99 protein-coding genes and 4 tRNA genes are annotated in these 115,343 nt (G+C 39.2%); 53 read left to right on the top strand and 50 right to left on the bottom strand.

All coding sequences use genetic code 11. The features are described from left to right. The first annotated feature begins 19 nt into the window (after nt 1-19). Nucleotides 20-424: a DUF5606 domain-containing protein gene (locus B2O97_RS15275; RefSeq protein WP_070565981.1), complete on the top strand. Its 405-nt coding sequence runs from the start codon at nt 20-22 to the stop codon at nt 422-424. A 100-nt stretch (nt 425-524) separates the two neighbouring features. Here the strand turns inward: B2O97_RS15275 and B2O97_RS15270 are convergent, their stop codons facing one another. The 5 genes from B2O97_RS15270 to guaB all read right to left on the bottom strand — a co-directional run bounded on the left by B2O97_RS15270 (nt 525) and on the right by guaB (nt 7,903). After that, nucleotides 525-1,457, bottom strand: coding sequence for a hypothetical protein (locus tag B2O97_RS15270; protein ID WP_115046853.1), 933 nt, complete (start codon nt 1,455-1,457; stop codon nt 525-527). 128 nt (nt 1,458-1,585) lie between these two features. After that, nucleotides 1,586-2,911 (bottom strand): UDP-N-acetylglucosamine 1-carboxyvinyltransferase, encoded by a 1,326-nt coding sequence (gene murA / locus B2O97_RS15265; RefSeq protein WP_115046851.1) that lies wholly within the window; start codon nt 2,909-2,911, stop codon nt 1,586-1,588. 210 nt (nt 2,912-3,121) lie between these two features. After that, nucleotides 3,122-3,952, bottom strand: coding sequence for a DUF4290 domain-containing protein (locus tag B2O97_RS15260; protein ID WP_115046849.1), 831 nt, complete (start codon nt 3,950-3,952; stop codon nt 3,122-3,124). Between the two features lie 53 nt (nt 3,953-4,005). Continuing rightward, a complete protein-coding gene (locus B2O97_RS15255; RefSeq protein WP_115046847.1) occupies nt 4,006-6,285 on the bottom strand; it encodes an ATP-dependent helicase in 2,280 nt (759 codons plus the stop codon). A 142-nt stretch (nt 6,286-6,427) separates the two neighbouring features. After that, nucleotides 6,428-7,903 carry an IMP dehydrogenase gene (gene guaB / locus B2O97_RS15250; protein ID WP_075993975.1) on the bottom strand — a complete coding sequence of 492 codons (1,476 nt, stop codon included), beginning with the start codon at nt 7,901-7,903 and terminating at the stop codon, nt 6,428-6,430. A gap of 224 nt (nt 7,904-8,127) precedes the next feature. Here guaB and B2O97_RS15245 point away from each other — a divergent pair, with 224 nt between their 5' ends. The 11 genes from B2O97_RS15245 (at nt 8,128) to rodA (ending at nt 21,526) form a co-directional block, all read left to right on the top strand. Next, complete coding sequence (locus B2O97_RS15245) at nt 8,128-8,604, top strand: hypothetical protein (protein ID WP_286767646.1); 477 nt, start codon at nt 8,128-8,130, stop codon at nt 8,602-8,604. A gap of 258 nt (nt 8,605-8,862) precedes the next feature. After that, nucleotides 8,863-11,844 (top strand): protein translocase subunit SecDF, encoded by a 2,982-nt coding sequence (gene secDF / locus B2O97_RS15240; protein WP_286767645.1) that lies wholly within the window; start codon nt 8,863-8,865, stop codon nt 11,842-11,844. 114 nt (nt 11,845-11,958) lie between these two features. Further along, nucleotides 11,959-12,396, top strand: a complete 438-nt coding sequence (locus tag B2O97_RS15235; RefSeq protein WP_070565996.1) for a MarR family winged helix-turn-helix transcriptional regulator — start codon at nt 11,959-11,961, stop codon at nt 12,394-12,396. Between the two features lie 2 nt (nt 12,397-12,398). Then, complete coding sequence (locus B2O97_RS15230; RefSeq protein ID WP_115046841.1) at nt 12,399-13,403, top strand: NAD(P)/FAD-dependent oxidoreductase; 1,005 nt, start codon at nt 12,399-12,401, stop codon at nt 13,401-13,403. Nucleotides 13,404-13,405: 2 nt separating this feature from the next. Continuing rightward, the gene (locus B2O97_RS15225; protein ID WP_115046839.1) at nt 13,406-13,738 is read left to right on the top strand and encodes a 2Fe-2S iron-sulfur cluster-binding protein; all 333 of its coding nucleotides are present in this window, start codon (nt 13,406-13,408) and stop codon (nt 13,736-13,738) included. Between the two features lie 253 nt (nt 13,739-13,991). Next, nucleotides 13,992-15,302: an NAD(P)/FAD-dependent oxidoreductase gene (locus tag B2O97_RS15220; RefSeq protein WP_070566001.1), complete on the top strand. Its 1,311-nt coding sequence runs from the start codon at nt 13,992-13,994 to the stop codon at nt 15,300-15,302. Between the two features lie 473 nt (nt 15,303-15,775). Further along, on the top strand, nt 15,776-16,801 hold the full coding sequence (locus B2O97_RS15215) for a rod shape-determining protein (RefSeq protein WP_046671815.1): 1,026 nt from the start codon (nt 15,776-15,778) through the stop codon (nt 16,799-16,801). A 91-nt stretch (nt 16,802-16,892) separates the two neighbouring features. Then, on the top strand, nt 16,893-17,735 hold the full coding sequence (gene mreC / locus B2O97_RS15210; protein ID WP_115046837.1) for a rod shape-determining protein MreC: 843 nt from the start codon (nt 16,893-16,895) through the stop codon (nt 17,733-17,735). A 43-nt stretch (nt 17,736-17,778) separates the two neighbouring features. Then, a complete protein-coding gene (locus tag B2O97_RS15205; protein ID WP_231585175.1) occupies nt 17,779-18,246 on the top strand; it encodes a rod shape-determining protein MreD in 468 nt (155 codons plus the stop codon). 27 nt (nt 18,247-18,273) lie between these two features. Continuing rightward, complete coding sequence (gene mrdA, locus B2O97_RS15200; protein ID WP_046671818.1) at nt 18,274-20,256, top strand: penicillin-binding protein 2; 1,983 nt, start codon at nt 18,274-18,276, stop codon at nt 20,254-20,256. Next, nucleotides 20,249-21,526, top strand: a complete 1,278-nt coding sequence (gene rodA, locus B2O97_RS15195; protein WP_286767644.1) for a rod shape-determining protein RodA — start codon at nt 20,249-20,251, stop codon at nt 21,524-21,526. Before mrdA ends, rodA begins: the two co-directional genes overlap by 8 nt. A gap of 81 nt (nt 21,527-21,607) precedes the next feature. Here the strand turns inward: rodA and B2O97_RS15190 are convergent, their stop codons facing one another. The 4 genes from B2O97_RS15190 to B2O97_RS15175 are packed head-to-tail and all read right to left on the bottom strand — an operon-like array spanning nt 21,608 to nt 24,430. Then, entirely contained in the window at nt 21,608-22,462 is an 855-nt protein-coding gene (locus B2O97_RS15190; protein ID WP_070566009.1) for a nucleoside phosphorylase, read from the bottom strand. Next, on the bottom strand, nt 22,459-23,076 hold the full coding sequence (locus tag B2O97_RS15185) for an IMPACT family protein (RefSeq protein ID WP_115046833.1): 618 nt from the start codon (nt 23,074-23,076) through the stop codon (nt 22,459-22,461). The genes B2O97_RS15190 and B2O97_RS15185 overlap by 4 nt, the downstream gene beginning before the upstream one ends. Continuing rightward, a complete protein-coding gene (locus B2O97_RS15180; RefSeq protein ID WP_115046831.1) occupies nt 23,073-23,939 on the bottom strand; it encodes an EamA/RhaT family transporter in 867 nt (288 codons plus the stop codon). The genes B2O97_RS15185 and B2O97_RS15180 overlap by 4 nt, the downstream gene beginning before the upstream one ends. 14 nt (nt 23,940-23,953) lie before the next feature. Next, nucleotides 23,954-24,430, bottom strand: coding sequence for a thermonuclease family protein (locus B2O97_RS15175; protein ID WP_115046828.1), 477 nt, complete (start codon nt 24,428-24,430; stop codon nt 23,954-23,956). A 559-nt stretch (nt 24,431-24,989) separates the two neighbouring features. Between B2O97_RS15175 and B2O97_RS15170 the strand changes: the two genes are divergently transcribed. The 5 genes from B2O97_RS15170 (at nt 24,990) to B2O97_RS15150 (ending at nt 30,374) form a co-directional block, all read left to right on the top strand. Beyond that, nucleotides 24,990-25,814, top strand: coding sequence for a prephenate dehydratase (locus tag B2O97_RS15170; RefSeq protein WP_046671823.1), 825 nt, complete (start codon nt 24,990-24,992; stop codon nt 25,812-25,814). A gap of 46 nt (nt 25,815-25,860) precedes the next feature. Continuing rightward, entirely contained in the window at nt 25,861-26,973 is a 1,113-nt protein-coding gene (locus tag B2O97_RS15165; RefSeq protein WP_046671824.1) for a chorismate mutase, read from the top strand. Next, nucleotides 26,973-28,223 carry a 3-phosphoshikimate 1-carboxyvinyltransferase gene (aroA, locus tag B2O97_RS15160; RefSeq protein ID WP_070566017.1) on the top strand — a complete coding sequence of 417 codons (1,251 nt, stop codon included), beginning with the start codon at nt 26,973-26,975 and terminating at the stop codon, nt 28,221-28,223. Before B2O97_RS15165 ends, aroA begins: the two co-directional genes overlap by 1 nt. Before the next feature lie 203 nt (nt 28,224-28,426). After that, on the top strand, nt 28,427-29,533 hold the full coding sequence (aroC, locus tag B2O97_RS15155; protein ID WP_046671826.1) for a chorismate synthase: 1,107 nt from the start codon (nt 28,427-28,429) through the stop codon (nt 29,531-29,533). Beyond that, nucleotides 29,520-30,374 (top strand): ROK family protein, encoded by an 855-nt coding sequence (locus B2O97_RS15150; protein WP_115046826.1) that lies wholly within the window; start codon nt 29,520-29,522, stop codon nt 30,372-30,374. Before aroC ends, B2O97_RS15150 begins: the two co-directional genes overlap by 14 nt. A gap of 57 nt (nt 30,375-30,431) precedes the next feature. Here B2O97_RS15150 and B2O97_RS15145 read toward each other — a convergent pair whose 3' ends face one another. Next, the gene (locus tag B2O97_RS15145; RefSeq protein WP_070566023.1) at nt 30,432-32,846 is read right to left on the bottom strand and encodes an alpha-ketoacid dehydrogenase subunit alpha/beta; all 2,415 of its coding nucleotides are present in this window, start codon (nt 32,844-32,846) and stop codon (nt 30,432-30,434) included. 227 nt (nt 32,847-33,073) lie between these two features. Between B2O97_RS15145 and B2O97_RS15140 the strand changes: the two genes are divergently transcribed. From B2O97_RS15140 to B2O97_RS15130, 3 genes are read left to right on the top strand one after another with little or no spacing between them, the layout of a single operon-like run. Then, nucleotides 33,074-34,264, top strand: coding sequence for a DEAD/DEAH box helicase (locus B2O97_RS15140; protein ID WP_070566185.1), 1,191 nt, complete (start codon nt 33,074-33,076; stop codon nt 34,262-34,264). 52 nt (nt 34,265-34,316) lie between these two features. Continuing rightward, complete coding sequence (locus B2O97_RS15135; RefSeq protein WP_070566025.1) at nt 34,317-35,063, top strand: hypothetical protein; 747 nt, start codon at nt 34,317-34,319, stop codon at nt 35,061-35,063. 38 nt (nt 35,064-35,101) lie between these two features. Then, nucleotides 35,102-35,557, top strand: a complete 456-nt coding sequence (locus tag B2O97_RS15130) for an NUDIX domain-containing protein (RefSeq protein WP_046671830.1) — start codon at nt 35,102-35,104, stop codon at nt 35,555-35,557. A 296-nt stretch (nt 35,558-35,853) separates the two neighbouring features. Here the strand turns inward: B2O97_RS15130 and B2O97_RS15125 are convergent, their stop codons facing one another. Then, nucleotides 35,854-36,567 (bottom strand): class I SAM-dependent methyltransferase, encoded by a 714-nt coding sequence (locus B2O97_RS15125; protein WP_046671831.1) that lies wholly within the window; start codon nt 36,565-36,567, stop codon nt 35,854-35,856. A 135-nt stretch (nt 36,568-36,702) separates the two neighbouring features. Between B2O97_RS15125 and B2O97_RS15120 the strand changes: the two genes are divergently transcribed. Beyond that, nucleotides 36,703-37,614 carry a LysR family transcriptional regulator gene (locus B2O97_RS15120; protein ID WP_236560271.1) on the top strand — a complete coding sequence of 304 codons (912 nt, stop codon included), beginning with the start codon at nt 36,703-36,705 and terminating at the stop codon, nt 37,612-37,614. 80 nt (nt 37,615-37,694) lie between these two features. Here B2O97_RS15120 and B2O97_RS15115 read toward each other — a convergent pair whose 3' ends face one another. Beyond that, complete coding sequence (locus tag B2O97_RS15115; protein ID WP_115046824.1) at nt 37,695-40,211, bottom strand: TonB-dependent receptor; 2,517 nt, start codon at nt 40,209-40,211, stop codon at nt 37,695-37,697. Nucleotides 40,212-40,435: 224 nt separating this feature from the next. Here B2O97_RS15115 and B2O97_RS15110 point away from each other — a divergent pair, with 224 nt between their 5' ends. Beyond that, the gene (locus tag B2O97_RS15110) at nt 40,436-41,572 is read left to right on the top strand and encodes a serine hydrolase domain-containing protein (protein WP_070566031.1); all 1,137 of its coding nucleotides are present in this window, start codon (nt 40,436-40,438) and stop codon (nt 41,570-41,572) included. 164 nt (nt 41,573-41,736) lie between these two features. On the opposite strand, the gene B2O97_RS15105 is transcribed toward B2O97_RS15110, so the two are convergent. Further along, nucleotides 41,737-42,261, bottom strand: coding sequence for a glutathione peroxidase (locus B2O97_RS15105; protein WP_070566033.1), 525 nt, complete (start codon nt 42,259-42,261; stop codon nt 41,737-41,739). A gap of 11 nt (nt 42,262-42,272) precedes the next feature. Beyond that, complete coding sequence (locus tag B2O97_RS15100) at nt 42,273-43,139, bottom strand: N-acetylglucosamine kinase (RefSeq protein ID WP_070566035.1); 867 nt, start codon at nt 43,137-43,139, stop codon at nt 42,273-42,275. Nucleotides 43,140-43,459: 320 nt separating this feature from the next. Between B2O97_RS15100 and B2O97_RS15095 the strand changes: the two genes are divergently transcribed. After that, nucleotides 43,460-45,205 carry a M61 family metallopeptidase gene (locus B2O97_RS15095; RefSeq protein ID WP_115046822.1) on the top strand — a complete coding sequence of 582 codons (1,746 nt, stop codon included), beginning with the start codon at nt 43,460-43,462 and terminating at the stop codon, nt 45,203-45,205. Nucleotides 45,206-45,263: 58 nt separating this feature from the next. Here B2O97_RS15095 and B2O97_RS15090 read toward each other — a convergent pair whose 3' ends face one another. Next, nucleotides 45,264-45,764, bottom strand: coding sequence for a hypothetical protein (locus B2O97_RS15090; RefSeq protein ID WP_070566042.1), 501 nt, complete (start codon nt 45,762-45,764; stop codon nt 45,264-45,266). Nucleotides 45,765-46,024: 260 nt separating this feature from the next. On the opposite strand from B2O97_RS15090, the gene B2O97_RS15085 reads away from it, so the two are divergent. Both B2O97_RS15085 and B2O97_RS15080 read left to right on the top strand, forming a co-directional pair. After that, nucleotides 46,025-47,791: an AMP-dependent synthetase/ligase gene (locus B2O97_RS15085; protein ID WP_070566044.1), complete on the top strand. Its 1,767-nt coding sequence runs from the start codon at nt 46,025-46,027 to the stop codon at nt 47,789-47,791. 35 nt (nt 47,792-47,826) lie between these two features. Next, a complete protein-coding gene (locus B2O97_RS15080; protein ID WP_070566046.1) occupies nt 47,827-48,831 on the top strand; it encodes a YihY/virulence factor BrkB family protein in 1,005 nt (334 codons plus the stop codon). 2 nt (nt 48,832-48,833) lie between these two features. Here B2O97_RS15080 and B2O97_RS15075 read toward each other — a convergent pair whose 3' ends face one another. Together B2O97_RS15075 and B2O97_RS15070 are read right to left on the bottom strand one after the other, a co-directional pair. After that, on the bottom strand, nt 48,834-49,520 hold the full coding sequence (locus tag B2O97_RS15075; protein ID WP_070566050.1) for a hypothetical protein: 687 nt from the start codon (nt 49,518-49,520) through the stop codon (nt 48,834-48,836). 63 nt (nt 49,521-49,583) lie between these two features. Then, nucleotides 49,584-50,195 carry a WbqC family protein gene (locus tag B2O97_RS15070; protein WP_070566052.1) on the bottom strand — a complete coding sequence of 204 codons (612 nt, stop codon included), beginning with the start codon at nt 50,193-50,195 and terminating at the stop codon, nt 49,584-49,586. Nucleotides 50,196-50,282: 87 nt separating this feature from the next. On the opposite strand from B2O97_RS15070, the gene B2O97_RS15065 reads away from it, so the two are divergent. The 7 genes from B2O97_RS15065 (at nt 50,283) to rplI (ending at nt 56,476) form a co-directional block, all read left to right on the top strand. Further along, entirely contained in the window at nt 50,283-51,149 is an 867-nt protein-coding gene (locus tag B2O97_RS15065; RefSeq protein WP_070566054.1) for a lysophospholipid acyltransferase family protein, read from the top strand. Continuing rightward, the gene (locus B2O97_RS15060; RefSeq protein ID WP_070566056.1) at nt 51,146-52,177 is read left to right on the top strand and encodes a glycosyltransferase family 2 protein; all 1,032 of its coding nucleotides are present in this window, start codon (nt 51,146-51,148) and stop codon (nt 52,175-52,177) included. The genes B2O97_RS15065 and B2O97_RS15060 overlap by 4 nt, the downstream gene beginning before the upstream one ends. Nucleotides 52,178-52,296: 119 nt before the next feature. Further along, nucleotides 52,297-54,321 (top strand): NAD-dependent DNA ligase LigA, encoded by a 2,025-nt coding sequence (ligA, locus tag B2O97_RS15055; protein ID WP_115046820.1) that lies wholly within the window; start codon nt 52,297-52,299, stop codon nt 54,319-54,321. Between the two features lie 37 nt (nt 54,322-54,358). Further along, complete coding sequence (gene dapA, locus B2O97_RS15050) at nt 54,359-55,237, top strand: 4-hydroxy-tetrahydrodipicolinate synthase (RefSeq protein WP_070566060.1); 879 nt, start codon at nt 54,359-54,361, stop codon at nt 55,235-55,237. A gap of 148 nt (nt 55,238-55,385) precedes the next feature. Continuing rightward, nucleotides 55,386-55,754: a 30S ribosomal protein S6 gene (gene rpsF, locus B2O97_RS15045; protein ID WP_046671750.1), complete on the top strand. Its 369-nt coding sequence runs from the start codon at nt 55,386-55,388 to the stop codon at nt 55,752-55,754. Next, nucleotides 55,754-56,017, top strand: coding sequence for a 30S ribosomal protein S18 (rpsR, locus tag B2O97_RS15040; RefSeq protein WP_028071347.1), 264 nt, complete (start codon nt 55,754-55,756; stop codon nt 56,015-56,017). The genes rpsF and rpsR overlap by 1 nt, the downstream gene beginning before the upstream one ends. 15 nt (nt 56,018-56,032) lie before the next feature. Then, nucleotides 56,033-56,476, top strand: coding sequence for a 50S ribosomal protein L9 (gene rplI, locus B2O97_RS15035; RefSeq protein ID WP_046671751.1), 444 nt, complete (start codon nt 56,033-56,035; stop codon nt 56,474-56,476). Nucleotides 56,477-57,015: 539 nt separating this feature from the next. Here the strand turns inward: rplI and trxA (B2O97_RS15030) are convergent. Continuing rightward, nucleotides 57,016-57,336: a thioredoxin gene (gene trxA / locus B2O97_RS15030; RefSeq protein ID WP_046671752.1), complete on the bottom strand. Its 321-nt coding sequence runs from the start codon at nt 57,334-57,336 to the stop codon at nt 57,016-57,018. Nucleotides 57,337-57,461: 125 nt separating this feature from the next. Then, the gene (dnaE, locus tag B2O97_RS15025) at nt 57,462-61,880 is read right to left on the bottom strand and encodes a DNA polymerase III subunit alpha (protein WP_070566062.1); all 4,419 of its coding nucleotides are present in this window, start codon (nt 61,878-61,880) and stop codon (nt 57,462-57,464) included. 560 nt (nt 61,881-62,440) lie between these two features. On the opposite strand from dnaE, the gene B2O97_RS15020 reads away from it, so the two are divergent. After that, the gene (locus tag B2O97_RS15020) at nt 62,441-63,223 is read left to right on the top strand and encodes a Cof-type HAD-IIB family hydrolase (protein WP_070566064.1); all 783 of its coding nucleotides are present in this window, start codon (nt 62,441-62,443) and stop codon (nt 63,221-63,223) included. On the opposite strand, the gene B2O97_RS15015 is transcribed toward B2O97_RS15020, so the two are convergent. Continuing rightward, entirely contained in the window at nt 63,220-63,819 is a 600-nt protein-coding gene (locus tag B2O97_RS15015) for a hypothetical protein (protein ID WP_201638684.1), read from the bottom strand. The two genes, B2O97_RS15020 and B2O97_RS15015, sit on opposite strands and share 4 nt — an antisense overlap. A gap of 45 nt (nt 63,820-63,864) precedes the next feature. Here B2O97_RS15015 and B2O97_RS15010 point away from each other — a divergent pair, with 45 nt between their 5' ends. Continuing rightward, a complete protein-coding gene (locus B2O97_RS15010) occupies nt 63,865-64,764 on the top strand; it encodes a pirin family protein (protein ID WP_201638683.1) in 900 nt (299 codons plus the stop codon). Nucleotides 64,765-64,926: 162 nt separating this feature from the next. On the opposite strand, the gene B2O97_RS15005 is transcribed toward B2O97_RS15010, so the two are convergent. Together B2O97_RS15005 and B2O97_RS15000 are read right to left on the bottom strand one after the other, a co-directional pair. Then, nucleotides 64,927-65,526 carry a DUF502 domain-containing protein gene (locus tag B2O97_RS15005; RefSeq protein WP_046671757.1) on the bottom strand — a complete coding sequence of 200 codons (600 nt, stop codon included), beginning with the start codon at nt 65,524-65,526 and terminating at the stop codon, nt 64,927-64,929. A gap of 44 nt (nt 65,527-65,570) precedes the next feature. Continuing rightward, entirely contained in the window at nt 65,571-68,012 is a 2,442-nt protein-coding gene (locus B2O97_RS15000; RefSeq protein ID WP_286767643.1) for a bifunctional UDP-N-acetylmuramoyl-tripeptide:D-alanyl-D-alanine ligase/alanine racemase, read from the bottom strand. Nucleotides 68,013-68,088: 76 nt separating this feature from the next. On the opposite strand from B2O97_RS15000, the gene B2O97_RS14995 reads away from it, so the two are divergent. From B2O97_RS14995 to B2O97_RS14985, 3 genes are all read left to right on the top strand, one after another. After that, nucleotides 68,089-68,577 (top strand): regulatory protein RecX, encoded by a 489-nt coding sequence (locus tag B2O97_RS14995; protein WP_070566068.1) that lies wholly within the window; start codon nt 68,089-68,091, stop codon nt 68,575-68,577. 112 nt (nt 68,578-68,689) lie between these two features. Next, nucleotides 68,690-68,762, top strand: a tRNA-Gly gene (locus tag B2O97_RS14990). A gap of 5 nt (nt 68,763-68,767) precedes the next feature. Next, a tRNA-Leu gene (locus B2O97_RS14985) sits at nt 68,768-68,852 on the top strand. 138 nt (nt 68,853-68,990) lie between these two features. Here B2O97_RS14985 and B2O97_RS14980 read toward each other — a convergent pair. The 4 genes from B2O97_RS14980 to B2O97_RS14965 all read right to left on the bottom strand — a co-directional run bounded on the left by B2O97_RS14980 (nt 68,991) and on the right by B2O97_RS14965 (nt 73,319). Further along, nucleotides 68,991-70,055, bottom strand: coding sequence for a chromate transporter (locus B2O97_RS14980; protein WP_286767642.1), 1,065 nt, complete (start codon nt 70,053-70,055; stop codon nt 68,991-68,993). A gap of 11 nt (nt 70,056-70,066) precedes the next feature. After that, nucleotides 70,067-70,312: a chromate transporter gene (locus tag B2O97_RS14975; protein WP_201638680.1), complete on the bottom strand. Its 246-nt coding sequence runs from the start codon at nt 70,310-70,312 to the stop codon at nt 70,067-70,069. A gap of 201 nt (nt 70,313-70,513) precedes the next feature. Beyond that, the gene (locus B2O97_RS14970; RefSeq protein ID WP_046671760.1) at nt 70,514-71,035 is read right to left on the bottom strand and encodes an OmpA family protein; all 522 of its coding nucleotides are present in this window, start codon (nt 71,033-71,035) and stop codon (nt 70,514-70,516) included. 97 nt (nt 71,036-71,132) lie between these two features. Continuing rightward, nucleotides 71,133-73,319 (bottom strand): glucoamylase family protein, encoded by a 2,187-nt coding sequence (locus B2O97_RS14965; protein ID WP_070566074.1) that lies wholly within the window; start codon nt 73,317-73,319, stop codon nt 71,133-71,135. Nucleotides 73,320-73,479: 160 nt separating this feature from the next. Between B2O97_RS14965 and B2O97_RS14960 the strand changes: the two genes are divergently transcribed. Both B2O97_RS14960 and B2O97_RS14955 read left to right on the top strand, forming a co-directional pair. Beyond that, entirely contained in the window at nt 73,480-74,433 is a 954-nt protein-coding gene (locus B2O97_RS14960; protein ID WP_046671762.1) for an acetyl-CoA carboxylase carboxyltransferase subunit alpha, read from the top strand. A gap of 269 nt (nt 74,434-74,702) precedes the next feature. Continuing rightward, nucleotides 74,703-74,775 (top strand) — tRNA-Lys (locus B2O97_RS14955). 136 nt (nt 74,776-74,911) lie between these two features. On the opposite strand, the gene B2O97_RS14950 is transcribed toward B2O97_RS14955, so the two are convergent. Then, a complete protein-coding gene (locus B2O97_RS14950) occupies nt 74,912-76,810 on the bottom strand; it encodes an alpha-L-fucosidase (RefSeq protein WP_070566076.1) in 1,899 nt (632 codons plus the stop codon). Between the two features lie 381 nt (nt 76,811-77,191). Between B2O97_RS14950 and B2O97_RS14945 the strand changes: the two genes are divergently transcribed. The 5 genes from B2O97_RS14945 (at nt 77,192) to B2O97_RS14925 (ending at nt 79,919) form a co-directional block, all read left to right on the top strand. After that, entirely contained in the window at nt 77,192-77,416 is a 225-nt protein-coding gene (locus tag B2O97_RS14945) for a hypothetical protein (RefSeq protein WP_286767641.1), read from the top strand. Beyond that, a complete protein-coding gene (locus tag B2O97_RS14940; RefSeq protein ID WP_286767640.1) occupies nt 77,335-77,616 on the top strand; it encodes a hypothetical protein in 282 nt (93 codons plus the stop codon). The genes B2O97_RS14945 and B2O97_RS14940 overlap by 82 nt, the downstream gene beginning before the upstream one ends. A 92-nt stretch (nt 77,617-77,708) precedes the next feature. Further along, entirely contained in the window at nt 77,709-78,137 is a 429-nt protein-coding gene (locus B2O97_RS14935) for a DUF1801 domain-containing protein (RefSeq protein ID WP_070566081.1), read from the top strand. Between the two features lie 8 nt (nt 78,138-78,145). Beyond that, nucleotides 78,146-79,075, top strand: coding sequence for a DUF1801 domain-containing protein (locus tag B2O97_RS14930; RefSeq protein WP_201638678.1), 930 nt, complete (start codon nt 78,146-78,148; stop codon nt 79,073-79,075). A gap of 22 nt (nt 79,076-79,097) precedes the next feature. Continuing rightward, nucleotides 79,098-79,919, top strand: coding sequence for a VOC family protein (locus B2O97_RS14925; protein ID WP_286710428.1), 822 nt, complete (start codon nt 79,098-79,100; stop codon nt 79,917-79,919). Nucleotides 79,920-79,996: 77 nt separating this feature from the next. Here B2O97_RS14925 and B2O97_RS14920 read toward each other — a convergent pair whose 3' ends face one another. Both B2O97_RS14920 and B2O97_RS14915 read right to left on the bottom strand, forming a co-directional pair. Beyond that, nucleotides 79,997-80,416, bottom strand: a complete 420-nt coding sequence (locus B2O97_RS14920; RefSeq protein WP_070566085.1) for a SufE family protein — start codon at nt 80,414-80,416, stop codon at nt 79,997-79,999. Between the two features lie 12 nt (nt 80,417-80,428). Continuing rightward, nucleotides 80,429-81,652 carry a cysteine desulfurase gene (locus tag B2O97_RS14915; RefSeq protein WP_201638676.1) on the bottom strand — a complete coding sequence of 408 codons (1,224 nt, stop codon included), beginning with the start codon at nt 81,650-81,652 and terminating at the stop codon, nt 80,429-80,431. Between the two features lie 189 nt (nt 81,653-81,841). On the opposite strand from B2O97_RS14915, the gene B2O97_RS14910 reads away from it, so the two are divergent. After that, entirely contained in the window at nt 81,842-82,834 is a 993-nt protein-coding gene (locus tag B2O97_RS14910; RefSeq protein WP_070566089.1) for an acyl-ACP desaturase, read from the top strand. Nucleotides 82,835-82,907: 73 nt separating this feature from the next. Here the strand turns inward: B2O97_RS14910 and B2O97_RS14905 are convergent, their stop codons facing one another. From B2O97_RS14905 to B2O97_RS14870, 8 genes are all read right to left on the bottom strand, one after another. Then, nucleotides 82,908-84,437 carry a peptide MFS transporter gene (locus tag B2O97_RS14905; RefSeq protein WP_070566091.1) on the bottom strand — a complete coding sequence of 510 codons (1,530 nt, stop codon included), beginning with the start codon at nt 84,435-84,437 and terminating at the stop codon, nt 82,908-82,910. 54 nt (nt 84,438-84,491) lie between these two features. Then, nucleotides 84,492-86,264, bottom strand: a complete 1,773-nt coding sequence (locus tag B2O97_RS14900; protein WP_070566093.1) for a peptide MFS transporter — start codon at nt 86,262-86,264, stop codon at nt 84,492-84,494. 137 nt (nt 86,265-86,401) lie between these two features. Then, complete coding sequence (locus B2O97_RS14895; protein ID WP_070566095.1) at nt 86,402-86,731, bottom strand: helix-turn-helix domain-containing protein; 330 nt, start codon at nt 86,729-86,731, stop codon at nt 86,402-86,404. Nucleotides 86,732-86,797: 66 nt separating this feature from the next. Further along, complete coding sequence (locus tag B2O97_RS14890) at nt 86,798-88,168, bottom strand: Mur ligase domain-containing protein (protein WP_070566097.1); 1,371 nt, start codon at nt 88,166-88,168, stop codon at nt 86,798-86,800. A 7-nt stretch (nt 88,169-88,175) separates the two neighbouring features. Further along, nucleotides 88,176-89,015: a 50S ribosomal protein L11 methyltransferase gene (prmA, locus tag B2O97_RS14885; RefSeq protein WP_070566098.1), complete on the bottom strand. Its 840-nt coding sequence runs from the start codon at nt 89,013-89,015 to the stop codon at nt 88,176-88,178. A 9-nt stretch (nt 89,016-89,024) separates the two neighbouring features. After that, nucleotides 89,025-89,792: a triose-phosphate isomerase gene (gene tpiA / locus B2O97_RS14880; RefSeq protein WP_070566100.1), complete on the bottom strand. Its 768-nt coding sequence runs from the start codon at nt 89,790-89,792 to the stop codon at nt 89,025-89,027. Nucleotides 89,793-89,803: 11 nt separating this feature from the next. After that, nucleotides 89,804-90,970 (bottom strand): putative sugar nucleotidyl transferase, encoded by a 1,167-nt coding sequence (locus B2O97_RS14875; protein WP_083295944.1) that lies wholly within the window; start codon nt 90,968-90,970, stop codon nt 89,804-89,806. A gap of 78 nt (nt 90,971-91,048) precedes the next feature. Next, a complete protein-coding gene (locus tag B2O97_RS14870; RefSeq protein ID WP_046671774.1) occupies nt 91,049-91,297 on the bottom strand; it encodes a type B 50S ribosomal protein L31 in 249 nt (82 codons plus the stop codon). A gap of 225 nt (nt 91,298-91,522) precedes the next feature. Between B2O97_RS14870 and B2O97_RS14865 the strand changes: the two genes are divergently transcribed. Further along, nucleotides 91,523-91,861, top strand: a complete 339-nt coding sequence (locus tag B2O97_RS14865) for a DUF2853 family protein (protein WP_070566102.1) — start codon at nt 91,523-91,525, stop codon at nt 91,859-91,861. A 24-nt stretch (nt 91,862-91,885) separates the two neighbouring features. Here B2O97_RS14865 and B2O97_RS14860 read toward each other — a convergent pair whose 3' ends face one another. Both B2O97_RS14860 and B2O97_RS14855 read right to left on the bottom strand, forming a co-directional pair. Further along, complete coding sequence (locus tag B2O97_RS14860; protein WP_070566104.1) at nt 91,886-92,530, bottom strand: carbohydrate-binding family 9-like protein; 645 nt, start codon at nt 92,528-92,530, stop codon at nt 91,886-91,888. 78 nt (nt 92,531-92,608) lie between these two features. Further along, on the bottom strand, nt 92,609-93,715 hold the full coding sequence (locus B2O97_RS14855; RefSeq protein ID WP_046671777.1) for a phosphotransferase enzyme family protein: 1,107 nt from the start codon (nt 93,713-93,715) through the stop codon (nt 92,609-92,611). 230 nt (nt 93,716-93,945) lie between these two features. On the opposite strand from B2O97_RS14855, the gene B2O97_RS14850 reads away from it, so the two are divergent. Further along, nucleotides 93,946-95,292 carry a Gfo/Idh/MocA family protein gene (locus tag B2O97_RS14850; protein WP_201638675.1) on the top strand — a complete coding sequence of 449 codons (1,347 nt, stop codon included), beginning with the start codon at nt 93,946-93,948 and terminating at the stop codon, nt 95,290-95,292. Between the two features lie 145 nt (nt 95,293-95,437). After that, on the top strand, nt 95,438-96,730 hold the full coding sequence (locus B2O97_RS14845; RefSeq protein WP_201638674.1) for a hemolysin family protein: 1,293 nt from the start codon (nt 95,438-95,440) through the stop codon (nt 96,728-96,730). Between the two features lie 76 nt (nt 96,731-96,806). Here the strand turns inward: B2O97_RS14845 and B2O97_RS14840 are convergent, their stop codons facing one another. The 8 genes from B2O97_RS14840 to B2O97_RS14805 all read right to left on the bottom strand — a co-directional run bounded on the left by B2O97_RS14840 (nt 96,807) and on the right by B2O97_RS14805 (nt 109,798). Continuing rightward, complete coding sequence (locus B2O97_RS14840; RefSeq protein WP_070566108.1) at nt 96,807-98,396, bottom strand: peptide MFS transporter; 1,590 nt, start codon at nt 98,394-98,396, stop codon at nt 96,807-96,809. Nucleotides 98,397-98,479: 83 nt separating this feature from the next. Then, on the bottom strand, nt 98,480-100,054 hold the full coding sequence (locus tag B2O97_RS14835) for a peptide MFS transporter (RefSeq protein ID WP_083295945.1): 1,575 nt from the start codon (nt 100,052-100,054) through the stop codon (nt 98,480-98,482). Nucleotides 100,055-100,328: 274 nt separating this feature from the next. Continuing rightward, a complete protein-coding gene (locus B2O97_RS14830) occupies nt 100,329-101,219 on the bottom strand; it encodes a TIM barrel protein (protein ID WP_046672364.1) in 891 nt (296 codons plus the stop codon). A 22-nt stretch (nt 101,220-101,241) separates the two neighbouring features. Next, the gene (locus B2O97_RS14825; protein WP_070566110.1) at nt 101,242-101,970 is read right to left on the bottom strand and encodes a (Fe-S)-binding protein; all 729 of its coding nucleotides are present in this window, start codon (nt 101,968-101,970) and stop codon (nt 101,242-101,244) included. Between the two features lie 20 nt (nt 101,971-101,990). Continuing rightward, complete coding sequence (locus B2O97_RS14820; protein WP_070566112.1) at nt 101,991-103,289, bottom strand: MFS transporter; 1,299 nt, start codon at nt 103,287-103,289, stop codon at nt 101,991-101,993. Between the two features lie 10 nt (nt 103,290-103,299). Continuing rightward, nucleotides 103,300-104,619 (bottom strand): D-alanyl-D-alanine carboxypeptidase, encoded by a 1,320-nt coding sequence (locus B2O97_RS14815; RefSeq protein ID WP_286767639.1) that lies wholly within the window; start codon nt 104,617-104,619, stop codon nt 103,300-103,302. A gap of 125 nt (nt 104,620-104,744) precedes the next feature. Beyond that, nucleotides 104,745-106,460, bottom strand: coding sequence for a RagB/SusD family nutrient uptake outer membrane protein (locus B2O97_RS14810; RefSeq protein ID WP_070566116.1), 1,716 nt, complete (start codon nt 106,458-106,460; stop codon nt 104,745-104,747). 32 nt (nt 106,461-106,492) lie between these two features. Further along, nucleotides 106,493-109,798 (bottom strand): SusC/RagA family TonB-linked outer membrane protein, encoded by a 3,306-nt coding sequence (locus B2O97_RS14805; protein ID WP_236586000.1) that lies wholly within the window; start codon nt 109,796-109,798, stop codon nt 106,493-106,495. Nucleotides 109,799-110,227: 429 nt separating this feature from the next. On the opposite strand from B2O97_RS14805, the gene mqnC reads away from it, so the two are divergent. From mqnC to B2O97_RS14790, 3 genes are all read left to right on the top strand, one after another. Continuing rightward, nucleotides 110,228-111,352: a cyclic dehypoxanthinyl futalosine synthase gene (gene mqnC, locus B2O97_RS14800; protein ID WP_070566118.1), complete on the top strand. Its 1,125-nt coding sequence runs from the start codon at nt 110,228-110,230 to the stop codon at nt 111,350-111,352. A 9-nt stretch (nt 111,353-111,361) separates the two neighbouring features. Further along, nucleotides 111,362-111,922, top strand: a complete 561-nt coding sequence (gene scpB / locus B2O97_RS14795) for an SMC-Scp complex subunit ScpB (RefSeq protein WP_046672370.1) — start codon at nt 111,362-111,364, stop codon at nt 111,920-111,922. 153 nt (nt 111,923-112,075) lie between these two features. Next, nucleotides 112,076-112,237 (top strand): hypothetical protein, encoded by a 162-nt coding sequence (locus B2O97_RS14790; RefSeq protein ID WP_167450446.1) that lies wholly within the window; start codon nt 112,076-112,078, stop codon nt 112,235-112,237. Nucleotides 112,238-112,325: 88 nt separating this feature from the next. Here the strand turns inward: B2O97_RS14790 and trxA (B2O97_RS14785) are convergent, their stop codons facing one another. The 3 genes from trxA (B2O97_RS14785) to B2O97_RS14775 form a co-directional block, all read right to left on the bottom strand. Then, complete coding sequence (gene trxA / locus B2O97_RS14785; RefSeq protein WP_046672371.1) at nt 112,326-112,622, bottom strand: thioredoxin; 297 nt, start codon at nt 112,620-112,622, stop codon at nt 112,326-112,328. Continuing rightward, on the bottom strand, nt 112,622-113,221 hold the full coding sequence (locus B2O97_RS14780; RefSeq protein ID WP_286767638.1) for a rhodanese-like domain-containing protein: 600 nt from the start codon (nt 113,219-113,221) through the stop codon (nt 112,622-112,624). Before B2O97_RS14780 ends, trxA (B2O97_RS14785) begins: the two co-directional genes overlap by 1 nt. Nucleotides 113,222-113,361: 140 nt before the next feature. Next, a complete protein-coding gene (locus B2O97_RS14775; protein WP_286767637.1) occupies nt 113,362-114,210 on the bottom strand; it encodes a glycoside hydrolase family 25 protein in 849 nt (282 codons plus the stop codon). A 67-nt stretch (nt 114,211-114,277) separates the two neighbouring features. Between B2O97_RS14775 and B2O97_RS14770 the strand changes: the two genes are divergently transcribed. Then, on the top strand, nt 114,278-115,162 hold the full coding sequence (locus B2O97_RS14770; protein ID WP_070566124.1) for a bestrophin family protein: 885 nt from the start codon (nt 114,278-114,280) through the stop codon (nt 115,160-115,162). Between the two features lie 95 nt (nt 115,163-115,257). Continuing rightward, nucleotides 115,258-115,342: transfer RNA gene (locus B2O97_RS14765), tRNA-Ser, on the top strand. The last annotated feature ends 1 nt before the right edge of the window (nt 115,343 follow it).

Genomic DNA, 115,343 nt, shown 5'->3' with positions numbered 1-115,343 from the left:
AGATTTAAATAATATTAAAATGAATTTAAGAGCATTAGTATCCGTAACTGGTAAACCAGGATTGTTCAAATTGGTTGGACAAAATAAAGGTGGTTTTATTCTAGAAACCCTTGATCAAGCAAAAATTAAAACTGTAGTAAGTTTATCTTCTACAAAAATGGCGACTTTGGAAGATATCACAATCTATGGTGAAGAAGAAGAAATTCGTCTATTGAATATTTTTGAAACAATCAAAGAGAAAGGCATCGCTCTACCAGATACAAAATCTGATGGCGCTACTTTAAGAAATTTCTTCCGTGAAGTAGCTCCTGGCCATGATGAATCACGTGTTTATTCTTCGGATATTAAAAAGGTTATCACATGGTATAACATTATCAAGGAATTCCCTTTATTTGAAGAAGAAGCACCAGCTCCTTTAATGTAAACTTTTACATATAGCCCAAATAAAAAAGGAGTTGATCAAATGATCAACTCCTTTTTTATGGTGTTTTCTTTTCAATGATGTTTCCTTGATGTGTTGTTTCCTAATGAAACACTACATAAAGTACATTTTTTTCGATGTTCTTTTGATCCTTGGCCCCATCAAGCTTAACATGTGCTTTTGTTACCTCAAATTCTTTGGGTTCAAATTTCTTTTCGACAACGGCAGTGGTCGTAAAGCGCAAAAGGGAATTTTCATCCGCATTGAGATAGGCATCAATTTCAAGTATGCCTTCGTTTTCGTCAAACACATAAGGATGCAACACATTGATTCCTTTCGGAATACGTGGACTTTTCCAGACAACAAATTTAGGGAGCGTCTTATCGCTTGCATCAATTTTATTGTAAATAGCCTGCTGACAGGTAATTCCGGCAATTACTTTTGTTTTTCCGGTCTTATCGATCATATACTCTTTGGGATTTATGCGTATCTGCACTTTCGCCAATCCATTAAGTCTCCCTTCAGGATAGTTCAGCCCTACATGGATAGCCTCATTTTCGCTATTTGCTAGAAAAACCTCGCCTAAGCCTTTGTTATAATTCACATAATTTTCCAGGCGGTAAGTCAGGCCTTCAGCATTCGATTTTGCTTGCTGTTGATCAAATTTAATTTCCATCTTGCGTAAAGGAACAAGCATCAGCTCCATGCGCTGCAGGGGATTTTCAATTTCAAAGCTATCTTTCTTTATCTGTTCCGCCTGAGGTAGTGCGGATATCGCTTTCCACAATGCAGCAGGTGAACTATCATTGGTCAGATTCATCAACTTGATCAGTTCAGCAAAAGGCATATTAGGAAAAGTAACTTTTTGTACGATTACCGCAGCATTGATCCGTTTAGAAGAGCGGATATCCGTTGTTGTATTTGATTCTTCATGTAGCTTAACCTCTTTAGGTGTAGAGGATTGACAATTGTGAAAAAGAAGCACTATGCCTAATAATGGGAAAACTAAGGCGTACTTTTTTAGATATTTTTTCATATCTATAGCTGTTTAAATGTAGTATAGACAAATTTACCTTATTTGACGCAGATATCACAAAAAAAGCCCCAGAATTTATATCCGGAGCTTCTTTTATCTTACACTAGCACATAGGCTATTCGCTTTAATTAATGACCTTTTGGTTCGGCATCGATACGTTTAATATCTGCTCCTAATTTACGCAAGCGTTCTTCGATATCTTGATAGCCACGTTCAATCTGTTCGATATTGTGGATCACAGATTTTCCTTTAGCAGATAGGGCTGCAATCAATAAAGAAACCCCGGCACGAATATCTGGCGAAGTCATCTCAATACCTCTCAGATGATGTGATTTATTCAGTCCAATAACGGTTGCGCGGTGCGGATCGCACAAGATAATCTGAGCCCCCATATCGATCAATTTGTCCACGAAGAACAAACGGCTCTCGAACATTTTTTGGTGGATCAATACGTTTCCTTTTGCCTGAGTCGCCACAACAAGTACGATACTTAATAAATCGGGCGTAAAACCTGGCCAAGGTGCATCTGAAATCGTCAGGATAGATCCATCGATAAATGTATCGATTTCATACGATTCTTGCGCTGGAATAAAAATATCATCACCGCGTAATTCAAACTTGATGCCTAAGCGCGAAAATACAGATGGAATAACACCCAGTTCTTCAAAACAGACATCTTTAATGGTGATTTCTGAACCTGTCATTGCTGCAAGGCCGATGAAAGAACCTATTTCAATCATATCAGGCAACATGCGGTGTGAAGTTCCCCCCAGACGCTCTTCGCCTTCGATGGTCAACAAATTAGATCCAATACCGGATATTTTAGCCCCCATGCGATTCAACATCTTACATAGTTGTTGTAAATAAGGCTCACAAGCAGCGTTGTATATCGTTGTTGTCCCTTTTGCCAATACAGCAGCCATCACGATATTTGCCGTACCCGTTACAGAAGCTTCGTCCAAAAGGATATAACTTCCTTTTAACTCCGTTGCATCAACGTTAAAAAAATGGGTAGTCGCATCGTACACAAACTTAGCACCCAATTTTTCAAAACCCAAAAAGTGGGTATCTAATCGTCTACGTCCGATTTTATCACCCCCCGGTTTCGGAATAGCGGCTTTTCCGAATCGAGCCAACAAAGGACCGACAATCATGATAGAGCCACGCAACCCACCGCCTTTTTCTTTAAATTCGGGTGACTGGAAATAGTCTATATTTATATCTTTAGCTTCAAAAACGTATGTGTCCTTATCTATGCGATCAATTTTAACACCTAAAGCAGCCAATAGATCGATCAACTTATTGACATCCTTAATATCTGGGATATTACTGATGGTCATAGGTTCTTCTGTCAGTAAAACTGCAGAAAGGATCTGTAAGGCCTCATTTTTTGCTCCTTGAGGAATAATCTCTCCCTTTAACGGTTTTCCACCGATTATTTCAAATGCGTTCATTTATATATAAGTGATATCTTCTTAGTGTCATACCCCTGTTCTTGTATTTGTCTCGGGATATTTAGCCTTCCGCCCAACATACCGGGATCGGAGACCAAAGAACCTTGTTTTTTTATAAAACAGCGCGATTCTTAAAAAAAGAAGGCAATTGTAAAGAAATCTGTTAATCACTTCGCAATTGCCTGCTTCTTTAAACAAAATCTTTAAGAACTAGCCTCGTTTATTATTATAATTACCCTGCGGCTTTCTGTTTCTGTTATTGTTGTTATTGTTGTCCCTACCGTAGCTGTTGTTATTGTTATCCCTACTGTAGCTGTTGTTATTGCTTCCGTAGTTATTGCGCTTCGTATTATTGTTGTTGTTACTTGTCATACGAGGCTTGCCTCCACCTTTCGACTGGTGACCGGAATTATTATTATTGTTATTGTTATTATTTCCGCCTGAGTTACTGTTAGCCGGACCTTTAACGCGATTTCCCGGAGGCGGAGTTTTAAAGTCAAGTTTGGTCAATACGGTACCTTCCGGTAAGGTCAATTGATAACCTGACAATTCTTTGAGATCCTGGATGATCAACTCGTCCGAAACAGAATCCTTATTCCAGGTCAGGTAGGCCATTTTCATAAAATTGGCGATACCGATAACCATCTGCTCTCTTTTAGCCTCGTCATTAGCCAATAAAGCCTTTTCAATCATTTTCTCTACGGTAAAACCATAGTGCTTGAATCTAATGGAATGCTGCGGATAGCCCAAATGCTCAATTTCGTGTTTCACACTTTTCGCTGTAGCAATTGGATAAGGAGAGTCAATATCCAATTTAAAATCAGAGATAATCTGTAGGTGATCCCACAGTTTATGTTTAAAATCAGACACGTCTCTCAAATGTGGGTTCAATACCCCCATCATATCGATTACAATCTGCGCATGTTTATTTCTTTCTTCCTTTGTGGGTAAAGTACAGATGTAATCTACCATATTTTGCACATTGCGACCATATTCTGCAAGGATCAATTTTGGTCTAGTGCTGTTGTAGTCAAAGTTCATATAGCTAATATAAGTACCTAATTAAACGATCAAGATGCCGTTTTGGTATTTTATTATTGAATTATTCTAAGTTTTGCAAATTTAAGCAACAATTGTTTCTGTCCCAACTCTTTAAAGAAAATAGTTGCTTTTATATCTCCTTTGTTTCCTTCGAGATTAACAACTTTCCCAAATCCAAAACGTTCATGTTCAACTTCCATGCCGACTTGAAGATTTGATGTATCTGAAGGAGCAAAACCCGCAGTAGGTTTGTGGGCTTTCGGTAGTATTGATGTCGTTTTAACCATCGGCTTAGGCTTAGGTTTAGAAAACGTATCATCACTATCCTTTTTTTGCCATGCAATTCGTTCGCCTTGAAAACTTCCGGCTGAGGCAGAAGTTTGTCGTGGTTTAAAATCCAATGCAAGACATGCCGGATTCAATTCATCCAAGAAGCGACTGGGTTCGCAGTTATTCAGCGTTCCCCAACGATATCGCGAAGTAGCATACGAAAGTAGTAATTTTTTTTCAGCTCTCGTAACAGCGACATAAAAAAGTCTTCGTTCCTCTTCCAATTCCGACCTGGAATTCAACGACAACTGGGAAGGAAACAGGTTTTCTTCTAAGCCTACAATGAAAACAATCGGAAATTCCAATCCTTTGGAAGAGTGGATGGTCATCAATGATACAGTATCAGCATTTGGATCTTTATCATTATCGTCGTTTGTCAACAGGGCGATATCCTGCATATAGACATCAAGTCCACGCTCTTCGATATCTTCCCGTTCCGAAAATTCCTTGATACCATTGAGGAGTTCCTGGATATTTTCGTAACGCGCCAGCCCCTCTACCGATTTGTCTTCATACAATTCTTTCAGAATACCACAGTGCTGCGCAATATGCATTGCCGTATCAAATGCGTTATTGTTTTTGGCAAGAGCCTGAAAACTCTGTATCATCTGTGCAAAACCACCGACAGAAGTTGCACTACGTCCGTCTAGAAACTGGGCTGCATTTGCAACAACATCCCATATACGGTATTGATTCTGATCTGCAGCGATCATGATCTTCTCTATCGTCGTATCCCCGATCCCTCTACGTGGATAATTGATAACACGCTTTAGTGCTTCCTCATCATTTGGGTTGAAGGTAAGTCTGAAATACGCGATCAGATCTTTAATTTCTTTCCGTTGATAGAAAGAAGTACCACCGTATATTTTATAGGGAATATTAATTTTGCGTAAGGCCTCCTCCATTGCCCTGGATTGGGCGTTGGTACGATACAAAATAGCAAAATCTTTATAATTAAGTCCTTTTAACGATTTCTCTTCAATGATCTGGTCAGCAACGATCTTACCTTCCTCATTGTCAGAGAAAGCACGTGAAACCTTGATCTTTTCGCCCTCTTCATTATCCGAGAAAACATTTTTTTCCAATTGATTCTGATTATTCGCAATCACCGAATTGGCCGCATTCACGATCATCTTAGTCGATCGATAATTCTGCTCCAGTTTAAAGATCTTCACATCAGGATAATCCTTTTGGAAATTCAGGATATTCTGAATATTTGCACCACGAAATGCATAGATCGACTGTGCATCATCACCAACCACGCAGATATTTTCGTTGACTGCTGCCAGGCGTTTGACAATAAGGTATTGGGAGAAGTTGGTATCCTGGTACTCATCGACCATCAGATAGCGAAATTGATGCTGATATTTATGCAATACCTCTGGATGCTTGTTTAACAAGACATTTGTTTTAAACAAGAGGTCATCAAAATCCATTGCTCCAGCACGGTAACAGCGTTGTGCATAGGTCATATAAATCTGCCCCAATTGACCACGACCATTGGAAATATCTTCGGCCAGTATGGCTTCATTCTTATTATATTCCTGCGGTGAGATCAAGTTGTTTTTTGCCTGTGAGATACGTCCATACACATGATTGACATTATACAGCTTATCATCGAGATTCATTTCCTTTAAAATGGCACGCAACAAACTTTTGGTATCGTCCGTATCGTAGATGGTAAAGTTTCTGGGATAACCGATCAATTCTGCTTCGACACGGAGTATCTTTGCGAATACCGAGTGGAATGTTCCCATCCAAATATTTTTCGCTTCGCTTCCAACAACAGAAACGATACGTGCGCGCATCTCTTTGGCAGCCTTGTTGGTAAATGTTAATACCAAGATATTGAATGGATCAACACCTTTTCGAATCAAGTGTGCTACACGATAGGTAATTACCCGTGTTTTTCCTGAACCAGCTCCCGCAACAATCATCACAGGACCTTCTGTTTGCTCTACGGCTCCTCGTTGTGAAGGGTTTAAACCCGCTAAATAATCCAAATTAACTCCTTAAATTTTAAAACCTGAGAATAGGGTATAAAAGTACAAATTTCCTATTGATCACTGGGGCTATCTTGCTAATATTTTTACACAAAAAAACCGATAATCAAGATTATCGGTTTTTATATCATCCAAGCAACATCTAGCCTCTGCTGTTATAATTTGGTGCTTCCTTCGTAATGGAAATATTATGTGGATGGGACTCTCTCAACCCTGCTCCTGTAATACGGACAAATTGTGCTTCCTGTAATTTTTCAATTGTTGCAGCACCACAGTATCCCATAGAAGCGCGTAATCCGCCAATATATTGATAAACGACCTCAGCCAATGTACCTTTGTAAGGAACACGCCCAACGATACCTTCAGGAACCAATTTTTTGATATCATCTTCTACGTCTTGGAAATAACGATCTTTAGATCCTTTTTCCATGGCTTCGATTGAGCCCATACCGCGGTAAGATTTAAACTTACGTCCCTCATAGATAATTGTTTCACCCGGAGCTTCTTCCACACCAGCGAATAAAGAGCCAGCCATAATTGTGCTTGCTCCGGCTGCAATTGCTTTTGCAATATCACCGGTTTGTTTGATACCACCATCTGCGATCAATGGCACGCCAGTTCCTTTAAGTGCTTTGGCAACTTCATATACAGCATAAAGCTGAGGAACACCAACACCAGCAATAATACGGGTTGTACAAATTGAGCCCGGTCCGATACCTACTTTTACGGCATCTGCACCTGCTTCAGCCAAAGCTGTTGCTGCTGCACCGGTCGCAATATTTCCAACGATTACCTGTAGCTCAGGAAACTGCGATTTCACCAATTTCAACTTATCGATTACACCTTTAGAATGCCCGTGTGCCGTATCGATTGTAACCACATCCACACCTGCTTTCACCAAAGCCTCAACGCGGTCAAGGGTATCTGGTGTAACACCTACAGCCGCACCAACCAATAAACGGCCATGGCTATCTTTGGCAGCATTGGGATAATGTTTATATTTTTGGATATCTTTAAAGGTAATCAAGCCTTTCAAAATACCTTCTTCATTAACTACAGGAAGTTTTTCGATTTTTTCGTTCTGAAGAATTTCTTCCGCTTTCACCAAGTCCGTTCCTTCGGGAGCAACAACAAGATTTTCCTTGGTCATCAATTCGTTGATTGGACGGCTCATATCTTTTTGGAAACGAAGATCACGATTCGTTACAATACCAACCAATTGGCCTTTTTCGTTCACAACAGGAATTCCTCCGATTTTGTGCTCCTTCATAATATTGAAGGCATCACCCACAGTTGCTGTTGCCAATAACGTTACTGGATCCTGAATCATACCGCTCTCCGAACGTTTTACTTTGCGTACTTCAGCAGCTTGTTCTGCGATCGTCATGTTCTTGTGTAACATACCAATACCGCCAGCTTGTGCAATCGCAATCGCCAAATCAGCACCGGTTACCGTATCCATTGCTGCAGAAACCAATGGAATATTTAATTTGATTTTTTTTGTTAGCGAAGTGCTCGTATCAACGTCACGGGGTAAAATTTCAGAATAAGCTGGAATTAATAAGACGTCGTCGTAAGTGAGACCTTCTGCTACGAATTTTTGTGGATCTAATTGCATGGCAAATATGTATTGGGTTTTCTATTTGCCAGGCAAATTTAAGAAAAATAAGCAATAATAAAAAATAAAAGATACAAATTACAATCGGAAGACAAATTAGAAACGTTATGAATTAAGCACTCAGTTCGGGTACGTCCCAGAATTTATCATTTTTTGGCAGGCTATTTGCTTTTGGTAACACGAAAAGTTATTTTAATTAATGAAAATATAAAGATAAGATAATTATGAAAAAGACATTACTCTCATTAGCTGCCGTCGCAGCATTAGCATTTGGCGCACAAGAAGCGAAAGCTCAATCTCCACAACGCGCTGCAATTGGTGTTGTATTTGACGGTACTAAACACGCTGATCTTTGGGGTATTCAATATAAACAATCGATCGGTGGAGCGAACAATGGTCAAGCACAGGTGATGTTTGACGATCACGTGGTTGCTGTAGGTGCAGACTGGCAACACGCTAGACCTTTCCGCGGAGCTGCTGGATTAGGCTGGTATGCAGGTATCGGTGCACAGGCTACTTTCTTCGATAATGGTGACAACTATACAGCAATAAGCTTAAGACCACAATTAGGTCTTGAATTTAAAATTCCTTCAGCACCTATTGGATTTCATGCTGACTGGAAACCAGACTGGCAATTAAATCACGGAAGTGATTTCCATGCATCAACATTCTCATTCGGTATCAAATATACATTGAGATAATATAAGCAACTAAACAATGTAAAAAGGTCCTTCTCATCTTGAGTAGGACCTTTTTTTATAAATAAAATCAATTAATATTTCTTTTTTTCTTCAATTCTCCTATTTTTATGCCGTTGACCTAATTGGCATAAATAAAACTTTTCATTCTACAAAAATTTTATACCTTTGCCATTCTTGGTAAAATGTGATTAAACGAGAACTAATTATCAATTACATAAACAGTATTTAACATTAAAATTAATACAATTATAACAGACGATGCAAGGTAAAGGGCTGATTAAACTTTTAGTGATAGTGGTGTCATTAGCGTGTCTATACTCCCTATCATTTACTTGGGTGACCCGCAATGTGGAGCGAGATGCTGAGAATTTTGCCAAAGGAGACTTGGCAAAAGAGAAAAGCTACCTCGACTCAATGGCCGGTGAAGTAGTGTACAATTTAGGTTTTGCAAAATACACCTATCGGGAAGCCAAAGCAAATGAACTCGCTTTGGGATTGGATTTGAAAGGTGGTATGAACGTGACCATGGAAATCTCATTGGACGAATTGATCCGCAATTTGGCGAATAATCCAAAAGATGAGAAATTCAACAAAGCGTTGGAGCAAGCAGTAGCAAAAAGCAAAACGAGTGCAAAAACAGTCGTTGCTTTATTTATGGAAGAGTACAAATCCATCGGTGCTACAACTCCGCTTTCGACATTCTTTTCAACAAAAGATAACGCTGCTCTAATTAAACCTGGTGATTCAGACTCCAAAGTTGAATCATTCCTTCAAAAAGAAGCAGACAATGCCATCCAAAATTCATACAAAGTACTTCGTACACGTATCGATAAATTTGGCGTTGCATCGCCAAACATTCAAATTCAACAAGGTACAAACCGTATTTTGATCGAATTACCTGGTGTGAAAGATGAAAGCCGTGTTCGCAATCTATTACAAGGTTCGGCTAAATTGGAATTCTACGAAACATATACAAACCAGGAAGTTTATCCAATACTGGAAAATATTGATAAAACTTTAGCATCAACGTTAAAAGCTGCTCCAGCTGCTACGACAAATGCTGCAGCAGATACAAGCAAAAAATCAGATGATTTATTGTCTAATCTAACCGGTGGTAAAAAAGATGCTAAGAAAGACAGTGCTGCTGTAAATCTAGGTCAGAAAAACCCATTATTTGAAGTATTACGTCCAGCTGTTTATATTGGCGAGAACCAACAAATGGCACTTATGCCAGGTTCAATGGTCGGTATTGCTTCATTAAAAGATACGGCAAAAGTAAATGCTTACTTGCAACGTCCTGAGGTGAAATCAATCCTTCCTGGAAACTTAAAGCTTTTATGGTCTGTTAAACCTGAGCAAAAAACACCTGAGCAACTATCATTATACGCCATTAAAGGGTCTGGACAGGACAACGGTGCTGTATTGACGGGTGATGTGATCACTGACGCAACAGCAAACTTTGATGAGAAAAATCAACCTGTGGTTGGTATGCAAATGAACAGTGAAGGTGCTCATCAATGGAAGAAAATTACAGCAAAAGCAGCTCAAAACAGAGATGCGATTGCTATCGTTCTTGATAATGTAGTTTATTCTGCTCCTTCTGTAAACGGTGAAATTCCAAATGGTAGCTCATCAATCTCTGGATCCTTTACGGTAGAAGATACCAAAGATTTGGCGAACGTATTGAAGGCAGGTCGTCTTCCTACAACGGCTAAAATCGTTGAAGAAGCTGTTGTGGGTCCTACTTTGGGTCAGGCTGCCATCGATGCCGGTGTAAATTCTGCTGTTATCGGTATTATCGTGGTAATGATCTTTATGATCGCTTACTACAATACGGCGGGTATCGTAGCAAACATCGCGGTATTGTTAAACGTATTTATCATTATGGGGGTATTGGCATCCTTAAATGCTGTACTGACCCTACCTGGTATTGCCGGTATCGTATTGACAATGGGTACTGCTGTCGATGCAAACGTTTTGATTTATGAACGTATCCGTGAAGAACTGGGCTTAGGAAAATCGATCCGTCAGGCTGTTGCTGATGGTTACAAACATGCTTTACCGTCCATCCTGGATTCGCAGATCACAACCTTCTTAATTGGTATTATCCTATTTTTATTTGGTAGTGGTCCGATCTTAGGTTTCGCAACAACGTTAATGGTGGGTATTATTACTTCATTGTTTACTGCGATCTTAGTTACACGTGTTATCTTTGAATGGATGTTGGCGAAAGATTTCAAAATCAAAGTCTCTTTCCCTTGGTCTGCAAACACGTTGCATAACGCAAACTTCAAATTCGTGCAGAAACGTAAAATCTTTTACGCGATTTCAATCGTTGCTGTATTAATTTCTGCTGCATCAATTTTCACAAAAGGATTCAGTTTAGGTGTGGATTTCCAAGGTGGACGTACTTATACCGTTCGTTATGATAAACCTGTGGACTTAGAAGCTGTACGTACAAACTTGGACGAGATCTTCAAGAAAACAACAGAGGTAAAAGTATTCGGTGCAGCCAATCAATTGCGCATTACAACAACTTACCATATTGAAGAAACTTCGGACACTGCTGATAAAGAAGTATTGGACAAATTAAACCAAGGTCTATCGAAAGTAGATGCTTCCAATAAACATGAGATTCTTTCGTCTCAAAAAGTTGGACCAAGTATCGCTACCGATATCAAATCTAGAGCAACCAGCTCAGCAATTTTCTCCATCATCATTGTTGCAGCTTACATCTTGATCCGTTTCCATAAATGGGAATATTCAGTTGGAGCAGCTATTGCAACAATTCACGATGCGATCATTTTATTGGGATTATTCTCTATCTTGGATGGTATCGTTCCATTCTCACTTGATATTGACCAACACTTTGTAGCAGCGATATTAACTGTAATTGCTTACTCGGTGAATGATACAGTTGTTGTATTTGACCGTTTACGTGAATTCGTATCGAAACCAAATGCACATAATGAAGATCTTGGCGATGTCGTAAACCATGCGATCAACTCGACATTAAGTAGAACAATTATCACATCATTGACAATCGTGTTTGTTCTTGCTGTATTGTTTATCTTTGGTGGTGAAGTTATCCGTGGATTCTCATTCGCGATCTTAGTCGGTGTTATCGTAGGTACATATTCATCTATTATCTTAGCTGCACCTTCAGTATATGACTTACGTAAAGGAAAGCATTTGGCAGAAGGTAATACTGCTAAAAAAGCTGAAGTCGTAAGACCATAATAGCTGATATTGATAAAATAAAAAAGGGCGTTCGAATGAACGCCCTTTTTTATTGCATTCAAATTACTTGTCACACTAAATATTTTAAATATATTTGTTGTACTAAATATTTGTATGCTAAACGAAAAATTTGACCGCTACTCTTTCATCTTGGACCAAACAGCCAAGAAAGTAAAACAGTTCGCCCAATCTTCTTTTGCCGAGAAAGGATTTGATATTACTGTAGACCAATGGACCATTTTAAAGGCATTGTATGAAACAGATCAACTTTCACAAAAAGAACTGGCAAAGCGATGCGGAAAAGACCAGCCCACACTGACACGGATCGTAGATATCCTCCTTAAAAAAAATCTAGCTGAGCGGATCACTGACGAAACGGACCGTCGGAGTCTATACCTCCATTTGACAGAAGAGGGAAAATTAAAAGTAGCATCGCTTACGCCAATTGTTACGGAGATTCGCATGAAGGCCTGGGAAAATCTAGCGGACGAAGATTTCGAAGCTTTCACAAGGATTTTGAATACAATATATAACAATTTAAATATAGAATAGCTATGATAAATACGGATATCTGTATCATCGGAGCAGGACCTGTTGGCCTATTCGCAGTTTTTGAAGCTGGGCTTTTAAAAATGCGCTGCCATTTGATTGATGTGTTACCCCAAGTGGGCGGTCAACTTTCGGAGATTTACCCCCATAAGCCTATCTACGACATTCCTGGTTATCCAAGTATCACTGCGCAGGAGTTGATCGATAAACAGCTTGAACAGATTAAACCCTTTGACCCCACATTCACCTTAGGCGAGCGTGTGGAACATATAACAAAACAGGACGACGGTTCTTTTATTGTAGAAACCAATGATCATACGATGGTTCATACACAGGTCATTGTCATCGCTGGGGGCTTAGGTTGCTTTGAACCACGCAAGCCCGAAATTCCGAATCTTCATCTCTTTGAAGGAAAAGGCGTAGATTATATGGTAAAAGACCCAGCCAAGTACCGGGATAAAAAAATCGTCATTGCCGGTGGCGGTGATTCCGCGCTCGATTGGACCTTCCATCTCGCAGATATTGCGCAACAGGTCACTTTAATCCACCGAAGTGACTCCTTCAGAGGCGCTCCGGACTCGGCTGAAAAGGTTTTCAAATTGGCCCAACAAGGTAAGATCAACTTATTATTGTCCCACAATCTGACCAATATTCATGGCAATGACTACTTGTCCCATGTTGAAACAATCAATAAAGAAAAAGAAGTCATCGCAACAGATGCAGACTATTTCATTCCCTTATATGGTCTTACGCCGAAGCTTGGTCCAATCGCAGATTGGGGATTAAATATCGATAAAAATGCGATAGAGGTCAATACGCTTGATTACTCAACCAATATCGAGCGGATCTATGCTATTGGAGACATCAACACCTATCCAGGCAAACTGAAACTCATTCTCTGCGGGTACCATGAGGCTGCCCTGATGTGTCAGAGTGCTTTTAAATTTGTCTACCCAGATCAAAAATTGACATTCAAATACACCACTGTAAACGGTATAAATACATTCTAGCCATGGACGATAATTTAATTCAAGTCACTGTTATTGATCGTGATGGGACCGAAAATACGCTGGAAGTTCCTACCGATATCAACCTATCACTCATGGAGATTTTAAAGGCATCCGAATATGAAATTCTGGCCACTTGTGGAGGTATGGCGCTGTGCGCCACCTGTCATGTCGAAGTTGTCGAAGGCCTGGATACGCTTCCTTCAGCGAGTGATCAGGAGCTCGACATGCTGGACACGCTTCCGGATGCCGATGATCAAAGCCGTCTTGCCTGTCAGCTTTATCTGCACAATAACAACAACGGTATGAAAATCAAGATAAAAGGCGCGCTACAATAGTGTCATCATTGTGTATTTTATACACAATGATGACACTATACATCTTTTTTTTTCAAAGGGTACAATGTACACTATAAAGAGCTAAAAATCAAACAACTACAAAACATATTATTGAAAGAATTAGCCTCTTTACAATAAAATTCACAACATATCAGCATAATAAATAAATATTTTTTAGCTTTTTGAGCCAAAATTTAAGATATTTGCAGCTTAATTCGATTGTACCGAATTTTTACAACAAACTATTAAAAATATGCCAAGCAATAGTTCAAATAGAAAATTCCCAAGAGTAATCATTATTGGTGCTGGATTTGGAGGAATTGAAGTTGCTAAAAAGCTTAAAAATAAGGAAGTTGAAGTTCTGTTGCTGGACAGAAATAACTTTCATACTTTTCAACCATTGATGTACCAAGTTGCCACGGGTACTCTTTCAGCGGACTCCATCTCCTTCCCTGTTCGCAAAATGTTCAAAGGCCAAGACAACTTTCATTTTAGACTTGCTGACGTAAAAAGTGTAGACAATGAGGCTAAGATTGTAAGAACAGATGTTGGTGATTTTGACTACGATTATTTAATTGTTGCGACAGGTGCTACCACGAACTTCTTCGGAAATCAGCAAATCACGAAATATGCTTTGCCGATGAAAAATATACAAGAAGCATTAAATATTCGAAGCTATGTTTTACAGAACCTCGAAGAAGCAGTACGAATAGAAAACCCTGCTGATCGTAAAGCTAATTTGAACTTTGTTATTGTTGGGGGTGGTCCAACAGGTGTAGAACTTTCGGGAGCAATCGCAGAAATTAAAAACAATGTTCTTGAGAAAGATTATCCAGAATTGAAAAAATCTGAGATGTCGGTTTACCTGGTTGAAGGACTTCCAAAAGTATTGGCCAACTTATCTGAAAAATCTTCTAAAGATTCAGAAAAGTACCTCAAAGATTTGGGTGTAGAAGTATTATTGAATGTTCAGGTAACTGGATATGATGGCAATTCAATTACTTTCGCCGATGGCAGAAGCATTGAAACAAAAACTGTTATCTGGGGAGCAGGTGTAGCTGGGCAGTATCCGAATGGTTTCAAAAAGGAGATTATCCAACGTGGTAACCGTATACAGACAGATGATCAATGCCGTGTTATTGATATGCCAGGGGTCTATGCTATTGGTGATGTTTCGGCATTTATCACAGATGATCTTCCTCGTGGCTTACCTGGTGTTGCACCGGTAGCGCAACAGCAGGGAGCATATGTTGCCAAACACATTCTTCAAACAATGTCCAATCAACCAACTGAGAAATTCAACTATTTCGACAAAGGGTCCATGGCTACGGTAGGTCGTAATAAAGCTGTCGTTGACATGGGAAAAATCCATTTCAATGGATTCTTTGGCTGGATGACCTGGATGTTTGTCCACTTGATGTCCATCTATGGATTCAGAAATAAATTGATCACATTCGTAAACTGGTCGATCAAATTTTTCACCAAAAACAGTGGTGTGCGTTTGATCTTCCACAAATATGATGAGCCAACTCCAGAGGAAAAACAAGCAGAAACTGCCCACTAACTTCCTATTGGAGTCTAAATAAACATATTTCAGTAGCCCGACAGCGGCATTATCCCAAACGATAATGCCGCTGTTTCTTTTATCTTTATTAACCTTCTGAAGCTGTTCTCTTCGCCATATTAACCTACTGAATAGGCTTCTAAAACGTTGTGACGGCTTCGCTTATCAGCTCTTCATAGCATTTGAGTCTTTAGCTAGTTTTCAAAACCACCTTTTCACTTTTGGATTCTTGCTCCTTGTGCTCCATGATTTAAAAAACACCCACTTATTTCTTAATTTAACACGGCGTCTGATTAAAAATAACTTCAGCCGGGACGTAAGAATTACAGATTATATTCGTTAAATTTAAAGACAGTTTTTTCCAGATAGAATTTACTTTCAGAATGTAGTTTTTTTTGATGTATAACCTCAAAAAGATTAATTTTTTTTGTGTAGGTTTGCATATTATTTTAAAATAGCTTAAGGATTAGCAGATGGGCTTATTTAATTGGTTTACGCAAGAAGTTGCGATTGACTTGGGTACTGCAAATACCCTAATAATTCATAATGACAAAGTAGTAGTGGATGAACCTTCTATTGTTGCATTTGACCGCACCACAAACAAAGTGATCGCCATTGGTCGCCAGGCCATGCAAATGGAGGGTAAAACACACGACAATATAAAGACAGTACGTCCTTTACGTGATGGAGTAATCGCTGATTTTACGGCAGCTGAGCACCTGATCAGAGGTATGGTAAAATTGGTAAACAATGGTAAGAGCTGGTTTTTTCCTTCCCTACGTATGGTTGTTTGTATTCCTTCCGGTATTACGGAAGTAGAGAAAAGAGCTGTCCGCGATTCAGCAGAAATTGCGGGTGCCAAAGAAGTCTATTTAATTCACGAACCCATGGCTGCTGCTGTAGGAATCGGAATTGACGTGGAAGAACCAATGGGTAATATGATTATCGATATCGGTGGTGGTACCACTGAAATTGCTGTCATCGCTTTATCGGGTATTGTATGTGACCAATCTATTCGTGTTGCTGGTGATAACTTCGATTCTGACATCGTTCAATACATCAGAAGACAACATAACATCATGATCGGTGAACGTACGGCTGAAAAAATCAAAATTGAAGTCGGTGCTGCTCTACCAGAGTTGCAGGAACCACCGGCGGATTTCGCTGTTCAAGGCCGTGATTTGATGACAGGTGTTCCTAAGCAAATTACTGTTTCTTACACCGAAATAGCGCATTGTCTAGATAAGTCCATATCAAAAATTGAAGAGGCGATCTTAAAAGCACTTGAAATTACCCCACCAGAATTATCTGCGGATATTTATCAAACAGGTATCTATCTTACCGGTGGTGGTGCATTATTGCGCGGTTTGGACCGCCGTATACAAGCGAAAACTAAACTTCCAGTACATATTGCCGAAGATCCGTTACGTGCTGTCGTAAGAGGGACTGGTATTGCACTTAAAAATATTGGACGATTTAAATTCTTGATGCAATCATAACGTTCGATAATTAATAACAATATTTTATTAAAGAGCGATATAATATGCAAAACTATTATATCGCTTGCTTATTAAATACCCACATTAAAAAATGAGAAACCTTTGGTTATTCCTGAGACGATACAATGCATTCTTCTGGTTTATCCTATTTTTTGGATTCTCGTTATTTTTGGTGATCACCAACAATTCTTTCCAACGTAATTCTGTTTTAAATTCTTCAAATAGTATCATCGGAGGCCTGTATGCAAAGGTCAATTCCTGGAAAAGCTACCTGCACCTCGGGGAGACCAACGATGCACTTGCAAAGGAAAATGCACAACTGAGAAAGGACTTACAAGCCTATCGATCAACAGACAGCATCAAGATCGGTCCTGTCCCGGCAATCGATAGCAGTGAGTTTGGGCGTTACGAATTTATTATTGCAAATGTCATCAACAATAGCATTCACCAAAAGGCAAATACGATCACACTCGATAAAGGCAGTAAAGATGGTATAGAGCGAGGTATGGGTGTTATCGCTCCCAAAGGAGTAGTTGGTATCGTATTGAATGTTTCCCAAAACTTCTCGACAGTGCAATCCCTATTGCATCCCGATACGCGTATATCCGTAACATTAGGCCACACCGAGGTTTTCGGCTCGTTGGTATGGGGCAATAGCATGGATTACCGCGCGGCAATGGTCAAGGAAATTCCAAACCATATCAAAGTCAACAAAGGAGATAAAGTGTACACCTCAGGATATTCAGGACATTTTCCAAAAGGAATTTTTGTTGGAACGGTCATTCAGACGGGGATCTCTTCAGGAGACGCTTTTTTGGATCTTAGACTATTGTTGAGTACCAATTTCTCCAACTTGCAACATGTCTACGTTGTAAAAGACCTGTTAAATAAAGAATTAAAGACACTAGAAGAATCGACAAAGGACAATGGCTAGGATTTTAATATTTAATATTATTCGATTTATCGTTTTGATAGGGATGCAAGTTTTCCTATTTCAAAATATCGGTTATTACAATCTGGTCGCTGCATTTCCTTATATCTTATTTATTTTTTTACTTCCTACAGGAACACCTAATTTCCTGGTGTATTTGATCGCATTTCTCACGGGACTTACCGTAGATTCGTTTTATGATACCCTTGGGGTCAATACCGCAGCCTGTGTTGCACTGGCAGCCTTCCGTATTTTCTTCATGAAAATTACGCTTGAAGTTGAAGAACGCGAATCTTTCTTTACCCCGATGTTGGGCTTCATGAATATTCGCTGGTTCTTTTCCTACATCTTTTTCGGAACATTGATTCATCATACATTTTTGTATCTCTTGGAATCTTTTTCCTTCCAGCACATCCAATACACCTTATTGAGTATCGTTTTAAGTTGTATATTTACAGTAATTATCATGCTATTATTTAGCATATTATTCTACAAAAAGAAAGATCGGTTGTAGTAAATCGATGGATAGAAATTCATTTCTATGAACAGTTTTTTTGCGCGTAAGTACGTCGTTTCAGGAATCTTTATTGCCATCACATTGACCTTGGTGGCCCGCTTATTCTATTTACAGATCATAGACGATTCCTATATACATTCCGCAAACAGCAATGTCATGCGCAAGGTCATTGTGTACCCCGCCAGAGGGGTTATTTTGGACCGAAAGGGAAAGGTATTGGTTCAGAACGAACCGGTATATGATCTTATGGTTACTCCGCGTGAGGTGAAAGAAATCGACACCGCTTTGTTTTGCAAATTGATAGACATTGACAAGGAGGGCTTTATCAAACGGATGGAAAAGGCAAGAGTGCACTCGCCTTACCGTGCATCTATTTTTGAAAAACAGCTGTCTGTACGGACATGGGCTCAATATCAGGAATACCAATATCAATTTCGTGGTTTCTATGTTCAAAAAAGAACAATCCGAAGTTACCCCGACAGCATAGCAGCTCAATTTTTAGGATATGTAAGTGAGGTAAATGATAAAGATATTGAACGCTCCAATGGGTTTTATCGTAGTGGTGACTACATTGGTCGCAGTGGAGTAGAACGTTCTTATGAAGACCTTATTCGTGGAAAACGCGGTGTCAACAACTTAATGGTTGATGCGCTGAACCGTCCGAAAGGGGTATTTATGGAAGGGAAATACGACACACTTGCTGTTGCAGGGGAAGGACTGGTTTCCTCGTTGGATAAAGACCTTCAGATTCTTGGGGAGAACCTCATGAAAAATAAATTGGGGTCCATAGTTGCCATTGAGCCTGCAACGGGTGAAATCTTGGCCTATGTCAGTAGCCCGAGTTACAACCCCAACATGATGGTCGGCAGGCAGTCTGGCAATAATTATATGAAATTATTGAAAGACGAAACCAAACCACTTTTTAACCGCCCTATTCAAGCCTCCTACCCTCCAGGCTCTGTATTTAAAGTTGTTTCAGCATTGACTGCGCAGCAGGCTGGTGTTATTGATCGTAATACCGTATTTTTCTGCCCACATGGATACAGCTATGGTGGTGGACGCGGCTGGATGGGCTGTACGCACTATCATGGATCAACCACATTACAGCGCTCTGTAGCCGTATCATGTAATACCTATTATGGTTTTACCTATGCTAAGATGATCGACGGACGTGGGCTTTCGGGACCTAAGGCCTACGATCTATGGCGCAATGCCGTGACACAGTTTGGAATTGGCCATAAACTAGGCATTGATCTACCGGGTGAAAAGCCGGGTTTACTGCCGACATCAGATTTTTATACCAAAAGATACGGTAACGATAAATGGCGTTCAAGTTTCAATATCTCCTTATCAATCGGACAAGGGGAAATGGGAATAACACCGTTGCAAATGGCCAACATTATGGCTATCGTTGCCAACAAAGGCTTTTATTACAGGCCCCATTTGATTAAAGGTATTGGTGCACAGAAAATTGCCAAGAAGGAATTTACCGAAAAAGTCAGTGCCGGAGTGGATGAGCGGTACTATCCTGTTGTTATCCAAGGGATGAGTGATGCTGTTAATACACCCGAAGGTACCGCTTGGGCCAATCGTATCCCGGGCATCGAAATGTGCGGAAAAACAGGTACAGCGCAAAACCCACATGGTGAAAACCATGCCGTTTTCTTTGCTTTTGCCCCACGAGAAAACCCTAAAATTGCTATTGCTGTCTTTGTTGAAAACGCGGGTTACGGTGGAACCTGGGCAGGACCTATCGCAAGTATGATGGTTGAGAAATACCTCAAAGACACGATAACTGCGCCAAAATATATTCAGGACCGCATTTATAAAGCAAATTTTCTTCCTGCACCCAAAAAAGTTGTGGATCCAAAGACTAAAGATGTAAAAAAGACAGACTCAGTCAAATCGAAAACTGACACGTTAAAATCAAAACGCCAGCTGGCAGCTTTAACAAAACCAAAGGAAACAATTGTTCACCATAGCGAGATAAAGAGAAGATATGAATAATCAAAAAACAAGTTTTTTTGGAAAGATAGACTGGCTAACCATCACGCTTTGGCTTGCGCTATGCTTAATCGGCTTATTCAATATCCGTGCAGCGGTGTTTAATCCTGAAATGCCCAATTTCTTTACCTTAGGAACCAATTATGGAAAACAGTCTTTATATCTTGTTTCCGCAATTATTCTAGGGGTATCCATTCTCATCATAGACGCGAAATTTTTCAGTTCCGCCTCACCGATATTTTATGGTATAACAGCTGTATTGCTTGTCATCGTGCTCGTGGTAGGGCGAAATGTCGGCGGAAACCAAGCGTGGATTGACCTAGGTTTTTTCCGCTTACAACCTTCTGAGTTTGCCAAACTTTCGACCTGTCTGCTCTTAGCTAACTTTTTGAGCGCTCAGAGCAATAAAGCACCGACCATGCAGACACTGGCCATGGGAGCCGGTATTGTCTTATTTCCTGTATTTTTAGTTATGCTGCAGCCCGATACGGGATCTGCCCTTGCGTTCTTTTCGTTGATTTTTGTATTCTATCGTGAAGGCTATGTAAATAATGAACTGCTTATATTTGGCGGGCTCTGCATTTTACTTTTTGTTCTTTCTTTATTGGTCAATCCTTGGATACTTATCTTGATTTTAGCATTGCTTATTGGCCTTGTCATGTGGAACTACCGCAAGAGAAGAAAATACATTATCAATCTCAGTATACTTTTTGCTGCATGCGCTGTATTTATTCTCTGTGTGGACCTGGTGTATGAGCATGTGCTACAACCTCATCAACGTGACCGTATTGACATTATCCTGGGTAAAATGGAAGACCCTAAAGGAAAAGGATATAATTTGAATCAGTCGAAGATTGCAATTGGATCAGGGCAGCTCCTAGGCAAGGGTTACCTTCAGGGAACGCAAACAAAATACAACTTTGTACCTGAGCAGAGCACGGACTTTATTTTTTGCACCGTTGGAGAAGAATGGGGATTTGTTGGATCGGTTACCTTATTACTTATCTATCTCACCCTACTGCTTCGCATTATTCATATAGCCGAACGACAGCGTTCAGCCTTCGCCAGGATATATGCATACGGTGTAGCGTCCATTCTCTTTTTTCACTTATTCATCAATATCGGTATGACCATCGGTATTGTTCCGGTTATCGGTATTCCGCTGCCTTTTATTAGTTATGGTGGTTCATCCTTATGGAGTTTCACCATTTTACTGTTTATCATGCTTAAATTTGATTCAAATAGAAAAGGAGTNNACTCCTTTTCTATTTGAATCAATATTTAATTCTTTTCAACTCTTTTACCGCATCATTGAGAAAAACTATCATCGCCTCTGCATGACGCAGAAAAATTGTTAAATGCGTTCCAAAACGAGCTGTATGGCCTTATCAACAACTTCTTCAGGTGCGGAAGAAAACCGGCCATCTACCCGACTTGCCAAGATCGCATTGATGGATAAAGCTTGATGTCCAAACATATTAGCCAACGCATAAATACCAGCTGTTTCCATTTCCAGGTTGGTGAAGCGCTGACCTTTATATTGAAAGGAGTTGATCAAATCTATAAAATTAGGAATCGTATTCGTGGAGCGGACAGTCCTTCCCTGCGGAGCATAAAATCCGGGCGCAGTTAACGTAACTCCCTTCGGTAAATCAAAGGCAATTCGATCCAAAAGGCCTGCACCAGCTTTCGCAACGTAGGGGTTTAGGTTTAATGCAGAGAAATATTTGGCTAGTTCTACCTGAAGCGCCTGCTCCTCGCCGTCGTAAGATCCCCGATAATAGTTCATCAAGGCATCAAGACCTACTCCATAAGCAGAAGCTAAAATAGTTCCCATCTCGACATCTTGTTGTACTGCTCCAGATGTTCCAATGCGTACAATATGCAATGAGCTGAGCGTCGACTTTACTGTTCTATTGGCAAAATCAATATTTGCTAGTGCATCCAGTTCATTCAACACAATGTCAATATTATCAGTACCTATACCTGTTGAGATTACCGTCAACCGTTTATTTCCCAGATAGCCGGTATGCGTAATAAACTCACGCTTCCCTTTTTTGAGTTCAATCCGGTCAAAGTACTTCGATACTTTGGCTACACGGTCTGGATCGCCAACAGTAATTACTGTACTTGCCAGATCTTCCGGCAGCAAATTCAGATGATATATACTTCCATCTGCGTTTAAAATCAATTCCGATTCGTTGATCATATTGTATACAAATAGGTTAACTGACAGCCTTCTATTTTGGAAAACCGATCCACAATTCGATTGACCTGCATTTTTCGGACTTCAAACTCCAAATAACACCGATTATCAAATTCCTGCTTTTCAATTTCCACGCCCTCTTCCTTTATGATCCGCATAATATCATTCATATGCAGGTAATCAAAGGTAATACTATAATGGTCATTCACTGTACGCTCGATAATCTCGGCTTCGGTCAAAGCATCTTGGGTTGCTGATTTGTAGGCATTGATCAAGCCTGGAACCCCCAACAAGGTACCGCCGAAATAACGAACGACAATTACGATAACGTTGGTGACATCCATAGACAGCAGAACGTTTAAAATAGGCCGTCCTGCAGTTCCCGAAGGTTCTCCATCATCATTCACACGAAAGACCGCACGATCTGGTGTGAGGCGATAAGCCCAACAATGATGCCTCGCTTTCGGATGAATCGCTTTCACTTCCAAAATCAGATCTTTTAGTTGATCTTCGGATTTAAAAGGAAAAGCATATGCAATAAACTTACTGCCTTTATCCCTAAAAATTCCCTCATATTTTGCTTCAATAGTCCGGTAAGTATCTTCAAATAAACTCATAGATATGCTATGATTAAAACTGAAACAATAGAAAGCGCTATGCCTAAATAATTCAACAACGATAACCTTTCCTTAAAAAATAAGACGCCGATTAATGCACCCAATGAAATCACACCAATGTTCATCCCCGTAAATACAACTGATGGATTTTCTGGTAGCGCACGATGCGCTTTCATATAGAAAAGGATGTTAAAGAAGTTAAATACACCCAAAACCAATCCATAGCCCATAGCTTGCTTTGAAAAATGTTGCTTTTCCACAAAAAGGAAATACAGCAATAGCACCATTGCAATACACATCGCCATCACAAAGATAATAAATAGGGAACTGATATAAGGTATATTGACATGCAAGGCAACCTGTTTGAAGAGGATATCAATTATGCCCATACCGATAAATACCAATAACGGGTAAAGCGCTTTATAACGGCTGTCTGCCGAGCTAACATGCTGATTCTTTTGCCAACCAATAGAACACAGGATGGCCAATAAACCAAGGGCTATTCCCAGCATCTTGTGTCCTTCCATTTTTTCATGAAAAAAGAAAAATGATGCAAGCAAGGGAATGAACAACGATAGGCGCTGTGCGATCTCTGTCTTGACCAGACCGCTATAGCGAATGGACAAAGCAATAAAAACAAACATTCCCGGAAGTAATACCGCCAAACTCGTATACAACGTCATCGGCATTGCATCCCATACCAGCGATTTTAGATCTGGTTGTAAGACAAAATAGGTCAGTGCAACTGCCATGGGGTAATTCCAAACGATAACCTGTTTGGTTTCGACTCCATTTTGTTTTGCCAATTTTAATAAAACAGCGACGGTAACGCTGCAGATGACACTTAATAAAACAAAAATCATGATTCAAATTTCATTTATCGCCAAAGACCACGCTTCTCCTGACGAGCCTGACGTTCCAATTTTACAAATAATTCTGCATATTGTACATTTGGTGCCAGCGTATAGGATACTGCATACCCTTGTTCAACCAAATCCCGATTGATAAACTTCTTTCCAACGTACACATAGGCAAGAAGTCTTCCATACCGATCCCGTTTTCCGACGTCAAAGACCAACTTCACACTTTTCCCGTTCAACATCGCCGTTAAGTACTGTTTCGCTTCTTGACCATAGTACCCGATTTCCTTCCGCGCAGTACGTCTCGTTTCCGGAGCATCTACCCCTATTAACCTAACTTTCTCCCCTTTTGGGGTTCCATTTTCAATGACAAAGGTATCGCCATCAATAACACGCTTTACTTTCGCGTCCTTTTCCTCTCCTTTAAAAGTGAAACCTGTCAACAACAAACAGATCACACTGCCACACATATAAAAATTAATTCGTTTTAGCATAAAATCCAGCGTTTGCCCAAAGGTAGTAAAATACTTCTTTAACAAAACAGCTAAAAAAAGCGATTATATTAACATTAAAAACACATAAATTTAATATAAAAATATAGCTAAAAAACACACAAAAAACTAATCAATTTTGGTGCATAAAATAGCTAAAAACTAAAGCTTATTAGAGAATAAAATTGTTGTAAAAAAAATACAAATAACTTATTTACAACATTATAACAAAATAAATATTCAAAAAAAAATAACAATAAACCAATAAAATTATGCTAGAAAAACACATTAAAAATGCGTCAAAAAACCATTAAATAAATCAGATATTTTTAATAAAAAATTATTTTTTTCTTTGATATTTCAAAAACATTCGTACATTTGAAATGTCAAACAACAACAGGATGAACAGAACATATACATATTTCTATTTTAACTTCTTTTATTTTAAAAATAAGAGCCGGGATTAGATTGTGTATAAATCATAAAAAATACAAACAAGAAGAGTCCCGGTTCAAATGATCGGGACTCTTTTTTTTGGAGACAACATAGCGAACAAAAAACAATGAGTTTAAAAATTGCAATACAGGGAGCAAAGGCTTCATTTCATGAAGAGGCCGCATTTAAATTTTTCGGAAGAGAAGTTGAGATTGTAGAATGTGATTCATTTAAAAAAACTTGTGAATTGCTGAAGCAAAGAAAAGTCGACTATATCGTTATGGCCATCGAAAATTCAATTGCGGGAAGCTTATTGCCGAATTATAATTTATTGAGAGATTACAAGTTCCATATCACTGGGGAGGTTTACCTAAACATCCAACAGAATCTCATGGTATTGCCGGGCGTAAAATTAAAGGACATCAAACACATCGAATCGCATCCGATTGCCATTCGCCAATGTGAAGAATTTCTTTCTGAACTTGAAGGTGTACGTATAACCGAGGGATCTGATACGGCTGCAACTGCAAAAATGATTGCCGAGCGAAAATTGACGGATACTGCGGCAATTGCAGGGACATTGGCCGCTGAAATATATGGTCTTGAAATATTAGAAAAGAGAATCGAAACCAATAAAAAGAACGCAACGCGTTTCCTCGTACTATCGAATGAGGTTGTCGAACATAAAAATGCCAATAAAGCGTCATTATCATTCCAAACAGGAAATACAGTGGGATCTCTGGCGACTATTTTACAATGTTTTGCTGAACAGAATATCAACTTGAGCAAGATTCAGTCAATGCCGGTAATCGGAAAACGCAATGAATATGATTTTTTCGTCGACGTAGAATGGAAAAAACAAACAGACTACGAAGCAGCTATACGTAAAGTACTCAAACATAGTGTCAATTTCAATATTATGGGCGAGTATGTCAAAAACGAAAAACTATAATTAACAATTTACGCAGACAATATTAAAATAGATAATCAAACTTAACATGAAAAATACATTAGACATCACTCCTTTAAAATCTTGGTTGGATACAGGAGACAAACCTTTAATTATCGCAGGTCCTTGTAGCGCAGAAACAGAAGAGCAGCTGGTATCAACAGCGCATTTGTTGGCAAATACCGGAAAAGTAAATATTTTACGCGCTGGTATCTGGAAGCCACGTACACGTCCGGGAGAATTTGAAGGTATCGGTTCAATTGGTTTGGAGTGGTTGAAAAGAGCGAAAGAAGAAACAGGTTTATTAACAGCTACTGAAGTTGCTACAGCAAAACACGTGGAAGAAGCTTTGGCTGCTGGTGTGGATGTACTATGGGTAGGTGCACGTTCAACGGCAAATCCATTTACTGTACAAGAAATTGCTGATGCTTTGCAAGGCGTAGATATTCCAGTATTTGTTAAAAACCCTGTAAACCCCGATTTATCGCTGTGGATCGGTGCATTGGAACGTATCAACCGTGCTGGTATCAAAAAATTAGGTGCTATTCATAGAGGCTTCTCATCGTACGAGAAAACAGCATTCCGTAATGAACCAATGTGGGATTTAGCGATTCAGTTAAAAACGGCTTGTCCAAACCTACCGATCATCAACGATCCAAGTCACATCTGTGGAAACCGCGAATTGTTACCATACATCGCACAAAAAGCAATGGATATGGATATGCAAGGATTGATTATCGAATCACATATCGATCCATCTGTCGCTTGGACTGACGCAAAACAACAAGTAACGCCAGCTGCATTGGCCGAGTTGATCGACCACTTGACGTTACGTAAAGCTGCTTCGGACAACCCTTCATTTGAAGATAAATTAGCAGAATTGCGTAGCAACATCGACAAATTAGATGATTTGATCATCCAAAAAATTGGTGAACGCATGAAAATTGCTGAGAAAATCGGCGAATACAAACGCGATAACAACGTGACAATTTTGCAAGTTAACCGTTGGGATGAAATTGTTCAAAAACGCACAAAATTAGCGGAAGCGCTTTCTTTGGGTAGCGAATTTGCGACGAAATTCCTGGAATTAATTCACAACGAATCTATCCGCAAACAAAATGCGGTCATGAATACGCAAGAGCAACCAACAGCAGAAGCATAATGAATCAACAAGTCATCACGCTGACGCATCCTGCAAAAAAGATACAGGGCACGGTCCAACTCACAGGTTCAAAATCTGAGAGCAACCGTGCTCTTATTATCCAATCGCTGAGCAAAGGACAAGTTGAAATAGCCAACCTCTCTGAGGCTGCAGATACGGTTACTCTAAACCGCGTATTAAAAATCGCGTCAGAACCGCAACCTGGTTATAATACAATTGACATAGGCCCTGCAGGAACAGCTATGCGCTTCCTTACAGCTTACCTCAACCTTGTTAAAGGCAATTTTATCCTGACAGGGACAGAGCGCATGCAACAGCGTCCAATTGGGATATTGGTCGATGCCATGAAAGAAATTGGTGCCGAAATCCATTATGAAAAAAAGGTGGGTTACCCTCCTTTGAAGATTGAAGGCGGATTATTTCAAGGAAAAGACCGTGTTAAGATTAAAGGAAATATCAGCAGTCAATATATATCGGCCCTGCTATTAATTGCTCCGGCATTAAAAAAGGGACTTACCTTAGAGATTGAAGGCGAATTAACTTCCAGACCTTATGTATCCATGACTTTGGATATGCTTAAAAGTGTCGGGATCCAATATGAATGGACGGAGAATGCGATTAAAATTGCACCGCAAGCATTTGAAAAGCAAACCATATATGTCGAACCAGATTGGAGCGCAGCATCCTATTGGTATGCTATTGTAGCACTAGCTGATGCAGATGCCTCGATCGTATTGCCCGGGCTAAGACAACATAGTTTACAGGGCGATATTGCCATCATAAGCATTATGGAACATTTTGGGGTTTATTCGAGCTTTGAATCGGATGGATTGCATTTAACTAAAAAAGAAATCAATTCAGACAAAACCTTGTTCGACTTTAAAGAATGCCCTGATCTTGCGCAAACAGTAGTCGTTGTCGCAGCTGCTTTAAAACGTGATGTTTCCTTTACAGGTCTAGAAACCTTAAAGATTAAAGAGACCGACCGTATTGCTGCATTGCAGACCGAAATCGCGAAGTTCGGTGCTGAATTGATCGAAGATGGTGACACATACCATCTGAAAACTGCAGGTGTATATCAACCAGAAGATGTGACCTTCGAGACTTACGAGGATCACCGCATGGCGATGGCATTCGCACCTTTGGCTTTAGTTTTTGACCAAATCAAGATTGCTGAACCTCAAGTTGTAGAAAAGTCATATCCTGATTTTTGGAAACATTTACAAGCGCAAGCTTTTATAATTGACTAACATATCAAAAACAGGGATTAACATCAATATTAATCTCTGTTTTATGATACAATCTCCCAGATAGCCTTTTAGCTTGGGACAAAAATTGTAATGTAATCTACTAGGCCATCTTCGAGTTACAGACTCATAATTTGTATTCAGTCTGGTGCTTTAGAATTGCATTTAAAGGCAAATTTATCTAAGTTTATTGAAATTTAATTTTTATGGCAGGAAATTCATTTGGCGATTTATTCAGAATTAGCACTTTCGGCGAATCACACGGCAAAGCTATAGGTGTAATTATTGATGGTTGCCCTTCAAATATAACAATAGACGAGGAATTTATCCAGTCTGAGCTCGACAAACGAAAACCCGGTCAATCTAAGATCACGACACAAAGAAAAGAAAGTGATACTGCACAAATCTTATCTGGCGTATTCGAGGGCAAATCAACGGGAACACCAATAGCAATTGTTATTCCAAATGAAGACCAGCGTTCGAAAGATTACACCCATATCAAAGATATTTTCAGACCTTCCCATGCTGATTTCACTTATCAGATGAAATATGGCATACGTGACTATCGTGGCGGTGGACGGTCCTCAGCGAGGGAAACCGCTGCCCGTGTTGCTGCTGGTGCTGTAGCAAAAAGCTTTCTGAATCAATTTGGCATCGAAATCTTTGCCCACGTTTCGGGAGTAGGTACTATTGAGGCGCCAAATGTAGATACCAAAGACCTCAAAGCTTTGCTTGAGTTGCGGGAAGCCAACATCGCACGTTGTGCAGATCCAGCAACAGCAAACGAAATGGTTGAGTTTATCGACTCGGTCAGAAAAGCAGGTGACACTGTTGGCGGACGTATTTCGGCTGTCATCAGACATGTGCCTGTTGGATTAGGCGAGCCGGTCTTTGATAAGCTCCATGCAGACCTTGCTAAAGCAATGATGAGCATCAATGCGGTACATGGTTTTGAATATGGTTCAGGTTTTGCAGGTTCGGAGTTGCGAGGTTCCGAACATAATGATATATTTGTAGCAGATGACCATGATTTAAATCGAGTGCACACACATACCAACTTTTCTGGAGGGATTCAGGGCGGGATTTCAAATGGTATGGATATTACTTTCAAAGTAGCATTTAAGCCTGTTGCCACTATCATGAGAGATCAAGAAACAGTGGATATCCATGGCAACCCTGCTATTGCAAGTGGCAAGGGGAGACATGACCCTTGTGTTGTTTCGAGAGCAGTAATTATTGTGGAAGCTATGGCAGCACTTGTAATCGCGGATCATCTACTTAAAAATCAAAGTTACAAACATGCTGCAAGATAATTATGTCGTAGGTGTTGATATTGGAGGCACACATATTTCTGCCTGTATCATTGACACAAAACAATGGAATATATACTTAGAAAACGTGGCCAGAAACCACGTTTTTTCTCAAGGAGATGCTAAAACGATTTTACAAACGTGGGCATCAGCTATACGCGATATCATAGCCACCTCACCGGCTCCTATTCAGTTCATCGGCATTGCTATGCCGGGACCCTTTGACTACGAAAATGGAATATCTAAGATACAGGGACAAAGCAAATATGACAATCTGTACAACAAGGATGTCAAAGCGCTTTTAGCTGAAGAGCTGGGACTTCCGCCTACGTCTATCCACTTTATCAATGACGCAGCAGCCTTCCTACAAGGTGAAATATTCGTACAGAACTTGCAAACAAACAAGCGGATATTAGGAATTACGTTGGGTACTGGACTTGGATCTGCGGTATGGAATCAAGGTGAAAAAGCCTATGATGCCGCCCTATGGAACAGCCCTTACGAAGATTGTATTTTCGAAGAATTTCTTGTCACACGGTGGTTCATCAAACGTTTCAAAGAAGTAGCAGGAAAAGATGTTACGGGACTTAAAGATATTTTAGATCATCATCGGGAAACTAAGGAATTTCAAATCATCAAAGATGAATATGCTAAACATCTCTTTGATTTTATGCAGTTCTTCGCAGAGAAACATGCTGCTGAAATATTTATAGTCGGTGGCAATATCGCCAAAGCGCTACCTATTTTCATTGGTGACCGAAGTGAATTTGAAAGATTTCAAATTTATACAGCAATACTTGGTGAAAAAGCCGCTATGATTGGCGCTGCGAGTATATTCAATTAAAATATCATCCCAGCCGTTGGAATATTTAGCTTAGTAAAGCAAAAAGATATCCATCTATTAAAACATAGATGGATATTTTTCTGGATTAGCTTCATGCATAATTGCATACACTGTCTCGACAACATCATCAGAAGATGGCTTCGAGAAATAATCCCCATCTGAGCCATATGGCGGACGATGTGCTTTTGCAGTCAGTGTCCTCGGCTGACTATCCAATAGATAGTAGCCATTTTGTTTCTCTAATATCTCTTGCAAGATGAAAGCTGAGGCCCCACCGGGCACATCCTCATCCACAATAAGTAGTTTATTTGTTTTCTTCAGCGATTCAGCACAAAGTTTTCCTTTGTCAAAAGGCTGCAATGTTTGTGCATCAATAATTTCGATGAATATCCCCAAACGTTCCAATTCCACGGCCGCTTCTTCAACAACACGTAAAGTTGACCCATAGGATACCACCGTGATATCCCGCCCCTCTTTAACACATTCGGCATAACCGATTGGCACAGTAAATTCACCAACGTTTTCTGGTAGACGCTCTTTTAGACGATACCCATTCAGACATTCGACAACGATAGCAGGTTCGTCAGAGCGGAACAACGTATTGTACATACCTGCTGCCTGGGTCATATTACGCGGCACACATACATGCAGACCTCTCAAAGATCCTAAAATTACTGACATGGGCGATCCGGAATGCCATATACCTTCCAATCGATGGCCACGTGTACGAATAATTAATGGTGCTTTCTGACCTGCAAAGGTGCGATAACTTAAACTTGCCAAATCATCACTTGCTACTGTAATACCATAGATTAGGTAATCCAGGTATTGGATCTCAGCAATTGGGCGAAGTCCACGGATTGCCAAACCTAGTCCTTTTCCTATAATTGAATTCTCCCGAATACCGGTATCAAATACACGATGCACACCCAGCTTTTCTTGTAAACCTGCAAAACCTTGATTCACATCTCCAATCTTACCGACATCCTCTCCAAACGCCAATAATCGTTCGTCACGCCGGAAGTTCTCTTCAAAACATAGATTCAAGACCTCACGTCCGTCGACCACTTTAGCTTCTTCACTGTAGACTGCAGGTACGACCGTCACGTGAGCAGGTGAATCTACACCATCTGTAAATAATTTTGAATTATAACGTTTCTCATTCAGTTCCTGCTTCTCTTTGTACCAATTTAATAATTGCTGGCGCCCATCGCTATGCTGACCTTTAAGCTCGTGCAACACCTTGCGAACCTGGCCATAAACTTCTTTCAAAGAAGGCTCAACCATCGATTGCAATTTCTTTGACGCAAAATCAGCCCGCTCATTTGGAATACCCTGAAGTAAATCAATAGCTTCCCGAGCTTCGATGCTCAATGTTTTAATATAATCGGCCCAAGCTCGTTTTTGTTCTTGACGAACATGGTCTTTAGCATGTTGATCCAATTGATCCAATTCTTCTGTGGTAGCAATACCAGAACTTACGATCCATTCTTTCATTTTCGCGATACAATCGAAATCAGTTTCCCATTGCAATCTTTCTTGCGATTTATACCGTTCGTGTGAACCTGAAGAAGAGTGTCCTTGAGGCTGCGTCAATTCGGTCACATGAATCAGACATGGAATATGTTTTTCGCGAGCAATTTGGGCGGCCTGCTCGTAGGTTTCACATAAACCCGCATAATCCCATCCCCTCACTTTGAATATCTCGATCCCGTTTGTTAGGTCTTCCTTCTGAAAACCTTTGAGGACTTCGGAGATATCTCCTTTTGTTGTTTGAATTTCATTAGGCACAGATATCCCATACCCATCATCCCAAATAGAAATCACTGTTGGAATCTGGTGAACACCTACGGCGTTGATGACTTCAAAAAATACGCCTTCAGAAGTAGCAGCATTTCCGATAGTGCAGAATGCAACTTCATTTCCTTTATTTGAAAAATAAGATAGATAGTCTAAATTTCTATTCTGCTTATACAACTTAGAAGCCAGGCCCAAGCCCAGCAATCTTGCCATCTGACCGCCAGTGGTCGAAATATCTGAAAACGAGTTTTTCTGAACCATTTGATCCAACCAGTTACCTTGGTCGTCCACAACACGCGTGGCAAAATGGCAGTTCATTTGCCTTCCTGCAGAAGAAGGATCTGCCTCAACATCGGGATGGGCATATAATTGAGAGAAAAAATGATAGACATCACTGATGCCAGAAGCAAATATAAATGTTTGGTCACGGTAATATCCCGACCGCCAGTCCCCATTTCTGAAAACTTTAGCCATCGCGATTTGTGCCAATTCTTTTCCATCGCCAAAAATACCAAACTTAGCCTTACCTGTAAGCACTTCTTTACGTCCCAATAAACTCACGTAACGACTTTCTAAGGCAGTTCGATAATCATTCACAATAATCTTTTTGAACTCGTCAAAGCTCAAAGTGGAAATAGATTCATTGTTTTGGTCAAATGCAGTATCAAACATATTCTTTTTTGTTTCAACAAATTTAACAAAAATATTATTCTATATAATTGGTGTTTATCAAATAAATTGATAATCAATAATTCAGATTTGAAATAGAATATTCTAATTTCTCAAATTAGTACTTTTTGACAAAAAATCCTAATTTTTACAGATTTTTAATTCCAATCAGCAGGCAAAAACACCATTGTCCTTTTTAATTTTTATTTTTGGGTCTTACATTCATCATTTTGAATTTTTCAGCACTTAAACTAGATAAAATCCTTGTCGCTAATCTTGAAAAACAAAAGCTTTCTTCGCTTACACCTATTCAAGAAATAGCTATCCCTGCCATTTTGGAAGGTAGAGACTGTTTGGCGATTGCCCCAACCGGCACGGGAAAAACGGAGGCTTACGCTATCCCCATTATTCAGCGTTTACGAACCAAGATTACCGCAGATCATTTATCGGTCCTTATACTCCTTCCTACACGCGAACTCTGTATACAGACCAAACAGCGCATATCGGGGCTTATCGATGGAATGGAGTTGACTATCGCCAGCTTCTATGGTGGCGGAACTTATGAAAGTCAACTCGACGTTTATCCGAAAGCCCAGATGGTCCTTGCGACTCCAGGACGTTTGCTGGATTTTATTGAACAAGGCATTATCGATCTAAAAACGATAGATATCCTGGTGATCGATGAATTCGATCAATTGTTAGATCTCGGTTTCACGAAAGAAATCAATAAAATCATCAGCACATTGCCTGCTGAGAGACAAACCATTTTCAGTTCAGCTACGAAAACCCCTGAAATCGAAAAAATTGTTCGAAAAAGATTAAGTACCCCTGTTGAGATTAACCTAGAAACAACGGCCAAAAAGGGTCAAATAGAAGAATCTGTCCTCTATGTTGATAAAAATGATAAAAAGACCCTTCTGCGTTATCTCCTTGAAAACCGTATTGCACAGCAAGTAATCGTTTTCACGCGAACAGTTCATGCTGTCGAACGCATCGCAACAGATTTAGATCGAAATGGCATTTCTTGCTCGGCATTATATGGCGATATAGCGCAGCAAAAACGAGAAGAGATTATTACTAAATTCAGACAAAAAGAGGTACGTGTATTAATTGCGACGGACCTTTTGGCTCGAGGGGTAGATTTTCCGGACCTAGAAGCTATCATCAACTACGAAATTCCGGATTCCGCCGAGCTCTATACGCATCGAATCGGTCGAACAGGTCGTTCGGAAGCAGAGGGAAAAGCATTTACCTTTTGCGATGCGGAGGACAATGAAAAGTGGATAAAATTACAGTTATCCTTAAAACGGCAAATTAAAATTGACGATCAACATCCTTATTTATTGAGCTGGGAGAAAATGCGTTCTAGCAGCCAAAACAATCAACGAAAAGGCGGTTCGAAATCAAGAAAACGTCGTTAATTAATAAATATTCTTTTACTTTTACCAGCAAATCAAAAAATCACAATCCGAGATGAGTACAATACATTTATTTGACGATAGCAACAATGCGAATGATAATCGTTTGGGAGACCTGGAAAAAACGATTATAATAAATAGCCTGATGGAAGTTCCCTTTGAAGAGCGGGATGAAGAGTGGCGTGATATTTTTCTGGCTAATATTGCTGAATGCACCTTAAAATTAGCAGAAACAGAAGTGGTTGTTGGTCCTGATGGGTTCCCCTATTTTCAACTCGAAAGTGTTCCGAAAGATCAGAACTTTCAGGCCTTTGTCATTAAAAATCGGCTGAAGGATTTCGTGTTGCCAAAAGGTTTTGGTATTGCTATCAATACACAAAATGAAAACCCCGACTGGGTATTCACCTACGGCGACTTGGTTAACTACTTTTTAAACGGAGAGTTTTATACAGATGATAGTGTTTTCTCAAAGAAAAATGAACAAACGATTATCGGTCAAGATGAAGAAATATTAGTGGGGCAACCTGCCGAGACCATTCTTCCACAGGCTGTCCGCAACCAATTACGTGAATTTTTAGATTATTATGGCGTAAAGAATGCAAAGGTGATGCTCATTGCGCGTAATTATAAAGATGAAGAAAATGCTTCACAAGATTTGGCATTCAATATCGCTGCGAACCAATTCAGGACTGAAAAAGAATTCACCAACATCATGGAAGCAATTGGCTGGTTTCTTCCGAGACATTATTCTTATATCGGATTGGATGAATTTGCAGTAGACAATGGTTTTATGCCACTGTAAAAGACAGAAACTAAAATATATACAAACATAATTAATCCATGTTTCCATTTAACGTAAGAGTGTACGGAATATTGATCAATGAAAATCAAGAGGTATTGATCAGCGACGAAAGAACGGAAAATGTTTCATTTACCAAATTCCCTGGTGGGGGCTTAGAATACGGAGAAGGCTTATTGGATGCTTTGATCCGGGAGTATCAGGAAGAATGTGCTTTTGACATTGCTGTGGTTAAACATATTTACACCACAGACTTTTATGAGAAATCAAGTTTTAACGATAGCCAAATCATATCGATTTACTATCAGGTCAAGAATACCTCAGCTATTCAGATCAGAACGACTACCAAAGCCTTTGACTTCGATCCTGATCAGAAACCTGAAGATAATAAGCTTCAGTCTTTTCGATGGGTACCGATTGAATCGGTGTTAACGGAAGATTTGACCTTCAAAACAGATCAGATCGCCTGGGAAGAATTCTTAAAAACGGTCAAATAATAATAATTTTTCAATTTTCATCATTTTTATTTGTATTTAAAAAATAAAGACATATCTTTACGTAAACCAATGGAAATACTTGATTTTTTTAAAGTATTGACCTTAATAATTACATTTTATTATTTATTTGACATCTCGCATGTGACGAGGAATAAAAGTAGAGGAGCGTGGGATGAGACATACATTGGTTTATTGAATTTGTAAATTCCTAGTCCTATAGGTTTTTTAATAGTTAGTGTGATTTTATGGCGATACTCCCCGTATCGCCTTATTTATTTTACACTTTTTTCCAGCGCCTATTTGAATCCCATATAAGAAGCAAAACAAAGGTTTTTATGTAAAACATCAACATTTTTAAAGCCAACTTGTGTCAATAAGTTGAGTTGATAAATCAGCGATCTTGGTGTATCCTCGTGTTCAATATAGTCAAAAACATGATCACGGTACTGTTCATCCTTCAGGCTAGTTAAGTATTCACCATATTTTTCTCTATAAATTAATTTTTGAAGCTGTTCATTATTTTGCTCAATCAAATCAAAAATCCACACACTTCCCCCGGTTCTCAATAAGCGGAACAGCTTGCCAAACGCATTTTCCCAATCTTTATCATCTCGAAGATGATGTAAAACGGATGTTGCGATGATGACATCAAATTTGTCTTCTTCCAAAGCAGCAGTACGAAAGTCGCCTTTAATCAAATGAATTTCTCCGTTGGTCAATTTTCCAACGCGTTCCTTTGCCCTATTTAACATGGGCTGGCTCAGGTCCAACAGACTAACATTTGGATTAGACTCCAATTTTTGCAATAGTTTTACGTCGTAATTGCCAGCCCCACATCCAATGTCCAATATATTTTGAGCGTTTGGATAAAGACTGACAATGGCATCCGTAATAAGCTCCATATTCCATACCGCATCCAATGTGGTTGCTTGACCTGTTTCTAAATTTGAGAACCGTTCGACATCATTGTCAAACCGTGTTTCAATCTCCTGTAGTGTAGCTTTGTTCATCTCTAAATTGTTTATGCTCTAAAGTTCAGATAGATTCCCCCTACAGCTGTATCTTACAGTCCATCGGGCATTTCATCCATTAATTTTTAATAATTTAAAGGTAGGACTAACTGGAATTCATTAAAAATATTTATTTTGTCATCAATTCATACCAAAAAAGTATCGATGGAAATCCGACATCTCATTTATTTCAAAACAGTAGCCGAAGAGCTTCATTTTGGCCGAGCAGCAGAACGCTTATTTATGTCCCAGCCCCCATTAAGCCGGCAGATTAAAGATCTAGAAGACGAATTGGGTGTTATTCTTTTCTTCCGGACCAACAAACGTGTCGAGCTAACTGAAGCAGGTAAATACTTTTTGGAGGAAGTGTTAGAGATTCTGCAGAACATAGAGCACAGCAAAACGATCACCAAACAGATTCACAACAATATCTCCGGAGAATTCAAACTAGGCTATATCAGTTCAACACCAAAAAAGATGCTTGCCACAGTATTGAAGCAAATTCAACAAAAGTTTCCATACTTAAGGGTTAGTCTTTTTGAAACTTCGACACAGAAGCAGAAGCTGGCGTTGGAAAATGGAAAATTGGATCTAGGCATCATGCGCGCTCCAATTTATTCAAATGAATTGCTGACCACTCCTCTTTTCGAAGACCCTATGGTGATTGTAGGTCCTTCACAGGTGGAATTTAATGCGATCAACTTTTTTAATGAAAGTTTCATTTCTTTCAATCAGAAATACGCCTCCGAATATCACCGGCTTGTTATTAACACCTGTAATCGCATGGGCTTCGAACCTAAGATTGTACACCAGAGCAATTCGATGTCTTCCATCCTTGAGTTGGTAGCACAGGGGTTGGGCCTGGCAGTCGTCCCCTATTCCACCATCAAACAATACCCGCATTTAAACCTAAAAATCATGAAGCTTGAAGATATGGATAGCAAAACAGAAGTGATCCTGGTCTCTAATATAAAAAGTAAAAACAGTGCATTAGGCGAATTTATAGCCTGTATCCAGAAAGAGTATATTGATTTCAATGCGTCCTAAAGGGGCATCTATTGAAATTCCAGCATAAAAAAAGGAGTCAGCATGTTGCTGACTCCTTTTTTTTGGATCGAAGAGCAATATTACCTCTTCTCGAATTTATACGCTAGCGTTGCCATAAAACTACGCGGTGGAATCGGATTCACACTATAGTTTTCATGGATATAATAATTAAACGCGTTGGTAATATTGGATAATTTACCCAAAATACTCCAGTTTTTATAAGCATAACCAGCGGAGAAATCTATGGTCGTAAATGGACTAACAGAGATCAGACGATTGAGGCCATCGCGTACATTGATCTTAGTATTATTCCAACCTGCATTACGTCGACCTGTATAAAATGCGGAAAAACCTAATTTCAGTCCTTTAACTGTCCCATTTTGAATGGTATAAAACACGGTCCCATTAGCCGTATGTGCTGTGGTTCCTACCAGACGTACATTTTCTTCGTTCCCAGAAATTTCAGTCACTTTCTCCTTACCATCAACGATGGTTGTATAACTTGAAATCGGATTGGTTTCGGTATAACGCATATAATTGTAGGAATAACCTGCAATTACATTCAGTCCTGGGAGTAAGGTTCCAGTAACATCAACTTCCAATCCGCTTGAAGCCGTCTTTCCAGAAAATTCTTTCATATTTGCATCGCTATTGCTTGTTCCATTCGGAAGCACCAATAACTGTTGGGCAAAGCGATTGTTGTTAATTCTATACCAAGCAACATTTGCGGATAACCTACCGTTGAAAAAGTCATTTTTCACACCGGCCTCATACTGATCGATGATAGAGGGAGCCATCGGTTGGTAATTCACATCATATCCCGAATTCGATGTAAAGTTATTTGCATAAGTGACATAGACACTTGATGAGCGGATCGGCTGATAGATCAATCCAAATTTAGGCGACCATGCTTTATCCACTTTTGCTCCAATCGGATTTTTTTGACCATCTAGATTAATAATCTCTTCCGATTGATTCGTCGCATAAGTATACTTTTCCGAATTCGGTGTACGCTGATACGTGTAGCGAATACCAGCCAACACTTTAAATTGTTCAGTAACTTCTATTAGGTCCTGAAAAAATACGCCATAACGAAAGATATCCGTCGTTGTTTTGGTCAATAAATCCGCTTGTGGCATATCTGTCCGAAGTCCATTTCCCGAAGCCAAATGCTGCGCAGTTTGCGAGGGATTAAAGACATAAATAGAATCGTATACACCGCCCACATTTTTAGATGCATCAATTTTATAGGCATACGCATTTGAATGCGACTGATCGGCATCTGCTCCCACCAAGATCTTATGCTTGATCGCCCCTGTTTTTACAGTTCCTGTTAGATTCAATTGCTGATTGGCTGTAAACTCATTTGATTTGGATCGGGTTAAATTCCGTGGAGCAATTCCATTTTTATTCGCTTGAATCCGATCTGATCCATAGTAATCACGATCGTAGGTTTGGTAACTTGCTATTGCGTTTAAATTCCATGAATCATTAAACTTATGGTTCAAATTGATCTGCCCGTTTGAGGTATTTGTTCTGTTGAAAGCAAAAGGCACATTCATAAAAGTGTTTCTTCCAACTTCATTATTCAACTTACCATCCACGGTCCCCATTCCAAAGTCCGGCGTAAAATCACTTTTTAAGTAATCGAATGTAAAGTTGAGATCAGTTTTATCGGATATTTTATATAAAACAGAAGGATTTACATATGTACGTTTTGATGTGACCTGATCCCTAAAGCTACCCGCTTTTTCATAAGTTCCGATAACCCGGAATGCAACCTTATTGGAGATTGGACCATACACATCTACTGTTGGTTTATAAAAGTCATAACTTCCTACACGCATTGACGCTTCGCCTCCATAATAAAATTTAGGCTTTTTCGTCACTAGGTTTACAACGGCCCCACCAGATACACCGCCATACAACAAAGCAGAACTTCCTTTTAAAATCTCGACAGATTCTAAGGTGCTCGCCTCAATCGAACCTCCATTATTGGTTCGCGCGCCATTCTTAAATATATTATTTCCGCCTAAGCTATAGCCCCTTGCGTAAAAATTTTCGTTGACCCCACCACGGTTCGCTCCCATCGCGACACCGTTTGCATTTTTTAGCGCGTCGCTCAGGCGATTAACCTGTTGATCCGCAATTACCTGTTCGTTTATAATTTGTACACTCTGCGGCAAATCCCGGTCAATAATCCCTGCTTTACCCACATTCACTGTTTTGCTGTTGTGCGAGTTGTAGCCCACGACTTCCACTTGTTCCAATTGAGATTCAGAAATATTCAAAGCAACATTCACGGCCATCGCCTTTCCATTTTTAACCTCTATAGTACGCTCCTCGACTCCATTTCCGATACTTTTGATCCGAATAGTATAGGTTCCATCCGGAAGATTAGAGAAATGGAAGCTTCCATCACCTGAAGTCGAAGTAGACCTACCTAAAGAAACTATGGTTACTGTAGCCGATTCAATTGGTGCACCATCTTTGGTTTTAACACGGCCATGTATCCCCTTACTTTGCGCCGATGCATCCAAATGAATTGCTCCTACTAATCCTAGACTTAAAACAAGTCCTAGAAAAGTTCTTTTCATGTTAATAAATTGTGAGTTCGTAAAAATTATTTGTCGGCGCAAACATACGATATTATTTTATTGTTTAGAATAGTTTTAAATAAAAATAGTTTATTACGCTAATAAAGCATGATTGAGCTGTATAGCAACTATGATATGCTGCACGGATTCATTGTAACTATTTCTATTATTCATCAGTATTTCCTACATTTATACCAGAACTAACATCCCAACTAATCAATCCAATGAGAAAGTATAAGCTCCTACTCGCCGTCTTTATTTATCTATTCGTTCCCACAGTTTTGCTTGGCCAGCACACACAGGTTGATCATGATCTTACAGAAATTATGCGTCGCTATAATGCCGTAGGGCTCAGTGTGGTCGTCGTCAAAAACAATAAAATTGAGTATCACAAAAATTATGGTTACAAAAACTTGGAAACCAAAACGCCTCTCGGAGAAAATGACCTCTTTCGGATTGCTTCGATTTCAAAGTCATTCACCGCAACATCATTGATGCAATTAATAGCGGATGGCCGATGCAAACTCGACGACGACTTCGGGGATTTGATAGGTTTCCCAATCAGAAATCCGAATTTTCCAGGCAAAAAAATCACCGTCCGGATGATCCTTTCCCATACCTCCAGTATCAATGATAAAAACGGTTACTTCAACCTAGATGTCATCAATCCATCCAAGAACCCCAATTGGAAAGATTCCTACAATCTTTATGAACCCGGCACACAATACCAATATTGTAATCTCAATTTTAATATGGCAGGAGCTGTTCTGGAGAAACTGACCAATACACGCGTCGACAGCTATATTGTTAACCATATCCTCAAACCGCTCAACCTATATGGTGGTTATTGTATCGACTCTTTGGACCAAAGAAGATTTGTTCCTTTATATTCCTTTGATGCTAAAGGTACACCGCATGAAGAACCCAGTGCCTATAATCCACGTCGGGAGGAACTCAATCAGTACATCTTGGGCTATAGCACTCCTGTGCTCTCTCCGACAGGTGGAATGAAAATATCTGCCTTAGATTTAGCTAAATATATGATGATGCATATGAATTACGGCCATAGTCAGGGAAAAAACATCATCGATAAAAAGTATGCGAAGATTATGCAGACCGCTGTAAATAAGGAATCGGGCTATGGATTAGCTATGATGAATAATTCTAAAATTATACCGGGGATTACTTTGACAGGCCATACGGGTTCGGCTTACGGGCTTTATAGTGCACTATTTTTCAACCCTGCAAAGAAATATGGCTTTATTGTCATTACAAACGGCTGCAATATTCCCGACAGCGATGACTTCAACCCTTTGCTTGAAGACTGCATTAGCGCCCTGTACGATGCTTACATTGAATAGGCAACGGCTTACATCAAATAGGCAAAAGTTTAATAAATAAACGAAAGCCAAACCCATCAAATAGAGCCTTGTCCCGGTTTATGGCAAAACCAGGAGCCTTCGGATCAACTGGACAATAACAAAGTAAAAAAGCTGCNNGCAGCTTTTTTACTTTGTTATTTTTACTATTTCTTGTTTTCCACCCAGTTTACAATAGCAGGGTCCAGCGGATTCGTCGCAGAACGGAAACGATGGACAAGTTTGCCGTTCTCATCAATCAAAAACTTTTCAAAGTTCCATTTGATATCACCTTTAAAATCTGGGTTCTCCTGAGCGGTCAAATATTTAAACAAGGGTGAAATTTGATCTCCTTTTACATCGACCTTTTCGGCCATTAAAAAATCAACACCATAATTTTGTTCACAAAACTCTTGAATCTGCGCATTTGAACCCGGTTCCTGTTGTCCAAAATTATTTGCCGGAAAGCCAATAATAACGAGCTTATTGCCATAGGTCTTGTGCAATTCCTCCAAATCTTTGTACTGTTTTGTGAAACCACATTTTGAGGCAGTATTCACGATCAATATTTTCTTCCCCTTGAAATCGGACATTTTCACTTCTTGCCCTTCAAGTGTCGTAAACTTAAAATCATAAAAGTTGGGATTGCCAAATAACATTGACATATACACCATAATAGTTGCAATAATCATATTTAATTATTTTAAAGACTTAACAATGAATTACTTTCTCTTTCCAATACCGCATCAAAAAGCTCGTTGATAGGAGATTTTAAAATGGTCCCTACCTGTATCTGATGTGCTTCACAGACTTCCCGCAAGATTAAATCAAAACTATACGCAATAGAACCCACAAAGTGACATGCATATTTATTATAGTCTGGATAGGTCAAAATCGAAGCTTGAACAAATTCTTCGAATCCACTCTTTACCAGATCTATAATATAGGGATGGGTAATATTATCGGACATGAACGGCGCAAAAGATGCTAAGAAAGCATTTGGACGTTCTTTTTGATAAACATTTTTGATGACAATCTCTTTATTGATTCTGTATTTGTTCGCAAATTTTTCGTTCAGATCTTTCGGCATACGGCCATATAGGAAAAGCCTGACCAGGTTTTTTCCAAAATATGCCCCCGACCCCTCATCACCTAATACGTAGCCATTTCCATTATGTGAGGGCATAAGCTCCTCCCCGTCAAAAAAACTCAAATCAGACCCCGTCCCCAATGTCGCTACATAACCTTTTTTATTACCACAGGTCGCTAAGGCACTACCAAAAAGATCGTTCTCAACAGAAATGTAAGCGTTTTCGAATAAGGGTGTCAATGCATTTGAAACCATTTCCCGACGATCGGGCGTAATGCATCCCGCACCAAAAAAATACAACTCAGTAACTTCATCGGCATAGGGAATAATTTCGGGTATTTCCTTAATAACACGTGTGATTTCCTTTTCATTCACAAAAAAAGGATTAAGTCCATTTGTACTGAATGAGATAGGCGCACTATCTGGCAATTCCAACTTCCAATCCGACTTTGAAGAGCCGCTATCAACAACTAAGATCATACAAATTCTTGATTATTTTCCCCCTATAAACTACTGTATCAAACTTAGCAAAAATTCTGATAAAAAACAGATTTTTTGCTTCATCTCCCCAGCCCAATTAAAACCGTCGTTTTATCCAAAGCAGCAATTTTGCCATCGAATTATACCTCATTTCTTAAATAAATTTATGTATATTGGAGGATACTATCAGCTGCTTCCTGTCATCATNNATGATGACAGGAAGCAGCTGATTCATAATTGTAGAACCAACAATCTTTTTTTTTGTTTGGTTAAGCGTACGATACTTGTAATTTTGTAAGCTCATACTAAAATCATCTTTCATGGACAGTGACCCTTTCAACATACCCGAAATACATTTTGAGGTATCATTTTCAGAAGCACAAGCTCATTACATCGAAGTAAAAATGAGCATCACAAAGCTCAACCAGCCTTATGTCGATCTAAAAATGCCAGTTTGGTCTCCTGGATCTTATTTAATTCGTGAATATGCTAAAAATGTAGAACGATTTCGATCATTTGACAAAACAGGAAATACGATTTCCTATCAGAAAATTTCAAAAAATACCTGGCGAATACCCACAGAATCTTTGGATCAAATCGAAGTAATCTACGCTGTATACGGTTTTGAAGTTTCTGTGCGTACCAACTTTTTCGATAGTGATCATGCTTTTATTGTGCCTACGGCAACTTTCTTTCATATCGATGGCCGTATAGACAGTCCTTCAACAGTCAGCATAGCACTAAAAGATTCTTGGGCAAGTATATCAACAGGACTCGAACAAATTGAAGAACATAAGTTTTATGCACCAAATTTTGACGTATTATACGATACGCCCATCGAAGCGGGTAACCAAGATGTCTGGAAATTCCAAGCTGCCGGTGTCGAGCATGAATGCGCCATGGTCGGAGGTGGTAGTTATGATAAAGACCGTCTGACGAAAGATATCACACGTATCGTCGAAGAGGAAACCCGCATCTGGGGTTCGAACCCCAATGAGCGATATGTCATTATTACCCACAATTACCAATCTGGAGGTGGAGGCCTAGAACATCTCAATTCAACAGTATTGGGAGCGTCGAGGAATGCGTATTTAAATGAGACAAGCTACAAAAACTATTTGAGTCTCGTTGCGCATGAATATTTTCACTTATGGAATGTCAAGCGCTTACGTCCAAAAGCATTAGGACCGTTTAATTACGATGGCGAGAACTATACCACAGGCCTCTGGATCATGGAAGGATTCACTTCGTATTATGATAATTTAATTATTAAACGCTGTGGATTTTATGATGAAAAAGAGTACCTCGCTTTGCTAGCTAACGATTTCAATATTGTACTGAACCGACCGGGTCATGCGATACAGTCTGCCGCAGCCTCAAGTTTCGATACCTGGATTAAATATTATAGGCCTGATGAAAATTCGATGAATTCAGGAATTTCCTATTACAACAAGGGGGCAATGCTGACAGCATTGTTGGATATTAAAATTATCGCTGCTACAGAAGGTCGACTAAAATTGGATGATGTTATCCGTGAGGCTTATGAGGAGTTCTACCTAAAACTTGATCGCGGATTTGAAGAAAATGAATTGAGAAGCCTTGCTGAACGCATCGCAGGCACGTCGTTAGACGACATTTTCAATGCTGCCCATCAGGACGGAGAACTGGATTATAACGATTATTTTAATCTCGTTGGTTACGAAATTGTGGATACCAATATTGATAACAACACATTGACATTCGGCATTACGACCAACAAAGTGGATGGGTTAATTTCGGTAGCAACAGTGGAAAAAGGCTCTGGTGCGTATGACGCCGGATTGAATGTAAAAGACGAACTGATTGCAATTAATAATAACAGGCTCGACGTGAAAGACAAGGAAATTGATTTCATTGTTCAACATGCCAAAGAGGGGGAAACATTAAACTTCCTGGTGGCACGAGATGGTTTAGTGCGTGAAATCCCTGTTCAGATCAGAAAGAGCAATAAAAAGATCTATGAAATCCGTCCGCTCAAAGAACAAACCTTTTTACAGGAATTGCTGGGTAAAATCTGGATGGCATAACACGAAAGTACTAGTATTAAAATTAAAAAAGAATAGCGGGGTCTCCCGCTATTCTTTTTTAAAATTTATATCTTACCGAAAAACCGATCGGATCAAATAATTTGATACTGGATTCGTTTAGAAAATCGAAATAAGGTTTTACATCCAATGAGATCTGAAATGGAGCTTGGGGAATATTATATTCAATACCAACAATACCGTCGATACTTAAATTGAGTTGTGAGTCAAACGAATGACGTTGACCATCTATAATTTTATCTTTCTCTTTATAAGAGCCTACGCTACCACCGAAACCATAATACCAATTGAATCCTCCAGTCAATGGTTTATAGATTTCATATAAACCAACAACGCGGAAACGGCGGAAATCAGAATTGCTCTGAATGCTCATGATAGCCTCCAATGCATGGTCCGAGTTAAGCGTATGACGATATGTAATTCCCTGAGCAGACCCAAAACGTCCACCAATAGCACCCTTATTGTCCAACTGAGCCATAGCTCTATTGGATAATGCTCCAAACATCAGCATTCCACCGACAGCCAAAAATATTTTTCTCATAAAAATCGTACGCTTTTTTGCTTTACATTTTTTTCAAACATAGATAAATTGCTTTTTATATGCAATATATTGCAGTGCACATAAAAACTATTTACCAGAACTTCCCCTATGAAGGACCTTTTCAATAGGGTAAATATCCACTACAGCTATAACGAAACAATGTTTAATTTGTTATGACAATAATCCCGAATTATCCAACTTTATTTCTGTATATTTAGATCAATACAGCATGTAGTAGTAACCAAATAAACTCAAGTGATATGGGCAGAATTTTTGACTTTATAACCTTATATAAAGAAAAATACGCAAAGGACATCATGGTGGCAGGTCGAGATGGAAACGGCCAGTGGAAAACGTATTCTACCAAAGAGTACACCGACGCGATTGACACCTTAAGCAGGGCGTTACTTAAACTAGGCCTCAAAAAAGGTGATCGGGTCGGAATCATGTCCGGCAACCGTCCCGAATGGAATTTAGTTGATTTTGCCTGCAATCAAATCGGTCTCGCAACTGTTCCCCTCTATCCCACATTATCTGCACAGGATCTTTCATTTATCGTGAATGACTCGGATGTCAATGTACTCTTTGTCAGCAACAGCGAATTGACAGACCGTATTGAACAAGCGATCAGGGAGCACGGTATACACCCACAACTGTATACTTTTGATGCCATTGAAAATTATACCCAGCTAAAAACATTCATCGAAACAGCAAAAGATGACTCAACTGATCTAGCTCCGCTTCGTGATGCAGTCACAGAAGATGATCTGCTAACCTTAATTTACACTTCAGGTACCACAGGACGCCCTAAAGGCGTATACTTGTCCCACAAAAATGTATACAGCAACGTCTTGGCCTGCAATCATCTCATCCGATCAGATTTCAAAACGGCGCTAAGCTTTCTTCCGCTATGCCATATCTTTGAACGCATGGTAGTATATATGTACTATTCGAAAGGAATCCAGATCTATTTTTCGGAAACCTTAGACAATGTCGTTGCCGATATCAACGATGTCAAACCGGATGTCTTCACCACAGTACCGCGTGTACTGGAAAAAGTATACGATAAGATTATTGAAAAAGGGAAAGCCTTAACGGGATTAAAAAAGAAAATTTTCTTCTGGGCTGTTGATCTCGGACTGAAATTTCAAGAACCTGAACGAAATGGACCGCTTTACAATCTCAAACTTGCGATTGCTAGAAAACTCATATTTTCCAAATGGCAAGAAGCTCTTGGCGGAAATATTAAAATTATCGTGTCAGGTGGCGCTGCCCTTCAAGAACGTTTAGCGCGTGTATTCTGGGCTGCTGGACTTAAAGTGCTCGAAGGTTATGGGTTAACTGAAACCTCCCCCGTAATTGCGGTAAACTCGTACTTACCCAATGGATTGAAATTTGGGACGGTAGGGAAACCCCTCAAAAACTTAGAAGTTAAAATTGCTTCAGATGGCGAAATCCTTGTCAAAGGTCCTAGTATCACGACTGGCTATTATAAAAATGAAGAAGCCACGAAAGAGGCTTTTGACGATCATGGATTCTTCAAAACAGGCGACATCGGAGAAATAACATCCGATGGTTTCCTTAAAATCACCGATCGAAAAAAGGAAATGTTTAAGACGGCAGGTGGTAAATATATTGCCCCCCAATCCATTGAAAACAAACTCATGGAATCTACATTAATCGGACAAGTCATGGTTTTCGGAGAAAATAGAAAATTTCCTGGAGCCTTGATTGTTCCTGCATTTGATGTGCTGTCAAAATGGGCAAGCCAAAAAGGTATTTCCAGTGGTTCAAACGAAGAAATCATCAAAAATCCAGAAGTAATCCAAAAATATCAGGAAGAAATTAACCGATTATCTACTAACTTTGGGCATTGGGAAATTGTCAAGAAATTTATTCTTCTTCCAAAGGAATGGACAATCAACGACGGTCAATTGACACCAAAATTGAGTTTAAAACGAAAAATTATTTTAAAAGAGAACGAAGCCGTAATCGACAAATTGTATCAGGAACAAAACCAAGAATAGCAATTTGCACGATTATTGGGGCTGATCATCTTATTATGAAGCACGTTACACTACGAGATTTATTTACACTCGCCTACTGGAAAAACATTTGGCATGTCTTAGTTGATGCCTTTAATGGATTCAATGATGACAAATGTATGAAGAAGAGTGCTTCATTGGCTTACTATACCGTCTTCTCCATCGGCCCACTTCTTATGATTGTGATCTGGTGTATCGGCTTCTTCTACGGAGAACATCTTCAGAGTGGATCTTCGGCGCAGGATCAGGTGTTGGAGGAAGTCATGGTTCTTTTTGGACAGGATGTAACAACGCAGATCCAGTCCTATCTTCAAAAGATAACTTTCGAGAATAAATCCAATATGGGGATCACGATAGGTATTGTTACATTGATTCTCTCCTCTACGACCTTATTCGTTGATATACAAGACTCCATAAACAATATCTGGAAAGTAAAACCGAAACCCAAAAAAGGCTGGTTAAAATTAATCATCAATAGATTGATTTCTTTTTCCATCGTGATCGCCTTGGGCTTTTTACTAATTGCTTCACTCATGATCAATGGAGTTATCGTTGCCGTGACCAATTTAGTTATGACCTATTTCCCCTTTATTCCCATTGCGCTTATCTCGTGGGTAAATACAGGCATCACTTTCTCGGTCATTGTCATTTTATTTGGCTTTATCTTTTCTTTCCTTCCCGATGCCAAAGTAAAATTCAGAGACATGCTCGGGGGAGCAATTTTTACAGGTTTACTTTTCATGTTAGGCCGGTACGGCATTTCAATCTATCTGAATCTCTCTTCCACAGCCAGCTTTTATGGAGCCGCAGGATCGATAATTGTCATGTTATTATGGATCTACTATTCGGCTGCGATATTGTATTTTGGGGCAGAATTCACCAAGTTTTATGCCATTAAATTTGGCGCGGGCATTGTGCCTTCCACATTTGCGGTAGCGGTTGAACAGACGGAAAAAGTTAAAAAAACAGGAAGCGACGCCGAAGCACATGTTGGAGACACCATTCAGGTCTTAAAACAATAAATTTATTTTTTGTCTTTTTTACCACTGATGGAACCGTCTATACCGATGACGTCAATGACTTTGTCTCCAATCTGCGTGATATCGGATTTTAACCCGATCATGACGGTAAAAATATTAACAGGCCTATCCTGTATCTTCCTAAAATTATGGAGATAACCAAGCTCGAGCCCTAAAAAGAAGCCATTAAATTTGTAATCTGCGCCAGCCCCCAATTTACTGGAAAAATTCAGATGATTTTTATTCTCCATCTTGACGAGCTTTTGATCTGCTAGCACACGCGCTCTCGGCTCACTCGCCAGACCAACGCCAGGCCCAGCAAAACCGTAGATATTCAGTCTACGCATCTGTTTCCTAATCCCGCCCGAGAATGAAAAAGTATAGAAATTCGTATTGGCATCTTCTATGCGGTATTCGAAATCGGGATCAATTAAGGGTTGTTTGTACTTAAATGAAAGTGTATAAAGCGTGGGGGATACAAAAAACATAGAATTTTTCAGGGATATATCTAAACCAATACTACCCGAAAACTTTGGCGAAAGTATATCTTTGGTTTTCCCGATCGGAAAACCCATTCCGGTTGTACCCCAATAGTAAACTTTTCGATAATGTATCGTATCAACGCCGCCCTGAGCCCGTATAGAGCTCCAACACAAAGAAAGAAGGAGAAAAGTAAAAAAGAATTGTTTCATTTAAATGCGTTCAATATTGAATAACAACAATATTAAACGCATTTTGTTCAAAAAATCGTCCGACTATAGATAACTTTTTGATTGCGGCCCTTGGTTGAACAACAAATCGATAATACTCAAATCTGGGTAAAATCCATTTTTATCAGAGAAAACCTGATAATATTCTTTTGGATCAGGCCATATACTTTCTTTTTTGGGATGTATAAGGTTGCGGAAATCGATCGCTTCTAACGGCTCGGCCACATACGCTTCTGTAAACCCTATTGTTCGTTTAAGTTTGATTGATTTTAGAATAAGCTCCAGCTGGGCCACATTAAAATCGACGAGATAGTCATATTTACCTTCGTAAAACCGTATAAAATCATCCTCATAATACTCAAAATATGCAGAACTCCGGTAAGCGGTCTGTATACTTAACCAGTGTAAACGTTGCCAGTTAAATTCATAACTTATCCGAATATCTTTCATGGGAACTCGTTCTTTATTGCCATGTTGAATGGGTACGATCAAATCCTGCACACCATTTGCTGAAGCAATGCGTGCCCGCGTACGATAGCTCTGCTTTTGAAAATGCTCGTATTTCTCGATGAACAAAGGAAGATTATGCTCTTGTATTGTATGAAAATAAGATATTGGTGGAAGATAACATGCCGGAAGTAATAACTGCGATTCCATAAAAACTGATGATTTTTGTTATAAGTGACGCAAAAATAACTTAAATTAAGGATATTTGTAAAGAACACTGGGAATTTTAGCTATAGCATGAAACAAAAAGCGTTAAACGCATTAATCTATATCATCTCTCTTCTCCCCTATTGGTTTCTATATTTGATCTCCGATGGGCTTTATTACATACTCTACTATATGATTGGATATAGGAAGAATATTGTATTTCAAAACTTAAAGAATGCTTTCCCAGAAAAAACGGATAAAGAACGCCTGGTTATCGCCAAAAAGTTTTACCGTTTTTTCCCGGATCTCCTTGTCGAATCGATCAAATTGAAAACGATTACGGCTGAGGAAGTCAAGAAAAAGATGACTTTGGAAGATGTAGAAGAATTGACGAGACACCTCGAGGAAGGCAAAAACGTAATCGGGGTGACTTCACATTATGCCAATTGGGAGCTTGGTATTCACCGTTTGAGTTTAATCACAAACTTCCCTACACTGATAGTATACAAACCACTCAACAACAAAGACATTGACACGGTGTACAATGACATGCGGGGACGGTTTGGCGCCGAAATGGTACCAATGAAACAAATACTCCGTCATATCGTCAAGTTGAAGGGCCAGCCCAATATCAGTATACTCGTTGCGGATCAAACACCGCTGTATTCGGATTCCGATTATTTTATTAATTGGCTAAATCAGGAAACATTGGTCTATACAGGAGCCGAAAGACTTTCTAGAATAAGTAAAGCACCTGTGGTCTATTGTTATATCGGAAGAAAGCCCAAAAGAGGGCAGTATTTCTGTAAATTCGTTACTTTAATCGAAGATCCAAGTGGCTTTGGCGAGCATGAAATTACCGATATACACAATCAATTTGCTGAACAGCTTATTCGTGAAAACCCAGAATATTGGTTATGGTCACATAATCGCTGGAAAAGAAAACGTAGAAAATGAGTAAATTACCCAAAGTAGCTGTCGTTATCCTCAATTGGAATGGTCGATTTTTCCTGGAAAAATTTTTGCCATCCGTATATAATAGTTCGTATCCGAATGTCGAATTTGTCATTGGAGACAATGCCTCCGATGATGATTCAATTTCATTTGTGAAACAGTACTATCCGACGATTACTATACTTGAAAATGATAAAAACTATGGCTTCGCAGGAGGTTATAACAAAATACTGCAGCGTGTAGATGCTGATTACTATGTACTCCTGAATTCGGATGTCGAAGTGAGCCAAAACTGGATTGAACCCGTGATTGAATACTTGGAAAGAAACCCTTCCCTGGCAGCAGCACAGCCCAAAATACGTTCATTTCATGACAAGCAGAAGTTTGAACATGCCGGAGCCGCCGGTGGCTATCTGGATTACTTTGGCTTTCCATTCTGCAAAGGGAGAATCCTACATGAAGTAGAAGATGATGCGGGACAGTACGATAAGGAATCTGAGATCTTTTGGGCATCTGGAGCTGCGCTTTTTATTCGCTCAAAAGCCTGGAAGGAAGCAGATGGCCTTGATGAAGATTTCTTTGCTCATATGGAGGAAATCGACCTGTGTTGGCGATTAAAGAAAATGGGCTACGGCATAGGTTATTGCCCTAAATCTGTTGTTTATCATGTTGGTGGAGGAACCCTCAATGCAAGTAATCCCAAAAAGACTTACCTCAATTTTAGGAATAATATGGTCATGCTGCAAAAAAACCTTCCGTTAGGCAAAGCCATATGGATTATTTTCATCAGGCTTTGGTTTGACTTTGCTGCCCTTGCTAAGTTTCTGATCGACAGAAAACCTAAGGATGCTTGGGCAATCAGTCGTGCGCATCAGTATTTCTTCTTGAATATTTTCAAAAATGCTAAAAAACGAAAAAAATACAAGGCGAAAGAAAATACAAAAGGGCATTACAGAAAATCAATTATCATTGATTTCTACACAAATAACAAACATAAATTTTCACAGCTAAATCCAGAGGATTTTAAATAGCATATTATTTTCCCAAAACACAAAATGCAGAAAACCGCATTTTAAAAATAAAGCAGTCATTACAACAAGATTCTTTATTTATTTTATTTAAACGTACTTTTTATTTGTAATTTTGCAAAATGTTGGTGATGGATATTGAAAAAAAGATAAAAGACTTAACGGCAGAGCTCAACCATTATAACTATCAATACTATGTATTGGCGAACAGTGTTATTTCGGACTACGACTTCGACCTCAAATTAAAGGAACTCGAAGCGCTGGAAGCTCAATATCCCAACTTTGCCGACCCCAACTCCCCTACACAGCGTATTGGTGGAGACATTACCTCCCGATTTCAAACGGAAAAACACCGCTGGCCAATGCTTTCATTGGGCAACACATACAATCAGGAGGAATTACTTGACTTCGACCAGCGTATCCGCAAAATCATCGGCGATCAGTTCGAGTATGTTTGTGAATTAAAATTTGACGGTTTATCCATCAGCTTGACTTATGAAAATGGCTTACTAAGTAAAGCTGTTACACGCGGGGATGGTACACAAGGCGATGTTGTCACCAACAACGTTAAAACGATTCGTTCTATCCCGATCAAACTCAAAGAAGGAGATTATCCAGATCAATTCGAAATACGAGGTGAAATATTTATACATAAATCAGCTTTTCTCCGCCTGAATAAGGAACGAGCCGATAATGAGGAGCAAACCTATGCCAACCCAAGAAATTTCGCTTCTGGAACCATCAAACTCCAAGATTCTGCTGAAGTTGCCAAGCGCCCATTGGACTGTTTCCTTTACTTTTTGTACTGCGACAACAGAACAAATCTATTTCACGATCATTGGAATAGCTTAAACCATGTCAAAGACTGGGGATTCCACGTCAGCGAGCATAGCAGAAAATGCAGTACATTAACCGATGTTTTTGCATTTATTGACTATTGGGATGTCGAACGTCACAACCTAGGATATGAAATTGATGGAATCGTTATTAAAGTAAATGATTACGCACAACAGGAAGAGCTTGGCTTTACGGCCAAAAATCCACGTTGGGCAATATCCTATAAATTCAAAGCCGAGCGTGTAGAAACCATTCTTAACTCGATTAGTTATCAAGTTGGACGTACCGGCGCTGTTACACCTGTTGCCAATCTTCAACCTGTACAGCTGGCAGGCACAACCGTAAAACGCGCTTCCTTACACAATGCAAATGAAATCGCACGTCTCGACCTACACGAAGATGACACTGTTTTTGTGGAAAAAGGGGGCGAAATTATCCCTAAAATAATTGGGGTAAACCTCGACAAAAGGTTATCGGGATCGACAAGTTTTGTCTACCCGACTTCCTGTCCGGAATGTGGCACAGTACTTATACGGCAAGAAGGGGAAGCAGTACACTACTGCCCGAATGAAACTGGATGTCCGCCGCAAATTGTTGGCAAAATGCAACATTTTATCGGACGAAAAATGATGGATATCGAAGGAATGGGAGATGAGACCGTGGATACTTTCTTCAAGAAAGGTTTGCTACACAACATCGTTGACATCTATGGCCTGAAAGACCATCAAGATGACCTACAACAACTGGAACGTTTCGGTCAAAAATCAATCGATAACATGCTCAATGGCATTGAAAAATCCAAAGAAAAACCCTTTGAAAAAGTTTTGTTTTCGCTTGGAATACGTCATGTCGGCGAGACAATTGCAAAAAAATTGGCGCAGCATTTCAAAAATATTGATGCGCTAGCCCAAGCCTCAACAGAAGAAATCGAAGGAGTACAAGATATTGGACGCCGTATCGCGGAGAGCGTCAAAGAATACTTAGACAATCCAATTCATCAACAACAGATTGTTGCACTGCGGAATTATGGCTTAAATTTCGAAATTGAGGAAAAGGAGATTATCCTGGCGAGCAATTCACTTGAAGGGAAAACTTTTCTGATTTCCGGTGTATTTGCAGAACATTCACGTGAAGAGCTGGCAGCTGTAATTGAAAGCAATGGCGGAAAGATGTTATCTTCCATTTCTGCCAAACTAAGCTATCTCGTGGCAGGAGATAAAATGGGACCGTCCAAACTAGCGAAGGCTGAAAAATTGGGTATCCCGATGATTAATGATCAAGAACTATTTGAACTCATTAATCCCAAGTAAGTTTTTTTAATTAAATTTATATAAATACAAAAACAAGATGAACGAGCTTCACGGCGCAGGAGTAGCATTAGTCACTCCTTTTAACTCAGATGAATCTGTTGATTTCGAAGCATTAGGTCAGCTAATTGACTTGCAAATCAACGAAGGTATGGATTATTTGGTTTCTTTAGGTACAACTGGAGAAGTTGCCACTTTAACCAATGATGAACGAAAGCGCATCTGGGATTTTACTGTCAAGCGCGTGAACGGTAGACTACCCTTGGTTGCTGGAATTGGTGGAAATAATACAGCCGAAATTGTGGAGCAAATTAAAAACTTTGATCCAACAGGTTTTTGCGCAATTCTATCGGTATCTCCTTACTACAACAAACCAACACAAGAAGGCATTTACCAGCATTATAAGGCTGTTGCAAGCGCCTCTCCACTTCCGGTTATTTTATACAATGTACCTGGACGTACGGGTAGCAATATAACAGCACAGACAACATTGCGACTGGCCAATGATTTTTCGAATATCGTAGCCATCAAAGAAGCTTCCGGCAATTTTGCACAATTCAGCGAAATTCTACGGGATAAACCAGCAGAATTTCTATTGATTTCCGGAGACGATCCGGTTACCTTGCCGATGATGTCGCTTGGCGCTGCTGGTATCATTTCAGTGATCGGAAATGCGTTACCGAAAAAGGTAGCCACATTAGCGAAGTTATGTGCTGAAGGCAATTATGCCGAAGCTAGATCAATACACAATGAACTTCTTAACATCACAGATCTATGTTTTATTGAAGGAAACCCAGCTGGTGTAAAATACATTCTGCAGGAATTGGGGATTGGAAAAGATCAATTAAGGCTTCCTTTAGTGCCTATTAGCGAAAAAATCCAGGCAGCTATCAAAGAAGAATTAAAGAAATTGAACTAAGATATAGTCGAATTTGTTTGAGAAAAAGTTTAGATTCCAGGAAAGGGTCTAAACTTTTTTATTTCAAAGCATTGCAACATAACAATATAATAACTACCTTTGCACTTCCACAAAAGTGGAATTTTAAATAACAAAATTAATTAACAAAATGCAACAGTACGAATCTGTAATCGTTCTTACCCCGTTGCTTTCTGATGATGCTGCGAAAGAAGTAATCGCAAAATTCAAAAACATCTTAACAGAAGGCGGAGCCGAGATTGTCGCTGAAGACAATTGGGGTTTGAAAAAATTAGCGTATCCAATCCAGAAAAAAACTACTGGATTTTATCACTTAACTGAATTCAAGGCTCCAGGTGAATTAATCAATAAATTAGAGGTTGAATACAAACGTGATGAGCGCATTATGCGTTTCTTGACTGTAAGCTTAGACAAACATGCCAAAGCATACAACGAGAAAAAACGTAGCGGTGCATTCAACAAAAAAGCTGAAACTAAAACTGAGGAGGGCGCAAACTAATGGCTAACGAAAATATCCAATACGTAACTGCTCCTAAAGTAGAGGACAACCGTAAAAAATACTGTCGTTTCAAAAAGAATGGTATCAAATATATCGATTATAAAGATGCTAACTTTTTGATGAAATTTGTAAATGATCAAGGTAAAATCTTACCTCGTCGTTTAACTGGTACATCTTTGAAATTTCAACGTAAAGTAGCTCAAGCTGTTAAACGTGCTCGTCACATCGGCTTATTACCTTACTTAGCTGATGCAATTAAATAAGGAGGACGATAGAGAATGGAAGTAATTTTAAAACAAGATATCAAAGGCTTAGGTGAGCAAAACGATATCGTTAATGTAAAACCAGGTTTCGGTCGTAACTACTTAATCCCGCAAGGATTTGCTATCCAAGCGACTGAATCTGCAAAGAAAGTTTTAGCTGAGAACATCAAACAAGCTCAGTTCAAACAAGAAAAAATCAAAAAAGACGCTACTGAATTAGCAGGTAAATTGGAAGCTATCAAACTTTCAATTGGTGCTAAAGCAGGTGAATCTGGTAAAATCTTTGGTAAAGTAAACAGCATCCAAATTGCTGATGCGTTGAAAGCAAAAGGTTTTGATGTAGATCGTCGTCGTATCACTTTCGAAGTTGAACCTAAAGAATTAGGTGAATACATCGCTAACTTAAACTTACACAAAGAAGTGAAAGTTCAAGTTCCTTTCGAAGTAATTGCTGAATAATTCAGTTTATTTAGTCAATAATATAAAGCGGCTATCCTTTCGGATAGCCGCTTTTGTTTTACCCCTACTTTACCCCCAAAAAAAACTCGCGTTACGGAGAGCAACGCGAGGCATAATCTAGGGTATTTGAAAGGGAAAATCTTTATCAATCTCTATTTTTTTCAAAAAAACAACTCTTAAACTATCGAATCATAAAAAAACTATCAAAATCAAGAAAATCGGAACAAATTATTTTCGAAACTCAATTTCAATACTCAAAAGAAGCAAAAAATATTCATTTTTACAAATTAAATTCATTTTTTTTTCTAAAAAAAACACAAATAACTTAAAAAAACAAAAATATCAATAGAAAAATCAGTAAAACTCAAAAAAAACATGAAATAACAAGTGTATAAAATCAAGAAAACACTATAAAAAAAATAAAATCAGTATAAAAACAAACAAAAAATTGTAAAAACAAGATAAAAACAGTAAAAAATTAAAAAAAATAGCCTGAAACACAATGTTTCAGGCTATTTTTTTTTAATTTTTTCGCTAAATTATGCTAATTGTTTTTCCAATTTCTCGTTCAATACTGATTTTGGAACAGCCCCAATTTGTTTATCAACGATTTCTCCATTTTTAAAGAACAATAAAGCTGGAATATTACGAATGCCATAACGAACAGAAATTTCTGGATTTTCATCTACATTCACTTTTCCTACAACAGCTTTACCTTCATAATCCTTAGCCAATTCTTCAACCACAGGACCTACCATACGGCAAGGACCACACCACTCTGCCCAAAAATCGATTAATACTGGTTTGTCTGCTTTTAAGACAACTTCTTCAAAGTTGCTATCTGTAATTTCTAATGCCATAATCTTTTAATTTTATAAACCGAAGTTATATCTATAATACTATTTAATTGCTAAAATCAATAAAACAAAGATAGTAACTACTACCAATGTATTTGTAATCTTAATTACACAAATTCTAATCCAAACTAATTCAATCGGTAATTTATCCCTTCAAACTTATCTATACAGTCCAAAAATTCATTTGTTAGGTTTATTTTCAGACTTTTAGCTGGCATTTCGACAGATATTTCATCTTGGGGATCCCAGATTTTAAACTTTAATTGACAATTTGGCACAACTCCCTCGATCTCATTTTGCGCCAGTATATCCTTGATACCATCAAGAAATGCTTCGTTCAACTTAGGTAAAGGAATATTGATCGTAAAACTCTTCGCCATCTTCTCACGAAGATCCGAAAGCAACTGCACACTGCGTAGCTCAAAGCCCCAATTTCCAACCTGTCTGAAACGCTCCTGTACCAACCCCCGCAATTGCACAAAATATCCCTCTTGCAAATATCCCTTCAACTTGACATATTCTTCACCGAAAACTGCCATATCATAAGAATCACTATAATCCTCGATGATAAATGACGCAAAAGGCTTACCCGTCTTCGTCAATCGATGGTTTGCCGATGCGATAATACCACCAATCACCAATTCTTTGTTCTTGATCCGATTAAACTCAAGCAAAGTCTCTTCATCGACCTCTGCCGCCTTAACCTTATTGATCAAGGCCAAATCTGACACCGAATTCTGACAAAAATGTTCAATCTCAAACCGGTAGGTATCCAAGGGGTGACTGGTCAGATAAATACCGATAACATCTTTTTCATATTTAAGCTTTTCAATCAATCCCCATTGCGGACATGGCGCCAAAACCGGCTCAGGCAATTCTGCAGCCCCTCCTACACCAAACAAGCTCGCTTGGGCCGAACTTTCATTTTCCTTAAAGCGCTGGCCAAATCGGATCGCCTTTTCCATTCCTGTTGAATTTTCATCCGAATGAAAATATTGTGCACGGTGCGTATTCTCAAAACTATCAAAGCCTCCAGCATAAGCCAGACTCTCAAAAGCTTTCTTGTTGACCGCACGAAGATCGATTCGTTTAGCCATATCAAAAACAGATTTATACAATCCTGATTGCCGTGTTTGCACGATAGCGTCTACCGCTCCTGCCCCAACACCTTTCACCGCACCTATTCCAAAACGAATAGCTCCAGATTCATTTACCGTAAACTTATAATAGGATTCATTCACATCTGGCCCCAATACCTGCAAGCCCATTCGTTTACATTCCTCCATAAAGAATGTCACCTGCTTGATATCATTCATGTTATTGGAAAGTACCGCAGCCATGTATTCCGCAGGAAAATGCGCTTTTAAATAAGCGGTCTGATAAGCAACCCAAGCATAACAGGTCGAGTGGGATTTATTAAATGCATAACTCGCAAAAGCTTCCCAGTCGGTCCAAATCTTCTCCAGAACTTTTGCATTATGCCCTTTCTCCTCTGCCTGCGAAACAAACTTCGGCTTCATCTTATCGAGTACAGCCTTTTGCTTCTTACCCATAGCCTTACGCAAGACATCGGCATCACCTTTTGAAAATCCCGCAAGCTTCTGGGACAAGAGCATAACCTGCTCCTGGTAGACTGTAATACCGTAGGTTTCCTTGAGGTATTCCTCACAAGCATCCAAATCGTAAACAATGGGGTCTATACCGTGCTTACGCTTAATAAAACTTGGAATATATTCGATTGGTCCCGGACGATAGAGTGCATTCATCGCAATCAAATCGGCAAATACTGTCGGCTTAAGGTCGCGCATGTATTTCTGCATTCCAGGAGATTCATACTGGAACACCCCTATGGTTTCTCCACGCTGAAAGAGCTCATACGTAAGCTCATCGTCGATCGGAAACTGATCCGGATCCAGCACAATACCATGACTTAATTTGACATTTTCTACCGTATCTTTAATCAGTGTCAGTGTCTTTAAACCCAAAAAGTCCATTTTCAGCAAACCGGCACTTTCAACAACGTGGTTATCGAACTGCGTCACATAAAGATCAGAGTCTTTTGCCAAAGAAACAGGAACGAAATTAGTAATATCGTCTGGTGTAATAATAACACCACAGGCATGGATACCTGTATTTCGTACAGAACCCTCCAAAACCCGGGCCTGTCTGATCGTTTCCGCTTCCAATCCAGCACCATCCGCAATAGATTTCAATCTATTGACGGCTTCAATTTCCTCAGTCCTTAGCTTTTCCTTTAAACCGGCATCATCTAAAGTAAAAATCTTGGATAATTTAAGGTTCGGAATCAGCTTGGCAATTTCATTGGCATCACCCAAAGGTAAGTCCAATACACGCGCTGTATCTTTGATGGATGACTTTGCTGCCATTGTACCATAGGTAATAATCTGGGCAACTTGACTAGCACCATATTTATTGATTACATATTGCATGACACGTCCACGTCCCTCGTCATCAAAATCGATATCAATATCAGGCATGGACACACGGTCGGGATTTAAGAAACGCTCAAAAAGCAAGTCATATTTAATCGGATCGATATTGGTAATTCCCAAACAATAAGCTACTGCCGAACCAGCAGCAGATCCCCGTCCTGGCCCCACGGAAACTCCCATATCCCGGGCCGCCGCAATAAAATCCTGAACAATCAAAAAGTACCCCGGATACCCCGTTTTCTCAATGGTAGCCAACTCAAAGTCAAGACGTTCGCGAATATCATCTGTTATTTCCTCATAACGCTTCTCAGCCCCCACATAACAAAGATGCGCCAGGTATTTATTTTCACCACGTTTTCCCCCATCTTCAAGATCGGCTTCCACCTGAAATTCCTCAGGAATATCAAATTTAGGTAATAGGACATCGCGGTTTAACTTAAATATCTCTACCTTATCGACAATCTCCTGAATATTTAGAATCGCTTCGGGCAAATCTTTAAAAAGGGCCTTCATTTCATCTGAAGATTTGAAATAATATTCCTGATTGGGTAAACCAAAACGGAATCCACGTCCCCTACCTTTTGGAGTCGATAGCTTTTCACCATCTTTCACACAGAGCAAAATATCATGCGCATGTGCATCGCCTTTCTTCTCGTAATATGTATTATTGGTCGCAACAACTTTGACCTGATATTTGCGGGAAAACTTCAGCAAGGTTTGATTCACACGATCCTCATCTTCCTGACCATGACGCATTAATTCCAGGTAAAAATCATCCCCAAATTGTTCTTTCCACCACAGCAAAGCCTCTTCGGCCTGACTCTCACCTATATTCAGTATTTTATTCGGCACCTCGCCTTGTAGGTTACCTGACAAAGCGATAACATCTTCCTTGTATTGAAGAATAAGATCTTTATCAATCCGCGGCACATAATAGAAGCCCGCGGTATAAGCAAAAGAAGCCAGTTTAGCCAAATTATGGTACCCCCGTTTATTTTTCGCCAATAACACAATCTGATAACCATTATCCTTCCTCGACTTATCTTTGTGGTTTTCACAAACAAAAAATTCACAACCAACAATTGGCTTTAAAAGCTGACCAGTAGGCTCCTCTCCATTCTCAACTGCCTCCGCATTTTGCGCTTCAACTTCTTTATTATGACTTATAACACGAGAGACAAACTCAAAAGCCCCCATCATATTTCCGTGGTCCGTTAATGCAACAGCAGGCATATTATCCTTCACCGCTGCCGAAACTAACTTATCGTACGACATCGTCGACTGCAGGATCGAAAACTGAGAGTGGTTATGTAAATGGGCAAATTTGGCATCCTTTAAAGCTGCTAACGCGTCCGCATCAACAACAACCTTGACTTCATCTGGCTGAGACCGTTTTCTAATTTCATCAGAAGCTGCTTTTAGGTTGATATGTTTCAGTCCAACAGTGGGTATAGGCCCCGGATTGTTGGCTTTAAAATCGACAAAGTAGCCCGTATCGACCTGAAGTTCTTCGGCAGTGAACACCTCTCTTCTTACAAGCTCCAGAAAACAACGTGTTGTCGCTTCAACGTCGGCTGTTGCATTATGTGCCTCAGCAAATGGCACTCCAAATAAATAGGAATGCAACTCAGTCAAATTGGGTAGTTTAAAGCGTCCACCACGACCGCCTGGAATTTTCAGAAGTTCAGCTGTTACTTCCGTACAGGTATCCAATACAGGCATATTAGCCATATTGGACGTAACACCATAACGGTAAAATTCACAGCCCATGATATTCAAATCAAAACCAATATTTTGTCCAACAACAAACTTGGCTTTATTCAATGCCACATTGAATTTCTCTAAGACCTCCTGGAGCGGCAATCCCTGCTCTTCTGCCAATGCAGTCGATATGCCGTGTATTTTTTCAGAGTCATAGGGTATATCAAATCCATCTGGCTTAATCAAGAAATCGTGATGTTCGACCAAATTTCCCATCTCATCATGAATCTGCCAAGCCAATTGAATACAGCGAGGCCAATTGTCCGTATCGGTAATTGGTGCGTCCCAACGCTTAGGCAAACCCGTCGTTTCCGTATCGAAAATAATATACATAAAATTCTAACCCTCTTTAATACAACACATTAAATGCAAGACAATTTACATTTTTTTGAACTTGAAATTTACGAAATTATTAGAGAAGATTATGTCAGATTTTTGCGAAAATCCACTAAAGAAAATCTAGCGCCACACGATACCGCCTACCGGTTCCGCTTCAACAAGAAATAACATCATAAACTCCTCAATCTTCTTTTTTTTATGTGTATCCCATGAGTAAACATCAAACCAAATCGTAAAGCCCCCGGCCTCTTTTTTTCGTATATATTGAAGGAGCCAAGTTTATATCAAATTAACAACACATTGAATACGTATCTAATAGGGACTTTATAGGGACCTCATAGGGACCTCATTCGGATGAAGCCCTATAATCTACCTATTAAGTCCCTTTTATTTCAGGTTTTATTTCCTTTTAATTACAAATTTGACATTCACCTTTCTTCCACCAATGTGGTAAAATTCTCATGGTCTGTAGGAGATAAAACGCCTCAGATTTAATATTGTAATAGTTACACTATCCTAAGTATTTAGTATATTTGGTTTTGACCCAAAAATCCATGATTAAAGCGATCTTTTTTGACATCGATGGAACTTTGCTAAGTTTCAAAACACATCAGGTTCCCGAATCTACTCTACAGGCATTTCAATTATTAAAAGAAAAAAACATCAAGGTATTTGTTTCAACAGGACGATCCTACAATCAGCTGGGACATATTCGTTACCTCGATTTTGATGGATATATCACCTTCAATGGCGGGTATTGCGTCACAAAGGAACAGGAAGTCATTTATAAAAATAACATCCCTCAAAAAGACATTCGCTCCTTATTGGATTATGCTAAAAAGCGTGAGGACCTGACTTTTTCATTTATGTCCGAAAAGGAAATTTCCTTAAACCAGGTTACACCTGAGGTACAACGAATGTACGAACAGGTCAATGTGCCGACACCACCTATTCGGGATTACGAAAAGGATTTTGATCTGGACTCCGTTATGCAGGTCAATGTTTTCATCAATCCTGAAGAAGAAGCTGAATTCATGGAAAATGTGATGCCAAATTCAGTTGCTTCGAGATGGACGCCCATTTTTGCGGATGTCAATCCGATGGGGCAAAGCAAAAAAATTGGAATAGATGTTTTTTTAGATCATTTCAACTTTACCTTGGAAGAAACTATGTCATTTGGCGATGGCGGAAATGATATTACCATGCTAGCGCACACCCATATTGGAATTGCTATGGGTAATGCAAATCCCGAGGTAAAGGAAATTGCAGATTATATAACAGACAGTGTTGATGAAAATGGTATCTGGAATGCATTAAAACACTTCAATATCATCTAAAGTTGGATAGTTAAAGTTATTCGAGAAGTATTGCTGTTGCTATTCATCAGCAAATTATGTTTTTCCGGAAAAAGATAGTCCAATCGCTGTCTAAAATCACGTATCAGTGTACTGCTAAATTGACTTTCCAGATAATGGTTCACACGATAGCTAACTTCAAGCATAATCAACTTGGATGAGCCCGATAATCGGATCCGTACAGGATGAGAAGACATCGTATTATAACCATTCTCAACAGCATGCTGTACCACAGGAAAAAGAATGAGCGGCGGCAACATCATCTCCTCCTGAGACTGAAGCTTATTTTCCCATTTGACTGTAAAACCTGCCGGAAGAAAACGTTCAGCCAATTGCAAATATTGGTTCAACAAGCTAAGCTCCACCTGCATCGACTCCAATCGGTCAACATGAAGCTTAAGCAACTGCTCTTGGAAAGCAAAAAAGTCGGCTGGATCTATTTTGTTACTTTGTATTAGGTGATCGATCAAAAAACTGTCCAGCTGACTGTTCCTAAAAGACAACCTATCTGCCAGTGCCAAAAGCGCTTCATTTCTTACACTCTTTTTACCCAAAAACCGATTGATTATACTTGACATTTCTTAAATTGCTGTAGATTAGAAACACAAAAATAAGGAAACATTATGTCAAATATTGCAATAGTTATTGAAGAAAGAGCCGCTGACATAGGCAATTTCTTAGTTGGGCGACTTCTTCCTTTCAGGCAGAAACGTATGGTCGGCCCTTTTATCTTCATCGACCACATGGGACCTGATAACATTGCCGAACCGCACTTTATGGATATTGCACCACATCCGCATATCGGGTTATCCACATTGACTTATCTATTCGAAGGTAGCATTATGCACCGGGACAGCTTAGGAAATGCCGTTGAGATCAAACCTGGAGCAGTCAATTGGATGACGGCAGGTAAGGGTGTCACACACTCCGAAAGAACCCCCGAACAACTGCGATCGACGCCGCACGACCTCCATGGACTGCAGATTTGGGTGGCCCTACCAAAAGAACTCGAAAAAATGGAGCCTAATTTTGTTCACATAGAAGAACCGCAACTTCCACATTGGACCGAAGATGGCGTATCCTATCGCTTAATTGCAGGAGAAATTAAAGATCACCGTTCCGAGGTCCCCGTATACAGCCCATTATACCTTATTGAAATCAAAGCGGAAAAAGATGCAACTATTAAACTAGGTGATCATCTATATGGCGAAAGTGGATTATATATCCTGCATGGGACTGTTCATGCGGAAGGTCAGGAATTCGGTCCAAAGCAGATTTTAGTTGCCAAAGATGCGAAACTATGTGAATTCAAAATGGAGCCTGGAACCTCGGTCTACATTTTTGGTGGCGAACCTTTTCCTGAACAACGCTATATCGACTGGAACTTCGTCGCTTCGGACATTGAAACATTAAAAATAGCGCGCGAAAAATGGGAAAAACATGAATTTCCAAAGGTTCCTGGAGATGACGGCTATATTCCAATCCCGCCAGTAAATCCAACTTTAGGGCAGAAAAAAGCTTAGCAGCACTATTTCTTCATTTAAACTTGGCAATCGCAAACGTATCTGCCGTACGGGATTACAATTGGAAGGACAAAACAGACGAAAACAAAAAGGCTGGAAATTGTGGACAATTTCCAGCCTTTTTATTGAATAAATCTTAAAGTCAACTGTTGCAAAGAAGTACTAATGGGCTATCCCGCTCACACCACCGGACACAACCAATTTCATGGCATCTGTTGGCGACATATCTAATTTTTTCACCTTGTCTGCACTGATAATGACAACCTGTCCCGCAAAAGAATATGAATATGGAAAATACACCATAACCTCTTCTTCAAGCCCAATGCTTTTTAAATCATGTTGCGTTAAGAAACCTATCTTCTTCAGACCAAACTCATTCACCGTTACCAAGACAGGTTCATTAAATTTCTTTGCATCACCAACAAAGGCCTCTGTAAAATCTTTAATCGAAGAATATAATGTATTTAAAAGTGGAATCCGCTGGATCTGATGATTAATCCACACTTTAATTGGATCTGTAACAAAATTTGTAAAAATAAGCCCTGCCAAAACCAACACCAAAATAACGGTCAGAATACCTATTCCCGGAATATACAAGGGATGCCCTCTATCATCTTCCAAAAAATGTTCAGTTAGATTCAATGCCGAATCAACTGATGCAACAATCCAAACTATTAAAAAAATAGCACCAGCTAGAGGAACCACCACCAGGATACCTCTTATCAAATAATTAATAAAGCCTCTAATTAATTTGCTAAACATGAATTGAAAATCAAATATTATTCAAAAATGCAGAATATCCTTTATTATTCATAAAAATATACTCTTTTTACGCGTTGGGAAATACTGGTCAGCAGTTCATAAGGGATCGTTCCTATAGCCTTCGCTGCTGACTTTATATCAGGGTACACGATAACTTCATCTTCCTCTCCAACTTCCACATCCGTTACATCCAGCATACACATATCCATACAGATATCACCAATAGTAGGGACTAAAAAACCGTTAACCAACATTTTACCGACACCATTACCAAAACGCCTATCGTAACCGTCCGCATAACCAATTTTAATCGTGGCGATCTTACTATCTCTATACAGAACACCGTGCCTATTATAACCTACGGTCTCACTTGCCGGGAGGTATTTAATTTGCGTCACATTAGTTTTCAAGGTACTCGCCTCCCTAATGGGTAAATCATGCCGCTCAATATCGATACCATAGAGACCGATCCCCAATCGTACCATATCAAAATACGCATTCGGCCACAGTTCAATACCCGAGGTTGCTGCAATATGACGTAGAAAGGAATATCCTAGACCACTTTCTAGACGTTTCGTAAAGTCATCCAGCAGATCAATTTGTCGCTGTGTAAATTCCCGGTCCTTTTCATTTCCTGCAGACGCTAAATGGGAAAAGGCAGATTTAACCTCTAAAACCGCTTCCGTACGCAACACAGCTATTAAACGATTGACCTCGTCAGGCATAAAACCCAACCGATGCATGCCAGTATCTATCTTAATATGAATCGGAAAGGAAGTTATCTGTTTCGTTTTCAGAAAATTCAAGAAGGAAAACAATATTCTAAAGCTATAAATCTCCGGTTCAAGGTTGTACTGAACGATGGACTCAAAAGAACTTTCATCCGGACTCATTACCACAATAGGCAATGTGATTCCTGCACCGCGCAAATCCACCCCCTCATCCGCAAAAGCGACCGTCAGATAATCCACCCGATTAAATTGCAAAAGATTTGCTATCTCGAAACTTCCACTGCCGTAAGAGAAAGCTTTGACCATCGTCATCAGCTTAACATGCTTCGGTAACAACTGGCGGTATACATTTAGATTGTTTTCCAGTGCATTCAAATTGATTTCAAGCACTGTATCATGTGATTTTGCGACCAAAAGCTGACTGATACGTTCAAAATGAAACTCCCGTCCTCCTTTCAGTAATACCGTCGCATTTTCAAAAGAAAGCGACCTTATATCGGCCAAAAAAGCAGCAGTATCGCTATATGAAATGGAAGGCACATCAAATTGTGCAGCCAATTTAGGCAACACTTCACCTATCAATATCAATTTATCCAAACGATACTCACTAAGCAAACGTCTCAGCTTGGACAAGCTTTTTTCATCTTCGATAGTAACACCGGGAATATCCGATAATATCAACATCTTGAACGGATGCTGGCCCTGTTGATTTAAAAACTCCAGGGCTATTTGTAGTGCATCCAGATCATTACTATACGAGTCATCGATAATGGAGCTATTCTTTTTTCCTTTTTTTAACTCAAGACGCATCGCCACAGGCTGCAATTCTTTAATCCTCGATGCGATCACTTCATTTTCATAACCAAAACGTAGCATCACCGCTACACAATTTATGGCATTCTCAACATTTCCTTTATCCACAAACGGTACTTCAACAGCAAAGGTGCGCCCGGTATAATAGAAGGTTACCATAGTAAATCGGTCGTTGACCTGTTTGATGGAATACACCTCCAAAGAAAGCCCCTCATCAAGCCCCCAGGAAAATTTTCGTGGCCGATAAGGCAATTGAACATTTTCAAGGTAAGTATTCGGAAAAATCATGGTTTCAACATGTTTAAACAACTCGAGCTTTTCATAAGTCTTTTCCTCCTTCGATTTAAAACCGGCTTTATGGGCCACACCAATGTTGGTCAATAGTCCTATGGTTGGTTTTATCATCTGCTCAAGGCGCTGCATTTCTCCTTTCTCTGAAATTCCTGCTTCGATCAGCGCAAGATTATACTGATCGGATAGTCCCCATAACGAAAGTGCCACACCGAGTTGAGAGTTATAACTCTTGGGACTTCTATAGATCTTATATTCAGGAGACATCAGCTGAAAAAGCCATTCTTTCACTATCGTTTTACCATTGCTACCAGTGATTCCAATGACCGGGTAATCGAATTTCTGCCGATGAAAAGTTGCCAGTTCCTGCATAGCGACCAAGCTATCCGCTACCCAAAGAATGTTAGCCTCCAAAAACTCCATTTCCTGTGCACTATCGATTTGAAGCACAAAATTACGAACTCCCTTATCATAAGCTTCTCTAATATAACGGTGGCCATCTCTATTCTTCTGAAGTGCAAAAAAAATCCCGTTGTCCGCTTGGACAATTTTACGGCTGTCGTAAAATAAATGCTGGACAAAAGAATTGGGATCCGTGATAAATGTGCGATTGGGATGTAAAATCTGGGCGATTTCCGATATTTTGTACATTCTCCTGATATTTTTGATTGTGTCAAAACTGAACATTTTTTTAGTTATTTCATATTATTTTTGAAATTTTGACAATATGTTTGACGAGGAAAAAAGAAATAAGAAGATATTAACGCAGCATCAGGCACAGTTGAAAGCGGAAAGTTATTGCGTCTATCAAGAACGCGCACAGCAAGAAGTACGCGATAAGCTCTACAGCTGGGGACTACACGAAGTAGAAGTCGAAAATATTTTGGCCAATTTGATCGCCGATAATTTTTTAAATGAAGAACGCTTTGCTATTGCCTACTGTAACGGAAAGCTCCGCATGAAAGGCTGGGGCAAAGTAAAAATCAAGCAGGCACTCAAGGCAAAACGGGTATCCGAGCAATTGATAAAAATTGCATTTAAGCAAATCGATCTCGATGAATATGAACAAATCTTAAATCACATCATTGACAAAAAACTCCGTGAAATTAGTGGCAAGGACCGCTATGCAGTTAAAAACAAAGTTTATCAGTTTGCACTATACCGCGGATTTGAGAGTGATTTAATTTTTTCTATACTGAATTCAAAGGAGTTATAAAAAACACAGAAAGAAAGTAAATAAATATTTTGCAATATTGAATTTTCGCTCTATATTTGCATCACCAAAAAGGAACGCAAGGTTCTTTTGAAAATTGAAATAAAATTCCAATGCGAAAATAGCTCAGCTGGTAGAGCACAACCTTGCCAAGGTTGGGGTCGCGAGTTCGAATCTCGTTTTTCGCTCACCTGCCTAGGTGGTGGAACTGGTAGACACGCAGGACTTAAAATCCTGTTCCCGTTAAGGGAGTGCGGGTTCGATTCCCGCCCTAGGTACAAGAAAGCTCATCTAACGATGGGCTTTTCTTGTTTATATGCGTCTGTAACCTAGAATAGCCCTATCAAATTCACTCCCCCCCTTCAATCTTTTATAAATTTGCTCGCGAAGCTCATCAGTCGATGGACATTTTTATTTTATCGCCATAAAAATAAGAGAAAGCCATAGGCCAAACTTAACAGTATAAGTTTCAACATGCCTATTTTATAGTTGAATAAAAGAAAAAGTGAAAATAGCACCCATACCAAAGCCATCGGCTCAATGGCATACCAAGAACTAACCCCACCTGGAAATAGAATTCCTAGCCCTAAATAACAGGCTAAATTAACGATTACACCAACGACCGATGCTGTTACTAAAGACAGCATAAATTGTATACATGCATTTTTTTGGGTCCGTTCGATCAGTGGTGCCCCAACAAAAATCAGGGCAAAGTTTGGCAAAAAGGTAAAATATGCTGTAGCGACCAAACCTAGTGCTGCCATAGAATAGGACTGATGGAAATGATTGAAGCCGGCCATGAAACCAACATAGGCCAAAACGACCACTAAAGGCCCCGGGGTTGTCTCTGCAAGCGCAAATCCATCTATCATCTGGCTTTTGGAAAGCCAAAACAATTTCTCTGTCACAAGGGCCGCAACATAGGGAATGACTGTATAAGAACCTCCAATCGTCAAATAAGCAGACTTTGTAAACAAAAAGGAAAGTGTCTTCCAAAATTCCGTATCGATAGTAAAAAACAGTAAAATGGACAGCGGAATCAACCATAGTAAGAAAAACAGCAGAACCTGAAGAGAAATACGACGGTAAGATATAGAGGGTAGTTTTTCGAGCGTATTGATATAATAAACTGATTCGAGCTGCTTATCTTCCTTTTCATGATGGGCATTTATTTTGGAAGTTTTTGACAAGATTGCATAGCATAGTACACCGAAAGCGATCACGCCCACAATAATCCAGAGCATTGGAACCCCAGCAAAATACGATAGTAGAAAGGCAGCCAATGCGACCAAATAATGCCATATGCTGACAAGAGATTTCTGCCCCACTCGAAAGGTTGCAAATATAATGATCGCTAGAACGACAGGTTTTAAACCCGAAAATAAAGCAATAAGCAAGGCTGAATTACCATAGTGTGCATATAGTGCACTGAGTCCAAATATAATGAGAAGTGAAGGAACAATAAAAAATAGTCCGGCCAACACACCTCCTTTTAAGCCGTACAACTTCCATCCATCGTCAATTGGTGCGCCTCAGGTCCTGGCAATAACATACAGGCATTGAGTGCCTGAAAAAACTTCCTGTTGCTTACCCATCTTTTCTTTTCGACCAAAAAATCGTGCATAATGGTCACATGACCAGTTGTTCCACCAAAACTTATCCAACCTAACACAAACCAAAACCACATGGCTTCCCGAAAAATTGGCTTTTGTCTATGATCTTCTTCTTCTAAATTCATCTTTTTCAACGCTATTTCCCCTAGACTCGTACCTTATCGAAAACAATCTCCACAGCGCGAGCCTCCTACCGATATCTCCTATTTAAAATATCTCGTTTGGGGAGACGGTATACAACGATTTAAAACCGCGATATAACTGCATAAAAAAAGCGGGATATCTTAAATACCACGCTTTTTTATATTAAGAATTGGTCTGATAAACTATTTTTTATCTAAAATAGTAACTTCCACTCTTCTATTTTTTTGGCGTCCTTCCGGAGTTTTATTATCGCCAACTGGATTTGACTGACCGAAACCTTTTGCCGTGATGCGTGATTCAGCAACACCTGAATCTACTAAGAACTTCTTAACAGACGCTGCTCTTTTATCGGAAAGCCACTGATTATACTCAACAGTACCCGTAGCATCAGTATACCCATCAACTTTGATCTTATTATTACTTTCTTTCAAGATCAACGCCAATTTACTAACTTCAGTTTTTGCCTTCTCAGATAGATAAGAAGAGTTTGTTGGAAACAATAAATCAGACGATATACTAAACTTAATCCCTTCATCAGTTCTTTTCGCATCATTAAAATCCTTCTTCACATTTTTCAAACCATCATCAGTTCCATCTTTTGTTACAACAGCACCCGGATTGACTACAATAGCTTGTTGTTTACAGGAAAATAACGATAAACTTGCACATAAGGTTAAAATCCCCAAATTAATTTTTCTAAGCATGTCGTTTCTAACGTATTTAATATCGATTTAAGCAAGTAAATATAGCGAAAAAAGTCCAATATGACATCCCTTCTACGCCATAACTAACGTAACAAATCTATTTCTTGGTATATACTTTTTCTAAAGTCTTTTTTACCTCAGGAATATTCTCATACAATTTCCAGATCATGCCTGAATTTGCATTCTCGATCATTACGGCAATCGTTGCCTGATTCCTCGCACGATAGCTTTCAGAAACATCGTTGTTTTTAATATCAATCCAGCTTCTGAAACCATATTGCGTAAATAACACATCGGCGTATTCTTCGTAAAACTTACGTAATGCTTTTAGACCGATCTCCTTTTCAAATGGGTACGCTGCAATAGCTACCGCAGGATTCACCAAATATCCCTGATACGTGTCTTCCACATTTTCCACGCCCCAAATATCTGTAAATCGTGTCCCTATGCTCATTTCATTATCTCTACGTTTATAGGCCAAAATATAATTCGACAAATATTTCTTGTAATCGACAAAGTCATCCACTTTTCCTTTCGGATCCATAATCAAAAAGGGACGATAAACGGACATCAACGATTCATTTAAACTACCGCCGGCAATATTCTTGGCGAAAATAACTTTATCGTCGGAGTAGATCGAAACACCAGCATTTCCAGCATCGCCAATTAAAGGGTTTGCACTTATTGAACGCGCTAAAGAATCATCTAATTTCATTTTGAGTTCAGGAGCCAAATCATTGGTGTCATCCCCAAAATACAATTCGTGACCTTTATGTTTGGTTGCAAATCCATTGATATAAGCTGAAATCGCTAAAGGATGGGTAGGTGAAGACATCGCCAGCAAGTAGGTCCCCAGACTCTCGTTAAATCCCCCCAAAGGCCTCGATCTAGCTGTACTGTCTACTGGAGACCACTTATTCCAAAGTACATCAGGATGCTGTGCATCCGTAAAATAGTTCCAGTTTATGCGCTCCCAGAGCTTCGTAATAGTATTCCTCAAGGCCTGTTCCTCAGGATCCTCTTTAGAAAAATATTGTCGGGCGATCAAAAGCGATTCCATAATATGGGAGGTACCGCGCAAATCGTACGTTGGAACTGAATCGCGATAATAAGGTACCCCTGAGCGGCCATCGTAAAGCGCTGTAAAGACCCCTTGATGTTGTTGTGCACTGCTCAAAAATTTCACAATCCGTGTTAACCTGACCAAAAGAGCTTGTCGCGAGATCAAATTGTTCTCTCCTGCCACAAGCAAACCCAAGATCGCATAGCCGGTTTCATTTGTTGATACAATAGCTTGTCTATTACCTCGGTCAGGTAGAAACATACCACTATTCACATCATAGTTGTCTATAAAATAATTCACATGAGCATTTCGGATAAAATTCAACATCTCTTTATCCGTCCCTTTTTTTGTTTGTACCTCCCTAACCTCAGAAAATGGAGATTCAACATAATTATAATCTACCCAAGCGATTTTGTAATAATAAGATTTATTATATTCATTAACCCTATCCAGCGACTTCTGTACATAGATGGGTAAAATTGCTATCGGCTGAAAATTGAGTTTATCTTCCGAACGGTAGATTTTCACATAGCGGATACTTGGTGTCAGCGGCAATTGCCAAACCAGCTCAACTTGTTTATCTACGGAACTGATCTTCGATAAGATAGCTGCTGATGAAAGTCTTACCTTTGGATAGTTTTTGGGCAAAAACTCAATTTGATCGATAAATAATTGATTTGTCTGCAGGGCAGTTCCGTTTTGTTCCAGAATTAAAGCCGAAACAGACTTCCCTAGTGAAATTCCTCCAAATTTATTGACTGGAATGGACACATTAAGCCAGGTATCATAAGCAAAATCATCGATATAATTTGCGATATCCACAGCATTTGTCTTCGTGTCGTTTTGTTGTAAGGTAACTTTTGGCAATTGTCCCTTTTCAGTATTGCTTTGAATAAAGAGCTTAAAAGTTAGATGATCATCCTTGGCAATTAAATAGGGAAATTTCTGTTTGTCGTTTAAAATACTTGCCTCCCACTTACCATTAGGAGAAGAAACGTACCGCAAAGAAAGCGAATTGCCTGGCGTAAAAAACAAACTATCGGAAACCGGAAGGCTATAGCTCACATTTTGGATCCATGATTCACCGGTATAATGAGCGATACTCTTCGCATAACTCCCGTTGATTACACTATTGTCAAATAAAACCTCAGGATAACTTTCTGACCGAACAAGTGTAGGTAAGATCAGTAATAAAAGAAAGTAAAAATATTTTTTCAGCATAAGTCAACATTTTTCACAGGCCTACAATCAAAAACTAAGCCACCAGTACGATTATAACGCAAATGTAACAAAGGAATTCCAATGATATTATCCTCCCTAATTTTAATTTCAGAAAAAATGCGCTAAATTAGCCCTCTGAATATTTTCATAAAATAGATATATGAAAACCACGTTTGATTTTGAAAAGCCAATTGCAGACTTGCAATTGCAAATTGAAAAGGTAACTCAAGTTGCCGAAAAAACTCAAGTTGACATGAGCGCAACCGTTCGTGAGCTTGAAGAAAAGCTTGCTTCTACTGAAAAAGAAATATACGGCAATTTAACAGGCTGGCAGAACGTTCAAATGTCGCGCCATCCGGATCGCCCTCAGACTTATGATTATATAGAAGCTATCTGCGACGAATTTATCGAGTTGCATGGTGATAGAACCGTTAAGGATGATAAAGCGATCGTCGGTGGTATGGCTTCTATTGATGGTAATGCCGTTATGATCATCGGTCATCAAAAAGGTAAAAACACCAAAGAGCGTCAATATCACAATTTTGGAATGGCCAATCCTGAAGGCTACCGAAAGGCATTACGTTTAATGAAAATGGCGGAAAAGTTCAATAAACCTGTGATCACTCTAATTGATACGATGGGTGCTTATCCAGGACTTGAAGCTGAGGAACGCGGACAGGGTGAAGCGATTGCGCGCAACCTCATGGAAATGGCTGTCTTGAAAGTTCCGATCATCTGCGTTGTTATTGGTGAAGGAGCTTCAGGTGGAGCTTTGGGTATTGGTGTTGGAAATAGAGTTTACATGATGGAACATACCTGGTATTCGGTCATATCACCTGAATCTTGTTCTTCCATCCTATGGAGAAGCTGGGATCACAAAGAAAAAGCCGCTGAGGCATTAAAATTGACTTCAGAAGACATGTTGGGCAACGGATTGATTGATGGTATTATCCCTGAACCGCTAGGTGGTGCTCACCAGGATCCTGCGGCAGCAGCGGCTAATCTAAAAAGCCAGTTGTTGAAAGATCTTGCCGAATTGACGGCTAAAGATAGCGATACATTAGTTACTGAAAGAATTGATAAGTTTAGCAAAATGGGTGTGGTAACTGAATAATGTTATCCATACAACCCCTACAGCATAAAAAAAGTCAGCAATTAGCTGACTTTTTTTATGACCATTCTAGCTTAAAAATACGCTTCCTTGCTCCAAAAAACCTCCGCTATACTAATCCTTCCTATCCCCAAGTGTTTTAAAAGGCCTTTTAAACAAAAAATAATTCAGTAATTTTTAAATAGTTACAATTTTTATCAACAAAAAAGATAAAAACATTTTGCACAAATAACTTATTTTTCTACCTTTGCATCACTTTCAAAAACAGAAAGGATTCCGTAGCTCAGCTGGTAGAGCAATACACTTTTAATGTATGGGTCCTGGGTTCGAATCCCAGCGGGATCACAGAAAGAAAAGCTAATCGTAAGATTAGCTTTTTTTGTTTAGGAATATCAGGATTTGAAGGAAGTGTCGGTAGGGTTTGATCCAAGGAGGCACAAGGATGGACCAGTCATAACACACAAGCTTGTTCTGTGAAATATTATTCCGGAAGCAATATGACTTCCAAAAATTTCACCATTTCTGCTCCCGCTATAGTATGGGCACGTAATTCAATCACTTGCTTACCCTTTGGCAATGTCACCGTACCCAATTCAAGCTGATGTTCACGCAAACCAACGGAAGAAGACGGATCTATTGTAAAATCAATATTCTTCCCCCCTAAATTCAAGCCCAGGTTCCCTCCTGTACCTACAACATCTTTCACATACCGTATAGCCACCTTAAAGCGTCCGCCATTTAACACATGGGTATCCCATCTTAACCCTTGACTTAACCTAGTCCAACCCGTCACATAATAGCGATTCTTTTTACCGTCCCCAAACTTCATCGGATTCCCGATCTGTTTTGCATAAAAGGTCAGTAGCCGATTTTTATTGACATGATGATCCACATACATTAAAGTAGGATTTATTGGATTAGCTATGCTATCCTTCAATTGCACCACTACGACCAGGTCATCATCCTCAGAAGCAATTTGATCTATAGGAATATGCAGTCCATCTTTGTCGGACCTATATTTTCCGATAGTTTCTCCCGACAATAACGAAACCGAATTAACCTGAGCAATCAATCCGCCGACAATCAGATCATTCCGTTGAGGGCGCTCAAACACGTGTAAATACAGGGTATTTTTACGCTGAGTAATGACTCCCCAAGGCTGACGAGACAAGCGAGATGGTGCAACATCAATGACACTTTCACTATTCCCCCGCATCCACCGACCTAATCCCTTTAAAATAGCGACATCAGCGCTGTCGATGCTTCCGTCGCCCTTGGGTCCAATATTCATTAGAATATTCCCACCCATGGCTTTAGCCTTGGCTAAGAGTTTGATAAAATGCGCTGCTGGTTTATGGCTCTTGTCAGTCGACGAATAACCGTAGGATTCATTGGTAGTTGGTATGGCCTCCCAATAAGCGCCAGAAGCAACTGGATAATATTCCTCAGGTCGATCTGCCGTATTCAGGTAATCGCCGTAATTCTTTTCCTCGGTACGTGCCAATCGACCATTGACAATAATATTCGGATCAGCTGTTCGAATAGCCTTTAAAATTCGCAGGTTTTCAGACAGCGGCAACTTATGCGGTGTGTCAAACCATAACAAATCCGGATGATAGCGCTGAATAAGTTCCTCAATCTGAGGAATCGCCTTTTGATCTACGTAATGCCGAGCCTTTGTCAACCATTCAGGATGTTTGTCAAACCAATTTGTGCCACCCAACAATTTATCCCCGCCGGGATTACGGTAATCCCAGTCATTACCGGGAGCATCCGGATGCTCCCAGTCAAAAGCATGCGAATAATAGAAGCCAAACAAGAGTCCATGTCTATGGCAGGCAGCTGCTAATTCCGCCAACGGGTCCCTTTTGAATGCCGTGCTTGACAATGAGTAGTCACTTGAAAATGCAGAAGGATACATCGCAAAGCCATCATGGTGCTTAGCCGTAATAATAAAATATTTCATCCCTGCATTTTTTGCCAACAATACCCATTCCTCCGCATTAAACTTTAGGGGATTAAATCGACGTGCTGAATCAAGATACTCACTACGTGGGATTTTCATCACACGCATCAGATGCTCCGCATAGCCCCCGCCCGCCTTCCCTTTCCAAATATTTCCATATTGGGAATAAACGCCCCAATGAACAAACATACCAAATGAGGCGGCCTTCCATTTCTCCAAGCGTTGTTCACGAGTTAATGCGGCACGTTTCCACCAACCGGTTTCTGCTTCAACAATCGCATTTTTATCACGTGTTGTCGCATCATTAAACATATTTGGAGCCTCATTGCCTTCATTTACATTTTTAGTCTGTGCGCTCGAAAAAAAAACGCCCGAAGAAACCATAAAAAGAAAAAAACACTTGATTTTAAACATAACGTTGGTTTTATGAAGACAGCAAATACCACCTGAAAGATTTCAGACGGATACCTTTTCTAAATTTATTGGATTATCGTTCCTTGCGACCTAATGGAAGGAATGCAGGATCAATTTTAACTATAGTCAAAAATACGCTAAAACTACATTTTACAAGTGTACAATTCGTTCCTTTTAGGGGAAATATTGATCCAGGTCCCCAAAATGAAAACCTATTCTTCAATAAGGTGTTTATATAGTCTATACATCTTAAAATAATAAACAGTGATTTGGACAATAGATTGGTCCATGGTCACGAAAAGATCTTTTTCAATATTTTTAATGTAATCAGATACAAGCTATCTGTATTTATTGAATATTTGTCTAAAACTTTAAATTAATATGGAAAAACTAACCGCCAAAGCCAGTATCCAAATTCAGAAACCGATCAACGAAGTTTTTGAGGCTATTGTAGATCCCAATAAAATGAATCATTATTTTATAAAATCTTCGACTGGACGTCTAGAGACAGATAAAACGGTAGAATGGACATTTCCAGAATTTCCCGCAGGCCCAATTCATATATCTCTTTCGACTGGAGCGGGGGACTTCCCAATCAACTGGTAGAAATCGCACTATCCACATTCGGAGAAAACGCGACCGTCATAAAGATTACAGAACACGAGATGAACAACGATGCAGATGGAATTTTAATGATGATGCGACAAACAGAGGGTTGGGCCAACTTTTTAGCTTGCATGAAAGCGTATCTAGAATATGGTATCAATCTGAGAACTGGGGCTTTCGATTTTATGTTCCAAAGATAGTTCTCTCTAAAAATAGCTGCTCATCGAATTACTTCAAATATAATATATTCAATTGAGATTATCCGAATATCCGTCAAATACATAAACTATACATGGCAAAAAATAAAACGGCATATACCGAAGCACCTGTCCAAGACTTTATAAAAACAGTTGACGACCCACAAAAACAAATCGATAGTGCAACACTGATACAATTAATGGAAACCACAACGGGTGAGCCGGCTAAAATGTACGGACCAACGATCATCGGATTTGGAAACTATCATTATACCTATATAAGTGGGCACGAAGGCTATGCTCCTTTGATCGCATTTAGCCCCCGAAAATCAGCAATCTCCCTTTATGTATTTACCGGTGCCGATGAGCATCGACATTTAGTCGATCAGCTCGGGAAATTTAAAATAGGCAAAGCCTGCATATACATCAAGAAATTAAGCGACATCAACATAGAAATACTCCATCAGCTTATGTCCGAAACGATACAGTTTATTGAAAATAAGTATACGAGAATCAAAGAATAGCACAAATTATGACAACGAGCATCGCAACAATAGACGAATATATCAATCAATTTGACGGGGAGAAAAAAGAATATCTGATCAAGGTGAGACAGCTTATCGCTGGCCTAGTCCCTCCCGATGCAGATGAAACGATCTCCTATCAAATGCCTACTTTCAGATACAAGGGTAATATCATCCATTTTGCGATGAACAAAAACCATTTGGGCCTATATCCAGGACCTGCTGCTATCGAGCACTTCATTACAGAACTCAAAAATTTTAAAACCACAAAAGGGGCAATACAAATCCCTTTGGATCAACGGATTCCAACACAAATAATTACCGATATTGTCAATTTTAATATTGATACACTTAAAGACAAACAAGGCCCCAATTGGTACCAAAGCCGAGGGAACTGGCAGGAGGCTGAAGAACTCATGCAAGAGATCATCCAGCAAACTTCCTTAAAAAAGGAATTCAAATGGGGGAGCTATATCTATACGCATAAAGGGAAAAATGTTATTGGTTGGGGCGGCTTTAAAAATTTCTTCTCCCTCTGGTTTTATAATGGTGTATTCTTAACCGATCGGGATAAACATCTCATTAGTGCCTCCGAAGGAAAAACGAAAGCATTACGACAATGGCGCTTTGAAGACGTTAAGGATATGAGTGCCGAAAAAATAGCCGCATATATCCAAGAATCCATCCAAACCATTGACGAGGGAAAAGAGCTCAAGCCAACTAAATCTCCAATGAAGGCCCCTGCTGGTCTATTATTGGAAGCACTGCAGACGGATCCGACCTTCGCAGAAAGTTTCCAGGCTTTAACACCAGGAAAACAGAAAGAATACATCGAGTACATCGATGAGGCCAAGCAAGAAAAAACGAAACAATCCCGTATTGAAAAAATTAAACCGTTGGTCCTCGCTAAAAAAGGCCTGAACGACAAATACAAATAGGTGAACGCTAAAACAAAAAAAGATGAATAATTCAATTATCCCATCCATTTGGTTCGATCAAAACGCGAAGGAAGCCTTTGATCTTTACGCTGGTACCTTCCCTGGAAGCCATATTAGCAACAGCTCTCCCATCGTTGTTGAAGCTGTCCTAAGCGGTGTGAAATTTATTGGAATAAATGGAGGTCCTACATTCAAACCCAACCCATCCATATCATTTATGGTCATTTGCGAAAGCAAAGAGGAAATTGATCGTATCTGGAATTCACTTGCTGTGGAAGGTAACACCTTAATGCCTTTAAACTCCTACCCTTTGAGCCCTTACTACGGCTGGTTGGCCGACAAGTTTAGCGTAAATTGGCAATTATACCTCGGTAAACTGAGCGATACCAACCAACAGGCAATTGTACCTACGCTAATGTATTGCGGAGAGCAACAAGGAAATTGCGAACAAGCACTAGCATTTTATGCAGAATTATTTCATGATTTTCGAAGCAATGGGATCATGAAATACACAGAAGGTGAATATACCGGATCAATCCAACATACCCAATTTTTAGTCCGGGATTTTACACTCATGGCAATGGATAGCGGAGTTCCACAAAATTTCACTTTTAACGAAGGCATTTCACTCACTATTCTATGTAAAGATCAGCAGGAAATTGATTATTTCTGGAATACGATCACGAAGAAAGGCAAAGAGAGCATGTGTGGCTGGTGCAAAGACGAATTCGGTGTAAGCTGGCAGATCGTACCCGAACAAATTGCAACATTACTAAAGCGACCAGGGGCAAATGAAGCGCTCATAAGAATGAAAAAGATCATTATTCAGGAACTCATTGGATAATTTCAAAATAAATCTCAAGCTGAGGGGAACAGCTTTTAAAATAGTATTAAGAAAAAAGGGGATGAATAATCCCCTTTTTATGCTTTCACTTGCAACGCCAGAGCGTATAATTTCATTTGCTTAATCATGGATAGCAAGCCATTTGCCCGAGTTGGTGACAAATGTTCTTTCAGCCCTATTTTATCCACAAAATATAAATCGGCATCAACAATCTCCTTGGCGGTATGTCCAGATAGTACTTTGACCATTAAACTCACCAAGCCTTTTGTGATAATTGCATCGCTATCTGCCGTAAAATACACTTTTCCATCCTTTATTTCCGGAAAAAGCCATACTTTGGACTGACATCCTTTGATGATATATTCATCTGTTTTGTATTGTTCATCAATTAGAGGCACTTCTTTTCCCAGCTGGATGATGTACTCATATTTTTCCATCCAATCCGTAAAGAAAGCAAAATCCTCAATTAATTCATCCTGTATTTCATTAATGGTCATACCTATTTTTTATTAAACCAACATATTGACCGCGCGTTGGATACCGGCGACCAAAATATCTATTTCCTCTTTTGTATTATATACGGCTAAAGAAGCACGAATAGTTCCCGGAATACCGAACCTATCCATGACAGGTTGGGCACAATGATGGCCTGTACGTACAGCGATCCCCAATTTATCCAAGATCACACCAACGTCGTAAGGATGCGTGCCATCAATTACAAATGAAATAACGGAACATTTCTGCTCGGCCGTTCCAATAAACCGCATGCCCGGAATTTCAGCCAACTTCTCCGTAGCGTATTGCAACAAATCATGTTCGTAGGCCTCGATATTTTCCAGACCTATTGAATTGATATAATCGATGGCCTCGTTCAAACAGATACCGGCTTCAATATTAGGCGTACCCGCCTCAAATTTAAAAGGCAATTCATTATAGGTCGTTTTTTCAAAAGTAACCTCTTTAATCATATCTCCACCACCTTGATAAGGTGGCATCGCGTTCAATAGCTCCTCTTTGCCATATAACACTCCTACACCTGTAGGACCGTACATTTTATGTCCGGAAAATACCAGAAAATCTACATCCAGCTTTTGAACATCAATCTGTATATGTTGAACAGCCTGCGCAGCATCGACTAAAACAACAGCACCATGTCCATGAGCAATTGAAATCATCTTACGCACAGGATTGATTGTCCCAAGGGAGTTTGAAACATAGGTTACAGCAACTAATTTGGTTTTCTCATTAAACAAATTGCTGTAGGCATCCATATCAAGCTCACCTTTATCATTCATCGGAATGACCCGAATTTTACAGCCCTTTTCATCACAGAGCATCTGCCAAGGCACAATATTGGAATGGTGTTCCATCGCTGAAATAATAATCTCATCACCTTCGTGAATAAAAGCTCTGCCATAACAAGTGGCAATCAGATTAATTCCATCTGTTGTTCCTTTGGTGATAATGATTTCCTTATCTTCAGCAGCATGGATGAAAGCCTGAACTTTTTTTCGAGTCACCTCAAAAGCGTCCGTCGATATCTGACTAAGATAATGTACGCCCCGATGCACATTACTATTCATATCTGTATAATAATGTACAATCGAATTGATAACAGAACTCGGCTTCTGTGTTGTCGCGCCATTATCCAAATAAACCAATGGTTTACCATTTACTTCTCTCTTAAGAATCGGAAAATCGGCTCGTATTTTATCTATATTAAATTTTTCCAACGTCGTCTAAATAATTTATACAAAGTTAATAGTATTTTATCGAATACAGGACGGTCAATCTGTTTTTTATGTCATTATCAATGTCGGTTTTCCAAGGTATCCTCAGCCAAAAAAGTAATTTTTGGCATTTTAAACAATTATAATTAGCTTTTATAATTTATTGATGCTATTTAGTACCTTTGTAATCATATGCAAGAATTACCTCTAAATTTACCGGAAGGCTCACGTAAAGAAGTGATGACCTATTTGGAACCGTTCATGCTCAATGAGATGAGCGAATACCTGAAGCCTGTTGAAGAGATGTGGCAACCTGCCGATTTTCTTCCAGATTCTTCTAGGGACACTTTTTTTGAGGAAGTAAAAGAGTTGCAGGAAAGTGCAAAAGAGCTCTCTTATGATTTGGTCGCAGTATTGGTTGGAGACACCATCACCGAAGAGGCCCTTCCAACGTACGAATCGTGGTTGACCATGGTAGAAGACGTTGACAAAAACGAGCAAGGTGGATGGATGAAATGGGTACGCGCTTGGACGGCTGAAGAAAACCGTCACGGTGACCTATTGAACAAATACCTTTATTTGTCGGGTAGAATAGACATGCGCCAATTTGAAATGTCTACACAATATCTTATTCAAGACGGTTTTGATATTGGTACTGGTGCAGACCCATACCGGAATTTTATTTATACTTCATTTCAGGAATTAGCGACCAACGTTTCCCATCGTCGTGTATCTGGGCTTTCCAAAAAAAGCGGCGATAAACTTTTGGCAAAAATGTGTGGGGTCATCGCATCTGATGAGGCACGTCATGCTAAAGCTTATATGTCTTTTATTTCAAAAGCAATCACCGTAGACCCGAGTGAAGTCATGATTGCATTTGAGGATATGATGCGTAAAAAAATCGTTATGCCGGCCCAGTTCTTAAGAGAAGCCGGTGAGCCCCAAGGAGAGGCATTTGCACATTTCTCGGACGCAGCCCAACGATTGGGAGTATATACTGCTTTGGACTACGTGGATATCTTGAAAGAGCTGAACAGTGAATGGAAAATAGATCAAGTTAATGGCCTGAATGATAAAGGTGAGAAAGCGAGAGATTATCTACTAAAACTACCAGATCGTTTGGCTAGACTGGCTGATCGGATGAAGGTTCCAGAAAAAGATTATAAATTCAAATGGATTTATTAATATAAAAAAAGCTTGATTTAATAATCAAGCTTTTTTTTATATCAATAACTTTAATGTTTCAAAGTTGCGCACTTTACTTTACATTCCCCATCAATTTACGTACAACAGGAGATAAGGCTATAAGCACCACACCAGCAATCAAAGAATATAAGCCCAATTGTTTATAACTCTCCGTATAAGTCACCAGTTTATCCGCCAATGAACTTCCTTCCTTAGCTTCAGCCATACTAGCACCAATCAAGCCTGCTACGTATTGACCGTAAGCACTTGCCAAGAACCACATGCCCATCATGATACCTTGTAATCTTGCTGGAGACAATTTCGTCATAATGGAAAGACCAATTGGTGATAGACAAAGCTCCCCAACGGTAATCACAAGCAGTGCCAGAGTAAAGACATCCAATGAGGTCATACCATCGTGAGCAAATAAACGCGTAGCAAATAGGACATAATAACCTAATCCCAAGAAAACAAAGCCAAGACCAAACTTAATAATGGTATTTGGTTCAAGTTTACGTTTGCCCAGCCAAATCCAAAAAAGACCAAAAAGAGGTGCTAATGCAATAATAAATAATGCTCCACCTGAATTGTTAACGCCATTTGGATCGAGCGTCATAACGCCCAATAAGGAATCATTCAAATGCTTAGCAGCAAAGATGCTTAAGGAACCGCCACTTTGCTCATATATACCCCAAAAAATAATCGAGAAAAGGATAAACACCAGCGCGGCAATTAATTTATTCCGCTCTTCAGCAGTCACTTTAGACATTTCATAAAAAAGATATAACAGCGTCAATGGGCCGATCGTGTACATAAAATAGTCTGTATACTGCGTTTTTGACACCATGATCTGAATAATAGGGATAAAAATCAACGTGGCAATATATACGGCATATTCTACCCATTTCGGTAATGCTTTCGTCTTTACTATGGCCTCAGGATCCCCAGGTTGAAGTCCAATTGGTCCTAAATGCCTTTTGGTAAAGTGAAAATTCACTAAACTAACCAACATGCCTACCGCCGCCAAACCAAAAGCAACATTCCAGCGATGTCCCTCAGAAATAATTGACGTCAGCATATATCCTTTACCGATCGCAACACAGATATATCCGCCTAAGAATGCGCCTAAATTTATTCCCGCATAAAACAAGGAAAAGCCGCCATCACGACGAACATCACCTTTTTTATACAGCTCGCCTACCATCGTCGATATGTTGGGTTTAAAGAAACCCGTACCTATAATGATAAATGATAAACCAAAAAAGAAATATTTATGCGGATCTGCTGCAAGAAATAAGCTTCCTACGATCATCAATAAGCCACCCCAGAATAAAGACTTTCTGAAACCAAGAATTTTGTCTGCAAACAGCCCTCCTATGAATGTAAACGCATATACAAATGCTTGTGTCGCTCCATACTGTAAATTGGCATCCTTTTCAGCAAAGTTTAGCTGTGTGATCATAAAGAACACCAACATCCCGCGCATACCATAGAAACAGAATCTTTCCCACATCTCGGAAAAAAACAAACTCCAGATTTGCTTTGGGTACTTCCCGTCAAAATTTTGAATCTCTTCTAGCGATTCCCTTGTACTAACCTCCATACTAATTTATATTAATCAAAAAAGCTTCTTTCGCAAAAGAAGCTTATATATTTGTTATTTAATTCCGTGCATCAATCGTTTAATCAATGGATTAAACAGCATTACTAACAGGCCTGCTAAGGCAGGAATTGCTGTAAATAAGAAGAAGAAATAACTCAAGGAGTGCTCCTCTTGAATTGTTTCCACTTGTCCGCCCAATACCGCTGCAACCTTCTGTGCAATAGCAATCGCCAAATACCATATTCCAAACATAAATGCGAGCATGCGAGCCGGCACCAATTTGGATACGTAAGAAAGACCTACCGGTGAAATAAATAATTCGCCCAATGTATGGAACAAATAGGTCAGCACCAAAAATACCATCGAGATTTTAGCCCCTTGGCTTATCCCCATAGATCCCAACCCGATAATAAAAAATCCTATCGCAACCAAAATCAAACCAAAGCCATATTTAAAGGCTGCCGATGGGTTATATTTGGACTCCCAAATTTTGGATACCGAGGAGGCAAGTGCAATGATAAAAAATGAGTTTAGGATCGAAAACCAGGAGACTTTAATTTCTGATGCTTCTTTATTGAATTCATTGTACAACATCCAGATTACTGCTCCCCAGATCAACCCAAAACAGATAAACAATACGATATTTGAAATGGCAATTTTGTTCCAGGTTACTTTTGCCAATTTAATCAGAACCCAAGAGATAATCGAAAGCGGTACAATCGTCAATAAACCATTTACCACATTAAAGGTCGTCAATGCAGCACCAGTAAGTGATCTATCAATATTATCTCTCGCCACAAGAACCAACGAAGTTGCCCCCTGCTCAAAGCTCATAAAAAAGAAGACCAAGAAAAACGCTAGCAACACGACCGCAAACATCCGATCCCTTACAACCTTATCATAACGCAAAATCCGTGTCACAATAAGATATATGAAGAGAATTAACGCCACAATGACCATAATATATTGACCTCTAAGAAACGGTGTATCCAAACCAGAAAACACATCAACAATACCATTCTTAGACAAAGGGTCATTGAAAGCATATACGAAACCGATAATAGAAACTATCGCGATCAATACATAATCCCGTATGGTAAATGGATTTCTGGTATCGGTATCCTCAGCGATAACTTGGTGTTCCCCTGAGGTCGACTTAGTTAAAACACCCAGATTTCCCATGAGCGGTTTTGCGAAAACAAACTGCAGTGTTCCCAAAAGCATAAAGATACCAGCCAAGCCGAATCCCCAATGCCAACCATACGTTTCGGCTATATATCCACATAGCATCATGCCAAAGAAAGCACCAGCATTGACCCCCATGTAGAATATGGTATAAGCTCCATCTTTTTTCTCTGGTAGATCTTTATACATTTCACCTAAGATAGAAGGCATATTGGGTTTGAAAAAACCTGTTCCAATAACTAAACAGATCAAACCCAGAAAAAACATAATGGAAGTATCAAAGGCCATGGCAGCATGTCCAAGCGTCATAATCGCCGAACCGATGATCACAGCTTTCCGTGATCCAATATATTTATCCGCTATAATCCCTCCTAGAATAGGAGTTAAATAGAGCATCATGGCATAGGTTCCATAAAGTGCTCCCGCTTGTTGTGCAGTCCAGGACCATCCCGAGAAAGGACTACCTTGAATAACTGCAGCAGTTAAAAACTGCATTAAGAGTACACGCATCCCGTAGAACGAAAAACGTTCCCACATTTCAGTAAAGAAAAGGACAAAGAGTCCTGAACGCTGTCCCAATACATTTGACTTAAAAAAATCAGTCGACGGGCTATTCGTTATATCCCCGTTTAATCTCCCCATAAATAATCAACCTTTATTTTTTGATAAAATACTTACAAAGAAACAAAAACAAAATCACTTTTGACCAAAATAAAGTTGCATAAACAAAAAAAGGCAACCCATTTGGATTGCCTTTTCGGTAACATTTTTAATATGCCTTATCTTTTGTGCAATTGCTCATAAAGATCAATAACCTTTTTCTGCAATTCAATTACTTCGCCATCGCGTTGTTGTAATTTTTGCGTCAAAGCATTCACCTCGTTTACATACTCTTTATCTTCTTCAGAATCTGAAGTAGATAAAAGTTGAACAACTGTCAAATTGAATAATTTTGAGATTTGATTCAGGCGAGACAAATTCACATCTGTAATCCCTGTTTCAATTTTAGAAAATGCTGGGATTGAGATATCCAATCGTTTTGCAACATCCTCTTGACTCCACCCCTTTTGGTGTCTAAGTAATCTGATTTTTTTTCCTAATGCATTCATCTGGTAGATATTTTAAACAAAAATAATAAATTACAATTTAATTTACATTAAATTATAATTTTTTCTCTAAAAATCTCTAAAAAACCGATCAGCCAGCACAGACAAATTAACCCCATTATAATTATTTAAACTCATAAGAAGTAAATTGTAACCTTTTGATTTGACACCATCTAAAAATGAATAGAGCCCATCCAAACTCACAACAACCTCTAAATCAGGGTTATTAAAATTATTCTTAATATTATTGGGGACACTTTCGATATCTTTATTAAGTTCTTTACAGGAATTTATATTCACGTAGACCACAGAGACATCCGACTCTTTCATTGAGTTTGCATATTGTAACAAAAACGATGAATCTAAACTATCATACGAGTTTAATTCGATAATTGTAACCAATTTCTGATTAGGAAATTGCTCTTTCACGGCGTGAATACTTGACTTCACTTTATCCGCATTACAGGCATAATCCTGATAAACCACAGATCCTTCCGAGCTTGCAACAAACTCCAAATAACGAATCGAAGTATTAAAACTTTTTATGGCCTCAAAGAACTCTTTCTTTTTGATCCCCAACCATTCGCAGATCGTATACGCCCCAGCAATATTAGATAGGTTGTGCTTACCAAACACTTGCAATGGAACGTCGCCATCCGGTGTATTGATGTAAGTCACCCCTTTATTAATTGTATAATCAGGAATCTTATAGCCATGTCTATTGATCTTACAATCTTTTGTATCTTGAAGAACCTTCTGTAACACAACATCTTCCTTATTATAAATTAAGGTACCTTTAGGCGGAATTGAGTCAATAAAATCTTCAAATTGTTTAATATATTCCTCTTGAGATATTTTTGAGTTAAACTCATTCCATACAATACCCGAAATTAACGCTATATTCGGTTTATAATACAAAAATTTGGACTTCGGATCAATCTTAGATGAAACATATTCATCTCCTTCGATAATAATAATCTTATTATGCTTAGTAATATCGACCAACTTATCAAAGCCTCTTAATTGAGCTCCTACCAAATAGTCAAATTCTTTTCCTAGAAATCGCATAACATGCATCACCATGCTCGTTATGGTTGTCTTACCGTAACTTCCAGCGATAACCACCCGGATTTTATCCTGCGAAAGCTCTTGTATAAATTCTGGAAAAGAATAAATTTTAAGACCTAATTCCTGGGCCCGCTTTAATTCAGGATTATCTGCCTGGGCATGAGCGCCCAAGATCACAGCATCAATATCCTCCGTTACTTTTTCTTCAAACCACCCCAATTGATTAGGAAGCAATCCTGCTTCAATCAAATGAGAACGGGAGGGCTCTACGATCTGATCGTCAGAACCGGTCACTTGATGCCCTTGTTTTGCCAATGAAATAGCAAGGTTATGCATCACACTACCACCTATTGCTATAAAATGAATCCGCATAGCTAAATTATCGCTTCACAAACTTGGCTGCACACCAATTATTTAAAACTTTATTGGAGATAAACTCAAAACCCAATGCGGTCGCCGCATCGCTTAAGATTGCTAAATCTTCCTGCTCATAGAAACCACTTAGGTACAGCTCACCCCCTGTACGAATGCTCAAGGCATACTGAGGTAATTGTTCTAAAAGAATGTTACGGTTAATATTTGCCAAAATCACATCAAAGACCCGACCGGCCAAAACTTCGTAAGATCCACAGAGCGCTTCGATATGCTCAACATGATTGAGTGCCCTATTTTCGATTACACTTTCAACACATATCTCATCATAATCCACAGCCAATACAGCTTTCGCGCCTTTTTTTGATGCTAAAATGGCCAGTATCCCTGTACCGCAGCCCATGTCCAAAACCTGCTTGCCCATAAAATCATTCTCCAAAATATACTGAAGCATCATCGAAGTTGTTTGATGATGGCCGGTGCCAAAAGACATCTTCGGATCTATAATGATTTCATAGGGAAACTCAGGTTTGGCCTCATGAAAAGTTGCACGCACATAGCATTGCCCTCCTACCTCTATTGGGTTGAAATTGCTTTCCCACAATTTATTCCAATTCTGATTTTCTATTTCCTGTATCTTATAATCGACCTCCAGGCCTTCATAAGGTTGAAGCATCAGCGTTTCTAATGCTTGCAAGTCAAGATTTGCAGCTGAAATATAAGCTGCAAATCCAGATTCGGTATCCTCAAAAGTATCAAAGCCAATATCAGCCAAATCAGATATCAACAAATCCTTCTGCCATTCTTCACCTGATCGCATTTGAAAGATAACCTCTACGTATTTCATTTCTAAAAATTAGCCGTTAAATACTTTAGCGATATCAATAAAATCTCTCGATTTTAAAGAAGCACCTCCAATCAAACCACCATCGATGTCGGCTTGAGCAAACAAATCTTTTGCATTACCTGGATTACAAGACCCTCCATATAGAATACTTGTATTATCAGCAATCTCCTGACCATATTGATCAGCTAACACCTCACGAATAAATTTATGAACCTCCTGTGCTTGCTCAGGGCTAGCTGTCAAGCCAGTACCAATTGCCCAAACTGGTTCATATGCCAACACCACAGCTGCAAAAGCTTCTTTAGACAAGTGGAACAATCCATCTGTCAATTGTGTTTTGATCACATCAAAGAAAGCTCCAGATTCGCGTTCCTCTCTTGTTTCTCCAATACAGAATATTGGGGTTAAATCATGCTTTAATGCAATATCCACTTTAGATGCCAACAATGCATCAGTTTCACCAAAATAAGCACGTCTTTCAGAGTGACCTAAAATAACATGTGAAGCACCTACTGATTTTACTTGTGAAGCCGAAATCTCACCTGTATAAGCACCCGACTCCGCTTGGTGAATATTCTGAGCACCAATATTTACATTCGCGACATTTTTAGACAGTTGCCCAAGACTTGACAAATGAATAAATGGACTACAAACAACCAATTCCTGGTTTCCAATCACTTCATCTTTGGCCATATTGATAATTTCAGAAAACAAGCTCAATCCTGATTGATAGTCTAAATTCATTTTCCAATTACCAGCTACGATTTTTTTACGCATGATTTTACGATTTAATTATATTTTTTGTTAAGTTGATTCAATTTATCTTTAATCTGCTCCGTGAGCTCTTCCCCTTTTGATGCATACAGCGTCTCCAGATATGCCATAAACTTATCAAATTCATAAGTCTGAGCACCTCCGTCAAACACCCAAGCAAATGACGGTACAAATTTAGCATAAAAACTTGTATCTGCTAGCATGCTTGCAATTCCAATTACTGTTCCTGTATTTAAAGCCGAATTGATGCCAAGGCGAGTATAGTCTCCAATAAAGGCACCGCATTTTAAAAGACCTGTATCCCGAACACTATCTAATGCATAATCGTAAATTGAAACAGTCTTTAAGTTATTCTTCAAATTGGAATTAGAGGTACCAGCTCCTAAATTACACCAATCTCCTATTACCGAGCACCCTAGATAACCATGATGCCCCTTGGCCGAAAAATCACCAATGACCGAATTCCCGATCTCTCCCCCAATAACACTCTGCTTCCCTACCGAAACATTCCCATAAATCGTAGCGCCCATTTTTACAACGGCTCCTTTACCAAGATATAATGGACCACGCAAATGCGCGCCCTCCATAATTGTAACATCTTCATCGATATATATGGGACCTTGTAGGGTATTGAGCGTAGCACATTCCATGCTAACGCGATCAGCTACATAAAGATCATTACCCAACAATTGATTTGTTCCAGATATACTGGACGACTGAACACTTTGTACCAGATGATTGAAATCATGTGTTATTTCAGTTCCTGTGAGCAAAAACAGATCTTCTATCCCTTTTAATAGATCAACGGATATATCAACCTCTTGCACACGATAAGAGTCTATATGTGTATAACAACAAGCTAAAACGTATCCGTCCTGTACAAGGACCTCTCCTACACGCAAGCGCTGTAGAAGCTGTAATAAGGCTACTGACGGAATAACGTTCTCAGACACCCATATAAGCCCCTCCTTATCCGCATCGTTGGCAACATAGTGTACATCAAATTTTAAAGCTAATTTTCGCCATTTCTCCCGTAAAGTCAGTATACCAACCCTAAGGTCCAAACAAGATTTCACGAAAGTAAATGGATAAAGACTCTTTCTATCAAAAGTAGTTAATGGGGAGCTAAGCTTATCCAACAATTGGATCGAATCAAAGCAATCTGTAAAGAAGATTTTCACAAATTAAAAATAACAAAAAAAACCCGACAAATTATATTTATCGAGTTCTTAATATTGTAATATACAGATCTGCTACAATTATTTTTTGTTGTAACGGTTACGGAATTTGTCGATACGACCAGCAGTATCAACCAATTTCATTTTACCTGTATAGAAAGGGTGTGATGTATGAGAAATCTCTAATTTTACAACTGGATACTCATTTCCGTCTTCCCATGTAATAGTCTCTTTTGTATCAACACAAGATTTTGTAATAAAAGCATAGTCATTTGACATATCTTTAAATACAACTAATCTGTAATTTGAAGGATGCAAATCTTTTTTCATTATTATTATGATTACGTATATTCAATTATTGAGGTGCAAAGATAACTTATAAAAATGTAACTTACAACAATTACGAAGAATAATTAGTTGAAATTTTCCACATTTTAGTTAACAACACTTATCAAGGGCACAAATGTAACAATCTTTATCCTAACCAAAGAATAATTTTGTTTATCGACTTTTTTACCTAACTTAACTTACTACAATTAAATCACTTACATAATTATGAGCAAATTAGATGAAAAAATTGCTGCATATGTTGCAGAATCAAAAAAGCTAGGCTTATCATTAGATGAAGCATTTATTGCAAAAGTAACAAAAGGAATAGGACCTTCCATTTACAATGCAGACTCGGAAACCATTGCTGCATCAGATCCCGAAGAACTTAACCGTGTCAAACAAAACTTTTTGATCAAAAAATTAGGCCTAAAAGATGGCCCTGATTTAGACAAGGCACTAGAGGAAGTGATTACCGCTATTGGCAAATCCAATAAAAATAAATACCGTGTATTAGTATATGCTTTATTGGCAAAGAAATTCAAAAAAGAATTTGTTTACCAATAAGCATCACCTTTTTTCACTCAACTCCTAACCAAAGACCATTTCTCCAAAAAACTCAGGGAGATGGAAATTAGGAGTTGGGTTTTCTATTTTATTCCAAGATATAAAATGTGGTTGTTTGAGATGATCACCACATTTGTAAAAATTCCCATGTATCCGTTTACCTTTCAGGTCTACAACATCGTCAAACTGAAATACAGCAAGTGGAATGACCTCAATCATACTCCATCGCTTATCGGAACCATTACGCTCAATTAAAGAGTAAGTACGCACCTGTTCTATTGTTGTACTATCCAATCGATTTCTATTTGCCTTTTCGGCCGGACCATAACCGATCAAGCCTGTTCCAATTAGATTAAATTCCAGGTTATAATAATGTTCGCGTCCATCAAAAGAAATAAAGAACTCCACACAGCTATCTTCCCATACATTTTGATTTGTTTCGGAATAATTACCCCGAAGTTGTTCTTCGACGACATCATATTGCAACACAAGATACTCCTGGGTATAGCCAATCTTAAATTGTACCTCAGGTTTATACGGGAAAGATTCGCTCCAGTTATTAAACTCCAGCGAATGTGATTCAAAATTGCTCAAGAGCTTCGACAAAGTATGATAATCAAGTGTATTGGCCAGCTCCGCTGCGATAGGCAAAATGGTTAGTTTTTTCATTCGAATATTTTTTTACAGAAAAAAGAAGCTTCATCTACGCGATGGAAGCTTCTCAATAGGATTAAAGGTATAAAATTGTTAAATGCAATCAAAAACTACCTTCCGCATAAATGCTTCATTCTTTTCCATCTCTTCAACCAATTTCAATTGCGTATTTGTACGCACCAGATTATGGTCATCATATTTAGTCTTGTAGTAATGATCTCCTTCCAAATAGTCCGTTAAGAAACGTACTCCTTGCATATAGGGCAATAAGAAGGCCCCATCGACTAATGTTTCTTTCTCTAAAGTTGTCAAGAAGTCATTAGCTTCCTCCAAATAACCTTCGGCATAGGCCTTATATAAGGCAAGATTTAGCAGAATTTTCGAAACATCCATCTCATCTTCAGCAACAGGGTTAATAATCGTCCGAATCGCATCTCCAAAATCGTATGCCACATAGCCTGGCATAACTGTATCCAAATCGATCACACATTGCATCTTATCGTGGCGATCTAAGAGCACATTATTAAACTTGGTATCATTATGTGTAATGCGCAGTGGAAGCTCCCCCTTGTTACCAAGTTCAAGAATGGTTTTCATTCGATCTTCACGACTAAAGATAAAATCCAATTTGTCCTTTACCGACGCTACACGTTGGCACACATCTTTAGCGATTGCTTTTCGAAGATTTTCAAGTCTAAACTCTATATTATGAAAGTTGGGAAGTACTTCAACGATCAACGAAGCATCTAAATCCGACAGCTGTTTTTGAAACAACCCAAAAGCACGGCCACCTTCGGCTGCTTGGACTTCAGTCTCTACAATATCATAGCTTTTCGTATCCTCTATGAGAATAAACATGCGCCAATAATTATCCTGACTATCTTTTATATATAATTCCCCACCTTTTGTAGGAACAATTGTCAATACATGATCGCTGATTCTTTTTCCTTCAGCGACTTTAACTTTTTTGCTAAGATGCTTGGTGACAATCTCAATATTATGCATTAATCCATCCACGTTCGGAAAAACATGGTGATTAATACGTTGTAATAAATGCGATATACCGCTATCTACAGTAGTAACTACACGATAGGTATCATTGATATGACCAGAACCAAACGGTTGCACTGAAATGATATCTCCTTCTAATGTGAATTGTTTTGCTGCGCTCTCTACTACTAATTGGTTAAAATCAGACATTAAACTATGTTTTTTAAATCATCAATGTGCTTGCAATATCACAAATTGAATTAATAAATGATAATTTTTATTTCAATCAAACGTTTGCATGAAATTTAATAAAATTAAGCAAACGTTTGCACTTTCATTTATCCCAAATGAAATAATATATTTGTTAATAGTACCCAGTCTCAAAGACTGTTTTCAAACAAGTAAATAACTAATATACAAACTCCTTATATCTCAAAACAATGGATAGAAGAAATTTCATAAAATCGACTGCCATCACTACAGCTGGAATCGGTGTCCTTTCAAGTACAGAATTATTTGCCCAAACAAATGGCAAGATAAAAATCGGTTTTATTGGTGTGGGTCTTAGAGGACGTAATCACGTTCAAATTGCCCTAAACAGAGATGATTTAGAAATTGTGGCTGTCTGTGACACCCAAGAAGAATCTCTAGCACAATGCCGTAAACAATTCAACGCAAAAAGCACCAAACTTCCAAAAGAATATACTGGTGGCGTTGATGCTTACAAAAAGATGTTAAGCAATGAAAAATTAGATGCTGTCATTATTGCAACACCTTGGCAATTCCACAAAAACCAAGCTATTGACGCAATGAAAGCTGGACTATACGTAGGTTGCGAGGTTATAGCAGGTCTAACGCTACAAGATCACTGGGATATTGTGAAAGTATCCGAAGAAACCGGAAAGCCTTACATGACCCTAGAAAATGTGGCATTCCGTCGTGACGTACTTGCTGTATTGAATATGCACAGACAAGGGCTATTTGGTGAATTGTTGCACCTGGAAGGCGGTTATCAACACGATTTACGCGAAGTATTATTCAATGACGGAAAAGCGTATTATGGCCATGGCGTTGAATATGGCCCGAAAGCGATTTCTGAGGCACAATGGCGTACACAGTTCAATATCGATCAAGATGGTGATCTATATCCTACCCACGGTTTAGGTCCAATTATGCAATTTGCAGATATCAACAAGGGTAACAGATTCACCCATATCACTTCGTACTCAAGTAAAGCCCGTGGATTGGCAGCCTATGTCAATAAAGTTTCCCCAGGACACCCCAACGGTAAGATCAATTACAAAAATGGTGATATCACACAAACGATGTTACAATGTGCAAATGGAGAAACCATGTTATTAACGCATGATACACACTTGCCAAGACCTTACTCTATCGGCTTCCGCGTACAAGGAACAGATGGTATTTGGATGGATGTTGCAAAAGGTATTCACATCGAGGGTAAATCCAAACCACACACGTGGGATTCTGCAGATGAATGGGTAAAGAAATACGATCACCCAATCTGGCAAAAATATGAAGCGGTAGCAAATGGTTCTGGTCATGGTGGCATGGACTGGTTTGTATTCAATGCGTTCATTCAGGCAGTAAAACAAAAGGTACAGACGCCAATTGACGTATATGATTCAGTAACCATGAGTGCTGTATTCCCATTATCTACCGAGTCTATTGCAAAAGGAAACAAAACGTTGGAATTCCCTGATTTCACAAAAGGAAAATGGAAAACCAAGAAAAATACTTTTATGTTAGATGACAGTGGAATGTAATTGAAAAAACATTCTTATTATTATAAAAGCCGTATTGAAAGATATACGGCTTTTTTTATGGATGCTTGACATAATCATAATAATCCTACTTTTTAGCTGGTCTTTTCCGTAAATTAGCACTAGCAAACAACTTTTTCAACTCATTATGCTTACCGAAGCAATTATTATTTTAGTCCTGATTATTCTAAACGGAATACTATCGGCATCAGAAATATCCATCGTATCCAGCAGAAAGGCAAGGCTACAGGCTGAAAGCGATAAAAACAATGCGGCAGCCAAAATAGCGCTAAACCTAAAAGAATCGCCCAACAACTTTCTATCCACTGTACAAATAGGCATTACCCTTATCGGCATTCTAACCGGTTTTTTTTCTGGTGGTAGTATTTCCACATATCTAGTCGGCATATTTAATAAATCCAGTATTATAGCCCCCTATAGCGAACAGCTCGCTGTAATCATTGTCGTCTTTATCATCACCTACTTTTCGTTGGTGCTTGGTGAATTAGTCCCCAAACGTATCGGTATGGCTATTCCGGAGAAGTATGCCATGCTAATCGCTTACCCGATGAACCTGCTCAGCAAAATCGTACGACCATTTGTATGGCTACTCAGTATGTCGACAGAGTTTATTGTCAAAATACTCAATATCAAGAGTAGCGGCAATAGTGTCACGGAAGAAGAAATTAAGGCGCTAGTAGACGAAGGTGTCGACAGTGGTGTCATCGAAGGTATTGAGCACGATATCGTCGATCGTCTATTGAGTTTAGGGGACAAAAAGGCGGTCAACCTAATGACTCACCGCAAAAACATTGTTTTTTTGGATCTGGAAGATTCTTTTGAAGAAAACAGAAAGATCATACTGGACAACGATCATTCCATCTACCCGGTCTGTGAAGGTGGACTCGACAATATTAAAGGTGTTGTTCATGTAAAGTCCTTACTACGACAATGCCTCCAAAACGAACCATTTGATCTAAGAACGCTCATGTTACCCATCAAATTTGTGAACGAATTTAGCTCATCTTATAGCATCATGAATACCCTGCGCACCTCCAGTATACATCAGGCGGTTGTCATTGATGAATATGGTTCGCCACAGGGAATTATTACGTTACGGGATATCGTTGGCGATTTGGTAGGGAACATCACAGAAAGCGACCTAAGTGCCCGACCGACAATACGTCAATTGGAAAACGGCGATTATGTTGTCGACGGACAATATCAGATCGAGGACCTTTTGGATGAATTTGAAATCGGTCTTTCTGAGGAAGACGAAGATGAGATCAACAATGTAACTACTGTAGGAGGCCTAGTGTTCCTAAGATTAGATCACGTGCCCGAAGAAGGCGAACGTGTCCGATTTAAAAATCTAGTTTTCGAAGTGCTTGATATGGATGGCCACCGCATCGATAAACTACTTTTGAAAGTGGAGGAATAAAAGAATATAAAAAGCGGTTGGTTGATCGATATACTGATCAGCCAACCGCTTTTATATGCTCACCTTCTACAACAATTTAGTTGATGCCGTGCATCATTTTTTTCAATAAGGGGTTAAAGATGATCAACAACAATGCAGTAACTCCCGGAACTATTGCAAATATCATAAAGAAGTAAGACATCGAATGTTCTTCTGTAATGCGATCAATGTATGACCCTAAAAATCCACCGATAAAATTGGCAATAGCCGAAGCACAGAACCAACAACCGAAAAGAAGTCCCAAAAATTTCTTTGGAGAAAGCTTACTGACATAAGACAAACCAACAGGTGACAAACAAAGCTCTCCTGCAGAATGGAAAAAATAGGCGATTACAAGCCAAATCATACTGACAGAGGCTGTCTTGGCACCTTGGGGAATTTCACTCGCCCCATAAGCCAATGCTGCAAATCCGATACCTACTAATATTAAGCCCAATGCAAACTTAACAGGACCAGACGGATTCCATATTTTTTCCCAGAATTTACTAAATGACGATGCCAGTGAAATGATAAAAAATGCATTCAAAATCTGAAACCATGAAGCGCCGACTTCTGATCCAGTTATTCCTATTTCTCTAAAGACTTTCCAAAGTCCCAAACACCAAATTATACCAAACGAAATACCAGTAAATAAAATCGTTAATGGATATTGTTTATATATCTTTCTAGCCAATGCTGTTAAAACAATTGTGACTATAACAATAGGCACAATGGTCAAAATAGTATCAATCCATTTAAACGTCACCGCCGAACTTCCAGACAGAACCCTTTGCGTATAGTCCTTGGCAAAGATTGACATCGATCCTCCTGCCTGTTCAAAAGACAGAAAGAAAACTACACTAGCCAACATGAATATGGTGACGACGATCAATCTATCTCGCACAACATGTGCTGGAATGACCTCTTCCTTTTCTTCGTGATTCTTGATCTTTTTTTCATGGTAAGCCCGAAGTGCTTTAGGAGAATCTCCGATGATACCAAATATCTTTTGTCCAAAATAGAATTGCAACATACCAAAGAACATAAACACTCCAGCAAGTCCGAATCCATAATGCCAACCGATCTTCTCACCAATGTAACCACATAATAGCATTCCTAAAAATGATCCGGCATTGATTCCCATATAAAATATGGTATAACCAGCGTCCTTTTTAGGACTTTGATCTGGGTAGAGATTTCCCACCATGGAAGAAATATTAGGTTTAAACATCCCGTTTCCTAGGATCATTAAGACAAGACCTAAATAAAAGAAATTTGAATTTACGCCCTCAAATGCCATAGACAAATGCCCCAAGGTCATGACCAAAGCTCCGATCAAAATTGCCTTTTTAAAACCGGTTAGCTTATCCGCTATCATTCCACCGATCAATGGTGTCAAATAGACGAAACCAGTATACAAACCGTAAAGTTTCATGGCCCGTTCATTACTCCATTCCCATCCTCCATCAGCAATGGAACTTATTAAAAATAAGGTCAACAATGCCCGCATACCGTAGTAGCTAAACCGCTCCCACATCTCTGTAAAGAATAGCACAAATAATCCGGCAGGATGTCCATTTACCATCTTGTCATCGATCCCCTGCTTAGCAAGATGCGCTACAAGAACTTGATCTTTTTCTTGATTCATATAATTTCAATAATTGTTTTATAACTCAGGTTTTGTTTTTATTTTGATAAAAATCGCTTGAAGATACACTATTTTTCTATGAATTAATCAATTCCATGCATCATCTTTTTTATTTTTTTGTTGCCTAGAATAAGAAATACAGCAGCCACCATAGGGATCACTGTAAACACAGCAAAGAAGTAAGACATCGAATGAGATTCAGTAATCTTATCAATATACGACCCAATAAAGCCCCCTATAAAATTAGCTATGGCATTGGCACAAAACCAAAAACCAAACAATAACCCCAGGAATTTTTTGGGCGATAGTTTACTGACATAAGAAAGTCCAACCGGACCAATACACAATTCGCCCACTGTATGAAAAAAGTATGCCAATACCAGCCATATCATACTAACAGAGGCCGTCCTTGCACCGGTAGGAATCTCGGAGCTTCCAATAGATAGTGCCGCAAAACCAACTCCAACCAGTGTCAGTCCCATTGCAAACTTAATTGGACCAGAAGGATTCCATACTTTCTCCCAGATCTTACTAAATGATGTAGCCAGCGTAATGATAAAGAAAGAATTTAACATCGGAAACCAGGATACAGTAACTTCCGAATTCATACCATAATATTCCCGATAAACCTTCCAAAGACACAAGGACCAGATGATCACAAAAGAAATGCTCGAAAAAAGTATAATCATCGGGTATTTGCGTATGATTTTCTTCGCTAAAACAAACAATACCCCAGTAATTACCACAATCGGCAAAACCGTCAATGCAGCGTCGAACCATTTAAATAAAACCGCCACGTCACCACTCAATACCCGCTGTGTATAATTTTTTGCAAAGATCGTCATCGAGCCACCCGCTTGTTCAAAAGCTAAATGGAAGACAATACTTGACAACATAAAAATGGCTATTACAAGCAAACGATCACGCACAATATGTTGCGGATTTTCTTCTTGACCCGCTGCAATATCGGTTAGCTCTTCTTGTTTCTCGGGTGTATTGCCAATCTTTCCGAAGATGCGCTGCGCAAAATAAAATTGCAACATTCCCAAAAACATAAATATTCCGGCAAGCCCAAAACCATAATGCCAGCCGATCTTCTCACCAATATAGCCGCATAGCATCATACCCAAAAATGCCCCTCCATTGATACCCATATAAAAAATGGTATACCCCGCATCCTTTTTACCGCCTTTATCTGGATATAATTTTCCTACCATCGAAGAAATATTGGGTTTGAACAGACCATTTCCCAAAACAATCAGCACCAACCCTGCCAAAAAAAAGCTTTTATTAAATCCCTCTAAAGCCATAGCGATATGCCCGAGAGTCATAATTATAGCCCCCACCATAATGGATTTTTTATATCCTGTAAGACGGTCGGCTATAATCCCGCCGAACAAGGGCGTTAAAAACACCATCCCGGTGTACAAACCGTAAAGCTTCATCGCTTCGGAGTTGGTCCAGCCCCATCCTTGTTGGGCGATGGTAGAAACCAGAAAATTCACCAACAGCGCCCGCATACCATAGTAGCTAAAACGCTCCCACATCTCTGTGAAGAATAATACGAACAAGCCGGCTGGATGCCCTTGTACCAATACATGTTCCGCCCCTACTTTTTGCAAATGGGTTTCAAGAACAGCATTTTTTTCAAAATTCATGTTTTTTTAGTCGTTATTTTTCAAAATAAGGTAATGCGATTTCCATTTATAAGTATACCATCAGTAAATGGAAAAATCCGATGGTCCTCTACACCAAGAAAGTAGTTATTCACTCATCTTCATATACTCAAGCAAGATAGTGAAGATTTTAATAGGTTTCTAACAAATGGACTTCAGTTTTTTTAGTTGTTGCATCCGAGCAACACATCAATTAAAACCTATTTAACTATTCGAGTTCTTTCCATTGACAGAAAAGAACTCGAATAGTTAAATTTTAAATCAAAGGACGCAAACGTTCCAATAATTTTTTAGTAGCAAAAATACCCTCTTCCTCACTCAACTTACTTCCCTCATATTCAATCCCCACATAACCTTTGAATTTTGCTTTTTTAACAATCTTCAACATACGCTCATAGTCAATTTGCGTTTCATTACCATTGGCATCAAAATCATGTGTTTTGGCACTCACACCATGCGCATAAGGCATTAAATCCGTTACACCTTGGTAACGATCATACTCATAGAAATTACCAAGATCGGGTAAACTTCCACAATATTTACTACCCACTGCTTTTAATGTATTGGCCAACCAGTCACCATGCGAAGAGATACCACCATGGTTTTCTACAATTATGCTAATGCCCGCTTTTTTACCGATATCAGATAGTGTTGTTAAACTTTCAACAACACGCTTACTCACTTCCTCAGGCGTTCCTTTTCCAGCCGCATTGACACGAATGGCATGACAACCTAAGAAATTAGCTGCAGAAATCCACTTATAATGGTTTTGCACAGCTTGTTTTCTCTTTGTTTCATCTTCGTCACCGAGATTTCCTTCACCATCAATCATAATGAGTACATTACGTACACCATTATCTTTCGCGCGCATATTTAGCTCAGTAAGGTAATTATTATCATTAGCCTTATCCTTAAAAAATTGATTCACATATTCCACCCCATAGATACCGTATTTTTTGGCAGCCAATACTGGAAAATCCAAATTGTTCAAATCTCCCTTAAACAAGGATTTATGCAATGACCATTCAGCCAAGGAAATGTCAAACCAATCTTTCTTTGCTGCCGCAAAACTCTCCAAAGAGGGAGCTAATGCTATACCAGCAGATGCTAGCGCAAGGTTTTTAAGAAAATCTCTTCTTGAATTCATGTGTTTAGATTTAATGTGTTATTTAAATATTTCCCCAGCCAGTGGTCAACACATCAACGAGGTGCATCGTCTGAATGGGTAATTTATGTTTATCGATATAAGATTGAAGCTGTAGCAAACAAGATGAATCAGTGGAAATAATATAATCCGCATTCAGATCAAGTGCATTGCGCACTTTTTGCTCAGCCATTGCTGCGGATATTCCTTCGAATTTAACGGCAAAACTTCCCCCAAACCCACAACATGTCTCGCTATCTTTCACCTCCACCATCTCCAAACCTAAGACCTTACTCAATAATTTCCGTGGTTCCTCTTTAATTTTGCACTCTCGCAAAGCCGAGCAAGAATCATGGTATACCGCAACACCCTCCAATTCAGCTCCAAAATACTCTTTTTTTAGCACGTTTACTAAAAAATCAGAGATTTCCATCACCTGTTGTTGTATTTTATGACATTGATGGGAATCTGCCGAATTTGCGAATAAATCATTATAAGCATGTCGTACCATACCAGTACAGGACGCCGAAGGAGAAATAATCACATGATCTCCCGAGAAGTCACCTAAAAACTTCCGTCCGACCTGTTTCGCATCATCCCAAAATCCAGCATTATAGGCCGGCTGGCCACAGCATGTCTGCTCAGGATTATAGACGACCTCGCAACCGACTTTTTCTAATAAACGAACCGTATTAAAAGCGGTTTCAGGGTAAAGCTGATCTATAAAACAAGGAACAAAAAGTTCTACTTTCATATGCAATTCAATCAATAAAATTAAGATTTATTGGATACTAATATCCGGACCAAAAGTAACAATCCAATTACAAAAAATAAAGAAAGAACCAATGCCGAATATCGAATATTATGTGTTACCTGTTCTATAAACCCGAATGAGAATAATCCAATGACAATAGCAACTTTTTCTGTAACGTCATAAAAAGAGAAGAAAGCCGTCGTATCTTTAATATCCGTCGGAATTAACTTAGAATAGGTTGAACGTGATAAGGACTGAATCCCGCCCATAACTAAACCGACCAGTGCAGCAATGATATAAAACTGAAGTGGAGTAGATAAATAAAATGCTGCAATACAGATGCCGATCCAGATCATCACCACAACGATCAACACCTTAATATTTCCAAAAAGCGTAGATAAATAAGACATTAAAAATGCACCTAAGATAGCCACGAGCTGGATGAGAAGAATTGTCGCAATCAACCTTTCTGCGCCTAAATGCAAAATTTTCTCTCCAAAAGAAGAGGCTACAATCATCAAGGTCTGAACACCAATTGCATAAAAGAAAAAAGCCGGCAAAAACTGTTTTATTTCTGGAATACCTTTGATCTTTTGGATAACATGGCCGAATTCATCCCGTACATTCTGTACAAAACTCTTACCGGTGTTATTCTCGGTCGCATCAATTTTAGGCAGGTATTTAAAAGGGATCATTGAAAACCCAAGCCACCACAATCCGACCATTAGAAACGATATACGAGCCGGCAGTGAGGCATCTGTAATACCAAACCATTCAGGTTTAAGCACCACTATAAAACAAAGAATCTGTAAAGTAACACAGCCAATATATCCATAAGCAAAACCTTGCGCACTCACCTTATCTTGTTGATCGACAGTCGCCAAAAGCGGTAAATAAGAATTGTTAAACAAAACACCGCCAATATACCCCATCGCCGCAAGAACAAAACATATGATACCAATTTCCAAGGTTTCAAGCTTGAAGAAAAATAAGCACATACATGCAACCGCTCCAACATAGGTAAAGAATTTCATAATGTGTTTCTTTTTCCCCTTTGCATCAGCGTAGGAAGAAATAAAAGGCAAAGAAAAAGACATCAGCAAATAGGCAAAGGCCAAAGAAAAATTGGAAAGTGCGGTATTGACGACTTCAATCCCAAAGAAACGAACAACATCACCATGCTCTTTTGTCGTCGTAATTGCGGTATAGTAAACAGGGAATATCGTGGAAGTAATAACAAGGTTGTAAGCAGAATTGGCCCAATCGAACATGGCCCAAGAACGAATCAATTTTTTATTGTTTTTTACAATTGCTTCCATTTAAATTGGCTTAATAAGTTTGACGAATATAAGTAATTATTTTAGCCATTTCTTTACGAATTACACTTGCTCGATCATCTATATAATTATTGTTCATAAAAGAAAATGCCAAGCGCCTTCCTGTCCGCGTAATCAGATAACCGCTCTGATTATAGACAGATGTAATCGTTCCCGTTTTAGCAAAAACAAACGGTTCACCGAGATCTTTGCTATAGGTACGTTTTAGGGTGCCATCGACACCTCCAGCCGGAAAAAGACGGAAACGCTCTTGCTCATCCGGCAACTTATTTTTCAAGAGGACCAATAGATCTACATTATTCTGCGGAGTCACCTTGTTATAGGACGACAGACCAGATCCATCAAATAAGGCGACCTCAGCTGAAAAGTATTTATAAACGTTATTCTTCATCCAGTCCCGTACCAAGTAAGTATCAAATTGACTGAATTGTTTCCACGAACACATCATCAAAAACTGTTCAGCAATAAAATTATCACTTGGCAACATCATTTCACGGATTAAATTTTTGGTACTGCCGGAATAGAGTATCTTGGTATTGCTTGGTTTTTGGTAAGATAGTAAGGTGACGGATTTACCTAGACTGTCCGCCAATAATTTAATAAATAAGCTATCAGAATAGATAAATGGAACTTCATTGACATAACCGCTCGGAACGGGACGTTCGGACATCCAAAAGGAATTTGCATGAAATGATCGGGAAAGTTCAAAATCACCGACCTTGGGTTCCGGCAAAAAATCCAGTGAATTTTGAAAACTTGCTGGAGAGGTCGATAGATAATTATAACCTTTCTGTCGAAAAGTGACCACATTGCCATAAATAGGAAATGTACTGATTTCAGGTTGATAGTAAGCCTCAAAATCTTCCACAGCCCAACCATGCGCAAAGAACTTATTCTTCATTGTTCCTGGCACAACAAAAATGCGTTTATTCGTATTTTTCAAAAAGTTGTATACTACCCGGGTATCTAAACGATTATGCAGAAAGGTCGGATCACCAGTCCCCCAGATAAGCAACGAGTCTCCGCGTTCCACATACTCCAAACCAGGTATTGAATCGCCCAACAGTGCCAGTGCAGCATAGGTGGTATACATTTTCGTATTGGAAGCCGGCGTAAAATGCTTATTGCCGTTTATATCCATGACATATTTATTGGCATTGAGGTCGTATAAAGAAAAACCAACAAAATGATCATTTAATATTTTAGATTCTTGAAATAGCTGATAAACATCCTCAAAGCTCTGAGCCTTCGCTACAAAAGTAGCAGCGGGCAGAAACCAAAGCAGCAATAATGCACTTAAAATTTTTTTCATCAGTTCAAACATACAAAAAACTGCATGAACTCCCTTTCGTCTATTGCCAAAATTCAGATACAAATCCTTAAAAAGGGAAAGGGGAAGACAACGCCTCCCCCTTTCCTTTTTAAAACTATCAAAAATTAATATCCTTGATTTTGTGTCAGAGCTCCACCACTTCTGTCAATCTGCGATTGTGGAATTGGGAAGTAATCATTTTGTGGTTTATAGTTTAAGCCTTTATAACGTGACATAAAACCACCTTCAAACGTTGCGTAGCTTTCCAATACAGTTTTCGCCTCACCCCAACGCACGAGGTCATAGAAACGATGTCCTTCCATCGCTAATTCTAAACGACGTTCAAAACGAACAGCTTTGCGCGCATAATTTTGGTCTGGGAAAGAAGTATAGGGTTTAACAACATATACTGCCGCCGCAACATTATCGCCAGTCGTTTTTGGAGGTAATTTTGCCGCACGTTCACGAACTGCATTTACGAGATTCATCGCTGCACCTAAGTCGCCCAATTCAACTTGACATTCCGCTGCCATTAAAACAACATCAGCTAAACGAATAATATTAACATCCAAGTCAGTAATATATGCCGCTCCTGACGCCGTATGTGTCGCATGCAGACTCTTCGGAATCATTGTTTTTATACCAACAAATGGTCCTCCCGAGCTCACCTCACGAATCCATGCATCGCCTGGCATGACACCATAATCATAGAAATTTACACCTCTACGACCAACCGTATAGTCCAACCGTGGATCAAAACGAAGCGTCACATCAAGTTTGTATGTTTTCTTTGCCTCATCAGACAAACCGAAATCTGATTTATATGGATTATTGCGATAAGAACCGTCCAACAATGGTAAGCCATTTGCATCAACTTTATACGCATTGACCAAATCAATGGTCGGTTGATAGAAACCGCAACAACCTACCGGATTACTTCCATTTAATCCAGACAACATATCGCCAACATTGGCATTGTCACCAGATCCATCTGGGTTAATCACATGTTTAGATACCAGTAATGCCTCTGGGCCATCTTTTGTAAGGACATCAAAGTTATTTTGATACGGCATCGTACGAAGATCTTTTGCACCGATAACGTCTTTAAACAAGGCCAATGCATCAGCATATTTTTTCTGGTATAAATAAACCTTACCTAAATATGCCTTAGCGATATTTTTATCCATACGGCCTGATTGTTGGTTGATCTTAGTGGCAGGAAGATTATCCACTGCAAATTTCAGATCGTCGATGATCTTAGGCAGTACATCATCTTTATTAGGTTTAACCTTGGCCTCATCCACCGTCATAGTCTCATCCACGTAGGCTAAGTTTTTGAAAACACGCCAGAGGTAAAAATAATAATGTGCACGCAATAACCTGGCTTCACCTTGAATTTGCTTTGCACGGTCCGCAGTCACTGTTTTTGCACCTGCCTGATCCGCATTCAAAAGTCGTAACGTATTATTTGCTCTGAGCACACCCTCATAGTATACCTCCCACATCTGGCTCAGGTTATCATTAGAACTATTTGGTGTATGAAACTCGATCATATTCATATTAGGTTGATCCGTAGCTTCAGAACCTTTATGGGCGTTATCCCCCGCAACCTCTCCAAACAACCACTGGCTAGGTGCTGAAGAATAGTTTCCCCAAGTACCATTGACATTGCCATTTAAAATGCCGTATGCACCAATCAATTCAGCTTCAATACCCTTTGAGTTAGCAACCTGCGTGTCAGACAACTCCCCCTGTGGAATACGTTCCAGGAAAGATTTACCACAAGAAGATAGCAAAGCCATTGATATTCCGAGAACGACGATTATATTTCTTTTTTTCATTTCAATCAAATTTTAACTTAAATCATTAAACCTTAAAAACCAAGACTCACACCCAACATATACTGACGTGCTTGTGGATACACTCCGAAGTCTACCCCCAAAGCAGAATATGTTGAAGGTGTTGCACTTACTTCTGGGTCTAGGCCTTGATATTTTGTGATTGTAAATAGATTTGTTGCACCAATATAGGCACGCAATTTTTTGATACCGGTATTATTACCGAACACCTTATTTGTATCAAAATTATATCCAACCTGCAGATTCTTCAACTTTAAGAAGCTCGCATCCTGAACGTAATAGCTCGAAGAAGCATATTCGTACGCCGATGCCCCCACCACTTGCGACGGAATCATGCTTGAAGGATTTGTTTTGGCATCCCATGCGTCTAAGACACGTACACTTTTTTGGCCTCTAAATACGCCAAAATCCGTAAAATAACGCGTCGCCTCATAATTTTGGTTACCCTTTGACCCATAGAAATAAGCCATAAAGTCAAAATTTTTATAAGATGCATTGATATTGAATGAGTACACAAAATCAGGATGTGGACTACCTATGATCGTACGATCGCTGGCATCGATTTTTCCATCACCGTTAATATCCGCAAATTTAAGTCCGCCTGCTCGCGATTTTCCATCCTCATATTTGGCCACGCTTGCATTTGACATATCTGCATCCGAATAGATACCGATTACCTTATAACCATAAAAAGCACCAATTGGCTCTCCTGGTTTTAAGATAGAAGTTTCCATACTTCTAAAGCTACCGTAAACCTGTTGAGTAACAGAAGGCGCCAAGGCAACAACTTTGTTCACGTTTCGCGATATTGTAGCCGACAGATCGAATTTAAATTGGCTTTCTTGACGTCTTCCATAATGGTAATTCAATGAAAACTCAACCCCTTTGTTTTGCATATCACCAATATTTACATAAGGTGATCCCGCACGACCGGCGGCAACAGCAGGTAATGGCAGCAGGTATAACATGTCTTTCGTTTTCTTGTTATACCAGTCGAAAGAACCATCAAAGTCACCTTGGGCAAGCGTAAAGTCCAAACCAATGTTCAATGCGGATACTTGTTCCCATTTTACATCAGGATTATTATACGCATTCTGCCACATACCGGATGTTAAACTTCCATCGATTGGATAAGAAGAAGAATTAATAGCAACTTGATAGCGATTTAAATATTGGTTAGCTGGAATACGTTGGTTACCCGTTACCCCATAACCTGCTCTGATTTTTAGGTCAGAAATCCATGAAACACCTTTCATGAACTCTTCTTGCGACAAACGCCAAGCCGCACTCGCCCCTGGGAACGTTCCATACTTGTTGTTCGGTCCAAAGTTAGAAGAACCATCGCGACGTACAGTTGCACTTAAGATATAACGATCTTTGAACGAATAATCCACTTTTCCAAAGATCGAAAACAGTGATCCAATTGCACCCGAACCATCACTTACACGACCTGTAGATGCAGCACCCAAATAGAGATAATCAAGACTTGACATCGTGAAAAAGCCATTTCCTTTTCCTGAAATTTGTCTATTACGATTTTGAATTGCCTCTGTACCCGCAAGAATACTTAACGTATGCTCGTCATTAAATGACGCTTTGTAATTTAATGTATTTGTCCAGGTCCATTCTTTATTCAATCCAAAATATTCATTTATTCCATTATTAAAACTTCCTTCTGTAAATTCAGGATTTGGATAAGTATAAGAAACACCATTGTAATTCTCATACTTCATACCAAAGCTGCTTCGGAAGGTCAAACCTGAGACAATATCAAATTCACCGAAAACGTTACCGAAAAACATATTGCTCTTGTTTCTATTGTCTTTTGCACGGTAAGCAATAGCTACCGGATTTTCACCATTACCAAATTGGCCACCAACGGATCCCGCAAAATTTCCACCTTCATCATATACTGGAATAATATTGTGTATACGATATGCAAAACCTAATGCACTACCTTCACCGATATAATCACCAGCAACATTGGTATTTACACCTACACCAAATCCCTCCGTAAAGCTATATTGCATATTCTCCCCAAAACGCAATTTATTGTTGAAAGCCGAAAAACGCGTATTTGAACGAAGATTGTATTTTTCGAACCCCGTGTGAATAATTGTCCCTTTTTGTTTCAGATAACCACCAGAAATCGCGTATGAAGCGTTCTCTCCGCCGCCTAAAACACTAAGCTGATGTGATTGTGTGGGGGCATTTTGAGACAAAGCATCAAACCAGTTCGTTCCGGCCTTATTTGCTTTCGTAATCTGATAGAAGTCCGAACGGCTGCTTGCATCGTATTTATATTTTGACATATCGATATCCGCTGCAGTGATTACATCTTTACCGCCTACTTTAGGTCCAGCGATAAGATAGTCCGGAAGCACATTATTTGTGCCATTTAATCTATTTTCTATATCCAAAGTTTGTTGTGGAGACAACATTTTTGGAAAACGTGAGCTGTTTGGTACTTGTACACCATAGTAAGAATCAAGGTTAAATTGAGGTTTTCCCTCTTTACCAATTTTAGTTGTAATAATTACGACACCGTTGTTTGCGCGTGAACCATAAATTGAAGCTGCTGATGCATCTTTTAACACCTGCATTGTTTCAATATCATTTTGATTCAACCAGCTTAACTTTCCTTCATAAGGCACTCCATCAATAATGTAAAGGGGTTCATTGTTGTTAATCGTACTATAGCCACGAATTTTAATCTGTGGTGTAGAACCAGGAGCGCCGTCCACTACGATCTGAACCCCTGTTGCTCGCCCTTGCAATGCCTCAACAGCACTCGCAGCCGGTGTGGTCTTCAATTCCTTCACATTGACAACAGCGACCGCACCTGTTAAATCTTTCTTACGTTGTGCCGAATAACCTGTCACAACGACCTCTTCCAAGGCGTCTTCTGAACTGCTTAACGAAATTGAAAGATCAGCTTTCGAAGAAACAGTAATCTCAGTGCTTTTGTACCCAATGTAACTGATGATCAACACATCGCCTACTTTACTTTGAATAGTAAATGCACCATTCTCGTCGGTCGACGTCCCGGTACTACTTCCCTTTACTTTAACAGAAACGCCTGTAATACCTTGACCTGTAGCAGCATCCTTCACGATCCCCTTGATAGGCGTCTGTTGTACACGCTTTGTTTTCATTAATGAAACGACTTCAACTTTGCCATGGCTAACTAATCCACTGGCAAATCCATGAGTGGTCATTCCTCCCCCAATGAGAAGAGAACTCATAAGCAGAAACCTCTTATTGAACTTTTGGCCCAATATGAGATCAAAACAGCAATTTTTGTCCGTTTTTTTCATCATAATTTTACTAAATAGGTGGTTTAAAAAATTTATGTTTATTCTTTAGATGTTTTAGCTGATATTGGTTTATTTAAGTTCTTGGTCATTTTTTTTAGGTCTGACGACAACAATGCGATATCGTTGATAGGTTCATTCCCCATGGTTATTCATTTTTCACTTAATTTGGTTATTTTCCAGAAATGTTAAAATCTGTTAAATAAATGTAAAGAATAATAAATGTAAAAAAAAAGGAAAAATCTTAATTAATTCACAAAGTGCTATAAATCAAGTTATTGTATTTTATACACTAAGCCGAATTGCAATACTATTGTTACACAAGCACATCCTTTTGTTTTCGTTACCGAAAACCTTTCCCAAAATTCAATGTGCATTGTCAAATATTCTACAAATAGGTCCAAATAAGCTAAAAGCTCCTTATATTTGTTGTTGATGAATGTAAGTAATTTATTAGAACGGGCGCTCCGATTTGAGTTCCTATCCAAGGAAGAAGGTGTTTTTTTATATCAAAACGCACCTACAGCTGATTTGACTTTCGTAGCCAATGAATTGCGTAAAATACAAGTGCCACATGGTAAAGTAACCTGGCAGATCGACAGAAATGTCAATACCACCAATGTATGTATTGCAAATTGCAAATTTTGCAACTTTTTCCGCCGTCCCGGTCATGAAGATAGTTACATCACCGATATCGAAAGCTACAAGCAAAAGATAGAGGAAACTTTTAAGTACGGTGGTGATCAACTGCTGCTGCAAGGTGGCCATCACCCGGATTTGGGTATTGAGTTTTACAAAAACCTTTATAAGCAATTAAAAGAGCTTTACCCTACGCTAAAACTACATTCACTCGGCCCGCCTGAAATTGCGCATATTTCCAAGTTGGAGAACATGAGTCATATTGAAGTTTTGAGACAATTGAAAGAAGCTGGACTGGACTCTCTACCTGGAGCCGGAGCTGAAATTCTCAATGATCGCGTAAGACGTCTTATATCAAAGGGAAAATGCGGTGGTAAAGAATGGCTAGATGTTATGCGGGCAGCCCATAAAATTAATCTACCAACTTCTGCCACCATGATGTTTGGTCATATCGAAACAATAGAAGAGCGTTTTGAACATTTGGTGTGGATTCGCGAAGTACAGGATGAAAAACCGCAGGAATCCCATGGTTTTATAGCATTCATCCCTTGGCCTTTCCAGGATGATGGCACCTTATTGAAAAGACTTCGCGGTATTACCAATAACGTAACAAGTGAAGAATATATCCGCATGATTGCTTTGAGCCGCATTATGCTTCCTAATATCAAAAACATACAAGCATCCTGGCTCACTGTCGGAAAACGTACTGCTCAATTGTGTCTGCATGCCGGAGCAAATGACTTTGGTTCTATCATGATCGAAGAAAATGTCGTCTCTGCAGCAGGGGCCCCCCATAGATTCACATCTAAATCAATACAGGAAGCTATTTTGGAAGCTGGATTCAGTCCACAACTACGAACACAAAAGTACGAGTTCCGTGAGCTACCAGCCCATATGGTCGAACAGGTCATTAACTATTAATACGATACATTGAAAGACGTCATAAGAAATATTGAAGCAATTATATTTGCTTCTGCGGAAGGAATAGATCTTGCCGACATCAAACAGATTTTGCAGGAAGCATTAGCCATCGAAGTATCCAGAGACGAGCTACGTGACTTGATTAAAAAAATTGAAACGAAGTACCAGGATGAAGATTATGTACTCGAATTACGTTACATCAACAACGCCTATCAGTTTTTGACAAAAGCTGTTTATCATGAATCGATACAACAGCTCCAAAATCATAATAACAAGCGAAAATTAAGTCAATCAGCGCTAGAAACACTCGCCATCATTGCTTACAGACAACCGATAACAAAATTAGAAGTGGAGCAGATTAGAGGTGTCAGCTGTGATTACGCTATTCAACGTTTACTGGAAAAGAAGTTAATCAAAATTGCGGGAAAAGCAGATAGTATCGGAAAACCATTACTTTATGCAACAAGCCAACAGTTCATGGATCACTTCGGAATCAATGGTGTGAGAGATCTCCCACAATTAAAAGACATCGTTACCGAGGACAATGCGATTGGCGAAACAAATGAATAAATAAAATAAAATAAATTTTTATTTTCAAAATACAATTCAACATATTGATTAACAGAAAAATAAAGCTTAATAATTTTTTGAAAAAAAGTTTTAAAAAATAGTTTTCTTCTCTAATTTTACAACATTGAATAAGAAACAATAAAGTATTATTTTATGAACACGGCAACTTTAGCTAACGAAGATCTTGAAGAAGTAAAATTCGCATCTTTCAACGGTCCTGATGACGATGATGATGATTTCGATGATGATTTCGATTTACCTGAAATCGACTCGATTGGAGGATTGGATGACTTCGATGATGACGATGAATTTTAATATTTTAGTGCGATATAACACTACCTATTAAAACACCAGAGTATCATTAAAAAAATAAGGCGTTCAATCAAATTGAACGCCTTATTTTTTACTTTGCCTGATCGATCAATTTATGTAATTCCATCTTGGGAATCATGCCGCTTTGTCGCCATATTTGCTGTCCATTTTTGAACAGCACAAAAGTAGGCACGCCACTTACCTTATAAATCGAAGCAATTTTGGGATTTTTATCTACATCAATTTTAATGATGGATAGATCTTCCTGATAAAATTCCTTTACATCCTGTAAAATCGGCGCCATAGTCTGGCATGGACCGCACCACGTCGCAAAAAAATCCACCAAAACCAGCGAATTTGATTGAATAATCTGGTCAAAAGTAGCCATTATTGATTCTCCTTTACTTCTTCTTGCAATGCCTTATACCCACCTTGGATATTGCATATATGTTTAAATCCTTTAGCACTTAAAATAGATACAGCCACTGCACTCCTATATCCTGATTGACAGTGTACATACAGCTGTTTATTGTCTTTTTTAAGTGTAGAACCAAAATTAACGAAATCTGTTAATGGAATATTCATTGCATTGTCAATATGTCCATTACCAAATTCTTTATTTGTTCTTACATCCACAATATGACCTTGACCTGATCTTTTCCTAAATTCTCCTGCACTAATATTGCTCAATGAGACTACATCTTCGTTACTTTTCCAAGTTTCGATGCCACCATCTAAAACTCCAATAACATGAGTATAACCCAATTTTAATAAATGGTTGTAAACCGTATCCTGACTATCTATTTCTGTAATCAATAAAATTTTTTGCGCTTTATTGGGAAACACTTGTGCCAAAAAGTGATCAAATGGACCTTTAAAACCTATATTTATTGATTTCGGCACAAATCCTTGCAGGAATATATCGCCAGACCGCGTATCAAGAACTTGAATAGCTGTTTCACGGCGCATTTTTTTAAATTCCTTCAATGTTAATCGTGGTAAATCTGAAGCGGGCTGCGACATCTCGGCCTGATGGTTCTTCGATGCTGCATGCAATTGCACTTGATCATTGAACAGTGCAAAACAGACCCCACATAATGTGATAAAAACGCTACGCATATATTTGACTATTTAAAAGGAATAAGCAGCTTTTCCAATTCCTCAATTTTACCATTGTATATATTTAAGTCCACATTGCCCTGAATGCCTCTGACAGAGCCTTTTTCAGAAAATTGCCAGAAAGCCCAATGCTCCTTGGGGTTCTCAACCCAAAAGTTGTAATTTGCAATCCATAGCGTATAAGCGGCAAACTCCTTTTCCAAAAAATCACTATAAAACTTATCTCCGGAGTAAAGAATGGGCTTTACTTTGTAGTGAGCTTCGACTTCTTCAAGCCAACGTTTTAGCCCAACTTTCAAGCTATCCATAGATTGTTGTTTTGGATGCTCCTCAATATCCAAGACCGGTGGAAGATCGCCAGGCTGTAATTTAACTTTTCGAATAAAATTCTTCGCTTGCTTTACCGAGTTTTCATTGGGTCTAAAATAATGATAAGCCCCTCTCAAAACCGCCCTATTTGCCGTTTTGCTCCAATTTCGACTAAACTTATTATCCATTCCTTTCTCACCCATTGTCGCCCTGATAAACACAAAATCTATCGGAAAATGATCATTGATTGTGCTTACCTTTTGCCAATCTATTTCTTCCTGGTAGGTAGACACGTCTATACCAAACACCTTATCATCGTGCTTGCTCATAATCTCAATATTTCGAATATCGTATTTAGCCTCCTTCGTCAGAGACTTGTCTTTGGAGGTAGCCACACGAAAATAGTATATAATTCCAGCTCGATAATGCCACATTACAAGACAGAGGAAAAACACCAGCATTCCTGCTATCATCCAGATCCACTTTGTTCCTCGGGCTTGACTTCCTTTTTTGCTTGTTTTCTTTCTTTTTAATCGCTGTTGTGCCATGGCACGATGAAGTTACGGCAATAGCAATTAACTCGCAAAATTTTCACAACAATTTATATTTTTGTGTATGATCGTGTACAACCCCAAAGACTGGCTTTCGGCAACTTTCAAGTTGCATAAATCAGATACCTTCAAAAAGTTACTGCCATTTCTTGTTTTAATCGCTTTTTATTCCTGGATGATTGCCTTTCTTGAATTGGAATACCTCAAATTAAATGAAAAGAGCTGGGTCAAAAACATTACCATTGTCCACAATCTTCTCGGTTTCGTTATATCGCTTTTACTGGTATTCCGAACAAACACAGCCTATGATCGTTGGTGGGAAGCCCGAAAGCAATGGGGTACATTGACCAATATAAGTAGAGCCTTTTCGTACAAACTAAATGCCATGCTGGATGTAGATGACAAAGTGAACCGTAGCTTTTTTAGAAAGGCAATCCCCCTATTCGCAGAGACACTATACGATTTTTTAAGATCGGATTACACCAAGTTTATGCTCGACGAAAACGAACACCCTGAGTTAAAAGCTTTGGATAATAAAAAACATGGCCCCAATCAAGTTTCTACCATGATCTTCCACAAAATCAATGATCTATATAAAGAAGGAACTATAAGTGGCGATCAGCTTATTATCCTTAATGAGGAAATTACTACTATGACACATGTTTGTGGAGCTTGTGAACGTATTAAAAATACGCCAATACCATTGGCATATAGTGCATTTATCAAGAAGTTCATTATCTTCTATACCATGACCCTTCCAGTAGGTTACGTTTTCTCCATCGGTTACTTTGTTGTGATTGCTGTACCATTTATTTTATATGTTTTAGCATCTCTCGAATTAATTGGCGAGTCCATTGAAGAGCCATTTGGTATCGACCAAGACGATTTACCGATCGACAAAATTGCGGCCAACATCAGGAAACACTGCCATGAGATTATCCCTGTATAGCCTTTTTTAAAAACAATCTAGCTCATTTTCAAACCCTAAGACTATCTATAGAAAATAAGTTTTGTAAATCTATTCGAAATTTCTACTTTTGTCGCGGAGAGTTGGCAGAGTGGTCGAATGCGGCGGTCTTGAAAACCGTTAACTGTCACAGGTTCGGGGGTTCGAATCCCTCACTCTCCGC

Source organism: Sphingobacterium sp. UBA865 (assembly GCF_002295765.1).
Lineage (GTDB): Bacteria > Bacteroidota > Bacteroidia > Sphingobacteriales > Sphingobacteriaceae > Sphingobacterium > Sphingobacterium multivorum.
Note: the sequence above shows the minus strand (reverse complement) of the source record. Positions and strands in the feature narration are given on the sequence as shown.

Bases quoted from the DNA above. Each gene is read 5' to 3' on its own strand.
- B2O97_RS14910 (WP_070566089.1), top strand. From the start codon at position 81,842: ATGCAAGAATTACCTCTAAATTTACCGGAAGGCTCACGTAAAGAAGTG.
- trxA (WP_046672371.1), bottom strand. From the start codon at position 112,622: ATGGCTACTTTTGACCAGATTATTCAATCAAATTCGCTGGTTTTGGTG.
- B2O97_RS14965 (WP_070566074.1), bottom strand. From the start codon at position 73,319: ATGCTGAAAAAATATTTTTACTTTCTTTTATTACTGATCTTACCTACA.
- B2O97_RS15095 (WP_115046822.1), top strand. From the start codon at position 43,460: ATGGACAGTGACCCTTTCAACATACCCGAAATACATTTTGAGGTATCA.
- B2O97_RS15110 (WP_070566031.1), top strand. From the start codon at position 40,436: ATGAGAAAGTATAAGCTCCTACTCGCCGTCTTTATTTATCTATTCGTT.
- B2O97_RS15115 (WP_115046824.1), bottom strand. From the start codon at position 40,211: ATGAAAAGAACTTTTCTAGGACTTGTTTTAAGTCTAGGATTAGTAGGA.
- B2O97_RS14975 (WP_201638680.1), bottom strand. From the start codon at position 70,312: ATGAATTTAGAAGAAGAAGATCATAGACAAAAGCCAATTTTTCGGGAA.
- B2O97_RS14815 (WP_286767639.1), bottom strand. From the start codon at position 104,619: ATGAAAAAAATTTTAAGTGCATTATTGCTGCTTTGGTTTCTGCCCGCT.
- tpiA (WP_070566100.1), bottom strand. From the start codon at position 89,792: ATGCGTAAAAAAATCGTAGCTGGTAATTGGAAAATGAATTTAGACTAT.
- B2O97_RS14840 (WP_070566108.1), bottom strand. From the start codon at position 98,396: ATGAATCAAGAAAAAGATCAAGTTCTTGTAGCGCATCTTGCTAAGCAG.
- B2O97_RS15230 (WP_115046841.1), top strand. From the start codon at position 12,399: ATGATAAATACGGATATCTGTATCATCGGAGCAGGACCTGTTGGCCTA.
- B2O97_RS15170 (WP_046671823.1), top strand. From the start codon at position 24,990: ATGAGTTTAAAAATTGCAATACAGGGAGCAAAGGCTTCATTTCATGAA.
- B2O97_RS14845 (WP_201638674.1), top strand. From the start codon at position 95,438: ATGCTTACCGAAGCAATTATTATTTTAGTCCTGATTATTCTAAACGGA.
- trxA (WP_046671752.1), bottom strand. From the start codon at position 57,336: ATGGCATTAGAAATTACAGATAGCAACTTTGAAGAAGTTGTCTTAAAA.
- B2O97_RS15145 (WP_070566023.1), bottom strand. From the start codon at position 32,846: ATGTTTGATACTGCATTTGACCAAAACAATGAATCTATTTCCACTTTG.
- aroA (WP_070566017.1), top strand. From the start codon at position 26,973: ATGAATCAACAAGTCATCACGCTGACGCATCCTGCAAAAAAGATACAG.
- rpsR (WP_028071347.1), top strand. From the start codon at position 55,754: ATGGCTAACGAAAATATCCAATACGTAACTGCTCCTAAAGTAGAGGAC.
- mreC (WP_115046837.1), top strand. From the start codon at position 16,893: ATGAGAAACCTTTGGTTATTCCTGAGACGATACAATGCATTCTTCTGG.
- B2O97_RS15270 (WP_115046853.1), bottom strand. From the start codon at position 1,457: ATGAAAAAATATCTAAAAAAGTACGCCTTAGTTTTCCCATTATTAGGC.
- B2O97_RS15010 (WP_201638683.1), top strand. From the start codon at position 63,865: ATGTCAAATATTGCAATAGTTATTGAAGAAAGAGCCGCTGACATAGGC.
- secDF (WP_286767645.1), top strand. From the start codon at position 8,863: ATGCAAGGTAAAGGGCTGATTAAACTTTTAGTGATAGTGGTGTCATTA.
- B2O97_RS14860 (WP_070566104.1), bottom strand. From the start codon at position 92,530: ATGAAAAAACTAACCATTTTGCCTATCGCAGCGGAGCTGGCCAATACA.
- B2O97_RS15075 (WP_070566050.1), bottom strand. From the start codon at position 49,520: ATGAAACAATTCTTTTTTACTTTTCTCCTTCTTTCTTTGTGTTGGAGC.
- B2O97_RS14805 (WP_236586000.1), bottom strand. From the start codon at position 109,798: ATGATGAAAAAAACGGACAAAAATTGCTGTTTTGATCTCATATTGGGC.
- B2O97_RS15150 (WP_115046826.1), top strand. From the start codon at position 29,520: ATGCTGCAAGATAATTATGTCGTAGGTGTTGATATTGGAGGCACACAT.
- B2O97_RS14855 (WP_046671777.1), bottom strand. From the start codon at position 93,715: ATGTCTGATTTTAACCAATTAGTAGTAGAGAGCGCAGCAAAACAATTC.
- B2O97_RS15060 (WP_070566056.1), top strand. From the start codon at position 51,146: ATGAGTAAATTACCCAAAGTAGCTGTCGTTATCCTCAATTGGAATGGT.
- B2O97_RS14940 (WP_286767640.1), top strand. From the start codon at position 77,335: ATGGACATTTCCAGAATTTCCCGCAGGCCCAATTCATATATCTCTTTC.
- B2O97_RS15015 (WP_201638684.1), bottom strand. From the start codon at position 63,819: ATGTCAAGTATAATCAATCGGTTTTTGGGTAAAAAGAGTGTAAGAAAT.
- B2O97_RS15245 (WP_286767646.1), top strand. From the start codon at position 8,128: ATGAAAAAGACATTACTCTCATTAGCTGCCGTCGCAGCATTAGCATTT.
- B2O97_RS15180 (WP_115046831.1), bottom strand. From the start codon at position 23,939: ATGATTTTTGTTTTATTAAGTGTCATCTGCAGCGTTACCGTCGCTGTT.
- B2O97_RS14865 (WP_070566102.1), top strand. From the start codon at position 91,523: ATGAGCAAATTAGATGAAAAAATTGCTGCATATGTTGCAGAATCAAAA.
- B2O97_RS14775 (WP_286767637.1), bottom strand. From the start codon at position 114,210: ATGGCACAACAGCGATTAAAAAGAAAGAAAACAAGCAAAAAAGGAAGT.
- aroC (WP_046671826.1), top strand. From the start codon at position 28,427: ATGGCAGGAAATTCATTTGGCGATTTATTCAGAATTAGCACTTTCGGC.
- mqnC (WP_070566118.1), top strand. From the start codon at position 110,228: ATGAATGTAAGTAATTTATTAGAACGGGCGCTCCGATTTGAGTTCCTA.
- B2O97_RS14890 (WP_070566097.1), bottom strand. From the start codon at position 88,168: ATGCGGATTCATTTTATAGCAATAGGTGGTAGTGTGATGCATAACCTT.
- B2O97_RS14870 (WP_046671774.1), bottom strand. From the start codon at position 91,297: ATGAAAAAAGATTTGCATCCTTCAAATTACAGATTAGTTGTATTTAAA.
- B2O97_RS15135 (WP_070566025.1), top strand. From the start codon at position 34,317: ATGAGTACAATACATTTATTTGACGATAGCAACAATGCGAATGATAAT.
- B2O97_RS15100 (WP_070566035.1), bottom strand. From the start codon at position 43,139: ATGATCTTAGTTGTTGATAGCGGCTCTTCAAAGTCGGATTGGAAGTTG.
- B2O97_RS15005 (WP_046671757.1), bottom strand. From the start codon at position 65,526: ATGTTTAGCAAATTAATTAGAGGCTTTATTAATTATTTGATAAGAGGT.
- B2O97_RS14850 (WP_201638675.1), top strand. From the start codon at position 93,946: ATGGATAGAAGAAATTTCATAAAATCGACTGCCATCACTACAGCTGGA.
- B2O97_RS14935 (WP_070566081.1), top strand. From the start codon at position 77,709: ATGGCAAAAAATAAAACGGCATATACCGAAGCACCTGTCCAAGACTTT.
- dnaE (WP_070566062.1), bottom strand. From the start codon at position 61,880: ATGTATATTATTTTCGATACGGAAACGACGGGTTTGCCTAAGCGTTGG.
- B2O97_RS14830 (WP_046672364.1), bottom strand. From the start codon at position 101,219: ATGAATTCAAGAAGAGATTTTCTTAAAAACCTTGCGCTAGCATCTGCT.
- rplI (WP_046671751.1), top strand. From the start codon at position 56,033: ATGGAAGTAATTTTAAAACAAGATATCAAAGGCTTAGGTGAGCAAAAC.
- murA (WP_115046851.1), bottom strand. From the start codon at position 2,911: ATGAACGCATTTGAAATAATCGGTGGAAAACCGTTAAAGGGAGAGATT.
- guaB (WP_075993975.1), bottom strand. From the start codon at position 7,903: ATGCAATTAGATCCACAAAAATTCGTAGCAGAAGGTCTCACTTACGAC.
- B2O97_RS14820 (WP_070566112.1), bottom strand. From the start codon at position 103,289: ATGGAAGCAATTGTAAAAAACAATAAAAAATTGATTCGTTCTTGGGCC.
- B2O97_RS14900 (WP_070566093.1), bottom strand. From the start codon at position 86,264: ATGGGGAGATTAAACGGGGATATAACGAATAGCCCGTCGACTGATTTT.
- B2O97_RS14790 (WP_167450446.1), top strand. From the start codon at position 112,076: ATGAACACGGCAACTTTAGCTAACGAAGATCTTGAAGAAGTAAAATTC.
- B2O97_RS14950 (WP_070566076.1), bottom strand. From the start codon at position 76,810: ATGTTTAAAATCAAGTGTTTTTTTCTTTTTATGGTTTCTTCGGGCGTT.
- B2O97_RS15070 (WP_070566052.1), bottom strand. From the start codon at position 50,195: ATGGAATCGCAGTTATTACTTCCGGCATGTTATCTTCCACCAATATCT.
- B2O97_RS14825 (WP_070566110.1), bottom strand. From the start codon at position 101,970: ATGAAAGTAGAACTTTTTGTTCCTTGTTTTATAGATCAGCTTTACCCT.
- B2O97_RS14920 (WP_070566085.1), bottom strand. From the start codon at position 80,416: ATGACCATTAATGAAATACAGGATGAATTAATTGAGGATTTTGCTTTC.
- B2O97_RS15130 (WP_046671830.1), top strand. From the start codon at position 35,102: ATGTTTCCATTTAACGTAAGAGTGTACGGAATATTGATCAATGAAAAT.
- B2O97_RS15235 (WP_070565996.1), top strand. From the start codon at position 11,959: ATGCTAAACGAAAAATTTGACCGCTACTCTTTCATCTTGGACCAAACA.
- B2O97_RS15260 (WP_115046849.1), bottom strand. From the start codon at position 3,952: ATGAACTTTGACTACAACAGCACTAGACCAAAATTGATCCTTGCAGAA.
- B2O97_RS14810 (WP_070566116.1), bottom strand. From the start codon at position 106,460: ATGAAAAAAAGAAATATAATCGTCGTTCTCGGAATATCAATGGCTTTG.
- B2O97_RS15020 (WP_070566064.1), top strand. From the start codon at position 62,441: ATGATTAAAGCGATCTTTTTTGACATCGATGGAACTTTGCTAAGTTTC.
- B2O97_RS15225 (WP_115046839.1), top strand. From the start codon at position 13,406: ATGGACGATAATTTAATTCAAGTCACTGTTATTGATCGTGATGGGACC.
- B2O97_RS15080 (WP_070566046.1), top strand. From the start codon at position 47,827: ATGAAGCACGTTACACTACGAGATTTATTTACACTCGCCTACTGGAAA.
- dapA (WP_070566060.1), top strand. From the start codon at position 54,359: ATGAACGAGCTTCACGGCGCAGGAGTAGCATTAGTCACTCCTTTTAAC.
- B2O97_RS14770 (WP_070566124.1), top strand. From the start codon at position 114,278: ATGATCGTGTACAACCCCAAAGACTGGCTTTCGGCAACTTTCAAGTTG.
- B2O97_RS14995 (WP_070566068.1), top strand. From the start codon at position 68,089: ATGTTTGACGAGGAAAAAAGAAATAAGAAGATATTAACGCAGCATCAG.
- prmA (WP_070566098.1), bottom strand. From the start codon at position 89,015: ATGAAATACGTAGAGGTTATCTTTCAAATGCGATCAGGTGAAGAATGG.
- B2O97_RS14960 (WP_046671762.1), top strand. From the start codon at position 73,480: ATGAAAACCACGTTTGATTTTGAAAAGCCAATTGCAGACTTGCAATTG.
- rpsF (WP_046671750.1), top strand. From the start codon at position 55,386: ATGCAACAGTACGAATCTGTAATCGTTCTTACCCCGTTGCTTTCTGAT.
- mrdA (WP_046671818.1), top strand. From the start codon at position 18,274: ATGAACAGTTTTTTTGCGCGTAAGTACGTCGTTTCAGGAATCTTTATT.
- B2O97_RS14835 (WP_083295945.1), bottom strand. From the start codon at position 100,054: ATGAATTTTGAAAAAAATGCTGTTCTTGAAACCCATTTGCAAAAAGTA.
- B2O97_RS14925 (WP_286710428.1), top strand. From the start codon at position 79,098: ATGAATAATTCAATTATCCCATCCATTTGGTTCGATCAAAACGCGAAG.
- B2O97_RS15175 (WP_115046828.1), bottom strand. From the start codon at position 24,430: ATGCTAAAACGAATTAATTTTTATATGTGTGGCAGTGTGATCTGTTTG.
- B2O97_RS15105 (WP_070566033.1), bottom strand. From the start codon at position 42,261: ATGATTATTGCAACTATTATGGTGTATATGTCAATGTTATTTGGCAAT.
- B2O97_RS15085 (WP_070566044.1), top strand. From the start codon at position 46,025: ATGGGCAGAATTTTTGACTTTATAACCTTATATAAAGAAAAATACGCA.
- B2O97_RS15275 (WP_070565981.1), top strand. From the start codon at position 20: ATGAATTTAAGAGCATTAGTATCCGTAACTGGTAAACCAGGATTGTTC.
- B2O97_RS15125 (WP_046671831.1), bottom strand. From the start codon at position 36,567: ATGAACAAAGCTACACTACAGGAGATTGAAACACGGTTTGACAATGAT.
- B2O97_RS15000 (WP_286767643.1), bottom strand. From the start codon at position 68,012: ATGTACAAAATATCGGAAATCGCCCAGATTTTACATCCCAATCGCACA.
- B2O97_RS15165 (WP_046671824.1), top strand. From the start codon at position 25,861: ATGAAAAATACATTAGACATCACTCCTTTAAAATCTTGGTTGGATACA.
- B2O97_RS14945 (WP_286767641.1), top strand. From the start codon at position 77,192: ATGGAAAAACTAACCGCCAAAGCCAGTATCCAAATTCAGAAACCGATC.
- B2O97_RS14970 (WP_046671760.1), bottom strand. From the start codon at position 71,035: ATGCTTAGAAAAATTAATTTGGGGATTTTAACCTTATGTGCAAGTTTA.
- B2O97_RS15215 (WP_046671815.1), top strand. From the start codon at position 15,776: ATGGGCTTATTTAATTGGTTTACGCAAGAAGTTGCGATTGACTTGGGT.
- B2O97_RS15065 (WP_070566054.1), top strand. From the start codon at position 50,283: ATGAAACAAAAAGCGTTAAACGCATTAATCTATATCATCTCTCTTCTC.
- B2O97_RS15185 (WP_115046833.1), bottom strand. From the start codon at position 23,076: ATGAGTTTATTTGAAGATACTTACCGGACTATTGAAGCAAAATATGAG.
- B2O97_RS15090 (WP_070566042.1), bottom strand. From the start codon at position 45,764: ATGAGAAAAATATTTTTGGCTGTCGGTGGAATGCTGATGTTTGGAGCA.
- B2O97_RS14895 (WP_070566095.1), bottom strand. From the start codon at position 86,731: ATGAATGCATTAGGAAAAAAAATCAGATTACTTAGACACCAAAAGGGG.
- B2O97_RS15220 (WP_070566001.1), top strand. From the start codon at position 13,992: ATGCCAAGCAATAGTTCAAATAGAAAATTCCCAAGAGTAATCATTATT.
- B2O97_RS15205 (WP_231585175.1), top strand. From the start codon at position 17,779: ATGCAAGTTTTCCTATTTCAAAATATCGGTTATTACAATCTGGTCGCT.
- ligA (WP_115046820.1), top strand. From the start codon at position 52,297: ATGTTGGTGATGGATATTGAAAAAAAGATAAAAGACTTAACGGCAGAG.
- B2O97_RS14905 (WP_070566091.1), bottom strand. From the start codon at position 84,437: ATGGAGGTTAGTACAAGGGAATCGCTAGAAGAGATTCAAAATTTTGAC.
- B2O97_RS14930 (WP_201638678.1), top strand. From the start codon at position 78,146: ATGACAACGAGCATCGCAACAATAGACGAATATATCAATCAATTTGAC.
- B2O97_RS15190 (WP_070566009.1), bottom strand. From the start codon at position 22,462: ATGATCAACGAATCGGAATTGATTTTAAACGCAGATGGAAGTATATAT.